This window comes from Microlunatus sp. GCM10028923, from assembly GCF_042666975.1.
In the GTDB taxonomy this organism is placed as follows: Bacteria; Actinomycetota; Actinomycetes; order Propionibacteriales; family Propionibacteriaceae; genus Microlunatus.
This window is the reverse complement of record NZ_JBHTFF010000012.1, coordinates 171,691-268,132: the sequence shown is the minus strand read 5'-3', so window position 1 is coordinate 268,132 and position 96,442 is coordinate 171,691. Positions and strand designations below refer to the sequence as shown.

General features: G+C 71.2%; 90 protein-coding genes and 2 pseudogenes. 60 read left to right on the top strand and 32 right to left on the bottom strand.

All coding sequences use genetic code 11. The annotated features are described in order from the left end of the window. Nucleotides 1–307 precede the first annotated feature (307 nt). Nucleotides 308–790, bottom strand: coding sequence for a DUF1990 family protein (locus ACFQU4_RS26875; RefSeq protein WP_377497954.1), 483 nt, complete (start codon nt 788–790; stop codon nt 308–310). Between the two features lie 13 nt (nt 791–803). Beyond that, nucleotides 804–2,116 (bottom strand): annotated as a pseudogene (locus tag ACFQU4_RS26870) (DUF349 domain-containing protein). On the opposite strand from ACFQU4_RS26870, the gene ACFQU4_RS26865 reads away from it, so the two are divergent. From ACFQU4_RS26865 to ACFQU4_RS26835, 7 genes are read left to right on the top strand one after another with little or no spacing between them, the layout of a single operon-like run. Continuing rightward, nucleotides 2,076–2,789 (top strand): MBL fold metallo-hydrolase, encoded by a 714-nt coding sequence (locus ACFQU4_RS26865; RefSeq protein WP_377497952.1) that lies wholly within the window; start codon nt 2,076–2,078, stop codon nt 2,787–2,789. The pseudogene ACFQU4_RS26870 and the gene ACFQU4_RS26865 sit on opposite strands and share 41 nt — an antisense overlap. After that, on the top strand, nt 2,786–4,117 hold the full coding sequence (gene hisS, locus ACFQU4_RS26860) for a histidine--tRNA ligase (protein ID WP_377497949.1): 1,332 nt from the start codon (nt 2,786–2,788) through the stop codon (nt 4,115–4,117). The genes ACFQU4_RS26865 and hisS overlap by 4 nt, the downstream gene beginning before the upstream one ends. A gap of 18 nt (nt 4,118–4,135) precedes the next feature. Next, nucleotides 4,136–5,101 carry an SGNH/GDSL hydrolase family protein gene (locus ACFQU4_RS26855; RefSeq protein ID WP_377497947.1) on the top strand — a complete coding sequence of 322 codons (966 nt, stop codon included), beginning with the start codon at nt 4,136–4,138 and terminating at the stop codon, nt 5,099–5,101. A 57-nt stretch (nt 5,102–5,158) separates the two neighbouring features. Beyond that, entirely contained in the window at nt 5,159–6,574 is a 1,416-nt protein-coding gene (locus ACFQU4_RS26850) for a serine hydrolase domain-containing protein (protein ID WP_377497945.1), read from the top strand. Nucleotides 6,575–6,623: 49 nt separating this feature from the next. Then, the gene (locus tag ACFQU4_RS26845) at nt 6,624–8,048 is read left to right on the top strand and encodes a DUF2252 domain-containing protein (RefSeq protein WP_377497943.1); all 1,425 of its coding nucleotides are present in this window, start codon (nt 6,624–6,626) and stop codon (nt 8,046–8,048) included. A gap of 52 nt (nt 8,049–8,100) precedes the next feature. Beyond that, on the top strand, nt 8,101–8,334 hold the full coding sequence (locus ACFQU4_RS26840; RefSeq protein WP_377497941.1) for a type II toxin-antitoxin system Phd/YefM family antitoxin: 234 nt from the start codon (nt 8,101–8,103) through the stop codon (nt 8,332–8,334). Next, the gene (locus tag ACFQU4_RS26835; RefSeq protein WP_377497939.1) at nt 8,331–8,708 is read left to right on the top strand and encodes a type II toxin-antitoxin system VapC family toxin; all 378 of its coding nucleotides are present in this window, start codon (nt 8,331–8,333) and stop codon (nt 8,706–8,708) included. The genes ACFQU4_RS26840 and ACFQU4_RS26835 overlap by 4 nt, the downstream gene beginning before the upstream one ends. A gap of 17 nt (nt 8,709–8,725) precedes the next feature. Here ACFQU4_RS26835 and ACFQU4_RS26830 read toward each other — a convergent pair whose 3' ends face one another. Further along, entirely contained in the window at nt 8,726–11,041 is a 2,316-nt protein-coding gene (locus tag ACFQU4_RS26830; RefSeq protein WP_377497937.1) for a discoidin domain-containing protein, read from the bottom strand. Nucleotides 11,042–11,167: 126 nt separating this feature from the next. Beyond that, the gene (locus tag ACFQU4_RS26825; RefSeq protein ID WP_377497935.1) at nt 11,168–11,788 is read right to left on the bottom strand and encodes a hypothetical protein; all 621 of its coding nucleotides are present in this window, start codon (nt 11,786–11,788) and stop codon (nt 11,168–11,170) included. A gap of 157 nt (nt 11,789–11,945) precedes the next feature. Here ACFQU4_RS26825 and aspS point away from each other — a divergent pair, with 157 nt between their 5' ends. The 4 genes from aspS (at nt 11,946) to ACFQU4_RS26805 (ending at nt 15,171) form a co-directional block, all read left to right on the top strand. Next, complete coding sequence (gene aspS / locus ACFQU4_RS26820) at nt 11,946–13,730, top strand: aspartate--tRNA ligase (protein WP_377497933.1); 1,785 nt, start codon at nt 11,946–11,948, stop codon at nt 13,728–13,730. 100 nt (nt 13,731–13,830) lie between these two features. After that, nucleotides 13,831–14,022: a hypothetical protein gene (locus tag ACFQU4_RS26815; protein WP_377497931.1), complete on the top strand. Its 192-nt coding sequence runs from the start codon at nt 13,831–13,833 to the stop codon at nt 14,020–14,022. Next, entirely contained in the window at nt 14,019–14,435 is a 417-nt protein-coding gene (locus ACFQU4_RS26810; RefSeq protein ID WP_377497928.1) for a type II toxin-antitoxin system death-on-curing family toxin, read from the top strand. Before ACFQU4_RS26815 ends, ACFQU4_RS26810 begins: the two co-directional genes overlap by 4 nt. Before the next feature lie 43 nt (nt 14,436–14,478). Then, entirely contained in the window at nt 14,479–15,171 is a 693-nt protein-coding gene (locus ACFQU4_RS26805) for a hypothetical protein (RefSeq protein ID WP_377497926.1), read from the top strand. On the opposite strand, the gene ACFQU4_RS26800 is transcribed toward ACFQU4_RS26805, so the two are convergent. The 3 genes from ACFQU4_RS26800 to ACFQU4_RS26790 form a co-directional block, all read right to left on the bottom strand. Next, complete coding sequence (locus ACFQU4_RS26800; protein ID WP_377497924.1) at nt 15,131–16,279, bottom strand: DUF418 domain-containing protein; 1,149 nt, start codon at nt 16,277–16,279, stop codon at nt 15,131–15,133. The two genes, ACFQU4_RS26805 and ACFQU4_RS26800, sit on opposite strands and share 41 nt — an antisense overlap. An 89-nt stretch (nt 16,280–16,368) precedes the next feature. Beyond that, nucleotides 16,369–17,229 carry an alpha/beta fold hydrolase gene (locus tag ACFQU4_RS26795; protein ID WP_377497922.1) on the bottom strand — a complete coding sequence of 287 codons (861 nt, stop codon included), beginning with the start codon at nt 17,227–17,229 and terminating at the stop codon, nt 16,369–16,371. Then, complete coding sequence (locus ACFQU4_RS26790) at nt 17,226–17,699, bottom strand: GbsR/MarR family transcriptional regulator (protein ID WP_377497920.1); 474 nt, start codon at nt 17,697–17,699, stop codon at nt 17,226–17,228. Before ACFQU4_RS26790 ends, ACFQU4_RS26795 begins: the two co-directional genes overlap by 4 nt. 103 nt (nt 17,700–17,802) lie before the next feature. Here ACFQU4_RS26790 and ACFQU4_RS26785 point away from each other — a divergent pair, with 103 nt between their 5' ends. After that, entirely contained in the window at nt 17,803–19,182 is a 1,380-nt protein-coding gene (locus ACFQU4_RS26785; RefSeq protein ID WP_377497917.1) for a replication-associated recombination protein A, read from the top strand. 77 nt (nt 19,183–19,259) lie between these two features. Here ACFQU4_RS26785 and ACFQU4_RS26780 read toward each other — a convergent pair whose 3' ends face one another. After that, nucleotides 19,260–20,018, bottom strand: a complete 759-nt coding sequence (locus ACFQU4_RS26780) for an SDR family oxidoreductase (protein ID WP_377497915.1) — start codon at nt 20,016–20,018, stop codon at nt 19,260–19,262. A gap of 120 nt (nt 20,019–20,138) precedes the next feature. Between ACFQU4_RS26780 and ACFQU4_RS26775 the strand changes: the two genes are divergently transcribed. Beyond that, nucleotides 20,139–21,011: a helix-turn-helix transcriptional regulator gene (locus tag ACFQU4_RS26775; RefSeq protein WP_377497913.1), complete on the top strand. Its 873-nt coding sequence runs from the start codon at nt 20,139–20,141 to the stop codon at nt 21,009–21,011. On the opposite strand, the gene ACFQU4_RS26770 is transcribed toward ACFQU4_RS26775, so the two are convergent. From ACFQU4_RS26770 to ACFQU4_RS26760, 3 genes are read right to left on the bottom strand one after another with little or no spacing between them, the layout of a single operon-like run. Further along, the gene (locus tag ACFQU4_RS26770; RefSeq protein ID WP_377497910.1) at nt 20,963–21,484 is read right to left on the bottom strand and encodes a flavin reductase family protein; all 522 of its coding nucleotides are present in this window, start codon (nt 21,482–21,484) and stop codon (nt 20,963–20,965) included. The two genes, ACFQU4_RS26775 and ACFQU4_RS26770, sit on opposite strands and share 49 nt — an antisense overlap. After that, entirely contained in the window at nt 21,481–22,143 is a 663-nt protein-coding gene (locus ACFQU4_RS26765; protein ID WP_377497908.1) for a Rid family hydrolase, read from the bottom strand. Before ACFQU4_RS26765 ends, ACFQU4_RS26770 begins: the two co-directional genes overlap by 4 nt. Nucleotides 22,144–22,165: 22 nt before the next feature. Continuing rightward, nucleotides 22,166–23,737: an FAD-dependent oxidoreductase gene (locus tag ACFQU4_RS26760; protein WP_377497905.1), complete on the bottom strand. Its 1,572-nt coding sequence runs from the start codon at nt 23,735–23,737 to the stop codon at nt 22,166–22,168. 186 nt (nt 23,738–23,923) lie between these two features. Between ACFQU4_RS26760 and ACFQU4_RS26755 the strand changes: the two genes are divergently transcribed. The 14 genes from ACFQU4_RS26755 (at nt 23,924) to ACFQU4_RS26690 (ending at nt 36,558) form a co-directional block, all read left to right on the top strand. Continuing rightward, nucleotides 23,924–25,441 carry an APC family permease gene (locus ACFQU4_RS26755; protein ID WP_377497903.1) on the top strand — a complete coding sequence of 506 codons (1,518 nt, stop codon included), beginning with the start codon at nt 23,924–23,926 and terminating at the stop codon, nt 25,439–25,441. 10 nt (nt 25,442–25,451) lie between these two features. Continuing rightward, nucleotides 25,452–26,207, top strand: coding sequence for an IclR family transcriptional regulator (locus tag ACFQU4_RS26750; RefSeq protein WP_377497900.1), 756 nt, complete (start codon nt 25,452–25,454; stop codon nt 26,205–26,207). Nucleotides 26,208–26,433: 226 nt separating this feature from the next. Then, nucleotides 26,434–26,859 (top strand): DUF948 domain-containing protein, encoded by a 426-nt coding sequence (locus tag ACFQU4_RS26745; RefSeq protein WP_377497898.1) that lies wholly within the window; start codon nt 26,434–26,436, stop codon nt 26,857–26,859. Further along, nucleotides 26,859–27,089 carry a hypothetical protein gene (locus tag ACFQU4_RS26740; protein WP_377497896.1) on the top strand — a complete coding sequence of 77 codons (231 nt, stop codon included), beginning with the start codon at nt 26,859–26,861 and terminating at the stop codon, nt 27,087–27,089. The genes ACFQU4_RS26745 and ACFQU4_RS26740 overlap by 1 nt, the downstream gene beginning before the upstream one ends. A gap of 31 nt (nt 27,090–27,120) precedes the next feature. Continuing rightward, on the top strand, nt 27,121–29,787 hold the full coding sequence (gene alaS / locus ACFQU4_RS26735; protein ID WP_377497894.1) for an alanine--tRNA ligase: 2,667 nt from the start codon (nt 27,121–27,123) through the stop codon (nt 29,785–29,787). An 87-nt stretch (nt 29,788–29,874) separates the two neighbouring features. Next, nucleotides 29,875–30,348, top strand: coding sequence for a Holliday junction resolvase RuvX (gene ruvX, locus ACFQU4_RS26730; protein WP_377497891.1), 474 nt, complete (start codon nt 29,875–29,877; stop codon nt 30,346–30,348). A gap of 32 nt (nt 30,349–30,380) precedes the next feature. Beyond that, the gene (gene mltG, locus ACFQU4_RS26725; protein WP_377497888.1) at nt 30,381–31,490 is read left to right on the top strand and encodes an endolytic transglycosylase MltG; all 1,110 of its coding nucleotides are present in this window, start codon (nt 30,381–30,383) and stop codon (nt 31,488–31,490) included. Continuing rightward, a complete protein-coding gene (locus ACFQU4_RS26720) occupies nt 31,487–32,347 on the top strand; it encodes a shikimate dehydrogenase (RefSeq protein WP_377497886.1) in 861 nt (286 codons plus the stop codon). Before mltG ends, ACFQU4_RS26720 begins: the two co-directional genes overlap by 4 nt. Before the next feature lie 12 nt (nt 32,348–32,359). Then, nucleotides 32,360–33,247: a phosphotransferase gene (locus tag ACFQU4_RS26715; protein WP_377497884.1), complete on the top strand. Its 888-nt coding sequence runs from the start codon at nt 32,360–32,362 to the stop codon at nt 33,245–33,247. Between the two features lie 410 nt (nt 33,248–33,657). Then, entirely contained in the window at nt 33,658–33,837 is a 180-nt protein-coding gene (locus ACFQU4_RS26710) for a hypothetical protein (protein WP_377497882.1), read from the top strand. Between the two features lie 105 nt (nt 33,838–33,942). Next, nucleotides 33,943–34,500: a dihydrofolate reductase family protein gene (locus ACFQU4_RS26705; protein WP_377497880.1), complete on the top strand. Its 558-nt coding sequence runs from the start codon at nt 33,943–33,945 to the stop codon at nt 34,498–34,500. Nucleotides 34,501–34,504: 4 nt separating this feature from the next. Further along, nucleotides 34,505–34,849: a DUF1801 domain-containing protein gene (locus ACFQU4_RS26700; RefSeq protein WP_377497878.1), complete on the top strand. Its 345-nt coding sequence runs from the start codon at nt 34,505–34,507 to the stop codon at nt 34,847–34,849. A gap of 26 nt (nt 34,850–34,875) precedes the next feature. Continuing rightward, nucleotides 34,876–35,292 (top strand): YciI family protein, encoded by a 417-nt coding sequence (locus ACFQU4_RS26695; protein ID WP_377497876.1) that lies wholly within the window; start codon nt 34,876–34,878, stop codon nt 35,290–35,292. Between the two features lie 12 nt (nt 35,293–35,304). Next, on the top strand, nt 35,305–36,558 hold the full coding sequence (locus tag ACFQU4_RS26690) for an RNA polymerase sigma factor (protein WP_377497873.1): 1,254 nt from the start codon (nt 35,305–35,307) through the stop codon (nt 36,556–36,558). Nucleotides 36,559–36,566: 8 nt separating this feature from the next. On the opposite strand, the gene ACFQU4_RS26685 is transcribed toward ACFQU4_RS26690, so the two are convergent. The 5 genes from ACFQU4_RS26685 to ACFQU4_RS26665 are packed head-to-tail and all read right to left on the bottom strand — an operon-like array spanning nt 36,567 to nt 39,494. Then, nucleotides 36,567–37,178: a DUF1707 domain-containing protein gene (locus ACFQU4_RS26685; protein ID WP_377497872.1), complete on the bottom strand. Its 612-nt coding sequence runs from the start codon at nt 37,176–37,178 to the stop codon at nt 36,567–36,569. Nucleotides 37,179–37,214: 36 nt separating this feature from the next. After that, nucleotides 37,215–37,754 (bottom strand): dihydrofolate reductase family protein, encoded by a 540-nt coding sequence (locus ACFQU4_RS26680; RefSeq protein ID WP_377497870.1) that lies wholly within the window; start codon nt 37,752–37,754, stop codon nt 37,215–37,217. Nucleotides 37,755–37,800: 46 nt separating this feature from the next. After that, nucleotides 37,801–38,490 (bottom strand): helix-turn-helix domain-containing protein, encoded by a 690-nt coding sequence (locus tag ACFQU4_RS26675; protein WP_377497868.1) that lies wholly within the window; start codon nt 38,488–38,490, stop codon nt 37,801–37,803. Between the two features lie 15 nt (nt 38,491–38,505). After that, complete coding sequence (locus ACFQU4_RS26670) at nt 38,506–38,868, bottom strand: YciI family protein (RefSeq protein ID WP_377497866.1); 363 nt, start codon at nt 38,866–38,868, stop codon at nt 38,506–38,508. Between the two features lie 8 nt (nt 38,869–38,876). Then, on the bottom strand, nt 38,877–39,494 hold the full coding sequence (locus tag ACFQU4_RS26665) for a DUF998 domain-containing protein (protein ID WP_377497864.1): 618 nt from the start codon (nt 39,492–39,494) through the stop codon (nt 38,877–38,879). 96 nt (nt 39,495–39,590) lie between these two features. Here ACFQU4_RS26665 and ACFQU4_RS26660 point away from each other — a divergent pair, with 96 nt between their 5' ends. Together ACFQU4_RS26660 and ACFQU4_RS26655 are read left to right on the top strand one after the other, a co-directional pair. After that, on the top strand, nt 39,591–39,992 hold the full coding sequence (locus ACFQU4_RS26660) for a VOC family protein (protein WP_377497862.1): 402 nt from the start codon (nt 39,591–39,593) through the stop codon (nt 39,990–39,992). 177 nt (nt 39,993–40,169) lie between these two features. Then, nucleotides 40,170–42,848, top strand: a complete 2,679-nt coding sequence (locus ACFQU4_RS26655) for an alpha/beta fold hydrolase (protein ID WP_377497860.1) — start codon at nt 40,170–40,172, stop codon at nt 42,846–42,848. On the opposite strand, the gene ACFQU4_RS26650 is transcribed toward ACFQU4_RS26655, so the two are convergent. Beyond that, nucleotides 42,809–43,504 carry a hypothetical protein gene (locus ACFQU4_RS26650; protein WP_377497858.1) on the bottom strand — a complete coding sequence of 232 codons (696 nt, stop codon included), beginning with the start codon at nt 43,502–43,504 and terminating at the stop codon, nt 42,809–42,811. The genes ACFQU4_RS26655 and ACFQU4_RS26650 overlap by 40 nt on opposite strands. Further along, complete coding sequence (locus tag ACFQU4_RS26645; protein ID WP_377497856.1) at nt 43,501–44,694, bottom strand: sensor histidine kinase; 1,194 nt, start codon at nt 44,692–44,694, stop codon at nt 43,501–43,503. Before ACFQU4_RS26645 ends, ACFQU4_RS26650 begins: the two co-directional genes overlap by 4 nt. Nucleotides 44,695–44,872: 178 nt before the next feature. On the opposite strand from ACFQU4_RS26645, the gene ACFQU4_RS26640 reads away from it, so the two are divergent. From ACFQU4_RS26640 to aroB, 4 genes are all read left to right on the top strand, one after another. Beyond that, complete coding sequence (locus ACFQU4_RS26640) at nt 44,873–45,766, top strand: esterase/lipase family protein (RefSeq protein WP_377497854.1); 894 nt, start codon at nt 44,873–44,875, stop codon at nt 45,764–45,766. 86 nt (nt 45,767–45,852) lie between these two features. Continuing rightward, a complete protein-coding gene (gene aroC / locus ACFQU4_RS26635; protein ID WP_377497852.1) occupies nt 45,853–47,049 on the top strand; it encodes a chorismate synthase in 1,197 nt (398 codons plus the stop codon). Next, nucleotides 47,049–47,594, top strand: coding sequence for a shikimate kinase (locus ACFQU4_RS26630; RefSeq protein WP_377497850.1), 546 nt, complete (start codon nt 47,049–47,051; stop codon nt 47,592–47,594). The genes aroC and ACFQU4_RS26630 overlap by 1 nt, the downstream gene beginning before the upstream one ends. 13 nt (nt 47,595–47,607) lie before the next feature. Then, nucleotides 47,608–48,696, top strand: coding sequence for a 3-dehydroquinate synthase (gene aroB, locus ACFQU4_RS26625; protein WP_377497847.1), 1,089 nt, complete (start codon nt 47,608–47,610; stop codon nt 48,694–48,696). On the opposite strand, the gene ACFQU4_RS26620 is transcribed toward aroB, so the two are convergent. Genes ACFQU4_RS26620 through ACFQU4_RS26605 form a run of 4 tightly spaced genes read right to left on the bottom strand, consistent with a single transcriptional unit; the run spans nt 48,693 to nt 51,507 of the window. After that, complete coding sequence (locus tag ACFQU4_RS26620; protein WP_377497845.1) at nt 48,693–49,079, bottom strand: type II toxin-antitoxin system VapC family toxin; 387 nt, start codon at nt 49,077–49,079, stop codon at nt 48,693–48,695. The genes aroB and ACFQU4_RS26620 overlap by 4 nt on opposite strands. Then, complete coding sequence (locus ACFQU4_RS26615; RefSeq protein ID WP_377497843.1) at nt 49,080–49,319, bottom strand: type II toxin-antitoxin system Phd/YefM family antitoxin; 240 nt, start codon at nt 49,317–49,319, stop codon at nt 49,080–49,082. 43 nt (nt 49,320–49,362) lie between these two features. Continuing rightward, entirely contained in the window at nt 49,363–50,922 is a 1,560-nt protein-coding gene (locus tag ACFQU4_RS26610) for a hypothetical protein (protein ID WP_377497841.1), read from the bottom strand. Between the two features lie 27 nt (nt 50,923–50,949). After that, entirely contained in the window at nt 50,950–51,507 is a 558-nt protein-coding gene (locus ACFQU4_RS26605) for a GNAT family N-acetyltransferase (protein WP_377497839.1), read from the bottom strand. Between the two features lie 112 nt (nt 51,508–51,619). On the opposite strand from ACFQU4_RS26605, the gene efp reads away from it, so the two are divergent. Beyond that, nucleotides 51,620–52,153 (top strand): elongation factor P, encoded by a 534-nt coding sequence (efp, locus tag ACFQU4_RS26600; RefSeq protein ID WP_377497963.1) that lies wholly within the window; start codon nt 51,620–51,622, stop codon nt 52,151–52,153. A 7-nt stretch (nt 52,154–52,160) separates the two neighbouring features. Next, nucleotides 52,161–52,574, top strand: coding sequence for a transcription antitermination factor NusB (gene nusB / locus ACFQU4_RS26595; protein WP_377497836.1), 414 nt, complete (start codon nt 52,161–52,163; stop codon nt 52,572–52,574). 76 nt (nt 52,575–52,650) lie between these two features. Here the strand turns inward: nusB and ACFQU4_RS26590 are convergent, their stop codons facing one another. Beyond that, entirely contained in the window at nt 52,651–54,897 is a 2,247-nt protein-coding gene (locus ACFQU4_RS26590) for an MFS transporter (RefSeq protein WP_377497834.1), read from the bottom strand. A 46-nt stretch (nt 54,898–54,943) separates the two neighbouring features. Next, nucleotides 54,944–55,510, bottom strand: a complete 567-nt coding sequence (locus ACFQU4_RS26585; protein ID WP_377497832.1) for a MarR family winged helix-turn-helix transcriptional regulator — start codon at nt 55,508–55,510, stop codon at nt 54,944–54,946. A gap of 216 nt (nt 55,511–55,726) precedes the next feature. Between ACFQU4_RS26585 and carA the strand changes: the two genes are divergently transcribed. The 11 genes from carA to ACFQU4_RS26530 all read left to right on the top strand — a co-directional run bounded on the left by carA (nt 55,727) and on the right by ACFQU4_RS26530 (nt 70,065). Then, nucleotides 55,727–56,926: a glutamine-hydrolyzing carbamoyl-phosphate synthase small subunit gene (gene carA / locus ACFQU4_RS26580; RefSeq protein ID WP_377497830.1), complete on the top strand. Its 1,200-nt coding sequence runs from the start codon at nt 55,727–55,729 to the stop codon at nt 56,924–56,926. Further along, entirely contained in the window at nt 56,926–60,240 is a 3,315-nt protein-coding gene (carB, locus tag ACFQU4_RS26575) for a carbamoyl-phosphate synthase large subunit (RefSeq protein WP_377497827.1), read from the top strand. The genes carA and carB overlap by 1 nt, the downstream gene beginning before the upstream one ends. Beyond that, nucleotides 60,237–61,343 (top strand): quinone-dependent dihydroorotate dehydrogenase, encoded by a 1,107-nt coding sequence (locus ACFQU4_RS26570; RefSeq protein WP_377497825.1) that lies wholly within the window; start codon nt 60,237–60,239, stop codon nt 61,341–61,343. Before carB ends, ACFQU4_RS26570 begins: the two co-directional genes overlap by 4 nt. Then, nucleotides 61,340–62,179, top strand: a complete 840-nt coding sequence (gene pyrF, locus ACFQU4_RS26565; protein ID WP_377497823.1) for an orotidine-5'-phosphate decarboxylase — start codon at nt 61,340–61,342, stop codon at nt 62,177–62,179. Before ACFQU4_RS26570 ends, pyrF begins: the two co-directional genes overlap by 4 nt. Before the next feature lie 304 nt (nt 62,180–62,483). Further along, on the top strand, nt 62,484–62,828 hold the full coding sequence (mihF, locus tag ACFQU4_RS26560) for an integration host factor, actinobacterial type (RefSeq protein ID WP_312878793.1): 345 nt from the start codon (nt 62,484–62,486) through the stop codon (nt 62,826–62,828). Further along, a complete protein-coding gene (gmk, locus tag ACFQU4_RS26555) occupies nt 62,825–63,463 on the top strand; it encodes a guanylate kinase (protein WP_377497820.1) in 639 nt (212 codons plus the stop codon). Before mihF ends, gmk begins: the two co-directional genes overlap by 4 nt. Before the next feature lie 31 nt (nt 63,464–63,494). Next, nucleotides 63,495–63,815 (top strand): DNA-directed RNA polymerase subunit omega, encoded by a 321-nt coding sequence (rpoZ, locus tag ACFQU4_RS26550; protein WP_377497818.1) that lies wholly within the window; start codon nt 63,495–63,497, stop codon nt 63,813–63,815. A gap of 25 nt (nt 63,816–63,840) precedes the next feature. Continuing rightward, a complete protein-coding gene (gene coaBC / locus ACFQU4_RS26545) occupies nt 63,841–65,076 on the top strand; it encodes a bifunctional phosphopantothenoylcysteine decarboxylase/phosphopantothenate--cysteine ligase CoaBC (RefSeq protein WP_377497816.1) in 1,236 nt (411 codons plus the stop codon). 47 nt (nt 65,077–65,123) lie between these two features. After that, nucleotides 65,124–66,317 carry a methionine adenosyltransferase gene (gene metK, locus ACFQU4_RS26540; protein ID WP_377497814.1) on the top strand — a complete coding sequence of 398 codons (1,194 nt, stop codon included), beginning with the start codon at nt 65,124–65,126 and terminating at the stop codon, nt 66,315–66,317. 175 nt (nt 66,318–66,492) lie between these two features. Then, nucleotides 66,493–67,929: an alpha/beta hydrolase gene (locus ACFQU4_RS26535; protein ID WP_377497812.1), complete on the top strand. Its 1,437-nt coding sequence runs from the start codon at nt 66,493–66,495 to the stop codon at nt 67,927–67,929. Nucleotides 67,930–67,986: 57 nt separating this feature from the next. Beyond that, nucleotides 67,987–70,065: a primosomal protein N' gene (locus tag ACFQU4_RS26530; protein WP_377497810.1), complete on the top strand. Its 2,079-nt coding sequence runs from the start codon at nt 67,987–67,989 to the stop codon at nt 70,063–70,065. Here the strand turns inward: ACFQU4_RS26530 and ACFQU4_RS26525 are convergent. The 5 genes from ACFQU4_RS26525 to ACFQU4_RS26505 all read right to left on the bottom strand — a co-directional run bounded on the left by ACFQU4_RS26525 (nt 70,050) and on the right by ACFQU4_RS26505 (nt 74,959). Continuing rightward, nucleotides 70,050–70,823 carry a glycerophosphodiester phosphodiesterase gene (locus ACFQU4_RS26525; protein ID WP_377497808.1) on the bottom strand — a complete coding sequence of 258 codons (774 nt, stop codon included), beginning with the start codon at nt 70,821–70,823 and terminating at the stop codon, nt 70,050–70,052. The genes ACFQU4_RS26530 and ACFQU4_RS26525 overlap by 16 nt on opposite strands. A 74-nt stretch (nt 70,824–70,897) precedes the next feature. Further along, nucleotides 70,898–72,448, bottom strand: a complete 1,551-nt coding sequence (locus ACFQU4_RS26520; protein WP_377497806.1) for an AbgT family transporter — start codon at nt 72,446–72,448, stop codon at nt 70,898–70,900. Beyond that, on the bottom strand, nt 72,445–73,431 hold the full coding sequence (locus tag ACFQU4_RS26515) for an alpha/beta hydrolase family esterase (RefSeq protein ID WP_377497804.1): 987 nt from the start codon (nt 73,429–73,431) through the stop codon (nt 72,445–72,447). The genes ACFQU4_RS26520 and ACFQU4_RS26515 overlap by 4 nt, the downstream gene beginning before the upstream one ends. Nucleotides 73,432–73,523: 92 nt before the next feature. Beyond that, nucleotides 73,524–74,282: a creatininase family protein gene (locus ACFQU4_RS26510; RefSeq protein WP_377497802.1), complete on the bottom strand. Its 759-nt coding sequence runs from the start codon at nt 74,280–74,282 to the stop codon at nt 73,524–73,526. Next, nucleotides 74,279–74,959 (bottom strand): FadR/GntR family transcriptional regulator, encoded by a 681-nt coding sequence (locus ACFQU4_RS26505; RefSeq protein ID WP_377497800.1) that lies wholly within the window; start codon nt 74,957–74,959, stop codon nt 74,279–74,281. The genes ACFQU4_RS26510 and ACFQU4_RS26505 overlap by 4 nt, the downstream gene beginning before the upstream one ends. Nucleotides 74,960–75,031: 72 nt before the next feature. Between ACFQU4_RS26505 and fmt the strand changes: the two genes are divergently transcribed. From fmt to ACFQU4_RS26485, 4 genes are all read left to right on the top strand, one after another. After that, the gene (gene fmt, locus ACFQU4_RS26500; RefSeq protein WP_377497798.1) at nt 75,032–75,955 is read left to right on the top strand and encodes a methionyl-tRNA formyltransferase; all 924 of its coding nucleotides are present in this window, start codon (nt 75,032–75,034) and stop codon (nt 75,953–75,955) included. Nucleotides 75,956–75,957: 2 nt separating this feature from the next. Next, nucleotides 75,958–77,313, top strand: a complete 1,356-nt coding sequence (locus ACFQU4_RS26495; protein WP_377497796.1) for an RsmB/NOP family class I SAM-dependent RNA methyltransferase — start codon at nt 75,958–75,960, stop codon at nt 77,311–77,313. Between the two features lie 88 nt (nt 77,314–77,401). Next, entirely contained in the window at nt 77,402–78,055 is a 654-nt protein-coding gene (rpe, locus tag ACFQU4_RS26490; protein ID WP_377497794.1) for a ribulose-phosphate 3-epimerase, read from the top strand. Further along, complete coding sequence (locus ACFQU4_RS26485) at nt 78,052–78,804, top strand: CPBP family intramembrane glutamic endopeptidase (RefSeq protein ID WP_377497792.1); 753 nt, start codon at nt 78,052–78,054, stop codon at nt 78,802–78,804. The genes rpe and ACFQU4_RS26485 overlap by 4 nt, the downstream gene beginning before the upstream one ends. A gap of 9 nt (nt 78,805–78,813) precedes the next feature. Here ACFQU4_RS26485 and ACFQU4_RS26480 read toward each other — a convergent pair whose 3' ends face one another. Next, nucleotides 78,814–79,677, bottom strand: a complete 864-nt coding sequence (locus tag ACFQU4_RS26480; protein WP_377497790.1) for a PAC2 family protein — start codon at nt 79,675–79,677, stop codon at nt 78,814–78,816. Between the two features lie 73 nt (nt 79,678–79,750). Between ACFQU4_RS26480 and metH the strand changes: the two genes are divergently transcribed. From metH to ACFQU4_RS26460, 4 genes are all read left to right on the top strand, one after another. Next, entirely contained in the window at nt 79,751–83,263 is a 3,513-nt protein-coding gene (gene metH / locus ACFQU4_RS26475; RefSeq protein WP_377497788.1) for a methionine synthase, read from the top strand. A 476-nt stretch (nt 83,264–83,739) separates the two neighbouring features. After that, nucleotides 83,740–84,603, top strand: coding sequence for an SDR family NAD(P)-dependent oxidoreductase (locus tag ACFQU4_RS26470; RefSeq protein ID WP_377497786.1), 864 nt, complete (start codon nt 83,740–83,742; stop codon nt 84,601–84,603). 146 nt (nt 84,604–84,749) lie between these two features. Further along, nucleotides 84,750–85,328, top strand: a complete 579-nt coding sequence (locus ACFQU4_RS26465) for a TetR/AcrR family transcriptional regulator (protein WP_377497784.1) — start codon at nt 84,750–84,752, stop codon at nt 85,326–85,328. A 10-nt stretch (nt 85,329–85,338) separates the two neighbouring features. Then, entirely contained in the window at nt 85,339–86,181 is an 843-nt protein-coding gene (locus ACFQU4_RS26460; protein ID WP_377497782.1) for a class I SAM-dependent methyltransferase, read from the top strand. 72 nt (nt 86,182–86,253) lie between these two features. On the opposite strand, the gene ACFQU4_RS26455 is transcribed toward ACFQU4_RS26460, so the two are convergent. Then, nucleotides 86,254–88,470, bottom strand: coding sequence for an NADP-dependent isocitrate dehydrogenase (locus ACFQU4_RS26455; protein WP_377497780.1), 2,217 nt, complete (start codon nt 88,468–88,470; stop codon nt 86,254–86,256). Between the two features lie 161 nt (nt 88,471–88,631). Between ACFQU4_RS26455 and ACFQU4_RS26450 the strand changes: the two genes are divergently transcribed. Together ACFQU4_RS26450 and ACFQU4_RS26445 are read left to right on the top strand one after the other, a co-directional pair. Further along, nucleotides 88,632–89,213 (top strand): TetR/AcrR family transcriptional regulator, encoded by a 582-nt coding sequence (locus ACFQU4_RS26450; protein ID WP_377497778.1) that lies wholly within the window; start codon nt 88,632–88,634, stop codon nt 89,211–89,213. After that, a complete protein-coding gene (locus ACFQU4_RS26445; RefSeq protein ID WP_377497776.1) occupies nt 89,210–89,629 on the top strand; it encodes a hypothetical protein in 420 nt (139 codons plus the stop codon). Before ACFQU4_RS26450 ends, ACFQU4_RS26445 begins: the two co-directional genes overlap by 4 nt. Here the strand turns inward: ACFQU4_RS26445 and ACFQU4_RS26440 are convergent. Continuing rightward, nucleotides 89,610–91,151, bottom strand: a complete 1,542-nt coding sequence (locus tag ACFQU4_RS26440; RefSeq protein ID WP_377497774.1) for an alkaline phosphatase D family protein — start codon at nt 91,149–91,151, stop codon at nt 89,610–89,612. The two genes, ACFQU4_RS26445 and ACFQU4_RS26440, sit on opposite strands and share 20 nt — an antisense overlap. Nucleotides 91,152–91,502: 351 nt before the next feature. Between ACFQU4_RS26440 and ACFQU4_RS26435 the strand changes: the two genes are divergently transcribed. From ACFQU4_RS26435 to arc, 4 genes and pseudogenes are all read left to right on the top strand, one after another. Then, nucleotides 91,503–92,189 (top strand): HAD family hydrolase, encoded by a 687-nt coding sequence (locus ACFQU4_RS26435; protein WP_377497771.1) that lies wholly within the window; start codon nt 91,503–91,505, stop codon nt 92,187–92,189. Further along, nucleotides 92,176–93,660 (top strand): ABC transporter substrate-binding protein, encoded by a 1,485-nt coding sequence (locus ACFQU4_RS26430; protein WP_377497768.1) that lies wholly within the window; start codon nt 92,176–92,178, stop codon nt 93,658–93,660. The genes ACFQU4_RS26435 and ACFQU4_RS26430 overlap by 14 nt, the downstream gene beginning before the upstream one ends. Nucleotides 93,661–93,709: 49 nt before the next feature. Next, a pseudogene (locus ACFQU4_RS26425) lies at nt 93,710–94,654 on the top strand (tRNA (adenine-N1)-methyltransferase); the annotation flags it as partial. 24 nt (nt 94,655–94,678) lie between these two features. Further along, nucleotides 94,679–96,421: a proteasome ATPase gene (arc, locus tag ACFQU4_RS26420; protein WP_377497765.1), complete on the top strand. Its 1,743-nt coding sequence runs from the start codon at nt 94,679–94,681 to the stop codon at nt 96,419–96,421. Nucleotides 96,422–96,442 lie beyond the last annotated feature (21 nt).

The following is a 96,442-nucleotide window of genomic DNA, read 5'->3' as shown; positions in this document are numbered from 1 at the left end:
CAAACGCGACATCATCCGCCGCCTCAAACGCTACATCGCCCGCGACGTCCACAAGATCATCACCAAAGCCCTCCGACCCGCAGAACCCACACCCGCGACCCCTTGACAAACATAGGGGCATCCAGTCAGTGGAGGAGGGGGAAGGGCGGGAAGCGAAGAGGGAGAGGGCGGGCAGAGGAAGCGGGAGAAGGCGGGCGGGGGAGCGGAAGAGGGTGACGTGGGCAGCACGTGCCGCCTCCTGGATGTCGCAGATCTGACGACAGTTTCCGTTCCACCGTTGGAAAGTGGGGGGTTGTGCGTACGACCGTCAATTCTGCGACAGGGCGCGGAGGTAGCGGTCCGTGATCATGCGCTGCACCAGCCGGGTGACGGGTCCGCCGAGCCGGGATAGCAGGGTGGCCGGCCGGGAGAAGGCGGTGACGTCGAGCCGGACGGTGTCGTCGGCGAGGTGCTCGACGAGGAAGGCCTCCTCGCCCGACTCGGGGTGCCCGGGGCGGGTTCCGTAGGCGAACCCGGCGCGGCGCGGCTCGTCGACGACATAGACGACCCGGACCGGCGCCTGCACCGGTCCGATCCGCAGCACGGCGTCGAGCCCGTCGCGGACCGGGTCGGACGTGTTGACGGCGAGGCCGGAGCGGCGCTGCAGTTCCCAGCCCAGGACCCGCTCGGCGGCGGACCGGAAGCAGTCGGCGCCGTGGCCGAGCACGGCCGACCGGCGTACGTGGTGGTAGCCGGGCGGCAGGGTGCCGCGGGTGGCGCCGACCTCGGGGTAGCTGAGGTCGTCGGTCACGTCGCGACGGTGATCAGCCGCTGAAGTCGCTCGCGGCGCGGCGCGCCTGCTCCAGCCACTGCCGGTACGTCTCCGCGGAGTTGGCCGCGTCGCGGGCGGCGCGGGCGTCGCCGCGGGCCTCGGCCTTCGCCGCCTTGGCCTCCAGCTCGCTGATCTGCGCCTCCAGCTTGGCCGCGGTGTCCTCGGCGCGGGCCCGGGTCTCCGGGTTGGTCCGGCGCCACCGGTCGTCCTCGGCCTGCCGGATCGCGGTCTCGACCGCGCGCAGCCGGCCGTCGAGGGTCCGCATCGCCTCCCGCGGCACCTTGCCGATCTCGGCCCACCGGTCGAGGATGTCGCGATAGCTCGCCCGGGCCGAGGTGAGGTCGGTGATCGGGACCAGCCGCTCGGCCTCGACCAGCAGCTCCTCCTTCTTCACCTGGTTCTCCCGGTATTCGCTGTCCTGCGCCGCGAACGCCGACTGCTTGGCCTCGAAGAACTGGTCCTGGGCGGCCCGGAACTGCTTCCACAGGGCGTCGTCGATCTCGCGCGGGGCGGGCCCGGCGGCCTTCCACTCGGTCATCAGCCCGCGCAGCTCGCGGGTGGTGTCGCCCCACTCGGTCGAGTCGGCGAGCGCCTCGGCGGCCTTGACCAGCCGTTCCTTGATCACCCGGGCCGAATCGCGCTGCTCGGCCTGCTCGGCGAAGTGGGCCTTCCGGCGCCGCGTGTACGTGGTCCGGGCGGACGAGAACCGGTGCCACAACTCACCGTCGGTGGTCCGGTCCAGCCGGGGCAGCTTCTTCCACTCGTCGAGCAGCGAACGGAACCGGTTCACGCCGCCGCGCCAGTCGTTGCTCGCGGCCAGCCGCTCGGCCTCGGCCACGCACTTCTCCTTCGCGGAGCGGGCCTCGTCCTGCTGTTTGGCCTTCTCGGCGCGGCGGGCAGCGCGTCGTTCGTCCAGCACCGGTTCCAGCGCCTTCAGCCGGGTCAGCAGGCTGTCCAGGTCGCCGACGGCGTTGGCGTCGGTCACCGCGGTCCGTACGGTCTTGATCGATCCCGCGGCGTCGTCGGGGGACAGCGCGCCGGAGGCAATTCGCCGCTCCAGCAGGGAAACCTCGAGTTCGAGCGCGGTGAAACGGCGGACGAAGAACTGCAGCGCCTCGGCGGGGGCGACGTCGGGCACCTGGCCGACGCTACGCTCGCCGGTCGCGGTGCGGACATACACGGTGCCGTCGGCGTCGACTCGTCCGAAAGTAGCTGGGTCAGCGTCGGGGCTCATGGATCCATCCTGCCCGATAGTGTCCCGGTTGTGTTGATCGCATCCTTCCCAGCCGGTCCCTGGCAGGCCAACTGCTATCTGGTCGCTGCGGCCGCCGGAGCGGAGTGCGTGATCATCGATCCGGGCGTCGATGCGGCCGAAGGCGTACGGTCCGTGGTCGCCGAACACGAGCTGCGGCCGGTGGCGGTGCTGGCCAGCCACGGCCACCTGGACCACACGTACGCGATCGCCGACCTGGCCGACGGTTACGGCGTCCCGTGCTGGATCAACGGTGCCGACCGGGACCTGCTGGCGGACCCGTTCGCCGCGATGCCGGCCGGCGTGGACCGGATGCTCGCCGACTCCGGCTACCGGACCGAGTTCGCCGAGCCGGACCGGGTCGAGACGCTGGCCGACGGGGACCGGCTCACGCTGGCCGGGCTCGAGTTCACCCACGTCGCCGCGCCGGGCCACACGCCCGGCTCGTCGCTGCTCCGGCTGCCGTACGCCGAGGACGGGTTCAGCGAGGTGATCTTCAGCGGTGACGTCCTGTTCGCCGGCTCGATCGGAAGAACTGATTTGCCCCGCGGGAACCCAACCAGGATGCTGGAAACCCTGCGGACCACGGTGATCGGACTGCCGGATTCCGCGGCGGTGCTGCCCGGCCACGGGTCCCAGACGACGGTGGCGCGGGAACTCGCCGCGAACCCGTACCTGCAGCCGGAGCACCTGCAGCAGGAGAAGGAGCAAGGAGAACACACGTGAGCCGCCCCAAACCGCTGTCCGGGTTTCCCGAGTTCACCCCCAGCCAGCGGATCGTCGAGCAGCACGTTCTGGACCGGCTGCGGGAGACGTTCGAGCTGCACGGGTTCGGCTCGGTCGAGACCCGGTCGGTGGAGCCGATCGACCGGCTGGCCAAGGGCGGCGAGATCGACAAAGAGGTGTACGCGGTCCGCCGGCTGTCCGCGCCGCCGGAGGCCAAGGCCGACCTGGGGCTGCACTTCGACCTGACCGTCCCGTTCGCCCGGTACGTCCTCGAGCACGCCCACGCCCTGCAGTTCCCGTTCCGCCGCTACCAGATCCAGAAGGTGTGGCGGGGCGAACGGCCGCAGGAGGGCCGCTACCGCGAGTTCACCCAGGCCGACATCGACATCGTCGACACCGGCGAGCTGGCCGCGCACCACGACGTCGAGGTCGCCCTGGTGACGCTGGCCGCGCTGGAACGGCTGCACGACGAGCTCGGGCTGCCGCCGGTGCTGATGCGGGTCAGCGACCGCCGGCTGGCCCAGGGTTTCTATCTGGGCCTGGACATCGAGGACCCGACCGACGTGCTGCGGATCGTCGACAAGCTGGACAAGATCGGCCCGGACGCGGTCCGCGACCTGCTCACCGGCGAGGCCGGGCTGTCCGCCGCCCAGGCCGACTCCTGCCTCCGGCTGGCGGAGATCAACACGGCCGACGAGTCGTTCGCCGACCGGGTCGCCGGGCTCGGCGTGAAGCATGATCAACTCGAGGTCGGGGTGGAACGGCTGGCCGAGGTGGTGCGCGCGGCGAGCCGCTACGTGCCGGGCCGGCTGGTCGCCGATCTCAAGATCGCCCGCGGTCTCGACTACTACACCGGCACCGTCTACGAGACGGAGCTGGTCGGTTACCCGAACCTCGGCTCGATCTCCTCCGGCGGCCGGTACGAGTCGCTGGCCAGCGACGGGAAGACGAGCTATCCCGGCGTCGGGCTGTCGATCGGCGTGACCCGGCTGCTGGTGCCGCTGCTGGCCGAGGGCAAGATCACGGCGTCCCGCTCGGTGCCGACGGTGATCTTGGTCGCGGTGGACGCCGAGGAGACCCGGGACACCGCGATCGCCGTCGCCGAACGGCTGCGCCGGCGCGGCATCTCGGCCGAGGTGGCGCCGAAGGCGGACAAGTTCGGCAAGCAGATCCGGCACGCGGACCGGCGTGGCATCCCGTACGTCTGGTTCGGCGGGCTGGACGGCGGCGAGGTGAAGGATGTTCGCAGCGGTGATCAAGGTCCGGCCGACCCGGACAGCTGGCGACCCGCCGAGGAGGAGCTGCGGCCGAGCGTCGGGCGATCATGAGCCGATAGGGTCTTGATCATGGCTTCCGATGTGTTGATCATCCTCGGGGACTCGTACTCCTCCGGGGTCGGCGCGGGCGACTACATCGAGGACGGCACCGACTGTCTGCGGTCCCGCAACTGCTACGGCGCGGTGATCGGCCGGGAACGCGGGGCCGACGTCCTGATCGCGGCCTGCGAGGGCGCGATGACCTCCGACATCGAGGGGCAGCTGGCCAACGCCCAGGCCGGGCTGCCGGCCGGGTCGGAACCGGCCGCGGTGGCGCTGACGATCGGCGGCAACGACGCCGGCTTCGCCCGGGTGCTCACCGAGGCGGCCCGGCCGTGGTGGTGGGGCGACAGTGCTGAGGCCATCGAGGAGGCGCTGCGGTTCATCACCGATGAGCTGCCGGCCCGGCTGGCGGCCACGCTGACCTTGATCGAGAGCCGGCTCGGCAGCTCGATCGACCGGGTGCTGGCCGGCTACCCGCACCTGTTCGCCGGGACCGACTGCCACCTGGCGACGTTCTTCACCTCCGACGAGATGTACGGGCTGAACGACGCGGCCGACAACCTCGCCGAGCGGCAGGCCGAGGTGGCCGCGGCGGCGGGCTGGACCTTCGTCGACATCCGACTGCCGTTCGTCGGCCACGCCACCTGCACCGAGGATCCGTGGATCCACAACGTCGACCTGCTGGACCAAGCCGAATCGTTCCACCCGACCGCGGCCGGTCAGCTCGCCTACGCGGGCGCAGTCGGTCCCTCCCTGCCGAGCCTGGCGCCGGCCCCGGAGCCCGTCGCGGCGGGCCGGGTCACCTGCGTGCCGGGCGTCGGCTCCGACCCGTACGGCGGCCGGATCCGGATCCCCGACCTGGACTCCGCGGATGCCCGCGACGCCGCCCGCCGCCACGACATCTCCGACGACGTACGGCAGCGGCTGCTGGCCGGGCAGCGGGCCGGCGCCCGGAACCGGCAGCTGGCCGACCTGGACCTCCGGGCCCGCTGACACCACCAGGTGAACCGCGCCTCGACGTGATGATCATCGTTGGGGAATGCTGCGTTCATGAGCTTCCGATTTCCGCGCAGCACGCCGTCCGAGCAGCAGGTCGACGCCGGCAGGGTGCAGGCCTTCCTGGACGCCGTCGAGGCGGCGGACATCGAACTGCACAGCCTGATGCTGGTCCGTCGCGGATCGGTCGTCGCCGAGGGCTGGTGGGCTCCGTACAGCGCCGATCGGGTGCACCTGCTCTATTCGCTGAGCAAGAGCTTCGCCTCGACCGCCGCCGGACTGGCCGCTGCGGAGGGACTGCTCGACCTCGACGATCCGCTGGTCTCCCACTTCCCGGAGTTCGACGCCGAGATCACCGACCCGGGCAGCCGGGCGATCCGGCTGCGGCACGTCGCCGCGATGGCCAGCGGACATCGGCAGGAGATGATCGAGCAGGCGCTGCGGGTCGATCCGGACGAGCCGGTCCGCGGGTTCCTGCTCTCGCCGCCGGAGGCGGAGCCGGGCAGCGTGTTCGCGTACAACCAACCGTGCACCTACTCACTGGCCGCCGTGGTCCAGCGTCGCACCGGGATGCGGTTGACCGAGTACCTGCGGCCGCGGCTGTTCGAACCGCTGGGCATCGGCGAGGTCGGCTGGCTGCGCGACGGCACCGGCCGCGAGCTGGGCTTCAGCGGCCTGCACGCCCGGACCGAGGACATCGCCAAGCTCGGCCAGCTCTACCTGCAGGGCGGAGTCTGGCAGGGCGCTCAGCTGCTGCCCGCCGAGTGGGTTCAGGCGGCGACCCGGTCCCAGGTGGCCAACCCGGACGAGCCGAACCCCGACTGGCGGCAGGGCTACGGCTTCCAGTTCTGGATGTCGCGGCACGGCTATCGCGGCGACGGCGCGTACGGCCAGTTCTGTCTGGTGCTCCCGGAACAGGAGGCGGTGGTCGCGATCACCGCAGCCACCGGGGACATGCAGGGCCTGCTGGACGCGGCCTGGGCCGAGCTGCTGCCGGCCTTCCGCACCACCGACGATCGGCCTGACCCGGCCGCCGACGAGCAGCTCGGTGAGCGGCTGCGCTCGCTGTCCCTGCCACGGCCGGCCGCGGCTCCGGCCCCGGGCGCCGGCCGCGAGGAGTGGACCGGTCGGTCGTTCGTGGTGGGCGAGCCGGGCCCGGTCGAGGCCGTACGGATCGTCGGCGTCGAGGCCGGCTGGCAGCTGGAGCTCGCCACCCCGACCGGCGCGCTGACGGTGCCGATCGGTGCCGACGGCTGGACGACCGCCGAGCAGCCGGTGCCGCTGGCCTGCGCCGGCGGCTGGCCGGCCGACGACCTGTTCCGGGCCGACGTGATCATGCTGGAGACGCCGCACCGGCTCACCATCACCTGTCGGCTGGCCGACGGCTCGGCCGAGGTCGGCTGGCGGGAGCATCCGCTGCACGGGCTGCCGCTGACCGACATGCACAGTGGCCTCTTCTCTGGAAGCTGAGGCGAGTCCGGCGGTCCGGCCGCCATACTGGCCCTGACCCAGGGAGGTGATGGCGCTGCCCAAGAATCCGGTGGTACGCCACGGCCACACGGTGCTGGCCACGGCGGAGAGCGACGCGTACTTCTCGCTGCGCCGGCGGCCGACCTCGCGCGAGGAGCGGTACCGGATGGGCAAGGGCCTGCGGGACCGGGTGCCCCGGAAGTCGCTCGGCGAGTGGCGCGCCCCGTACGGCCGGCCGGATCCGGTGACGTTGATCCTCGAATCGCACGAGGGACGGCTGGCGGACCTGATCCCGATCCGGGTGGCCCGGATGACCGCGTCCCCGTACGGCTATCTGCGGGGCAGCGCGATCGTGATGGCCGAGGACGTGGCGCACCTGCCGGCGACCGGGATCATGCCGGTGATCTGCGGCGACGCGCATCTGGGCAACTTCGGCTTCTACGCCTCGCCCGAGGGCGAGCTGGTGATCGACCTGAACGACTTCGACGAGGCGCACCCGGGCAGCTGGGAGTGGGACCTGCGCCGGCTGGTCGCCAGCATCTGGGTGGCCGGCCGCCAGAACGGCTCTGCGGAGGACCAGTGCCGGGACTCCGTCGCCGCCTGCGTCGCGGCCTACCGGGCGGAGGTACGGTTCCTGGCCGACCAGCCGCTGCTGATGCGTTCGTACAACCGGCTCGACGTGGAACGGCTGCACGAGACCGCCTCGGAGCAGACCCTGCGGGACGAGATCGAACGGTCCGCCAAACGGGCCCGGAACCGGACCAGTGACCGCGCGCTGCCGCGGTTCACGGTGGAGCAGGAGGGCCGGCGCCGGATCGTCGAGGAGCCGCCGCTGATCACCCAGGTGCCGAAGGACGAGGCGGACGCGCTGGGGGAGGCCCTGGACCGGTATCTGGGCACCCTGGCCCTGCACTGGCAGCGGGCGCTCGGCGGCTACACGCTGGTCGACATCGCGTACAAGGTGGTCGGCGTCGGCAGCGTCGGGCTGCGCGCCTACGTGGCCCTGCTGGAGGGCAGCAGTCCCGACGACGTGGTGTTCCTGCAGCTGAAGCAGGCCCGCCGGTCGGTGCTGGCGAAGTTCGTCCACGGCGACTCGGCCTGGCACGATCATCAGGGCCAGCGGGTGGTCGAGTATCAGCAGAGCCTGCAGACCGTCAGCGATCCCTTGCTGGGTTGGACTTCCGTCGGTGATCTGCAGTTCTACGTGCGCCAGTTCCGGAACATGAAGGGCACCATCCCGCTGGACTCGATCGACGCCGCCGCCCTGACCGACTACGCCGGGATCGTCGGCCACCTGCTCGCCAAGGGCCACGCCCGGACCAGCGGCGCTTCCATGATCGCCGGTTACGTCGGCTCGTCGGACAAGCTCGACCAGGCCCTCTGCCGATTCGCCGCCGGCTACGCGGACCAGACCGAGGCCGACCACGCGGAGCTGATCGGAGCCGTCCGCCGCGGTGTGCTGCCGACGGAGTAGGTAGGTCTTGGCCAACCTTGGCCAAGGTAACTATCCTGGGCCCATGACTACGGTGAATGTGGGCCAGGCCAAGACGGAGCTTTCCAAGCTGCTGTCCATGGCCGAGGCGGGCGAGGAGGTCGAGATTGCACGGAACGGTGTTCCGGTTGTGCGGCTCGTGCCGATCCGCTCGGCGAAACCCGGCCGCCGGTTCCTGGCGGCCAAAGGGACGCTGGCCGGTCAGATCCGGATCGGGGGCGACTTCGAGTTCACCGACGCCGAGCTCGACGAGATGTTCGATCAGTGAAGCTGCTTCTCGACACGCACGTCGTGCTGTGCTGGTTGACGGGGGAGCGCGAGATCTCCGAAGCCGCCGGCGAAGTGATCGAGCAAGCCGATGACCTGCTCCTGAGCGTGGTTTCACTTGCCGAGATCGGGATCAAGGCATCAATCGGCAAGCTTGACGTGCCAGATGATCTTGATCGGCAGGTGCAGGCGATCGGTCTGCGCATTCTCGGCCTCGCGCCCAGCCATGCGCTGGGCGTGGCGAAGCTTCCCGTGCACCACCGGGATCCCTTCGATCGTCTTCTGATCGCCCAGGCGGTGGCGGAACGCCTGACTGTTGTGACGGCTGACCGAAGGTTCGCCGACTACCCGGTCGCCATCGTCAACGCCGGCTGAGACCTGGCCAGCGTGGGTCAGCGCAGCGGGGTGATCATGATGTCGTCGTACGAGTGCTCCATGTTGCCGACGTCCTCGGGGTTGAGGCCGGTCTGGACGCGGAGGCCGGTGAGGGTGTCGACGTCGGCCAGCCGCTGAGTCGCGGTGCCGAGCGCGGTGCCGTTGATCGTGATCTTGGTGCCCTCGGCGGTGCTGCCCAGGGTGACCGACATCCATTGCTTGTTCGGGACCACCGGGCTGCCGGTCCGGCCGACCTCGACCCAGGCGGAGCCGGTCCAGGCCTTCACCGTCAGCACGTTCGCTGTCCAGTCGGGCGACAGGAGCAGCCGGTACGCGACCTTCTCCTCGCCGTCGCCGGACCGGCCGAGGACCTCCCAGATCGCGCCGGAGCCGTACCCGTAGCCCTCGAAGCCGAAGCCGAACCGCAGTCCGGCGGCCGGCTCCTGGGCCGGGATCGTCGCGGACGCCCGGGCGGCCTGGTCGGCGTCGATCAGCACCATCCGGGCGTTCGAGTGGTCGTAGCCCGGGATGGTGCCCTTGTCGGCGACCAGGGCGTAGCGGGCGTCCTTGATCGTCCGCGGGATCGTGGTGATCGCGTCGTTCTCGAAGGTGAGCAGGTGGCTCGCGTACAGCTCGAGTTCGGTGATCGCCGCCAGCGGTGCGCGGCTGTCCCGGGTGATCTTGACGAACTTGGCCTGGACCGGGTCGACGTCCTGATAGCGCATCGCCCAGTCGGTCCGGTCGCCGGTGCGCAGGATCGGTGCGCTCCAGGTCTCGCCGTCGGTGGAGACCTGCACCTTGGCACTGTTCAGCTCGCCCTTGGCCAGCATCAGCCCGATCCGGTTCAGCGTGTACGTGCGGTCCAGCTCGATGATCAACTCCTGCCGCCGGTCGAACCGGGCCGCCGCGCGATACTCGGAGCTGCCGTCGACCACCGCGGCCAGCCGCTGCTCCGGGAAATGATCATCGGCGGGAACCACGTTGCCGGTCAGCTTGACGATCTTGTCCCGGACCTTGGTGGCAAGATCAAGTTTGCCGACGCCGGGCCCGAGCGCGTCCACCTTGCGGGTCCAGATCTTGTTGTCGTGGCCGTACTCGCGGCAGTACCAGATGTTGTGGCAGTTGTCGCCGAACGCGAGCGAGGATCCGTTGTTCAGTGCGACCAGATCCATGTTGCCGCTGCTGCCGGACCAGCGCCGCAGCGGTTCGTCGGCGGGGTAGCGGGAGTAGAGGGTCTCGCCGGTGTCCCAGGTCCGGCCGGTGCCGTCCAGCGACACGACCACGTTGTTGTCCGGGCGGCCGTACGTCATCAGCAGCTGGCCGTTCGGCTGCAGCAGGAACTTCGGCATGATCCCGTTGTTCGGCATCCCCTCCGGCGGCTGGTACGGCTTCACGTCGGTCCAGGTCAGCCCGTCGTCGTCGGAGAACGCCTGGGTGAGCGGCATCGCCGGCGGCCGCGGATTCGGCTCGACGCCGCGCATCATCGCGATCAGCCGGCCGTCGGCGGTCCGGCCGAAGCCGAGCTCGTTCGTCGAGTACGAGGAGCCGGCGTTCACCGCCGACCGCTGCCGGAACGTCTGGCCGCCGTCGGTGGACTCGAAGATCACGCTGTACTGCTTGTTGACGCCGTCGATCACGCCGCTGCCGTACCCGCCGAGCAGCAGGGTGCCGTCGTCGAGCTCGATCAGGTCGCGGTGCACCCGGTACCAGCCGAGCTTCCACTTGTTCTCGATCAGCGGCGCGGTCCAGGTGGTCCAGGTCTTCGCCACGTCGGTCGACTTCGCCATCGGGATGCCGAGCCGGTTCGGCGCCGGTGACGGGACCGGGACGAAGCTCGCCGAGAGGATCGCGCCGTCCCGGAGCCGGGTGGTGGCGACCATGGTGAACTCCGACGGCAGCGCCTCGTACGGCTTGAAGATCTGGCCGTTGTCCTCGCCGACGGCACGGGTGTTCAGCAGCGGCGCCGTGGGGGAGTCCTCGTTGCGGCCCCAGGAGGCAATCACCTTCTTGGCGGTGCGGTCCTTGATCAGGTGGTCCACCGAGAACGCCATCGGCACCGCGCCGAGTTCGCCGGGCCCGGGCGCCCACGGGTACCAGAGTGCGCCGCCGGACAACGACGGACGGTCACCAGGCAGCCCGTCGCCCTCGGCCGGCGGGTCGTCCGGATCGCCGACCGCCCTGACCTCTCCCGGCAGCCGGGCGACCGCCGCCGGGTCCGGTGCGGCCCCGCCGGTCTGGACCACGGTGCCGATCCCGACCCCGATGCCGATCATGCTCGCGGCGAAACCCAGCTGGCGCAGCCAGGTGGGTGCTCCCGTGCTCCGGTTCGTCATAGCGCCCCTGCCTCCCGATGGACACGTACGTGGAACAATGTGCCATGTAACGTCCGGGCGCGGAAGAGCTTTCCATGATCGGTTCAACCCATGATCAGGAGCGAGCGGCGGCTTGAGCCGCCGGGGTCAGGGGCGGGCGCGGCCGGGGCGCCAGAGCCAGAACAGGGCGGCTCCGCCGACGAGGGCGATCCCGATGATCACCAGGGCGACGGTGCCGAGCGTCCGGCCGATCGCCGCATCCGTGCGTTCCGCGGCGCCGACGTCGGCCGACGAACCGCTCAGCGGTGCCAGCGGTGTGCCCAGGTCCCGCGGTGGGCTGTCGGCCGGCATGCTGCCGTCGCACTGGGTGCTGACCAGCTCGTACGCATGCTCGACGGAGGTCTCCTGCCGTTCGGTGGCGAAGATCAGCATCGTCGTGCCGATCGTCGGCACGAATCCGCAGGCCGCGGCGTCGGGGGTCTGCACGATCTGCTCGGAGTAGGCGGTGCCCTTGTAGACGTACCGGACGGCGAGGGTGAACTCGTGGCCGGTGGCCGGGTCGGAGACCGGCCGGACCGAGCGCACGGTCCCGTACATGATCACGTCGGCCCGCTGCACCGCCTGGGGCCGGGTGGGCGGCCGGCACTCACAGGCGTGGGCCGGCGGTGCGCCGACGACGACGAACGCACACCCGGCGATCAGCACCAGGACGGCGGTGAGCAGGCCGGCGAATCCACGGGGTCGTCTGTTCCACTGCGTCCTACCCATGTGTTCTAGTGTCACCCATTCTCAGAAGACCGGCGAAACAACCGTTCCGACCGGGTCGTCGGGGCGTGGTTCGGGGAGTGCGGCGGCGGAGAAGGCCCGCGTGGGGTGGTCTAGGATCGGGCGGGGCCTGGGCCAGTTCGATGAAGGGACAGAAGAGTTGATTCGCACGCACGACGCCGGGACACTGCGCGCCGAGCACGCCGGAACCACGGTCACGCTGGCCGGGTGGGTCGGCCGGCGTCGGGACCACGGCGGGGTCGCCTTCCTCGACCTGCGGGACGCCAGCGGGATCGTGCAGGTCGTGGTCCGGGACGAGATCCTGGCCGCCTCCGGTGCGCACGATCTGCGCAACGAGTACTGCATCAAGATCATCGGTGAGGTGGCCCGGCGACCCGAGGGCAACGCCAACCCGGACCTGCCGACCGGCGAGATCGAGGTCGTCACGGCCGAGTTCGAGGTGCTCAACGCGGCCGCGCCGCTGCCGTTCCAGATCGACGAACGGGTCAACGTCGGCGAGGAGACCCGGCTCAAGTACCGCTACCTCGACCTGCGCCGGCCCGGCCCCGCCGCCGCGATCCGGCTGCGCAGCGAGGTGAACCGGGTCGCCCGCACGGTGCTGGCCGGCGAGGGGTTCGTCGAGGTGGAGACGCCGACGCTGACCCGGTCCACGCCGGAGGGCGCGCGCGACTTCCTGGTCCCGGCCCGGCTCCGGCCCGGTTCCTGGTACGCCCTCCCGCAGAGCCCGCAGCTGTTCAAGCAGTTGCTCATGGTCGGCGGCCTGGAGCGCTACTACCAGATCGCCCGCTGCTACCGGGACGAGGACTTCCGGGCCGACCGGCAGCCCGAGTTCACCCAGCTGGACCTGGAGCTGAGCTTCGTCGACCAGGACGACGTGATCGCGCTCGGCGAGCGGCTGCTGACCGAGATCTGGTCGCTGATCGGGCATCAGGTCACCGCGCCGATCCCGCGGATCACGTACCGCGACGCGATGGACCGGTACGGCACCGACAAGCCGGACCTGCGGTTCGACCTCGAGATCACCGAGCTGACCGACTACTTCGCCGAGACCCCGTTCCGGGTCTTCCAGGCCGACTACGTCGGGGCCGTCGTGATGAAGGGCGGCGCGGACCAGCCGCGGCGCACGCTGGACGCCTGGCAGGAGTTCGCCAAGCAGCGCGGTGCGCGCGGGCTGGCGTACGTGCTGTTCGGGGCGGACGGCGAGCTCGGCGGACCGGTCGCCAAGAACCTGTCCGAGACCGAACGGGAAGGCCTGGCCAAGGCCACCGGTGCGGAGCCGGGGGACTGCGTCTTCTTCGCGGCCGGCGGCCGGTCGGCGTCGCAGGCGCTGCTCGGCGCGGTCCGGCTGGAGATCGGCAAGCGGATCGGCGCCATCGACGAGAGCGCCTGGGCGTTCGTCTGGGTGGTCGACGCACCGCTGTTCGAGCCGGCCGGTGACGCCGTCGCGGCCGGCGATGTCGCGGTCGGATCGGGTGCCTGGACCGCCGTGCACCACGCCTTCACGTCGCCGAAACCGGAGTCGCTGGACACCTTCGACACCGATCCGGGCTCGGCGCTGGCGTACGCGTACGACATCGTCTGCAACGGCAACGAGATCGGCGGCGGCTCGATCCGTATCCATCGCCGGGACGTGCAGGAGCGCGTCTTCAAGGTGATGGGGATCGAGCCGGAGGAGGCGCAGCAGAAGTTCGGCTTCCTGCTCGACGCCTTCGCCTTCGGCGCCCCGCCGCACGGCGGCATCGCCTTTGGCTGGGACCGGATCGTGGCCCTGCTGGCCGGTTCGGACTCGATCCGTGAGGTGATCGCGTTCCCGAAGTCCGGCGGCGGTGTCGACCCGCTCACCGACGCCCCGGCCCCGATCACCGCCGCCCAGCGCAAGGAGGCCGGCGTCGACGCCAAGCCCGAGCCGGCCAAGGAGTCCTGACCGCCCATTGATCGGGGAGCATTCCGCTGCGAACCCGGGGCCGAATTCACCCCGATCCAGGACGAACCTGGTCGGTACCACTCGTGGCACCGTCGCTGGTATGGCGATGAACCTGAGGTTAACCGACGAGGACACCGAGGCTCTGCGCGCCTACGCGGCCGAGCACGACATGTCGATGCAGCAGGCTGCCCTGGAGGGGATCCGGCAATTGGTGCACGGCGATCGGCGGGCGCGGTTCATCCGGCATATCCTCGACGAGGATCGCGAACTGCTGCACCGCCTCGCGCAGTGACCTACTTCCTCACGTTGGAAGACATCACCGAACTCGGCATCGTGATGATGGCCGAGGAACGGGAAGACTTCCTGATCGCCGATCCCGGACTGCTCGAGTCGGCGCTGGCCCGACCGCGAGCCAGCGCCTTCGGTGAGCCGGCCTACCCCAACCTGCCTGCTCAGGCTGCGGCGCTGATGCACTCACTCGCCAGGAATCACACCCTGGTAGACGGCAACAAACGCATGGCCTGGGCGGCAACCAAGCTCTTCCTGCTGTTCAACGGGATCACTCTCCGGGCACCCTCGCCCGATGAGGGCGAGAGGGTCGTCGTCGAACTGGCCACCGGCTCGCTCGCCCTGCCCGACATCGCCCAACGGCTCAACAGCTGGTCCACTCCCTTCGATACGCCGACGATAGGTGCCGACTCGTAGCTTCGCCGGCATGAGCGCGCGCCGCAGGTTGCTACTCCCAGACTTGATCAAGAGTCCCTGGCTGGTCGGGTTCGGGCTGGTTGCGGCGGCGCAGTTGATCTTCGTCGTCGCGCCGGTCTCGCCGCTGGCCGACCTGGTCGCGGTGTCGATCCTGGCGCCGCTGCTCGCGGTCTGGGTGTGGCGGTCGGGCGGGCCGAAGCTGCTGGTGCTGGCTCTTCTGTTGTGTGCGGTCGGTGACCTGTTGGGGAACCCGCGACGGATCGGCCTGAGCGAGAACGGTTTGCTGTTCAGTGTGGCGGCGTTCGTCGCGGCGCAGGGCTGTCTCCTCGTGCTGTACGTGCGCAGCGGCGCGGTCGCGGAGTTGCGGGCCGCGGTCGGTGGTGACCGGCGGTGGCGGGCGGTCGTCGCGTTGCTGTACCTGATCGGGGCCACGCTGCTGTTCTGCCTGATGTGGGGCGGGCTCGGGCCGACCTTCCGGGTTGCCGCGGGTCTCTACCTGGTGCTGCTCGTCGGCACGGCCGGTGCCTCGCTGGCCGTGGACACCCGGGCCGGGATCGGGGCCGCGCTGTTCGCGGGATCCGTGCTGCTGGTCGGTGCCGGGATGGTCGGGTGGGTCGAGGGTGCGGGAACGTGGCACCGGCTGCAGGTCCGCTTGACGTACCAGCTCGGACTGCTGCTGATCGCGGTCGCGGCCGTCAGACGCGTGCGGCGCGGCGCGAGCGTCGGGTCCCGTTGAGGGCCGTGACGATCGTGCCGGAGAGCCACTCCAGCGGGCCGCGGTCGAAGCGTCGCAGCCAGAGGTGGGCCAGGGTGAGGATGATCGCGCCGATCGCTGCCCAGGCCAGCACGGTGACTGGGAGTCGGAGGGCGGGGTCGACGCCGTTCAGGCCGAGGCCCCAGCCGTAGAACAGGGCCGAGGCGATCAGGTTCTGGGTGACGTACCCGCTGAGGGCGACCCGGCCGAGTTCGGAGAGCCGGCGGCCCCACCAGCCGGGTTCCCGGTCGAGTGTGACGGCGGCGATCAGGGCCAGCAGGCCGAGCGACACCAGCGGCGCGGTCAGGTAGCGGACCACGAAGAACGCCGACGGCACCGTCGCGCCGAGGGCCAGATCGATCGGCAGGGTCACCGCACCGACGACGATCAGGGTCGACCGCAGCCGGCCGCCCTCGGTCCGGAACAGGCCGGCTCGCCACAGGTGGGCGCCGAGCAGGAACAGGGCGATGCTCGAGCCGAGGATGAAGACCGGCTCGAACCGGAAGGCCGTGAGGTGGTCGATCCGGAACAGCACCAGGTCCCACCAACTTCCCTGCTGGTACGGGCTCGGCTGCGGCACCGTGCCGCTGACCGACTCGCCGTGGAACACCATCCCGGCCGTCATCAGCCCCACCGCGACCAGGTGGATCGAGGTGGTCGCGATCATCCAGCGCCGCTGGGCTGCCGGGCTGGTGAGCAGGAGGGCGGCAACCACGATCCCGGTGACGGCGTAGCCCATCAGGACGTCGAACTCGACGACGAGCAGGAAGTGCACCACGCCGTCCAGGAACAGCACCACGGCCCGCCACAGGTAGCTCTGCGGCCATGGCCGGCCACGCCGACGGGCCGAGTCGAACTGGATCGCCAGGCCGATCCCGAACATCAGCGTGAGGAGTCCGAGGAACTTGCCGTTCGCGAGCTGCTTGAGGAACAGCGTGATCGGCACCTGCCAGTCCGGCACCCCTGCCGCGGCCGGGTCCGTGAACGCCCGGAGCAGTCCGCCGGGGTTGCTGAACAGCCAGATGTTGGTGCCCAGGGTGCCGAGGATGGCGATTCCTCGCGCAAGATCAAGTCCGGTGACCCGTGCCATCGGGGCGGCTCCTCTACGAAGATCGTACGGATGTATCACGACTGTGACAGAACGAAAGTATCACAATCGGGATATAACCGTCACACCGCTCAGTCGGTGAGGAAGTCCTTGATCATCGGGTTGACCAGGGCGGGGGGCTGGCGGCTGATCCAGTGGCCGGTGTTCTCGAGCATGATCAACTTGGCGCCGGGCACCAGGCGGGCGGCCGCGACCGTGAAGTGCGGCCGGATGCCGACGTCGGAGTCGCCCTGGAGGAACAGGGTCGGGCAGCGGATCTCGGACAGCCGTGGGCGCAGGTCGACCCGCATCCGGAACGGGCCGATCGAGGTGTTCTGCCAGTCGCTCGAACTGGAACCCGTCGCCCCCTCGGCCATGATCTCGTCGACCACCTGGTCAAAGTCGTCCGGCAGGGCGGCGAACAGGCCGCGGCGGGTGAAGGCCTCGGTCTGCGCCCGGTTCCGGGACATCAGGCTCGGCAGGGTCCTGCTCAGGAAGGGGATCTTCGCGGTCAGCCAGAGCAGCTGATGGACCACGGGCGGGAAGTCGATGATCCCGGCCGGCGCCAGGGCGACGATCGTGGAAACCCGGTCCGGGTGTTCGATCGCGTACGCCAGCGAGATGGCGCCGCCCTGGGATAGGCCGACCAGGGCCACCCGGTCCAGCCCGAAATGATCAAGGACCTCGGTCACGCAGCGGACCAGGCGATCATGGTCGGCGACACCGCGCCAGGGCTGGCTGCGGCCCTGCTTCGGCCAGTCCGGTGCGAAGACCCGGAACGAGTCGGCCAGGTCGGGGATCAGGTGGCGCCAGCTGAGCGTCGCGCTGTCCGTACCGCCGCCGCTGAGCAGGACGACGGGCGGCCCGGTGTCGCCGGCCGTGATCACCCGAAGTCGTCCTTCCGGGCAGGCGATCTCGTGGATGTCGTGGTCGACCGCAAGATCATCGATCATGATTCGCTCCGGTTCTGGTGCTGCCACCGCTGCAGCAGTGCGGGCAGTTCGTCGGCCAGGAAGCCGTACAGGGAATGGACGTTCTGCAGGCGTTCGCGGCGGTCGGCCGGCGCGTCGTCGAGGACGGTCAGGCCGCGGCCGAGGAGATCACGGAACTCCGTCGCGTAGCCGTACCGGCGCATCAGCATCCGGCTCCAGCCGTCCGCGGCGATCCGGAAGTACTCGTGCCGGTCGCCACGCTTGCGGATCCCTTCGACGAGACCGCTCGGCGTCAGCATCCGGGTCGCGCTGCCGATCGAACTGCGACTGACCTCGAGCACCTCGGCCAGCTGGGCCGATGTCTGCTCGGGCGGGTCGCTGATCAGCAGCCAGCCGATCACCCGGCCGGGGATCAGTGGCATGCCCTCGCGGGCGAAGAACGCCGCGACGGCGTCGGTGAAGTCGAGTTCGGCCTCGGTCGGGGCGTCCATGACCGCCAACCTACCAGTCATTGCAGTCATCACTGCAATGACTGGATTTCGCATCGGCCGAGGCCGGGGGACGAACGTCGGTCCCGTGTGATGAGGTGTCTCCGTGAGTGAGGACCTGTTCGGCGACCCGGTGCCGGAGCCGCGGTCGGGCCGGAGCGGCCAGGCGACGACCGGCGGCAGTCTCGGCGACGTCGACCACGCCGGCACGCCGTTGGCGGTACGGATGCGGCCGCGCGCCCTGGAGGACATCGTCGGCCAGGGCCACCTGCTGGCGCCGGGTTCGCCCTTGCGCCGGCTGGCCTCCGGCGAGCCGATGTCGGTGTTCCTGTGGGGACCGCCCGGCGTCGGCAAGACGACGATCGCCAGTGTGGTGTCCCGGCAGACCGATCGCCGGTTCGTCGAGATCTCGGCCGTCACGGCCGGGGTCAAGGATGTTCGGGCCGTGCTCGACCAGGCCCGCAGCGAGCTCCGGCACGGGAACCAGACCGTGCTGTTCGTCGACGAGGTGCACCGGTTCTCCAAGGCCCAGCAGGACGTGCTGCTGCCGGCCGTCGAGAACCGGCTGGTCACCCTGATCGCCGCGACCACGGAGAACCCGAGCTTCTCGGTGATCTCGCCGCTGCTCTCCCGGTCGCTGCTGCTGACCCTGCGCCCGCTGACCGACGAGGACCTGTCCGGGCTGCTGACCCGGGCCCTCACCGACGAGCGCGGGCTGCGCACCCCGGACGGCGAGACGTACGAGCTCGACGAGGAGGCCCGGGCCACCCTGCTCCGGCTGGCCGGCGGAGACGCGCGGCGGGCGCTGACGTACCTGGAGGAATCGGCAGCCGGCGCGACCGCGGTGGACAGCGCGACGATCACCACCGAGACGGTGGAGCGGGCCGTCGACAAGGCAGCCGTGCGGTACGACCGCGACGGCGACCAGCACTACGACGTGATCAGCGCCTTCATCAAGTCGATGCGCGGATCCGACGTCAACGCCTCACTGCACTACCTGGCCCGGATGATCGAGGCCGGCGAGGACCCGCGGTTCATCGCGCGCCGGATCATGATCCTGGCCTCGGAGGACATCGGGATGGCCGACCCGACCGCGCTGCCACTGGCCACCGCCGCGGCCCAGACCGTCCAGCTGATCGGGTTCCCGGAGGCGGCGATCACGCTGGCCCACGCCGTGATCCACTGCGCGCTGGCGCCGAAGTCCAACGCCGTCGTGCTGGCGATCGGGGCCGCCCAGTCCGACGTCCGCGAGGGCCGGATCGGGCTGGTCCCGCCGCACCTGCGGGACGCCCACTACGCGGGAGCCAAGCAGCACGGCCACGGCGAGGGCTACAAGTACGCGCACGACGCGCCGCACGGGATCGCGGCCCAGCAGTACCTGCCGGACGAGCTGGCCGACGCCGACTACTACCAGCCGACCAACCACGGGTACGAGGCCCAGGTATCCGACCGGCTGGCCAGGATCACCGAACTGCTGAAGGGCTGACCGGCCCACGTTCCCTGCGCCTGCCGAAGGGCCGAGGATCGTGCCTGCCCTCCGACAAGCTCAGGGAACGTTGTGGTTCAGGCCGCCTGGACGGTGGGCAGGACGGTCAGGTGACCCAGGTTGACCTGCTTCGGGCGGCTGGTGATGAAGGCGACGACGTCGGCGACGTCGGCGGCCGCGAGCGGCGGGACCTCGGTGCGCCAGTTCTGCAGGTGGGCGGCGACCTCGGGGTTGTCGATGTGGTCGGCCAGCTCCGACTCGACCAGGCCGGGTTCGAGGTTGGTGACCCGTACTCCGAGCGGTCCGAACTCGCTGCGCAGATTGGCCGACAGATGGGTGACGGCGGCCTTCGTCGCGTCGTACACGGCGTAGTTGGGGAAGATCAGATGGGCGCCGACGGAGGAGATGTTGACCAGGTCGGCGGTGCCCTCGGCCCCGGCCTCGACCAGGTCCGCGGTGAAGGCCCGGGTCACGTTGAGCAGTCCGGTCAGGTTGGTGTCGATCATCCGGGTCCACTCGTCGGACCGGCCGGCCGGGAACGGGTTGGCCAGCATCACGCCGGCGTTGTTGATCACGAGATCGACCCGCCCGTACGCGGCGTGGACGGCCTCGACGGCCGGGCCGAGATCACCGGCGACGTCCGCCGCGACGGCAAGAGCCTGGCCGCCGTCGGCGATGATCTTGGCGGCGAGGTCGTCCAGCCGGTCCGTGCGGCGGGACAGCAGGGCGACCCGGGCGCCGGACCGGGCCAGGGTGCGGGCGATCTCGGTGCCGATGCCGCTGGAGGCACCGGTGACGACGGCGACCCGCTGGTTCAGTTCGTAGCTGTTGTTCATGATCACCACTGTGGCCGCCGCGGGGCCCCGGACCATAGGCTCCGTCGTCCCGTAGGTCCGCCGATCCTGGGTCTGGCAGTACCCAGGGTCGGCCGGGCGACCGCGGCCATACTGGGAACCGTGTCCCATGATCTCGGCGAATTCCTGCGCAGCCGGCGGGCCCGGGTCCGGCCGGAGGACGTCGGCCTGCCGGGCGGCGGCCGGCGTCGCGTCGCCGGGCTGCGGCGGGAGGAGCTGGCGCTGCTGGCGGGCGTGAGCGTCGACTATTACGTCCGGCTGGAGCAGGGCCGCACCCCGGCCGTCTCGGATGCGGTGCTGGACGCGGTCGCGCGGGTGCTGCGGCTGGACGAGACGGAGCGCAGCCACCTGCGCAACCTGGTCCGTCCGGCCCGGCGTCGCCGGCCGGCCGCGCAGCGGGTCCGGCCCGGCCTGAGCCGATTGCTCGAGATGGCCGGCGACGTGCCGGCGTTCGTGATGGGCCGGCGGTCCGAGGTCCTCGCCTGGAATCCGCTCGCCGACGCCGTGTACGGCTTCTCGGGGATGCCGCCGGCGGAGCGGAACTCGGCCCGGCACACCTTCCTGCGCCCCGAGGCCCGGCTGTTCTACCGGGACTGGCCGTCGGTCGCCGCCGACATGGTCGCCTTCCTGCGGCTGGACGCCGGCCGCTATCCCGACGACGCCGAACTGGCCGCCCTGGTCGGTGAGTTGTCGATGAAGGACGACACGTTCCGTACCCTCTGGGCCGAGCACACCGTGCTGGAGAAGACGTACGGGGCGAAGTTGATCAACCATCCGCTGGTCGGCGAGCTGGACCTGGCCTACGAGTCGCTCCGCCCGTCCGGCGATCCTGACCTCACCCTCGCCCTGTACACGGCCGCGGCCGGATCGCCGACCGAGGAACGGCTGCGGCTGCTAGCCAGCTGGGCCGCCTCGCCGGACCATGATCAACCCGCCAGCCGGACCTCGGCGGACGGGTCGCCGAGCCCGCGGTAGTCGCCGCCGTAGTAGAGCAGCGGGCCGGCCGCCGGGTCGCCGAGCCGGATCCGCTCGACCCGGCCGACCACCAGGGTGTGATCACCGGCCGCGGTCCGGCCGGACAGGGTGCAGTCCAGCCAGAGCAGGCACCCCGGCAGTTCCGGATGCCCGGCCGTGCTCGGCGTCCAGGTCAGGCCGAGCCAGCGGTCCGGTCGGGGCCGGCCGAACCGGTCGGCCAGCGGTTGTTGATCACCGGCCAGCACGTTGACGCAGAACGAGCCGGCCTCCTCGATCGCGGCCAGCGTCGCCGTACCGGTGCGGAGGCAGACCGAGACCAGTGGCGGCTCGAGCGACACGCTGGTGAAGGACTGGCAGGTCATCCCGTCGAGCCGGTCGCCGGTCCGGCAGGTGATCACGGTCAGTCCGGAGGCGTACCGGCCGAGGGCCGACCGGTACGCCCGCTGGTCCGTCGGGTCCGGACTCATGATCATCGGGGATAGACGGCGTCGACCTCGACCTCGACCAGCCAGCCCTCAACCGGCAGTGAGGCGATCTCGAGCGCGAACCGGCTCGGCCGGGCCGGGTTGATCACCAGCGGCTCGGCCGGTTCGCCGGTACCCATCGGCACCATGATCGGCTTCCCGGTCTTCAGGTCGGTGTTGGCGAAGAACTGCCGGTACGCCCGGTTCCAGCCCGCGTAGTCGGCCCGGTCGGTGCCCGGGGCGTTGTCCAGGAAGACGCGCATCGTGGTGACGTCGCTCAGCTTCAGGCCGCGGGCCTTCAGATTGGCCTCGATCTGCCGGAGCGCGTTCATGCCCTGGGCCTCGGTGATCGTCACCCCGCCGGTCAGCTCGCCGCCCGGGAACTGGCCGGCGTCGACGTAGGCCGCCGGCGTGCCCGGCGCACCGGCCGGGTTGAGCGCCGCCGGACCCAGCCCGCTGGACTTGTAGTTCCGGGCCCGCGACTCCAGCGTGACGCCGGTCGCGATCATGGGGTTGGCGTTGCCCGGCTCCACGTGCCGGGTGTACGGGACCCGATGATCACGGCCGGGCTGCGCAACGGCGGTGGAGTTGCCGGCGAGGGCCGCGACGGCCGCGCAGACGGAGACGATGATCACGCTCTGCAGCGGACTGCGTCGATTCTTGATCATGGCAGGGGATTCCTCTCGAGAATCAGCGGTGGGCGCGGTCGTTGAGCTTGCCGACGACGGCGCGGGCGGAGACGAAGGCGCCGTGCTGCCAGGCGATCGCGTTGGACAGATGATCACCGGCGAAGTAGATCCGGCCGGCCGGCTCCAGCAGCGTCCGGTAGGCCGCCGACTCCTCGGCGCCGCCCGGCCAGCTGATCCAGGCACCCTCCGTGTAGCGGGTCTGCTTCCAGGCCCCGGAGAAGGTGGCCGCGATGCCCTTGCGGTACTTCTCGCCGTGGATCTGGGCCCCCTCGTCGAGGGCCTTGGCGACTCGGCCGGAATGGTTCAGCGCGTCGAAGCGCTCGTGCCGGGGCCCGGTGGAGTAGTAGCCGACGACCACGCCGCGCTTGGCGTGCAGGTTGTCGCTCGGGTACATGATCTGAGCGATGTCCAGGTCGGTGTTGGACGCGCCGCCGTAGATGCGGTCCTCCAGCTCCCACCAGCGGCGCTTGTACTCGATGCCGAGCTTGCCCGACGAGACCGGCACCGGGGTCTTCAGCGCGGCGACGACGGTGGGCGAGAGGTTGTGCTCCAGCCGCGGCACCAGGTGCGGCGGGATCGTGCAGATCACGTAGTCGGCCTCGATCCGGCGGACCCGCTTGTCCTGCCGGTACTCGACGGTGACGCCGTCCGGGGTGTTCTTGCAGGAGATCACCTCGGCGCCGTAGGTGATCACGTCGCGGCCGAGCGCCCGGGCGAAGGCGTGGTGCAGCTGGTCCATGCCGCCGGCCACGGTGAGCATCTGCATCGCCTGGTCGTAGCCGAAGTCGAAGGCGAAGTTGCGGCCGATCCCGCTGCGTACGGTCTCCGACAGCGACGCCGGGTCGCCGACCTCGCCGAACTCCGTGCCGGCGCCGGGCTCGGTCACGTACCCGCGCCGGTCGCTGCCGAGATAGCGGCCGTCGGAGGACAGGTCGCCGTAGCTGCTGAGGAACTCGGCCAGCCGCTCCTTGTCCTCGGTGCTCAGGGTGTCGTCCAGGGCGCCGCGCTGGGTCGCCTTGGCGAGCAGCTCGCTGACGTACCCGAGCAGGTCGGCCTTGGCCTGCCGGTAGCTGATCGGCTTGTTGTTCAGCGAGGTCGAGCCGGCGTAGCGGACATAGGTGTTCGCGTTCTGGTTGCCGAACGGGATGATCGGCACGCCCAGCTCGCGGGCGTAGTCGAGGGTCAGGTGTTCCTGCGGGATCCGGGTCGCGCCGACGTTGAGATAGTGCCCGTCGCTGAACCGGCACTCCTGCGTCTCGCCGCGCAGGTCGGTCTCGACGGTGCCGCCGCGGGCCGACCAGACCCGGCCGCCGGGCCGCTGCCGGGCCTCCAGCAGGGTCACCCGGTAGCCGGCCTTGCGGAGTTCGTACGCCGAGCTGAGGCCGGCCGGCCCGCCGCCGAGCACGACCACCGACCGGTGGCCGGGGCCGGGCCGGTCCCGCGGGGTCAGCGGCCGGAACGAGTCCGCGGCGGCGGTGGGCGCCAGCTCGAGGCCGGCCAGGGCGCTGTACGCGAGCCCGGCGCCGCCGGCGACGCCGAGGCGCTGGATGAAGGATCGACGAGTCGTGGCCATCGGGGCTCCTGTCGAAGAGGGGGATGCCGCCGAGTCTGGTGACCGGATGCGTCGGATCCGGGTCGGCCGCGTTGCGGTCCGGCGGCTCCGACCAGGACCGGTTCCGGGCCCGCGTCCCACTCCACGGGCGCGGTTCGAACCATGATCGTGACGCCGCCGAAACACGCCGGAGTTAGCGTCGGGAACGTGTCGGCTTTGGGTGAGGCGATTGAGCGGTCCTTCCGCGCGGCCGAACATGATCAGCCGGTACTGTCGCCGCACCGGCCGCTGGGCCGGCGCCGGCTGACCGGCTGGTCCGTGCTGGCCCAGGCGGTGTCCACCACGGCGCCCGCGGCGTCGATGGTGATCTTCGCGGCGTTGATCGCGCGGGCCGGTGATCCGGTCTCGGCGCTGCTGATCGCGGTCGCGGTGATCATCGGGCTCTGCCTGATCGGTGCCTGCCTGGCCCAGGTCGCGGCGCGGATGGCCGCGGCCGGCGGACTGTATTCGTACACGGCACGGGGGCTCGGCCGGCGCGCGGCCGGAGCGGTCGCAGCCGGCTTGTTGATCAAGTACCTGGGTAGCGCGGTGAGCTGCCTGGTCCAGTTGAGCCTTGCGCTGTCGGCGTTGGCCACGGTGATCGGCCTGCCGCCCTGGGGTACGGTCCCGCTGCTGCTGACCGGGCTGGCCGCGGTGGCCGGGATCGGCTGGCTGGTCTGGCGCGGCGTCCGTGCCGCCACCTACGGCCTGATGATCATCGAGGCGGCCGCCCTGGTCTTCATGATCATCCTGCTGGTGGCGCCGCCGGTGGTCCGGCTGCCCGAGGTGCTGCCGCCACTAGAGACGGAGCAGACGTACCGGGTGATCATGTTCACCGCGTTCGCGCTGGCCGGCTTCGAGAGCGCCGCCTTCCTCGGCCCGGAGACCCGGCGGGGGACCACCGTGGTGGCCCGGACGCTGCGCTGGACGCCGGCCCTGTGCGGGCTGGTGGTGCTGGCCGCGGGGGTGGCCACGCTGGCCGGCCAGGGCGACGTGCTGGTCAGCGCCTACCTGTTCGGCACCGGCCAGGGCGTGCCGGCGGCGATCGTGATCGCGCTGCACCTGGGCCTCGCCTCGTCCTGGCTCGGGTCCGCGCTCGGCTCGGTCAACGCGGTCTCCCGGCTGGTCTACACGCTCGGCCTGGAACGGGTTTGGCCCTCGGTGCTGGGTCGGGTCCAGGCCCGGTTCCGGACGCCGGGCTGGGCGATCCTGTTCGGCTGCTCGGCGATCGCCGCCGGCGTGATCGTGCTGCAGCTGGCCGGCCGGGGCTCGCCACCGCACGACTGGCTCTCGGCCGGGATCCGGTTCGGGCTGCTGGCGGCCTACCTGCTGGCGGTGATCGGGGCGGTCCGGCTGCTGGTCCGGCTCGGCGAGCTGACCCGCCGGGTGGTCGTCGTGGCCGGGCTGGCGGTGCTGGAACTGGCCGTGATCATCGTGCTGCTGGCGTCCGGTACGGCTCAGCGGGGCCACGGTCCGGCCGTGATCGTGGTCGGCGCGATCCTGGTCGTCGGCGCGGCCTGGGCCGGCCTGGTCCGCCGGCTGCGGCCGGGCCGGCGGTTGCGGATCGGGACGTTCGACCGGCACGAGTCGGCCGACGCGCTGCCGGGCGGCGCCGCCGTCCGGCGCACCGACTCGGGGGAACTGGCGCTGGCGGGCCGCGGCCGCCGGCCAGGGCCACCCGCCTAGGCCGACGACCATGGGGGACGCCGGCACTCCGGCGATCGGGGGACACGAACCACGGGCGGTGCAGAAGGCGCTGCAGCTGCTCGAGGCGGTGGCCCGGCTCGGCCCGGGGACCACGGCCCGCGAGATCGCCGACTGGTGCCGGGTGCCGCGCTCGACCGCGTACCGGCTGCTCAATCTGCTGGTCGGCGACGGCTACCTGGTCCGGGTGGACGACCTGGCCGGCTTCGCGCTCGGCCGCCGGGCCCGCGAGCTGGCCGCGCCGGCCCCCGACCAGGCCCAGCCGGGACCGGCCGCCGTCGCGGAGGTGGCCGAGGACCTGCGCCGCAAGATCCGGCATGGCGTCCATCTGGTCAGCCTGTCCGGCGCCGAACCGTCCTGGGCGGACCCGGACCCGGACCACGAGGTCGCCGCGGACGACCCGATGCTGCGGGCCTGGCACGCCTCCGCGGTCGGCAAGATCCTGCTCGCCGACCGGCCGGAACTGCTGACCGGCCAGCAGTTGGCCCGCTTCACCCCGTACACGATCACTGACTGGCCCCGGCTGCTCGCCGAGCTGGGCGACGTCCGCAACTCCGGCCTCGCGGTCGACCGGGAGGAGTCGGTCGTCGGCCGGGTCGGCCTCGCCGCGGCGGTCCGCTCCGGCACCGGCCGGGTCACCGGCTGCCTGCTGATCGCCGGCCGCTCCGGCCGCCTCAGCCCGGACGCGCCGGAACTGGTCGAACCGGTGCTCGCCGGCGCCCGCCGCCTGTCCGGCTGGCCCGGCTGACCCTGGGTGGCGGGCCGTGCCGACATCGACTGGACGCAAAGGGCAACGTCCAGGCACGGAAGTTGCCCTTTGCGTCCAGTCGTTCTGGCCGCTCTGTTCCCTGCGGGCAGGAGGACTTCTCGAGCCATGGCGCGTGCGCGTATCGGGGCTCGTGGCGACGCGATAAGGTCGTGCTGGCCCGACGGGGCCGAACCCCGCTGACTGCACTTTCCGATTGAGGAGCTTCATGACCCTGGGGGATATCGCCGGTCTCATCGCGGCCATCGCCTTCGCCATCCTGGTGATCCTCTTCGCCGTGCCGCTGCTGAAGCTCGGCCGGGTGCTCGAGGAGCTGCGGCTCGCCGTCCGTGACATCGGGCACGAGTCGGTGCCGATCCTCACGGAGCTTCAGGGCACCGTGCGGGCGACCAATAATGAATTGGAGAAGCTGAGCTTTGTCACAGAGGATGTGGCCAAGGTGAGCAAGCACGCTACCGTGGTCAGCGAGAACGCGGCCCAGATGGCCACCCTGTTCTCGGCGACGCTCGGCGGCCCGCTGGTCAAGACGGCGGCGTTCACGTACGGGGTGCGCAAGGCGTTCCGTGGTGAGGCGCCGACGCCGGCCCGGGCCAAGGGCGGTAGCGGCGGCGTGTTCTCGCGACGGAGGAAATGATGATCAAGCGAGTGTTCTGGTTCCTGGTCGGGGCCGGCGTCGCTGCGTTCGTCGCGATCAAGATCAGGGACTATCTGCAGCAGGCGACGCCTGAGGCGATCGGGAACCGGGTGGCCGATTCGGCCGCCGGGATCACCGAGCGCGCCCAGGACTTCGCCGACCGGGTCCGAGCTGCCATGGTCGAGCGCGAAGCGGAGATCAACGACGCGCTCGGCCGCAACCCGGAATGACCTGCTCGCACCCTCACCTTTAGGACTCAGCATGAAAACCGCCGAAATCCGGCGTCGCTTCCTCGACTACTTCGGCAATCGCCGGCACGAGGTCGTTCCATCGGCGCCCCTGCTCTACAACGACCCGACGCTGCTCTTCGTGAACGCCGGCATGGTGCCGTTCAAGCCGTACTTCACGGGTCAGGAGCCGGCGCCGTACCAGCGCGCCACCAGCGTCCAGAAGTGCGTCCGGACCCTCGACATCGAGGAGGTCGGCAAGACCACCCGGCACGGCACGTTCTTCCAGATGAACGGGAACTTCTCGTTCGGCGACTACTTCAAGGCCGAGGCGATCAGCTTCGCCTGGGACCTGATCACCGCGCCCCAGTCCGAGTACGGGCTCGGCTTCGACCCGGACAAGGTCTGGGTCACCGTGCTGCACTCCGACGACGAGGCGGCGCGGCTGTGGCAGAACATCGCCGAGCTGCCGCCGGAGCGGATCCAGCGCCGCGGCCTGAAGGACAACTACTGGCACATGGGCATCCCCGGCCCGGGCGGCCCGTGCAGCGAGATCTACATCGACCGCGGTCCCGAGTACGGCCCCGACGGCGGGCCGGTCGTCGACGAGGACCGCTTCCTGGAGATCTGGAACCTGGTCTTCATGCAGGAGGAGCTGTCCGCGGTCCGGGCCAAGGACGACTTCGACGTGGCGCGCGAGCTGCCGCGGAAGAACATCGACACCGGCATGGGCCTGGAGCGGGTCGCGTACCTGCTGCAGGGCGTCGACAACCTGTACGAGATCGACGAGGTCTTCCCCGTGATCGACGTCGCGGCGGACCTGGCCGGCAAGAAGTACGGCAGTGATCATGTCGACGACGTCCGGCTCCGGGTGGTCGCCGACCATGTCCGGTCCGGCCTGATGTTGATCTCCGACGGCGTCACGCCGGGCAACGAGGCGCGCGGTTACGTGCTGCGCCGGCTGCTCCGCCGCGTGGTCCGTTCGATGCGGCTGCTTGGCGTGGACCGGCCCAGCTTCGGCGACCTGTTCCCGGTCAGCCGGGACGCGATGAAGGGCTCCTACCCGGAGGTCGCGGACGACTTCGACCGGATCTCCGACATCGCGTACGCGGAGGAGGAGGCGTTCGCGCGCACCCTCACCGCGGGCACCCAGATCTTCGACACGGCGGCGTCCACGGCGAAGAGCAACAACGCCGGCCTGCTGTCCGGCGACCGGGCGTTCCAGCTGCACGACACGTACGGCTTCCCGATCGAGCTGACCCTCGAGATGGCCGGCGAACAAGGGCTTTCGGTCGACGAGGCCGGCTTCCGGCGGCTGATGGACGAGCAGCGGGACCGGGCCAAGGCCGACGCGAAGTCGAAGAAGGGGAGCGGGGTCTCGACCGAGATCTACGCCCAGCTCCGGTCGCGCGGCGAGACGCCGTTCACCGGTCTGGAGACCCTGTCCGGCGAGGGCGAGGTGCGCGGGATCGTCGTCGACGGCGAGCTCCGCGAGCACGCGACGGCCGGCGACGAGGTCGAGGTGATCCTTTCCGAGACGCCGTTCTATCCGGAGTCCGGCGGCCAGTCCGGTGATCATGGCCGGATCACCGGTGATGATCTTGATCTGGAGGTGCTGGACGTCCAGCGCCCGGTCAAGGGCCTGGTCGTGCACAAGGTCAAGATCAACTCGGGCGAGTTGCGGCCCGGCACGGTGGTCCGGTCGCAGGTCGACGCGGACTACCGCCTCGGGGCCTGCCAGGCGCACTCGGCGACCCACGTGATCCACGAGGCGCTGCACCAGATCCTCGGCCCGACCGCGTTGCAGGCGGGTTCGTACAACCGGCCCGGCTACATGCGGCTGGACTTCTCCTGGAACCACGCGGTGGACGAGGAGCAGCGGCACCGGATCGAGCAGCTGTCCAACGAGGCGATCCGGGCCGACCTCGGCGTCTCGGCGTCGCTGATGCCGCTGGCGGAGGCCAAGTCGTCCGGCGCGATGGCGCTGTTCGGCGAGGTGTACGGCGACGTCGTCCGCGTGGTCGACATGGGCGACGGCTGGTCCCGCGAGCTGTGCGCGGGCACCCACGTGCTGCAGTCCTCCCAGATCGGCCTGCTGGCGCTGAACGCGGAGTCCTCGGTCGGCTCCGGGCTGCGCCGGGTCGAGGCGTTCGTCGGGCTGGAGGCGTTCCAGCACCTGGCGAAGGAGCGCTCGCTGGTGCTCGGCCTGGCCGAGACCCTGAAGGTGCAGCCGGACCAGCTGAGCGAGCGGGTCCGCAAGATGGTGGCGCAGCTGAAGGACGCGGAGCGCGAGATCGCGGCGCTCAAGTCGGCCAACCTGCTCACCACGGTCGACCCGATCGTCGCGAAGTCGCACGACATGTGGGGCGTCGGCTACATCGCGCACCACGCCGACGGCGTCTCGGGCGGCGATCTGCGCCAGCTGGCTCAGGAGGTACGGAACCGGGTGTCCAACACCGCCGCCGTCATCTGCCTGGTCGGCGGCACCGCGGAGAAGCCGACCGTGATCGTCGCGACCACCGCCGGGGCCCGGGAGCGCGGCCTGAAGGCGGGCGAACTGGTCACCATCGCGAGCCAGACTCTGGGCGGTCGCGGCGGCGGCAAGGACGACCTGGCCCAGGGTGGCGGCAGCGACGGCACCAAGGCCGCCGACGCGCTCCGCGACGTGGAGTACGCGATCGGCGCCAAGGTCACCAGCTGACCGCCTTCGTGCCCTGAGCCTGTCGAAGGGTCTGCATCGGATCATCGACAGGCTCAGGGAACGTTGTGGCTTGAGAAGGGATCGATCGTGCGGACCGGGGTACGGGTGGCGCTGGACTGGGGCGCGGCCCGGATCGGGGTGGCGGCCTGCGATGCCGCCGGTACGCTCGCGTACCCGATCGGGAACGTGAAGGCGACCCCGGACCGGCAGGCGACGCTGCGCTCCGTGGTCGACCTGGTCACGGAGCGGGAGCCGGTCGAGGTCGTGGTCGGGCTGCCCCGGTCGCTCTCCGGCACCGAGGGGCCGGCCGCGGTCGCGATCCGGGAGCGGGCGGTCGAACTGGCGGCCGCGATCGCCCCGATCCCGGTCCGGCTGGTGGACGAACGGCTGAGCACGGTGAGCGCCTCCCGGCGGCTCGGCGAATCGGGCCGGTCCACCAGGAAGCAGCGTCCGGTGATCGACGCGGCGGCGGCCGCTACGATCCTGGAGGACGCGCTGGCGGCCGAACGAAGCACTGGCCGGGCGCCGGGGGAAGTAGTATCGCCCGGTACCGACGACTAGCAACCAGGAAGAACCCCCTCGACGTGTCATCGATGCTCGACCCCGAACACAAGCCGAGTGCTGGGCGGGAGATCGCCCACCGGATCAAGGGGTATCTCGCCGTCCTGCTCGCGGCCGCGGTGCTCATCTTCGGCGCCTCCTTCGTCTGGAACAAGACGACGGAGTTCATCACCACCTTCGGCGAGGTGCCGGACTACCCGGGACCGGGCGGCGACGAGGTGACGGTGATCGTGCCGGAGGGTTCCTCGCTGGACCAGATCGGCGGCACGCTGCGGGAAGCCGATGTGATCAAGTCGACCCAGGCCTGGGAGAAGGTCGTCGACCGCGAACCGCGGGCCAACACGATCCAGGCCGGTCGCTACCGGATGCGGCTGCAGATGAAGGCGGTCGACGCCCTGACGCTGCTGGTCAACCCCGGCGACTCGCGGGTCCGGGCCCAGTTCCAGGTCAAGGAGGGGCTGCGGCTCTCCGAGCAGATCGATGCGCTCGTGAAGAGCACCAAGATCGACAAGAAGGAGTTCGAGGCGGCGCTGAAGAAGCCGAAGGAGCTGGGCCTGCCCAGCTACGCCAAGAACAACCCGGAGGGCGTCCTGTTCCCGGAGACGTACGAGCTCGTCGAGAGCGCCACCGCCAAGTCGGTGCTGAAGCAGATGACGGCGCAGTACGCGAAGGTGGCCAAGGACCTGAACCTCACGGAACGGGCCAAGAAGATCGGCAAGAGCCCGTACGAGGTGCTGATCGTGGCCAGCATCCTGGACAAGGAGGTCCGCCGTGCCGAGGACCGGCCGAAGGCGGCCCGGGTGATCTACAACCGGCTGGACAAGAAGTGGAACCTCGGCCTGGACTCGACCGTGCTCTACGCGGTCAACTCCAAGAGCGCGGTGACCACGCCGGAGCAGCGGAATTCGAAGTCGCCGTACAACACGTACAAGGTGAAGGGGCTGCCGCCCGGGCCGATCTCGGCGCCCGGCAAGGCGGCGATCGAGGCCGCGCTGGCCCCGGCCGACGGCTCCTGGATGTACTTCGTCACGGTCAACCTGGACACCGGTGAGACCAAGTTCGTCAACACCTCGGCGGAGTTCGACCAGATCGTCCGTGAGTTCCAGGCCTGGTGCCAGGCGAACCCGGGAACCTGCAAGTGACGCATCCACTTCCGGAACGTGGCGGCGCCCTGACACGCTGTGCCGTGCTCGGCTCGCCGATCGCGCACTCGCTGTCGCCGGTGATGCACCATGCGGCGTACGCGTCGCTCGGGCTGGTCGACTGGGACTACCAGGCCTACCAGGTCGATGATCAGGAACTGGCCGGCTTCGTCGCCGGCTGCGACGCGACCTGGCGCGGGCTGAGCCTGACCATGCCGCTCAAGTTCGCCGCGATGTCGCTCGGCGAGGTCGACGAGGTCGCCGCGCTGGCCGGTGCCGCGAACACGTTGATCTTCGAGTCCCGCGGCCGCCGCGTGTACAACACCGACGTCGGCGGCCTGGTCTGGGCGCTGCAGTTCGCCGGTGACCGTCCCGGGCTCGACAAGATCGAGACGGCGACCGTGCTCGGCGCCGGCGCCACCTCGCGCTCGGCCCTGGTCTCGCTCGGCGAGCTCGGCGCCCGGCGGATCGCCATCGTGGCCCGTACCCCGGCGAAGGCGGAACGCCTGCGCGGCCTGGCCGCCGCGCTCCAGATCGAGCTGACCATCCAGCCCTGGGGGACCGACCTGCCGAAGGCCGACGTCCTGCTGTCCACCGTGACCGCCGGCGGCGCCGACGCGGTCGCCGACGAGGCGGCGGCGAGCGCCGACGTGATCTTCGACGCGATCTACGAAGGCTGGCCGACCGCCCTGGCTACCGCCGCCGACCGGGCCGGCAAGCGCGTCGTCAACGGCCTCGACCTGCTGGCCGGCCAGGGTGCCGTGCAGGTCCACCTGATGACCGGCCAACAGGTCGACCCCCGCCTCCTCCTCGACGCCGCCCACCACGCCCTGACCCCGAGCCCCGAAGCCTTCTGAGGCTGGCCGGAGTTGAGCGGCGCACCGGACGAGACGTTGGTGCGCGGCCTGCTGCGGGAGCAGCACGGCGATCTTGCTGATCTTGAACTCGCCTTCGCTGCTGCCGGTGGTGATCATCAGCTGTGGCGGCTCGGTCCGGAGCTCGTGGTCCGGCTGCCCCACCACGACGATGCCGCCGAACAGGACGTCAATGAACTGGCCTGGCTACCGGCGATCGCCGCCCGGATGCCGGTCTCGATCCCGGTCCCCGTTCGAGCGGGGCAGGCGTCCGCACTGTTCCCTCGGACCTGGATGATCACGACCTGGGTCACCGGCACCCCGGCCGACGTGGCGCCCCTGTCGGCCGTCGAAGCTGCGGATCAGCTTGCGGCCGCACTCAAGGCGCTCCACGTCGCCGCACCGGCGAAGGCCCCGGCAACCCAGCGGCCGACCCTCGACCGGCTGGCTGCTCGGTTCGAACAGAACCTCGACTACGCCGACGAGGCTGACGTCACAGCGCTCCGCGACCACTGGCGTACGGCGGTTGCCGCCGAGGAGTCGTCCGGCCCGCCCGTCTGGATCCATGGTGATCTTCACCCCTCCAACGTGTTGACCAACGACGGCGAGCTGGTCGGCATGATCGACTTCGGCCTGCTTTCGGCGGGCGACCCGGCCGTCGATCTCGGAGCGGCCTGGGCTCTGCTGCCGGCGGCCCTGATGCCCCGCTTCTTCGAGCGGTACGGAACTCCCGACACCGCGACGATCCGCAGAGCCGCCGGGTGGGCGGCGTACATCGGCCTGAGCCTGATCGCGATGGGCCAGCCACGACACCGCGGTGAGCCTTGGCATCGGTCGGCCTTCCTGGACATCGGCCGGAGAACGGTGCGGGCCCTGTCCGATCACCCTGTGTCCCGTTCATAAAAATGCGTTGACGGTCGCCAAAGCGGCTGCCAGCCTGGCGGTGATCATTTCCGAGCGTGAGAGGAGTACAGCATGCGAATCGCTGCCGTCACCTCCGCGTCAGCCTGCCGCTGACCCCACTGCCTGAACGGACGGTCTTCGATCCCGTCCCCGGCGCTTCTTGCGCGCCCGCTCCGCAGTCCCGCTTGTCCAGAAGGTCCTTGATCATGAGAAGCATCGCGGTCCACCTCGTCCTCCGGTACGGCGTGGGACCGATGGGCTGTCGCCCTTCCGCATAGCCGATCCCGTTTCTGCACGCCTTCCGGTGCCGGAGGAGTTTCCGCAACCCTTCTGACACGTCAGGGAGACGTTCACCGTGCGCGACCACGTACGGCGCTGCCGCCTGCCCGCGAACCGCGGGCAGGGCTGAGATGCGCCCAGCCAAAACGAAGATCAAGAAGTTCCGGATGAACCCGAAGTACGTCCACCACCGATCCGAAGGACTCACCCGGCGGCAGAACGCAGCGACCAAGGTGTTGATCATCGACGGAAGGAGGTCCGAGGCACGCCGGCCGGAGTCCGGCGGCCGTCGTGATCTTGACCGCCGGTGATCCGGTCACAGAAGTTTTCTCGGCGGTGATGTCGAAAAGCCGGCCGGTCGCCCGAAGGACGGGTACGGGCCGGACCGGCCGGCCCATCGGCAGAGGGGAATTCCCGTGCGACGCATCATCGCTTCGACCTACACGACGCTCGACGGCTTCATCGACAACCCGCACGAGTGGTCGCTGCAGTACCACGATCAGACGGCCCAGCAGTACGCCCTCGACCTGACCCTCGGCGCCGGCGCGCTGCTGCTGGGCCGGGTCACCTACGAGGGAATGGCCCAGGCCTGGCCGACGATGGGCGGCAACCCGTACGCCGATCACGTCAACAGCATGGAGAAGTACGTCGTCGCGTCCCGGCCCGTCGACACCAGCGCCTGGAACCCGACGACCGTGATCCCGGGCCGGGATCTGATCACCGCGGTCCAGCGGCTCAAGGAGACCGAGGGCGCCGATGTCCTGGTCTGGGGCAACGGGCAGCTCACCGATGCCCTGGCGACGGCCGGGCTGCTCGACGAATACCGGATCTGGACCTACCCGGTCCTCAAGGGCGCGGGGGAGCCGCTGTTCCGCCCCGCGAGCCGGACCGGCCTGGCGCACGTCGAGACCACCACCTTCGGCAGCGGCGTGGTCGTCTCGACCTACCGCGTCGCCGCGGCCGGACAGGAGTGACGCGATGAATCCCGACGTCACCGACTACCTCGCCAAGACCCGGCCCTGGCAGCAGGAGCAGGGCGCCCTGCTCCGCGCGGCCGTAAACGGCGCGCTGCCGCAGGTCGAGGAGGTCCTCCAGTACGGCAAGCCGCACTTCCAGGTGGACGGCCGGATGGTCGCGGTGCTGCACGTGGCCGCGGCTAAGGTCTCGTTCATGGTGTTCGACGCGGGCGACGTCGAGCCCGTCCCGGGACTGCTCCGCTCGCTCGGCGCCGGCGACCGCAAGGTCGTCGACCTCCGCGACGGCGACACCGTGGACTCCGAGTTCATCGCCGACCTGTTGCGCCGCACCGCCGGCCGAGACTGAGACGAGGAGTACCGATCGTGCGCGTGATGGTGATGACGAAGGGCGACGCCGCCGACGAGGGCCGGGGCGAGCCGACGACCGAGATGTTCGAGCAGATGCGCGTCTTCAACGAGCAGCTCGTCAAGGCCGGCATCATGCTCGGCGGCGAGGGGCTGAAACCGAGCAGTGCCGGGGCCAAGGTCGCCTTCACCAGGTCCGGGACCTCGGTGATCGACGGCCCGTTCACCGAGTCCAAGGAGGTGATCGCGGGCTACTGGATCTGGGAGGTCAGTTCGCTGGCCGAGGCGGTCGAATGGGCCAAACGGTGCCCGTACGATCCCGCGTACGGCGACGCCCAGGTCCTGGAGATCCGGCCGTTGTTCGACCTGGACGACTTCGCCGAGACGGTCGACGCCGAGACCCTGGACCGCAGCGAGCGGCTGCAGCACCCCGGCGCGGACTGAACCCCGATCGTCATGGAACTCCGCGCGTCGGTCGAGGCGCTGTGGCGGATCGAGGCGCCCCAGTTGATCGCGACCCTGGCCCGGCGGATCGGGAATCTCGATCTCGCCGAGGACCTGGCGGCCGAGGCGTTCGTCGCGGCCCTGGAGCAGTGGCCCGTCGAGGGCGTACCGCCTCGTCCGGGTGCCTGGCTGATGACGACGGCGTGGCACAAGGCGATCGACCGGGCCCGGCGCGAGGAGACGGCCCGCCGGAAGGCGCCGCTCCTCGTCGCCGGGCCGGGCGACGACGCCTCCGCGGAGGCGCTCGACCCGATCCCGGACGACCTGCTCACCATGCTGTTCACCACCTGCCATCCGCTGCTGTCGCCCGAGTCCCGGGTCGCCCTCACCCTGCGCCTGTTCGGCGGGCTCACCACCGACGAGATCGCCCGGGCGTTCCTGGCGCCGTCGGCGACCATCGGGCAGCGGATCTCGCGGGCGAAGCGGACGCTCGCCGAGGCCCGGGTCCCGATCGAGGCGCCGTCGGCCGCGGACCTGCCCGAGCGTCTGCTGGTGGTGCTGGACGTGCTCTATCTGATCTTCAACGAGGGCTATTCGGCGTCCTCCGGCGAGCAGGTGGTCCGTGCGGACCTGGCCGTCGAGGCGATGCGGATGGGCCGGGTCCTGGCCGGGCTGGTGCCGACCGAGCCCGAGGTGTTCGGGCTGGTCGCCCTGATGGAACTGCAGACCTCCCGGTTCCGGACCCGGGTCGACGATCACGGGATCCCGGTTCGGCTCGAAGATCAAGATCGGCGGCGCTGGGACCGGACCTTGATCAACCACGGCCTCGGCATGCTGGACCGGGCGTTCGCCCTGGCGCGGCCCCTCGGCCCGTACGCGCTGCAGGCCGCCATCTCCGCCTGCCACGCCCGCGCGATCACCTTCGCGGACACCGACTGGAGTGCGATCCTCGCCCTCTACGACGCCCTCGGCCAGGTCACCGCGTCGCCCGTGGTGCAACTGAACCGCGCCGTCGCCGTCCTCCACATCGACGGACCCGAGGCGGCGCTGGCCGCGACCGCACCGCTGCTCGAGGACCGCCGGCTCACCGGCTACCACCTGCTCGGCGCCGTCCGCGGCGACTTGCTCGGCCGCCTGGGCCGGCACACCGAGGCCGCCGAGGAACTGGAACGGGCCGCCGGGCTCGCGCCGACGAGACAGGAACGGCAGCTGCTGCTCAGCCGGATGACCGACGCGCTCGCCGCGGCCGCGAAGGGCCCGGCCTGATCAGGACCTCAGGAGGTCAGGGCGTCGGGGTGCGGCCGGCCGAGCAGCCAGTCGATGAAGCGCCGCCGCGGGTGCCGGGCCTTGATCACGCCCGAGGTGACGCCGCCGGTCACCCGGATCGTGTGGCCGTACGGACCGCCGTCGCCGTGCACCTTGTTCACGATGCTGCCGCTGGAACTGCTCACGTCCTCCATCACCACCGTCCAGCCCCGGTGCGGCACCACGAGCACCACCGAGCCGGACTTCGCGTTCGCGTGGACGTGGACCTCCCGATCCTCGATCCGGGCCTGGGTGAAGTCGAGCTTGATCGTTCCGGACGTGCACTCGGCGATGATCTCGGCCGGCACCGTCCAGACCCCGGTGCGCTTGATCGTTCCGCTCTTGGTCCGCAGGGCCAGCGGCCGGGTCTCGTTCCGGACCGGCACCAGGTCGAAGGTCACGGCGACCAGTTCGGCCCGGGTCTTGGCCTGGTACGCCGCCGTCAGCCGTTCGTCCAGTTCGTCCAGGTCGAGCCGCCCGTCCGACACCGCGACCCGCAACTGTTCGGCGGCGCGCTCGCGTTCGGCGTCGCTGACGCGGGCAGCCGGCAGCGGCAGCGAGGAATCCGGGGTGTCAGACATCGCCGCCATGCTACCGAACGGCACCGCGCCGGCGGCCTACTTCGGCGTGTACGTGAGCACGACGGCCCCGTTGCCGACCTCGGTCACCTGGACCAGGTCGAGGTTGCGGGTCACCCCGGGCAGAAGTTGATCACCGGCGCCGGCGACGAACGGGAAGATCCACAGGTGCAGCTCGTCCAGCTGGCCGCCGTCCAGCAGGGCCTGACTGAAGCTGCCGGTGCCGTATTTGATCAAGGTCCCGGAGCCGGCCTGCTTGAGTTCGCCGACGGCGGCGACGGCATCGCCGGGCAACCGCTGGGCGTTCCAGGTCAGTTCGGTGTCGGCGTGGGTGGCGACGTGCTTGGGCAGGGCGTTGAACTTGGTGGCGAACGCGTCGGTCTGGCCGGGCCAGGTCGCGGCGAAGACCTCGTAGGTGGCCCGGCCGAGGACCATCGCCTCGGCGGAGTCCAGCAGCTCGGTGTTGTAGGCGACGTGCCGGTCGTCGCGGAACTGGCTCTGGGTGGCCCAGAAGCTCTCCCCGCCGATCTTGCCGTCGAGCGAGAGATACGTGGATTCGATCAGTTTCCTCATGATCATGGACGGTAGGCAAGGAACCGGCGCCGGTCTTGTACCGAACCGCCGATCACAGGTCGAGGAACATCCCGCCCCGGGCGACCTCGCCCGGCGTGTGCCCGATCAATCGGCGCAGTGCCCGGGTCAGCTGCGGCTGGTCGTAGAAGCCGGTGCCGGCGACCACGTCGCCGATCGGGATGCCGGACCGGAGCCACCGGGCGGCGGTACGGGTCCGTTCGATCAACCGGAACGTCCGCCGGGACAGCCCGACCGCGCGCAGGAACCGGCTCTGCGCGGTCCGGTCGGCGACCGGCACCGCGCAGCCGTACCGGAACTCCTCGACCAGCGGATCGAAGATCAACAACCCGGCCCGCTCCAGCCGGTCCACGAACACGTCGATGTTGTCCGGCGTCGGCGTCTCCCAGGCCCGGCCGCCGAGCAGCACCCGGCCGTCCGGCAGCGTCGGCAGCACGGTGTCGCTCATGTTGATCAAGCGGGCGGGCTGGACGACCGTGAGATAGGCGCCGGTCCGGAAGTCGGCGCCGAAGAACTCCGCTCCGGCCGAGCAGGTCAGGGGAGTGGCCCGGGTCGCCGGCCCGCGCAGGTGCACGGTGGTGACGCCGCCGACCCGTACGCAGCCGAGGCCCGAGGTGTACGAGGCGAGCGAACTGAACGGCGTCGGGCGGGCACAGTCGGCCGACCAGATCCGGCCCAGCCGGCGGTCGGGCTCGTCGACGGTGTCGATGTGCAACCCGATCATCCCGGCTCCCTCCCGTCAGCCTTCGCGGCCGAAGACCTGGCGGATCTCCGACTCGCCGGACCAGCCCGGCCAGGTGCGCCGGTGCAGGTCCATGAAGCGCCGGGTCCAGGCGACGACCTCGGCCCGGTCGGCGACATCGTAAACCGCATATGCGCCGATCGGGGCGGGCTCGTCGAACGGGCCGTCGCTGGTGATTAACTCGCCGTCGGCGACGGTGATCTTGGTCGCGGTCGTGATCGGCAGCAACCCGGCCGTGTCGACCAGGACCCCGGCCGCGGCGGCCTCCGCGCCGAGCGCGGCCATGCCCTCGTGCAGGGCCGGCGGCGGGAACCCGTGCGCCTCGGAAGTACGCAGGATCGAGATGAAGCGCATGATCATCCGCCCGTTCAGGACCGCGGCCCGGCCGTACGGTTCCGCAGCATCAGCAGCGTGATCCAGGTCCAACCGAGCGCCACCGCGACGCTGAAGGCGATATTGAGTGCGGGCCGGCCGCCGCTGGCGCCGATGCCGACGAACGAGGCGAGGTAGAAGACGCCGGTGATCAGCGAGAAGACCGCCCAGCCGGGCCGGCCGTTCTTGCGCTGCCACCAGGCCAGCGCCAGCGCCGCGACGATCAGGCCGAGGAAGCCGATCGCGCCGGCCAGGAAGTGGCCGAGCCCGTGCCAGCTGATCGTCTCCGGCGGCGTGGTCGGAGTCCCTGGCGGGAAACCGGCCACCGGGTCGGCCGTCATCATCCCGGCGGCCGTGACGCCGAGTCCGTAGATCAGCAGGCCGATCGCGGTGACCCGCGGCACGGCGCCGCGCAGTCCGGCGACGCCGAGCACGGTGAGCAGTCCGGTGGTGATCATCATCGCGGAGTGGACCCAGCCGCCCGGTCCGTTGGCGAGCACGCTGAGCGGGTGGATCCGGAGGTCGAAGCCGTCCCGGACCAGGGCCTCGACGGTGCCGATGCCGACGTAGAGCGGACCGGCGATCGCGCCGGCGAGCAACAGTGTGTTCTTCATGACCAGGACTCTGCGGCCCGGCGCTTCAGAAACCCTTCAGGCCCGCCTCCGGTTCCTCGACCAGGGACTGTCAGCCATCGCGATTAGCCTCTCGGCATGACCCGACTCGGTGACCACCCGCTCAACCCGATCCTGCCGGCCCAGGACGGCGACCGCGCCCGCGCGTTCTATCGCGACGTGCTCGGCCTGAAGCTGCTCTCCGGACCCGACCAGGACCCGATGGCGTTCGACGCCGCGGGCACCATGATCGCGCTCTCCGAGCTGACCGACCGGGTGCCGCCGCCGTACCCGGTGGTCAGCTTCATGGTCACCGGCATCGAGCAGCTCGTCGACGAACTGGCCGAGGCCGGCGCGGAGATCCTGCCGCTCGGCAAGGGCAGCTTCGCCGGCGTCGAGGGCGTGCCGCGCGGCCGGGTGATGGACTACGGCCCGGTGAAATCGGTCTGGATCCGTGACTCGGAGGGCAACATCCTGGCCCTGAACGAGATGGTCGGCTGAGCCGACCGTCGGTGCCCGAGCCCGTCGGCGATCAGCCCGGAGCCCGTACCCACCCCCTCAACTTCGACCGACCGGGCATCAGTGCAGCGACACGCCGCGGAAACGGCTGCTTTTGTGCCCGGTCGGCGGAGGTGAGGGGCGGAGTATGGGGGAGTGCGATTCGGGGTGTTGGGGCCGGTGGCGGCGTGGACCGACGACGGCGCAGCGGTGCGCATCCCGGACCGTAAGGTCCGCGCACTGCTCGCCGATCTGTTGCTGCACGCCGGCCGGCCGGTGTCGGCGGCGTCCCTGATCGACGACGTCTGGGGCGATGCGCTGCCGGTCAACCCGATGTCGACGCTGCAGACCCGGATCTCGCAGTTGCGCCGGGCGTTGGAGACCGCCGAACCGGGTGCCCGGGAACTGGTCCGGACGGCGGCGCCGGGCTACCTGATCACGGTGCCGGCCGAGGCGATGGACGCCGGCCGGTTCCGGGCCCTGGCGACCCGGGCCCGGCAGACCGGCAGCGTACGGATGCGGGCGGCGACCCTGGCCGACGCGCTCACCCTGTGGCGCGGCCCCGCGTACGCCGACTTCGCAGAGGAAACCTTCCCGAGGGCCGCGATCGACCGGCTGGACGAGGAGCGGCTGGCCGTCCAGGAGGCCTACGCCGAGGCTCGGCTGGAACTCGGCGAGCATGATCACCTGGTGGCCGAGGTCGCCGAACTGGTCGCCGCCAATCCACTCCGGCAGCGGCTCCGGGCCGTCCAGCTGAGGGCGCTGGCCCGGGCCGGCCGGCAGGCCGAGGCGCTGCAGAGCTACGCGGACCTGCGGCACCGGCTGGCCGACGAACTCGGCCTCGACCCGAGCCCGGACCTGGTCGAGCTGCACCAGCGGATCCTCACCGACGACCCCACGCTCGGCCCGCAGCCGAGCGAAGCGCCGGTCGGGAACCTGCCGGCACCGGTGACCGACCTGATCGGCCGCGACGACGACCTGGCCGAGCTGACCGAACGGCTCCCCGGGACCAGGCTGATCACGCTGACCGGGCCCGGCGGCGTCGGCAAGACCAGCCTCGCGCTGGCCGTCGCGCGACGTCACGACGGCGACGCCTGGCTGGTCGAGCTGGCCGACCTGGAACCCGGCGCCGAACCGGCCCGGCTGGCCGAGGCGGTCGCCGCCGCAGCAGCTGAACGCGGGCCGGACGCGCTGCTCGTGCTGGACAACTGCGAGCACGTGATCGACGCCGCGGCCGACCTGGCGACCGGGCTGCTGGCCGGCGAGGCCGGGCTGCGGATCCTCGCCACCAGCCGCGAGGCGCTCGGCGTCGCGGGGGAGCAGCGCTGGCCGGTGCCGCCGCTGCCGCTGCCCGGCCCCGACACCGACGCGACCGACAGCGCGGCGGTCCAGCTGTTCACCGCCCGGGCCGCCGCGGCCGATCCCCGCTTCCGGCTCGGCCCGGACAACGTCGCGGCGGTGGCCGACCTGTGCCGCCGGCTGGACGGCCTGCCGCTGGCGCTGGAACTGGCCGCCAGCCGGGTCGCGGCGCTCGACGTCCGTGATCTTGCGGAACGGCTCGACGACCGCCGCCGGCAGCGCGGCCGGCCGGACCGGCAGCAGACCCTGACCTCGATCGTCGAGTGGAGCTGGGAGTTGCTGACCACGCCGGAACGGGCGGTGCTGCGCCGCCTCGCACCGCACCCGGGCGGCTGCACCCTGGCCGCGGCCGAAGCCGTCTGCGCGGGCGACGTGGTGCCGGTCGCCGACGTCGCCGAACTGCTCGGCCGGCTGGTCGACCGTTCCCTGGTGGTACGGATCGACGGCAGCGCCGGGTCCCGCTACCGGCTGCTGGAACTGGTCCGCGCGTTCGCCACCGAGCGGCTGGTCGCGGCCGGCGAGGCGGACGACGTCCGGCGCCGCTACGACCGCTACTTCGCCGGCCTGGCCCAGCGCACCGAGCCCAGGCTGTACGGGCACAGCGAGCTGTTCGCCTATCTCGGCGGTCTCTACTCCGACCGGCCCGACCGCCGCCACGAACCGGGCCGGCGGCACCAGACCGTGACCTCCGCGGACGGCACCACGATCGCCGCCGAGGTGTACGGCAGCGGCCCGGCGGTCGTCCTGGTCGGTGGCGCGCTGAACGACCGGCGCACCTTCCGGCCGCTGGCGGAGCACCTGGCCGGGCGGTTCACCATGATCACGTACGACCGGCGCGGCCGCGGTGACAGCGGCGACGCCGGGACCGACGGGCCCGCGGTGGTGGGCCGGGAGATCGAGGACCTGGCCGCGGTGGTCCGGCTGGCCGGCGGCTCGGCGTACGCGCTCGGCGTCTCGTCCGGCGCCGTGCTGGCCGCCGAGGCCGCGGCCCGCGGGGTGCCGATCGACGGCCTGTTGCTGATCGAGCCGCCGTTCATCCTGGATCCGGCCCGGCCGCCGATGCCGCCCGACTTCGCCGACCGGCTGCGCGACCTGGTCGCCCGCGGCCGGCCCGGCGACGCGGTCGAGGCCTTCCTGGTCACGGCGGTCGAGATGCCGGCCGAGGTGGTCGCGCCGATGCGCAACGCGCCGCTCTGGCCCGACCTGGAGGCGGTCGCGCCGACGCTGGCGTACGACCTCGAGGTGATGGGCGACTTCGGCCTGCCGCCGCACTGGGCCGCCGCGATCACCGTACCGACGCTGGTCGTGGACGGCGAGCAGAGCCGCTCCTGGCGCCGGACCACCGCTCAGCGGGTGGCCGACCTGCTCCCGCGGGGCCGCCGGCTGACCATGGCCGGCCAGCCGCACGACGTCGAGCCGGCCGTGCTCGGCCCGATCATCGAGAGCTTCGTCGACGCGGCTCAGGCACCGGAGTCGAGCCGCCACCAGTCGTTCCGCTGAGCCCCGCCGCCCGGCCAGAACTCCAGCAGATCGCCCGGCGCCAGCCCGAGGGACCGCTCGAGTTCGCTCGGCGTCAGGCTGCGCAGCGAGTCCGACAACGACCGGGTCAGGTCCAGCCAGTAGCCGCGCAGGGTGGTCTCGCTGACGTACAGCTCCTTGGCCAGTTGGGCGTACGTCAGCCCGCGCGCCCGTCCGTGCAGCAGCTGGCGTTGCCGCTCGCTGAGCAGGGTGATGCAGTTGCGCCGGACCAGCACCTCGAGGATCCCGATCACCGACTGCGGAACCGCGGTGCCGCCGGCCGCGACCTCGAGGATGAGCTGCTCGGCCCGGCCGGTCGGCAGCGCCTTGGACACGACGCCAGCGGCGCCGGCGGCGATGCAGGCGGCGAGCACGAAGCGGCGCTCCTCCTGGCTGTAGACGCAGACCCGATGGGCGCCCGTCAGGGCCCGGATCGCGGCGATGCCCTGCCGCACGTCCGGCTGCTGTTCGAGATTGGCCAGATGCAGATCGAGTAGCACAAGATCGACTTCCGGGCGCTGCCGCAGCAGTTCCTCGACGTTGGCCACGGCGGTGATCACTTCCAGGCCGGGCATCAGGAGGCCGACCGACTCGCGGATCAGCGACGCGTCGTCGACGACAGCGACCCGCGGCCTCATGCGGTCTCCCCGGCCGGATCACGGTCCCGGTGTACGGCCACCGGCGCCGCGCCGGACGTGATCGTCACGGTCGTCCCCTCGCCGACCGCCGAGTTGATCATGACCTCGAGGCCGCGTCGCCGCAGTTCACCCAGGACGACCTCGCGGAGCCCGACGCCGGTGGCGACCTGCTCCGGGTCGAAGCCGACCCCGTCGTCCCGCACGGTCAGCCGCCAGTTCTCCTCAGTGCCGCGGTCGAGGTGGACCACGACGCTGTCGGCGCGGGCGTGCCGGCGAACGTTGAGCAGCAGGCTGTCCAGGGCCCGTTCGAGCGCCTCGGCCTGATCGGCCGGGAGTTCCAGGCCGGCGCCGAGGTCGAGCAGGGCGTCGACGTTGAGATCGGCGTACCGGTCGCACACGGTGGTGATCATGGAACCGAGCCCGACGGTCGCACCGGTGCCGGCTTCCCGGTCGGGGCCGGCGCGGCCGCGCAGGTAGGCGCGCATCCGCCGGAGTTCCACCTCGGCCTGGTCGATCAGCCGGCGCCGGGTGTCGTCGGATCCGGGCTCGGTGAGCAGCCGCATCAGCGCGACGCCGTTGTGCATGGTGAGCTGGGCCCGGCGTTCCTCCTCGCGCCGGGCCAGTTCGGCGGCGCGGGCCCGGGACGCGTCGGCGTCGGCGGCGATCCGCCGGGTGAAGCCGAAGAACATGCGCGCGATCAGGGCGTACACGACGAAGGTCAGGATATTGCCGAGCGCGTTGAAGGTCTGGTCACCGGCCAGCTCCCGGCCGAGATAGACGACGTAGCAGCCGATCACGCCGAGCAGCCCGCCCACCCAGACGCTGCGCTGGCGGACGCCGCTGGCCGTGTAGATCACCGACAACGCGTTCGCCGACTGGTAGGTGACCCAGCTGCCGAGCCGGTCGCCCGGCGCCAGCACCAGCGGCCCGAGCAGCAGCTGGCCGCACGCCAGGGCGAAGTCGATCACCGCGCCGACCGTGCCGAGCGGGCGGCGCCGGACCAGGGTCAGCACGCTCACCGTGACCGCGGCTCCGGCGGCAGCCAGCCAGCAGATCAGGTAGCCGGTGCCGTTCGGGGAGGTCGTGACACCGAGGTGAACCGACGGCACCATCTGCGCCACCGTGCCGAGCCGGATCCCTGCGATGAAGTACGAGAACGCCCGCTCGATGCCCGCCCTCGTGGTGGGCAACTCAGCAACCCGCCACAAACCGCTCCGACCGCTCATGGTTCCTCTCGGGTCGCCGACGCGTACGCGCTCAGCTTCGCGGATTCGTTGGGTCACAGCGCGCCCACAGGCCGCAAGGATCGGAAGTACTTCGGCCGGTCCGGCCGGAGCCGACGAATCAGGGATCCGAGAGGAGCTGTCGATGCGACGAGTGCTGACCCTGCTCGCCACGCTGGCCATGATCGCCGGCCTGGGCTTGGCCACGGCCGCGCCGGCCGAGGCGAAGCCGCCGCGCGGCAACGCGAAGAACAATGCGGTGATCTTCGTGCACGGCTTCGCGCCGTCCGGCAAGACCAACTGCGAGAACACCTGGCGGAACACGAAGAACCACTTCCGGAACAAGGGCTGGACCGGACGGCTGCTGACCTTCGGCTACTACAGCGGCGACGAGAACTGCAGCCACCGCTACAAGGGCAGCCGGAACACGTCGATCCACACGGTCGGCCGCAAGCTGGCCTGGTACATCTACGACAACTTCACCAGCAAGAACAAGAAGGTCGACGTGGTGGCGCATTCGATGGGCGGACTGGCGATCCGGTCGGCGCTGCTGAACGTGCAGCGCAACACCAAGGGCTGGCCCAAGCGCCTCTACGTCGAGGACGTGATCACGATGGCCACGCCGCACAAGGGAACCCACGTCGCCAAGGCCTGCATCGCCTACCGGCAGTGCCAGCAGCTGAATCCGGGAAGTAGCTTCTTCAAGCAGGTCGAGGTGCTCGGCAAGGGGACCGGCGGTCGCCCGAAGCTGCCCGGGGCCGAGATGGGCGCGCGCTGGACCGTGATGTCCTCCTACGAGGACGACACGGTCTCGGAGGGCGGCGGTGTCGAGGTGGATGCGCACCACCGGATCCAATACAACGCCGCCCGCTGCGCGGGTGACAAGAAGCGCCTGGAGCACTCGCACTTCCCGCGCAAGGTCGCCGGTGCCTTCTGTCTCCGGGTCTACACCCGTGGCTCCGGCTGGTCCGGTTGGTCGAAGAAGACCTCCGCGGTGGATCGGGCCTACCAGGCCGCCTACCTGCACGCCAGCAGGTAACCCCGGCGTGCTGTCCGGGCCCGGCCACGCGAGCCGGGCCCGGACAGCACGATGGAGCTCCGTACGTTCGTGAAAGACTGACCGTCATGCTCCGTTGGCTCACCGCCGGTGAATCTCACGGCCCCGCTCTGGTGGCCACCCTGGAAGGACTTCCGGCCCACGTCCGGGTCACCTCCGACGACATCGCGCAGGCTCTCGCCCGGCGCCGGCTCGGCTACGGCCGCGGCGCCCGGATGAAGTTCGAGGCGGACGCGGTGACCATCCTTGGCGGCGTCCGGCACGGCGAGTCGCAGGGCGGGCCGGTCGCGATCCAGGTCGGCAACACCGAGTGGCCCAAGTGGGAAGACGTGATGTCCGCGGACCCGGTCGACCCGGCCATCCTGGAGGGCCGCGCCCGCAACGCGCCGCTGACCCGGCCACGGCCCGGGCACGCCGACCTGGCCGGCATGCAGAAGTACGACTTCGACGAGGCCCGGCCGATCCTGGAACGGGCCAGCGCCCGCGAGACCGCGGCCCGGGTCGCCATCGGCCGGGTCGCCCAGAACTTCCTCGAGCAGGCGTACGGGATCACGATCCTCAGCCATGTCGTCGAGCTCGGCACCGCCAAGGCGCCGTACGGGCTGCTGCCCAAGATCGGCGACCTGGCCGCGATCGACGAGAACCCGGTCCGCTGCTTCGACGCCGATGCGACCCAGGCCATGATCGCCGAGGTCGACGCCGCCCAGTCCGACGGCGACACCCTCGGCGGCGTGGTCGAGGTGCTGGCCTGGGGCCTGCCGCCCGGCCTCGGCTCGCACGTGCACGGCGACCGCCGGCTGGACGCCCAACTGGCCGGTGCGCTGATGGGGATCCAGGCGATCAAGGGCGTCGAGGTCGGGGACGGCTTCGAACTGGCCCGGACCCGGGGCAGCGCGGCACACGACGAGATCGTGCCAGGCCCGGGCGGTCCGACCCGGGCCAGCCACCGGGCCGGCGGCACCGAGGGCGGGATGAGCACCGGCGAGGTGCTCCGGGTCAAGGCCGCGATGAAGCCGATCTCCACCGTGCCGCGGGCGCTGCGGACGATCGACGTCCGGACCGGCGAGGAGGCCGTCGCGCACCACCAGCGGTCCGACGTGTGCGCGGTACCGGCGGCCGGCGTGGTGGCCGAGGCGATGGTCGCCCTGGTCGTCGCGAACGCCGCGCTGGAGAAGTTCGGCGGCGACTCGGTGGGGGAGACCCACCGCAACTACGAGACCTACCTGAAGGCGATCGCCGACCGCGGCCTCGGAGTGAGCGGCTGATGCCGCCCGAGACCGTGACGGCCGCGGGCGGGGCCGCCGCCGCGCCGACGACCCCGACGATCGTCCTGATCGGCGCGCCCGGCTCCGGCAAGTCGACCGTCGGCGCCCTGCTGGCCGACCGGCTCGGGGTGCCGTTCGTCGACGTGGACACCGTGATCGAGGAACGGGCCGGCAAGCCGATCGCGGAGATCTTTGCCGACGACGGCGAACCGGCGTTCCGGGAGCTGGAGGCCGCGGTCACGCTGGAACTGCTGGACCGGCCGGGGGTGCTGTCGCTCGGCGGCGGTGCCGTGACCTCGGCCCGGATCCGGGAGGCGCTGGTCGGGCACCGGGTGATCTGGCTCAAGGTGACCGCCGGCACCGCGGCGAAGCGGGTCGGGCTCAACACGGCCCGGCCACTGCTGCTCGGCAACGTGCACGGCACCCTGGTCAAGCTGCTGGCCGAGCGGCAGCCGCTCTACGCCGCGGTCGCCACCGAGGCGCTGGACGTCGACGAACTGCAGCCGGTCGCCATCGTCGACGCGCTGATCGGCACGTCGTCATGATCAAGGAATCAGCATGATCACCGAGATCGAGGTCGCGGCCGAGCAGCCGTACCAGGTGCTGGTCGGGCACGGTCTGCTGGACCGGCTGCCCCCGTTGCTGACCGGTGCGACCCGGGTCGCCGTACTGCACCCGCCGGCCCTGATCGGCGCGGCCGAACGGCTGGCGAAGGTGATCACCGACGCGGGCTCGGAGGTGACCCGGATCGACGTCGGGTCCGGCGAATCGTCGAAGACCGTCGAGATCGCGGCGATGTGCTGGTCGGTGCTCGGCAACGCCGGGTTCACCCGGTCGGACTTGATCATCGGTCTGGGCGGCGGCGCGACCACGGACCTGGCCGGCTTCGTCGCCGCGACCTGGCTCCGCGGGGTCGGCTTGATCACCGTACCGACGACCGTGCTCGGCATGGTCGACGCGGCCGTCGGCGGCAAGACCGGGATCAACACCGCCGAGGGGAAGAACCTGGTCGGTGCGTTCTGGGAGCCGCGCGGCGTCCTCTGTGATCTTGATCTGCTGGACGGACTGCCGCGGGCCGAGGTGATCAGCGGGCTCGCCGAGGTGATCAAGTGCGGCTTCATCGCCGACCCGGTGATCTTGGAACGGGTCGAGGCCGACCCGGCCGCCGCCCGTGAGCTCGGCTCGCCGGTGCTCCGGGAAGTGATCGAGCGGTCCATCGACGTGAAGGCCAAGGTGGTCTCGGCCGATCTCCGCGAAGCGACCTCGGTCGGCAGCGCGGTCGGCCGGGAACTGGTCAACTACGGCCACACCCTCGGCCACGCCATCGAGCGGCGGGAGCACTACCGGTGGCGGCACGGTGAGGCGGTCAGCATCGGGATGGTGTTCGTCGCCGAGCTGTCCCGCCGGGCCGGCTACCTCGACGCCGAGACCGCGTCCCGGCACCGTGCCGTGCTCGGCGCGGTCGGGTTGCCGACCAGCTACGCCGCCGACGCGTACGACGAGCTGCTCGCCACCATGGCCGTGGACAAGAAGACCCGCGGCGGCACGCTCCGGTTCGTGATCTTGGAAGCACTGGCCAAGGCCCGGATCCTGGCCGGCCCGGACCCGGACCTGCTCCGCGAGACGTACCGAGCGATCGCCAGTTAGACCTGCTTGATCATCCCCGGATACCGCGCGACCAGCGGGTCGCTCGTCACGAGGGTCAGGCCCTCGGCGCGCGCCTGCGCGACCAGGATCCGGTCGAACGGGTCCTTGTGGTGCGGCGGGAGTTCCGCCACGTCGGCCGCATGCTCACCGCGGACCGGCAACTCGACATAGCCCGCGTGCAGCAGAGCGCGCTGGAAGCCCAGCGCGTCCACCAGGAAGTCCGCCCGGCCGAGTCCGGACTTGATCGCCAGCTCCCAGATGCTCGCGACGCTGAAGATCAACTCGTGGCCCGCGTCCTCGATGATCTCGCGGGCCGCCGCCGGCAGCCGGTCCGGCTCGGCGGCGGCCCAGAGCAGCAGGTGGGTGTCCAGCAGGACCCGCATCTACCCGGCCCCGAAGGCGTCCGCGATCTCGTCCCGCCCGAGTTCGTCGAAGTCGTCCGGCACCCGGAACTGGCCGGCGAGAAATCCGAGCCGCCGCTCGGCCACCGGCGCCTCGTCGAGCCCGGTGAGCTTCGCCAGCGGCCGGCCGGCCCGGGCGATCATGATCGTCTCGCCCCTCGCCGCGCGTTCCACCAGCTTAGAGAACTGCGTCTTGGCCTCGTGGATGTTGACCGTCGTCATGGTGACCTCCCAGACCTAGTCTAGTCGACTTAGTCCAGTAGACCTACCAGTGATATTCGACGTCCGCCTGGTCGGCTCGCCAGTGCCGGGGATGCGACGTCTCGAGCCAGTCGAGCGGCTCGATGCCGCCGGGGGAGCCGCCGTCGAGGGCGAGCCGGATCGCGGCGCTGAGGTCGCGATCGACTTGTTCGGTACGGGACCGCGGATCGACCGAGACGAACAGGGCGGTGCCGGACCGGGCGACCAGATCGAGGAACTGCCGGTTCTTCTCCCACGGCGTCTGCGGCGTGGCCGGCACGCAGTCGGCGTCCACGGTGAAGAAATGATCATGCTGGGCCAGGCGGAAGGCGAGCGTGTTGACACCCATCTCCCGGGTCCTGGCCCAGTCCCGGCCGGACGTGTCGTCGCCGGTACGTTGCGCGTCGACCAGCCCGGCCGCGAGGTGCCCGACCACGTTGCAGCCGAGCACGGTCGCCCCGGCCGACGCTTCCCGGATCGCCGTATAGAAACGGACCAGCAGCTCGGCGTTGGTCAGCGACCGGTCGGCGAACGACCAGCCGGCGTCGGTCAGGTCCAGCGACATCCCGGGCCCCCAGCGGGCGAAGGTGTCGAAGGTCGAGAAGTCGTGCTTGAGGAAGGTGAACCCCCAGTCGACCAGCCGGGCCACATCGGCGCGGACCAGGTCGATCACCTCGGGCCGGCTGAGATCGAGCGGCTGCTCGGACACCGGCCGCGGTCCCGGCCGGAGCAGCGCCGGGTCCTCGACCGTGGTCAGGGCCGCCGGCCGGAACCAGATGCCCGGCTCCGCGCCGACCTCGCGGATCGCGGCGGCGAGACCCGGCAGGTCGTCGAACAGGCCCGGGATGCCGTGCGTCCACGGGCCGCCCGGCGCACCGCCGCCATCGGTCCAGCCGGCGTCGACGACCCCGTACGGCCGCACCGGGTGACCGTCGGCCAGCTCGACCACAGTCCGGGCGTCGGCGATCACGTTCTCGGGGCCGAAGTCCTTGCCGTACGCGTAGTACCAGTTGTTGGCGCCGACCAGCGGCCGGCGGGCCGGGATCGGGTCGTCGCAGAGAGCGGCGCAGAGCCGCTGGTGCACCAGCCAGGGCGATTCGCCGGGCTCGCCGGAGACCTGCACGATGGTCGCCGCGGCGAGCTCGCGATCACCGAGCAGCACCGGCGCGCCACCGTTGCGGACATTGAGATGCAGGGTCAGGTCGCCGTCGCCGACCTCCCAGGCACAGAACGCTCCCGGCCGGACCTTGACCCCGACCCCGATCGTCACGTCGCCGGTCCGGGCCAGGAAGTACCAGGGCAGGATCCCGGTCGGGACCGGACGCCAGGCCTGGTCGCCGTAGGTCCGTTCCCAGGCGTCGCCCAGCACCAGGCTGTCCGGCGGCAGCGGGAACGGCCAGCGCAACACCAGCCGGCTGACCTCGCCGGACGACCGCAGCCGTACCGTCACCGCGCCGTCCTGTTGATCAAGATCGACCCGGGCCGAGCCGGTGCTGAACCCCGCACTGGACCCGGACATCGGACTCGGTTCCCACCGGTCCGTCGCGATCAGGACGTCAACGGGCTGCTCGAACGCCGGCACCATCCCAGCAGCCTATCCGGGCGCGGACGTTCAGGGGCGCGGGTCGGTGGCCAGGACGGACATGATCAACTCGTCGTGCCACTCGCCGTCCCAGTAGAGGGCGTCGCGGTGCCGGCCCTCGAGGACGAAGCCGAGCTTGGCGTAGGAGGCCTGGGCCCGCGGATTGAACGCGTACACGCCGAGGCTGATCCGGTGCAGGCCGAGCACACCCAGACCGAAGTTGATCACCGCCCGGCCGGCCTCGGTGCCGTAGCCCTGGCCGTAGAACGCGCTGCCGTACAAGGAGATCCGGTAGTTCATCGACTGGTTGTCGACGTCCAGGTCGTTCAGCACGACCTCGCCGATCACCTTGTCGTCATCGGTCCGGACGATCGCCCAGTCGGCCCGGTCCGCGGCGCCGGGCAGCTTGGCCAGCCAGGTCCGGATCTGCTCGTCGGTGAAGGTGGCGTGGGTCCCGGTGAGCTTGCGCCCCTCGTCATCGTCGTCGAGCCCGACGTTCGCCGCCTCGAAATGGTCCGGCCCGAGCTGGGTCAACCGCAGTCGCTCGGTCCGCAGCTCTGGTTGCCGAGCCAAGAGTTGGGTACGCATCACGCCGCAAGGCTAGACTGACCCACTGCCCGGTCGCACCCGGGTTTGCCCCCTCAATTCGCAAGAACAAAAAGGAACGCGCGTGGTCTCAACCAACGACCTGAAGAACGGCATGGTGCTCGACCTGGACGGCCAGCTCTGGACCGTGCTGTGGTTCCAGCATCACAAGCCCGGCAAGGGCAACACCGTGGTGCGGAGCAAGCTGAAGAACGTCCTGTCCGGGAAGATCGTCGACAAGACGTTCAACTCTGACACCAAGGTCGACACCGCGACGGTTGATCGGCGGGACATGCAGTACCTGTACCACGACGGTGCGGGCTTCGTGTTCATGGACCTCACCACGTACGAGCAGCTGTCGATCCCGGACGCCGTCGTCGGCGACGCGAAGAACTACCTGCTCGAGGAGCAGACGGCCACGGTCGCGATCCACGAGGGCAACCCGCTCTACCTCGACATGCCGGCCTCGGTCGAACTGGTGATCACGTACACCGAACCGGGCCTGCAGGGCGACCGCAGCACCGGCGGCACCAAGCCGGCCACCTTGGAGACCGGCCTGCAGGTGCAGGTGCCGCTCTTCGTCACCAACGGCGAGAAGGTCAAGGTGGACACCCGTACGGGTGAGTACCTCGGCCGGATCGGCAGCTGATCGCTCCATGTCCGCACGCAGCAAGGCCCGGAAACGCGCGCTCGACATCCTGTTCGAGTCGGAGTTGCGCGCCCGGGATCCGCTGGAGACCCTGGCTGAACGGACCGCGGACGCCGATCCGCCGGTCCGCGACTACACCCGGGAACTGATCGAGGGCGTGGTCGCCCACGCGAGCGAGATCGACGACCGGATCGTCGGCGCCCTGGCCGGCGGCTGGAGCCTGCCGCGGATGCCGCGGGTCGACCGGAACACCGTCCGGCTGGCGGTGCTGGAGATCGACTACCTGGACGTGCCTGACTCCGTCGCCGTGTCCGAGGCGCTGACTCTGGTCGGCGACCTGTCGACCGACGATTCGCCCGCTTACGTCAACGGGCTGCTGGGCAAGATCGTCGCGACCAAGCCGGCTCCGACGCCGGACTGACCGACCGCCCACGCCATAAACGCAAGCCGTCCCCGAACCCGGAATCCGGGCTGGGGACGGCTTGTGTCGTTACGGCTCAGGTGAGCGGGGCGTCCTTGCGCAGCCGGTCGCCGACGTCGTCGCGGAGCTTCTCCTCGACCTTGCGCAGCTGCTCGATCCGGGCCTCCAGATCGGTCAGCTCCGTCCTGGCCTCGGTGAGCATCCGCTCGGCGTCCTGCTGCGCCTGCGTGGTGACCCGGTCGGCGGTCCGCTGGCTGTTCACCAGCAGGCCGTACTCGTACGAGCGCAGCTCGTTGCCGCCGACCCCGTCCCGGCCCAGCGACGCCGCCTCGTTCGGTTCGGCCAGGCTGTCCCGGACCTTCGCGAGCGCCTGGTGGAAGTCGCCGATGGCGGTGTCGATCCGGCCCTCGAGCTCGTCCAGCGCGTTCCGGACCTTGCCGACGGCCTCGTCCGAGGCCTCCGCCTGATCCCGCGAGCTGGCCTGGGCCGCAGCGAGTACGTCGAGCGCCGCGACCGAGATCCGTTCGGTCGGGTCGTCCAGCGCCTCCGGCAGGAACGGCTTCTCCTCCTCGGCCGGGGGCTCGTCGACCGAAACCTGGCTCGGCTGTCGCTCGTCGGTCGACCCCGTTGCGGGTACGACAGCGGTGGCGGCGGTCGCGACCGGCGGAACCCCGTTCGCGGCGGCGACCTGCTGGGCCGGCGCAACCTCGGCGGCGGCCAGCTCGGCGGCAGCGCCCTCGATCTTCGGCGCGGGCCCGCCCGGCTCCGCAGCGGCCGGCTGCTTGACCAGCTCGACCGTGGTGCGCAGCGGCACCTCGCGAACCAGGATCACCGCGATCAGCGCGACCACGGCGACGATCGCCGCGATCTGGAAGATGTGCCCGGTCGCGTCACCGTACGCGGCCCGGACGATCTCCAGCACCGCCGGCGGCAGCTGCGAGAAGTCCAGGGTCAGGTTGCCGCCGCCGCCCGGGATCTGGATCCCGTGGCTGGCCAGGCCCGCGGTGACATCGGTCTTCACCTGCGCGGCGAGCACGGCGCCCAGCACCGAGACACCGATCGCGCCACCGAGGGTCCGGAAGAAGGCCAGCGTCGCCGAGGCGGCACCGATGTCCCGGACGTCGATGGTGTTCTGGACCGCGAGCACGATGTTCTGCATCATCGCGCCCATGCCGAGCCCCATCAGCGCCATGTAGACCCAGGTCTGCCAGTCCGGCGTGGTGTGGGTGATCGTGCCGAAACCGGTCAGCCCGGCGACCAGCAGAATGCCGCCACCGATCAGGAAGCCCTTCCAGCGCCCGGTCCGGGTGATGATCTGGCCGGAGATCGTGGAGGAGATCAGCATCGCCACCATCAGCGGGATGATCATCAACCCGGCGTGAGTCGGCGTGTAGCCCTTGGCCAGTTGGAAGTACTGGCCGAGGAAGGTGGCGCCGCCGAACATCCCGATCCCGACCGCCGCACTGGCGATGATCATCAACGCCGCGGTCCGGTTGCTCAGCACCCGCAGCGGCACCAGCGGCTCCTTGACCCGCAGCTCGACGATGATCGCGACGGTGATCAAGATCGCCGTGGCGCCCAGGAAGGCCAGCGTCTCCCAGGACCACCAGGCGTACTCGGTGCCGGCGAAGGTCACCCAGAGCAGCGGCAGGCTGGCACCGACGGAGATCAGCAGCGCGCCGACGTAGTCGATCTTGACCGGCCGGCGCAGCGTCGGCACCCGCAGGGTCCGTTGCAGCACGATCAGCGAGATGATCGCCAGCGGTACGCAGACGAAGAAGCACCAGCGCCAGCCGAGCGCGCTGTCCACGATGAAGCCGCCGAGCAGCGGGCCGGAGACCGTGCTGACCGCCATCACGGCGCCCATGTAGCCGGAGTAGCGGCCGCGTTCCCGCGGCGCGATGATCGAGGCCATGATCGCCTGGACCAGGGCGGTCAGGCCGCCCATGCCGAGGCCCTGCAGGATCCGGAAGCCGATCAGCCACGGCACCGTCTGGGCGAACCCGGCGGCGACCGAGCCGATCACGAAGATCCCGATCGACAGCTGGATCAGCAGCTTCTTGTTGAACAGGTCGGACAGCTTGCCCCAGATCGGCGTACTCACCGTGGTCGCCAGCAGCGACGCGGTGATCACCCAGGTGTACTGACGTTGGGTGCCGTTGAGATCACCGATGATCACCGGCAGTGCGGTCGCGACGATGTTGGAGGAGATCATCGCGGTGAACAGTGCGGCCAGCATCCCGGTCAGTGATTCCAGGATCCGGCGATGGCTCATCGCCTCCGGCTGCGGCATCCGTTGCTCGGCAACGGCGGTGGTGGACATGGGTGGAGAAGTTCCGTTCTCGTGAGGAGGTTGGTCGGCCGGTCGATCAGGCCGGCACGGCCTGGGCGGAGGGCTGGGGCGGTGGGGGAGGTGGTTCGGCCCGTTCGGCCGGGGGTTGCAGCAGTTCGTCGGCGTGCGACTGGATGTCGTTCTCCAGCCGCCGCATCAGCCGGGTCAGGGTGGTGATGTCGTCGTCCGGCCAGTGCTCGAGCAGTCGTTCGATCCGGGCCTGGATCAGTTCGCGGCGCTGGGCGAGCCGGGCCCGGCCGGCGTCGGTCAGCGCGAGCCGGAAGGAGCGGGCGTCGGCGGGGTCGAGCCGGCGCTCAATCTGTCCGTCCCGTTCCAGCGGGACCAGCGCGCGGGACACCACGGACGGCGCGATCTGCAGTTCCGTCGCCAGGTCGCCCGGCCGCCGGTCGCCGTCGGCGAGCAGCTTGACGATGCCGAACGGGGTGCCGCTGAAGCCGAGCTCCTCGGTCTGCCGGTGATTCAGCGCCCGCGCGGTGCGGATCAGCTGGCCGAGCGTCTCGAGCAACTCGACGGTCGGGGTCCGTTCCAGGCCGGCCGGATTCCGCGGCCCGAGGTCGGGCGGCGGAGTCTGCGGGTCGGGCACGTCCGCCATTGGGCGTGAAGGAGAACTGGACACGATGGGGCTCCCGAAGTGGTTGTTTACTTAGCGAATGAAACTATATCGCCGATGTTTTCATAGGGCAACTATTACTCTCCGGTGAGGGCCGTGCGTGACGCAGAACACTGGTACGCCACTGATACGCTGCTACGGATCTCGCCAACCTTTAAGACCTGTCCCGTGAGGCAGGAAAGGACGGTCATGCCCGAATTGCCTTCGCGCGCGCCCGCAGACCCCACGTCCGGAGCCGACGCTCCGGCATCAGCCCTCCTCGTGCTCGAGGACGGCACCACCTTCCGAGGCCAGTCCTTCGGAGCGGTGGGGGAGACCTTCGGCGAGGCGGTGTTCTCGACCGGGATGTCCGGTTACCAGGAGACACTGACCGACCCGAGCTATCACCGCCAGGTCGTGATCGCGACCGCGCCGCACATCGGCAACACCGGCTGGAACGACGAGGACGACGAGTCCGGCAAGATCTGGGTCGCCGGGTACGTGGTCCGCGACCCCGCCCGGGTCCCGTCCAACTGGCGCGCCCGGCGCAGCCTGACTGACGAACTCCGGGCCCAGGGCATCGTCGGCGTCAGCGGGATCGACACCCGCGCGCTGACCCGGCACCTGCGCGAGCGCGGCGCCATGCGGGTCGGCATCTCCAGCACCGGCACCTCGCCGGACGAGCTCCTGGAACGGGTCAAGGCGACGCCGTCGATGCACGGCGCGCACCTGGCCGACGAGGTGACCGCGACCGAGCCGTACCTGGTCCGGGCGCAGGGTGAGGCCAAGTTCCGGGTCGCCGCCGTCGACCTCGGCATCAAGGCGATGACCCCGCAGCGGATGGCCGAACGCGGCATCGACGTGCACGTCGTCCCCTCCACGATCACGTACGACGAACTGCTGGCGCTGCAGCCGGACGGCGTCTTCTTCTCCAACGGCCCCGGCGACCCCTCGGCGGCGACCGGGCCGATCGCCCTGCTGCGCCGGGCGCTGGCCGACAAGCTGCCGTACTTCGGGATCTGCTTCGGCCACCAGGTGTTCGGCCGGGCGCTGGGCTACGGCACCTACAAGCTCGGGTACGGGCACCGCGGGATCAACCAGCCGGTGATGGACCTGACTACCCGGCGGGTCGAGATCACCGCGCACAACCACGGGTTTGCCGTGGAGGCGGACCCGGACGAGGCCCGCGAGACTCCGTACGGAAAGGCTTCGGTGAGCCACCTCTGCCTGAACGACCAGGTGGTCGAGGGCGTCCAGCTGAACGACGCGAACGGCGACCTGATCGCCTTCTCGGTGCAGTACCACCCGGAGGCGGCGGCCGGCCCGCACGATGCGGACTATCTGTTCGACCGCTTCATCGAGGTGATGGAACGACACGCCGATCGTCGGTCCACGGGAGGTGATCACTGATGCCGCGGCGGAACGACATCTCGTCGGTCCTGGTGATCGGCTCCGGTCCGATCGTGATCGGCCAGGCGTGTGAGTTCGACTACTCCGGCACCCAGGCCTGTCGGGTGCTCCGGGCCGAGGGCTTCCGGGTGATCTTGGTCAACTCGAACCCGGCGACGATCATGACCGACCCGGAGTTCGCCGACGCCACCTACGTCGAGCCGATCACGCCCGAGTACGTGGAGCAGGTGATCGCCAAGGAACGGCCGGACGCACTGCTGGCCACCCTGGGCGGCCAGACCGCGCTCAACACGGCGATCGCGCTGCACGAGCGCGGCGTGCTCAAGCAGTACGGCGTCGAGCTGATCGGCGCCTCGGTTGAGGCGATCCAGCGCGGCGAGAACCGGGAGCAGTTCAAGGCGATCGTCGAGGGCCTGACCGGGATCGCCGGCGGGCCCGGCGAGGTGGCGCGGAGTGTCGTCTGCCACTCGATGGACGACGTGCTCGGCGCGGCCGACCAGCTCGGCTATCCGCTGGTGGTGCGGCCCAGCTTCACGATGGGCGGCGTCGGTTCCGGCTTCGCCCACGACGAACGTGATCTTCGCCGGATCGCCGGCGCCGGCCTTTCCGCCAGCCCGACCACCGAGGTGCTGATCGAGGAATCGATCCTTGGCTGGAAGGAGTACGAGCTGGAGGTGATGCGGGACGCCTCCGACAACGTGGTGATCGTCTGCTCGATCGAGAACCTGGACCCGATGGGCGTGCACACCGGCGACTCGATCACCGTCGCGCCGGCAATGACCCTGACCGACCGGGAGTACCAGCGGATGCGGGACGTCGCGATCGGCATCATCCGCGACGTCGGCGTCGACACCGGTGGCTGCAACATCCAGTTCGCGATCAACCCCGCCGACGGCCGGATGATCGTGATCGAGATGAACCCGCGGGTGTCCCGGTCCAGCGCGCTGGCCTCCAAGGCGACCGGCTTCCCGATTGCCAAGATCGCCGCGAAGCTGGCCATCGGCTACACGCTGGACGAGATCCCGAACGACATCACCAGGGAGACGCCGGCCTCGTTCGAGCCGACGCTCGACTACGTGGTGGTGAAGATCCCGCGGTTCGCGTTCGAGAAGTTCCCGTCCGCGGACTCGACGCTGACCACGCACATGAAGAGCGTCGGCGAGGCGATGGCGATCGGCCGGAACTTCACCGAGGCGCTCGGCAAGGCGCTGCGCAGCCTGGAGGACTCCCGGGCCCCGTTCGACTTCGCCAACCCGGTCACCGAGCCCGTCGCCGACCTGCTGGATCGCGCGGCCCGGCCGCACGACGGCCGACTCGGCCTGGTGGTCAAGGCGCTCCGGGCCGGCGCGACGCTGGAGCAGGTGCACGAGTCGACCAAGATCGATCCCTGGTTCATCGACCAGTTGATCTTGCTCACCGAGCTCGCCGAGACGATCAAGAACGCACCGGAGCTGACGCCCGAACTGATCTTGCTGGCCAAGCGGCACGGCTTCTCCGACGCCCAGCTCGCGTCGCTGCGCCGGCTCAGCGAGGACGTCGTCCGCGGCGTCCGGTGGGCGCTCGGGGTCCGGCCGGTCTACAAGACCGTCGACACCTGCGCCGCCGAGTTCGCCGCCCGGACGCCGTACCACTACAGCTCCTACGACACCGAGACCGAGGTCGCGCCGCGGACCAAGCCGGCGGTGTTGATCTTGGGCAGCGGGCCGAACCGGATCGGGCAGGGGATCGAGTTCGACTACTCCTGCGTGCACGCGTCGATGGCGCTGTCCGAGGCCGGCTACGAGACGATCATGGTCAACTGCAACCCGGAGACCGTGTCGACCGACTACGACACCTCGGACCGGCTCTACTTCGAGCCGCTGACCTGCGAGGACGTCCTGGAGGTCGTGCACGCCGAGTCGCTGGCCGGGCCGATCGCCGGCGTGATCGTCCAGCTCGGCGGGCAGACCCCGCTCCGGCTGGCCCAGGCGCTCAAGGACGCCGGCGTGCCGATCGTGGGCACCAGCCCGGAGGCGATCCACCTGGCGGAGGAGCGTGGCGCGTTCGGCGAGGTGCTCGCCGAGGCCGACCTGCCGGCGCCGAAGCACGGACTGGCCCGCTCCTTCACCGAGGCGAAGCGGGTGGCCGACGAGATCGGCTACCCGGTCCTGGTCCGGCCCTCGTACGTGCTCGGCGGGCGGGGCATGGAGATCGTCTACGACGAGGCCTCGCTCGGCTCCTACATCGCCCGGGCGACCGAGGTGTCGCCTCAACATCCGGTGCTGGTCGACCGGTTCCTGGACGACGCGGTGGAGATCGACGTCGACGCCCTGTACGACGGCTCGGAGCTCTACCTCGGCGGCGTGATGGAGCACATCGAGGAGGCCGGGGTGCACTCCGGTGACTCGGCCTGCGCTCTGCCGCCGATCACCCTCGGCGCGGCGATCATGGACCGGATCCGGGTCTCCACCGAGGCGATCGCCCGCGGCGTCGGCGTCCGTGGCCTGATCAACATCCAGTACGCCCTCGCCGGCGACACCCTCTACGTCCTGGAGGCGAACCCGCGGGCGTCCCGGACCGTCCCGTTCGTGTCCAAGGCGACCGGCACCCAGCTGGCCAAGGCCGCGGCCCGGATCATGCTCGGCGCGACTGTCGCCGACCTGCGGGCGGAGGGCCTGCTCCGGCGCGACGGCGACGGCAGCGTGGACCGGCCGGGCGGGGCGATCGCGGTCAAGGAGGCGGTGATGCCGTTCAACCGCTTCCGTACCGTCGAAGGGATCTCGGTCGACACCATCCTCGGCCCGGAGATGAAGTCCACCGGCGAGGTGATGGGGCTCGACCACGAGTTCGGCACCGCGTTCGCGAAGAGCCAGGTGGCCGCGTTCGGGCCGCTGCCGACCAAGGGCACCGTCTTCGTGTCGGTCGCGAACCGGGACAAGCGGCACGTGATCTTCCCGGTGAAGCGGCTGGCCGACCTCGGCTTCCACATCCTGGCCACAGCCGGCACGGCGTCCATGCTGAGCCGGCACGGCGTCGCCGTCACCTCGGTCCGCAAGCACACCCAGGGGCCCGGGCCGAACGGCGAGAAGACGATCGTCCAGGCGATCCTGGACGGCGAGGTCGACCTGATCTTCAACACGCCGCACGGGATGAGCGAGGACGGCCGCCCGCGCTACGACGGTTACGAGATCAGAACCGCGGCGGTGCTGCGCAACATCCCGTGCGTGACCACGGTGCAGGGACTGGCGGCGGCCGTGCAGGGGATCGAGTCGGTCCGCACCGGCATCCTCTCGGTGCGCTCGCTGCAGTCCTGGTCGGCCGAGCTGGAACGGTGATCGCCCTGTACCGGCGGCTGGTGCGGCCGGTGCTGTTCTCGATGGCGGGCGGCGACGCCGAGGCCGTCCACGAGCGCACCCTGGCCATGATCGAACACGTCGGGGCGTCGCCGTTGCTGCGCCGCCTGGTCCGGCTGGCCCTGGTCCGGCGCGGCGAGCCGGTCCGGGTCGCCGGGATCGACTTCCCGGGCCGGGTCGGCCTGGCCGCGGGGATGGACAAGGACGGCCGGGCCGTGCTGGCCTGGTCCTCGCTCGGCTTCTCGCATGCCGAACTCGGCACCGTGACCGCTCAGGCCCAGCCCGGCAACGACCGGCCGCGACTGTTCCGGCTGCCGGCCAGCGGCGCGATCATCAATCGGATGGGCTTCAACAACGCCGGTGCCGAGACGCTGGCCCGGCGGCTGTCGGCGGCCGGGGTCTGGCGGGGCAACGGCGCGGCTGGGATGCCGATCGGGATCTCGCTCGGCAAGACCAAGATCACGCCGCTGGAGCAGGCGACCGAGGACTACCTCAGCTCGTACCGGCTGCTCGCGCCGCACGCCGATTACGTCGCGATCAACGTCTCCAGCCCGAACACGCCCGGTCTGCGCACCCTGCAGGAGGCGGGCGCGCTGCGGGACCTGCTCAGCGCGATCCGGTCGGCCGGCCAGTTCCGGCCGGTGCCGGTGTTCGTGAAGGTCGCGCCCGACCTCACCGAGGACGCGCTGGAGGAGCTGCTCGGTGTCTGCACCGAGTGCGGCGTCAGCGGCCTGATCGCGACCAACACCACCCTGGCCCGGGACGGGATCCGCTATGCCGATCTCGAACTGGCCGCCGAGGCGGGCGGGCTGTCCGGCGCGCCGCTGACCCGGCGGGCGCGCAGCGTCGTCACCTTCCTCGCCGAACGCACGACGCTGCCGGTGATCGGCGTCGGCGGCATCATGAGCGCCGACGACGCGCAGGCGATGTTCGATGCCGGGGCTGCGCTGGTGCAGCTCTACACCGGCTTCATCTATGCCGGCCCGGGGCTGATCCGGGCGATCGATCGGGGGCGTGGACAGGTCGCGGCGGGGCGCGCCCGGCGCACCCTCGCGGCCGGTCCCAGAAGAGAGGAAGCGTCATGACGGCACCGTACGGGGAACGACTGACAGCCGCGGTCGGCGAACGGGGCGCCCTGTGCGTCGGCGTCGATCCGCACCCCGGCCTGCTGGACCGCTGGGACCTGCCCCGGGACGCCGCCGGGCTGGAGCGGTTCGCCCGCGGGGTGGTGGCGGCGCTCGCCGAGACGGTGGCGGTGTTCAAGCCGCAGTCGGCCTTCTTCGAGGCGTACGGCTCCGCCGGGATCGCCGTCCTGGAACTGGTCCTGGCCGACATCGCCCAGGCCGGCGCGATCTCGCTGCTGGACGTGAAGCGCGGCGACATCGGCTCGACCATGGACGCCTACGCCGCCGCCTACCTGGCCGACGGCTCGACCCTCGCCGCGGACGCGATCACCGTCAGCCCGTACCTCGGCGTGGAGACCTTCGCGGCGACCGCCGACCTGGCGGAGAAGCACGGCCGCGGCGTCTACGTCCTGGCGCTGACCAGCAACCCGGAGGCCCCGGCCCAGCAGCAGGCGCGGACCGCCGCCGGCCTCAGCGTCGCCGAGACCGTGCTCGACTGGGCCGCCGCGCGCAACACCGGTGCCGTCCCGCTGGGCTCGGTCGGCCTGGTGGTCGGCGCGACGATCGAGCCGCCGGACCTCGACTTCACCCGGCTGAACGGGTCGATCCTGGCGCCCGGCGTCGGCGCCCAGGGCGGCGAGCCGGAACACCTGCCCGCGATCTTCGGTGCCGCGACCCCGCTGGTGCTGCCGTCGGCCAGCCGCGAGGTCCTGGCCGCCGGCCCCGACCCGGACGCCCTGCGCAGGGTCGCGAAGTCCCTCGCGGACCGCTCCAACGCCGCCCGCACCACCCCCTGAAACGGCTCGCCGACCCGCCACTTCCGCACCCGTTCCGGCGGCGTGTCGCTGCGCTGGTGACGGTTGCTCACGCCGGTTCGCCACCGCCCGGTTCCCGCCCGGTCAGGAGCGATGGCACAAGGGTGTTACAGGTCTGGTGGGTCGGGTGAACTCGGCGGGCACCTTGCTATAGGTTTCCCCGTGACCCACCGCAGTGCCCGCCGCACCGATCTTGATCACGCCGCAGCGATGTTGATCATGCCGGGACGGGCCCGTTGCGACGGCGCTGCCGTATCGACGAACGAACCTGGAGACGAGGGGGATTGTGACCATTCCGCCGCTGAGTGACGCCCAGCGCGAGCAGGCCAGGCACGCCGCCACCGAAGCACGGCGCCGCCGGGCCGAGGTGAAACGCGCCCTGCGGGCCGGCGAGCAGACCCTGGCTGAGGTGTTGAGCCTGGCCGAGAGCGATGACGTGATCGCGCAAATCAAAGTAGTCGACATCGTGAAATGCGTGCCGCGGGTGGGCGACGTCCGCGCCGCGCAAGTCATGGATCGACTGGAGATCGCGCCGAACCGCCGGTTACGGGGGCTCGGCCGACATCAGGCGACCGGATTGCTGGCCGAGTTCGAGGCTCGGACCAGCCGTTCCAGCCGCAACGGATCGTGACCGGGTCTGCTGCGGGACCCGGGCACGACGACCGGCGGCCGCGTCTCACCGTGTTGTCCGGGCCGACCGCGGTCGGCAAGGGCACGGTGGTGGGCCGGCTGCGCGAGACCCGGCCGGAGGTGTTCGTGTCGGTGTCGGCGACGACCCGCCCGGCCCGGCCGGGCGAGGTCGACGGCGTGCACTACCTGTTCGTCGACGACGCCGAGTTCGACCGGCTGATCGCCGACGGCGAGCTGTTGGAGTGGGCCGTCGTACACAACTCCTACCGGTACGGGACGCCGCGAGAGCCGGTCCGGGCCGCGCTCGCGGCGGGCCGGCCGGCGATCCTGGAGATCGACCTGCAGGGCGCGCGCCAGGTGAGGCAGGCCTGCGACCCGGTCCAGGGGGCCGGCGGCATCGAGCCCGCCGACGTCCAGTACGTGTTCCTGATGCCGCCGTCCTGGGACGAGATGGTGCGCCGGCTGGTCGGCCGCGGCACCGAGTCCGCCGAGGAACGGGAGCGCCGGCTGACCACGGCCCGGGCCGAGATGCTGGCCGCGGACGAGTTCGACCACATCGTCGTCAACACCGAAATCGACCAGGCCGTGGCGGAGTTGGTAGTGTTGTTGGGTCTGCCCGCGCAAGCGGGCCGGTAGTCCCCACTCGAAGACCTTCCGAAGGACCACCTTGTCCAACACCGCCACGCCCGAAGGCATCACCAACCCGCCGATCGACGAGCTCCTCGAGCACACCGATTCGAAGTACAAGCTGGTGCTCTACGCCGCCAAGCGGGCCCGCCAGATCAACGCCTACTACTCGCAGCTCGGCGAGGGCCTGCTGGACAACGTCGGCCCGCTGGTGGAGACCTCGGTCCAGGAGAAGCCGCTGTCGATCGCCATGCGCGAGATCAACGCCGGCGTCCTGACCTGCACCGACATCGACGGCGAGGGCGACGCAGCGGTCGAGGTGGCCGACGAGCCGTTCGGCGACGGCCCCGCCTCCGCCTGATCCCACGACACCCGAGGACGCCGAGATGAGCCGGATCGTTCTGGGTGTGGCCGGCGGCATCGCCGCCTACAAGGCCTGCGAACTGCTGCGCCGGCTGATCGCCGACCGGCACGAGGTGACGGTCGTGCCCACCGAGTCGGCGCTCCGGTTCGTGGGCGAGGCCACCTGGGCCGCCCTGTCCGGGCGGCCGGTCAGCACCGAGGTCTGGCAGGACGCGCACCGGGTGCCGCACGTCGCGCTCGGTCAGCAGGCCGACCTGGTGCTGATCGCTCCGGCCACCGCGGACCTGCTGGCCCGGGCCGCGACCGGCCGGGCCGACGACCTGCTCACCAACATCCTGCTCACCGCCCGCTGCCCGGTCGTGTTCGCGCCCGCGATGCACACCGAGATGTGGCTGCACCCGGCGACCCAGCACAACGTGGCGACGCTGCGCGAGCGCGGCGCGGTCGTCGTCGACCCGGACAGCGGCCGGCTCACCGGCGCCGACTCCGGGCCCGGCCGGCTGCCCGATCCCGAGGAACTCGCCTCGATCGCGTTCGGCATCCTGGCCGACCCCGACCTCGCCGTACGGGCCGCCCGCCGCGACCTGGCCGGCCTGCGGGTCGCGGTCAGCGCCGGCGGCACCCGGGAACACCTCGATCCGGTCCGCTTCCTCGGCAATGCCTCGTCCGGCCGGATGGGCTGGTCGCTGGCCCGGGCCGCGGTGCTCCGCGGAGCCGAGGTCCGGCTGGTGGCCGCCAACGTCGAGCTGCCGCCGCCGCCCGGCATCGAACTCGACCGGATCGGTTCCACCGGCGACCTGGCCCAGGCGATGACCCGGGCCGCGAAGGACGCCGACATCGTCGTGATGGCCGCCGCGCCCGCCGACTTCCGGCCCGCCGAGGAGAGCCAGACCAAGATCAAGAAGTCCGGCGACGACGGCCTCCGGGTCGACCTGCGGCAGACCACCGACGTGCTGGCCGGCCTGGTCAGGGACCGGACCGACCCCGATCAGGTGATCATCGGGTTCGCCGCCGAGACGCCGACCGCGACCGCGAGCCTGGCCGAACTCGGCGCCGCGAAGCTGGCCCGCAAGGGGTGCGACGCGTTGGTGATCAACGACGTCAGCGGCGGGAAGGTGTTCGGCAGTTCGACGAGCGAGATCTCGGTGTTCACCTCGGACCAGTACGGTGGCGGCCGGCACGGACCTTGGTCCGGGACCAAAGACACGTTGGCGCACCGAGTTCTGGACATCGCCGTGGAGTTGCGCGCACGACGATAGGGTGCGGGGCGAACCCACGACACGAGACACACGCTAGGGGAGATGACATGGCTGGACGGCTCTTCACATCGGAGTCGGTGACCGAAGGGCATCCGGACAAGATCGCCGACCAGATCAGCGACTCGGTCCTTGACGCGATGCTCGCCGAGGACCCGCACAGCCGGGTCGCGGTGGAAACCCTGGTGACCACCGGGCTGGTCGTGGTGGCCGGCGAGGTCACCACGAACGCGTACGTCGAGATCCCGAAGATCGTCCGCGAGCGGGTGATCAACATCGGCTACGACTCGTCGACCAAGGGCTTCGACGGAGGCTCCTGCGGCGTCTCGGTCGCGATCGGGCAGCAGTCCCCGGACATCGCCCAGGGCGTCGACACCGCGTTCGAGAAGCGGACCGGCAGCTCGGTCGACGAACTCGATCTGCAGGGCGCCGGCGACCAGGGCCTGATGTTCGGGTACGCCTGCGACGAGACCCCGAGCCTGATGCCGCTGCCGATCGACCTGGCCCACCGGCTGGCCGAGCGCCTGTCCGCCGTCCGCAAGGAGGGCACGATGCCGTACCTGCGGCCGGACGGGAAGACCCAGGTCACCATCGAGTACGACGGCGACCGCCCGGCCCGGCTGGAGACCGTGGTGGTGTCCAGCCAGCACGCGGCCGACATCGACCTGGACCGGTTGCTCACCCCGGACGTCCGCAAGCACGTCGTCGAGTCGGTGCTGGACGACTACGCGATCGACGCGTCCGATTTCCGGCTGCTGGTCAACCCAACCGGCCGGTTCGAGATCGGCGGCCCGATGGGCGACGCTGGCCTGACCGGCCGCAAGATCATCGTCGACACCTACGGCGGCATGGCCCGGCACGGTGGCGGCGCGTTCTCCGGCAAGGACCCGTCGAAGGTCGACCGGTCCGCCGCGTACGCGATGCGCTGGGTGGCCAAGAACGTCGTGGCCGCCGGCCTGGCGAAGCGGTGCGAGGTGCAGATCGCGTTCGCGATCGGCAAGGCGCAGCCGGTCGGCTTCTACGTCGAGACCTTCGGCACCGAGGCGGTCCCGGTGGAGCAGATCCAGCAGGCCGTGCTGGCCACCTTCGACCTCCGCCCGGCCGCGATCATCCGCGACCTGGAGCTGAAGAACCCGATCTACGCCCAGGTCGCCGCGTACGGCCACTTCGGTCGTGACCTGCCCGGCGTCACCTGGGAGCGGACCGACCGCGCCGAGGCGCTGGCCAAGGCTGTCAAGGGCTGACCCGACCAACACCGCAGGCCCCGGACCCGTCGCGGGTTCGGGGCTTGCGCGTTTCCGGGGTTCCGCCTGCCCTCCCGGTCTGACTGGCCGGCCGGAACCGGTGCCACCGAGGTGCCAGCCCGGCGGCGACCGTGCGTCGATGTCGGTCGCGGCCGGGCTCGTGAGGATGGCAGGCATGCCCCGTCACCCGTTGCTGATCTTGTTCGCCCTGTTCGCCCTCACCCTGGGCGGGCCGGTCCGCGCCGCCGCGGCCGAACCGCCCGTCGGCGAACTCGACTGGCAGGACTGCGCGTCCGGTGCCGGACTGAGGTGCGCCGAACTGGAGGTGCCGGTCGACTGGGCCGAGCCGCGGGGCGCCCGGACCAGGATCGGCCTGGCCCAACTGCCGGCGCAGGATCCGGACCGCCGGCTCGGCAGCCTGGTCGTCAATCTCGGCGGGCCCGGATCGTCGATCGAACACCTGCCGACCACCAAGGAGCAACTGCGCGACCTGACCGCCTGGTACGACGTGATCGTCGTCGACCCGCGGGGGATCGGGGCGAGCAGCCCGGTGGCCTGCCCGCCGGCGCCGGCGTTCGCCAGGGTCCTGTATGCGGTCGACCGGCGGAGCTGGCAGGACTTCGCGGCGGAGAACCGTCGCTGGGCGGAGGACTGTCTGGAGGCCGCCGGCCCGCTGGCCGGCCACCTGGACGCCGGTCAGGTGGCCCGCGACCTGGACGCCGTCCGGGCCGCGCTCGGGGTGCCCACCCTGAACTACTACGGCAACTCCTACGGCACCGTGTACGGCCAGCGCTATGCCGACCTCTTCCCGGAGCGGGTCGGCCGGATGTTCCTGGACAGCGTGGCCGACCACACCGACCCGAGCGTGCTGCGCCGCGCGGCGCCGATGGCGGCCATCCACCACGACCGGTTCCAGCGGTTCCGGGCCTGGTGCCGGGCGAGCGCCGACTGCGCCCTGTCCGGCCGGGACCCGGGGCCGGTCTTCGACGCGCTGATGGAGCGGGCCGAGCAGGAGCCGCTGCCCGCCCCGAGCGCCGGTCCGGGCCGGACCGTCACCGCCGACGCGCTGCGGCTGAAGGCCCTGGGCTCGATCGACGGGGAGGCCGAGTGGCCCGAGTTCGCGGCCGCGCTGGCCGAGGCGGAGGCGGGTGACGCGGGCAGTCTCTGGCTGCCGCCGCCGACCCAATCCGCCGGTGCCGTGGAGAACCTCGCGTTCTGCTCCGACTTCCCGTTCCGGGACGGGTGGCCGACGCTGACCCGGCGGATCGAGCGTCCGCTGCGGGCCATCGCTCCGCACACCGGCTGGCTCTCGGCCCGCACCTGGTACGGGCGCTGCGCCGGCCAGCCCGGCCAGGGCAGCAACCCGCCGCACCCGATCACCGCGCCCGGGGTCGCCCCGATCCTGCTGCACAACGGCGCCGAGGACGACACCACGCCGCCGGCCGGCGGCCGCAACGTCGCCCGGCAGCTGCCCGGCGCGGTCTGGTTCACCGGGGCGGCGGGGCACGCCGCCTACCTGTCGGGCGACCGCTGCGTCCGCGACCTCGCGCACGCCTACCTGACCACGGGCCGGCTGCCCGCGGCGGGCCACCGCTGTCCCGCCGACGGTTGAGCCACGACCACCCGGCGGGTCCCGGGTCCTGTCGGCGCCGCCTGCCTATCATCTGGTGTGCCCGAAGCCGACCAGCCAGCGCTCGACCTGGCCGTGACCGCGAGCCCGGGCACCCGTGCCAAGAAGCGGAAGCGGGAGGAGGCGAAGCCTGCTCAGGCGGCGGAGCAGCCGGTCGCGCGGGTCGCGGTCGACGTCTCGCTGAGCCACCTGGACCGGCCGTTCGACTACCGGGTGCTGCCGGCGCAGCACGAGCAGGCGGTGCCCGGCGCGCGGGTCCGGGTCCGGTTCGCCGGGAAGCTGCGGGACGGCTTCATCCTGGAGCGGCTGGACGCGTCCGAGCACGACGGCACCCTGGCACCGCTGCACAAGGTGATCTCGGCAGAGCCGGTGCTGACCCCGGAGGTGTCCCGGCTGATCCGCCGGGTCGCGGACCACTACGCGGGGTGCTTCGCCGATGTGCTGCGGCTCGCCGTACCGCCGCGGCATGCGGCCACCGAGGCCGAGCCGCGCCGCTCGCCCGACCCGGAACCGGTCCAGCCACCCGACGGGGACTCGATCTGGTCGGCCTTCCCGGACGGGCCCGGCCTGCTCGCCGCGCTCGGTGACGGACGCAACCCGCGCGCCGTGTGGCGGCCGACGCCGAGCACGGATCCGAGCGGCGACTGGGCCACCGGGTTCGCGGTGGCGGCCCGGGCGGCGGTGGCCGGCGGCCGCGGTGCGATCCTGATCGCACCGGACCGGCGGGACCTGGACCGGCTGGCCGCCGCCTGCACCGAGCAGCTCGGCGAGCGGGCGTTCGTCCAGCTGAGCGCGGAGCTCGGTCCGTCGGCCCGGTACCGCTCCTTCCTGGCCGTGCTGCGCGGCGACGTCCCGGTGGTGATCGGCACCCGCGCCGCCGCCTTCGCCCCGGTCCGGAACCTCGGCCTGGTCGCGGTCTGGGACGACGGCGACGACCTGCTGTCCGAGCAGCGCGCCCCGTACCCGCACACCCGGGACGTGCTGGCGCTCCGGGCCGTGACGGAGCCGTGCGCCGTCCTGGTCGGGTCGTACGGGCGCAGCGTCGAGGTGCAGTCCTGGCTGGAGTCCGGCTGGGCGCACGAGGTGGCGTTGGAGCGGACGGCGCTGCGCCGGCTGGCCCCGCGGGTCAAGGTCACCGCCGACAGCGACTCCCGGCTGGAGCGGGACCCGCTGGCCCGGGCGCTGCGGCTGCCGCGGGAGGCGTTCGAGGTGATCCGGACCGGGCTCACCCAGGGCCCGGTGCTGGTCCAGGTGCCGCGGGCCGGCTACCTGCTGGCCCTGATCTGCCAGACCTGCCGGGAGCCGGTCCGGTGCCAGTTCTGCGGCGGGCCGACCCGGCAGGGACCGGGCGAGCAGCCGGCGTCCTGCACCTGGTGCGGCCGGCTGCAGGCCGACTGGGCCTGCCCGATCTGCGGCGGCCGCCGGCTCCGGGCCCCGGTCGTGGGCGCTGAACGTACCGCGGAGGAGTTGGGCCGGGCGTTCAGCCAGACCCCGGTCCGCCGGTCCGCCGGCGGCTCCGTCCTGACCGAGGTCGGGCCGGACTCGGCGATCGTCGTGACCACGCCGGGCGCCGAGCCGATCGCCACCGACGGGTACGCGGCGGCGCTGCTGCTGGACACCTCGATCCTGCTGCTGCGGCCCGACCTGCGCGCCGTCGAGGAGGCGCTGCGGCGCTGGTTCAACGCGACCGCACTGGTCCGGCCCGGCGGCGACGGCGGCACCGTGCTCGCGGTCGGGGAGAGCTCCGGCCGGGCGCTGCAGGCCCTGGTCCGGCTGGACGCGGCCGGATTCGCGGCCCGCGAGCTGGCCGAACGCGGCGAGGCGCACTTCCCGCCCGCGGTGAAGTTGATCACCGCCGAGGGACGGCGGGAGGCGCTGGACGAGTTCGTCGCGCTGGCCCAGCTGCCGGACGGTACGGAGCTGCTCGGCCCGGTCGAGCTACCCGAGCAGTCCCGGCTGGCCGACGCCGACGAGCAGGTCTGGCGACTCACCCTGCGCGGCCCGCGGGCCTTCGGCGACCGGCTGGCCCGCGCGGCCAAGGAGGTCGCCGCGATCCGGAGCGCCCGCAAGAGCGAGGGCGGGCTGCGCCTCCGGGTCGACCCTCAGGTCATCGACTGAGGGAGCAGGTCCGCGAAGTCCGCCGGCGTCGAGGCCATCAGCCCGGCCGCGCCGCGGCTCAGCGCGACGTCCCCCTGTTCCCGGCCGGCGACGATGTGCCCAATCACCGGCCGGCCGAGGTCCGTGATGGCCCGCCAGGCCAGTTCCGGCGCGTCCCACTCCAGCCCGAGCAGGTCGAACCGGTCGGCGGTCCCGATCCGCTGGTCCAGGGTCGCCGAGTAGTGGATGCCCCAGGACGGAAGGCCGCGCTCGGCGGCGCGGCGGCGGGACGCCTCGGCCGGCGCGAACACCTTCCAGACGACCCGTTCGGCCAGGCCCGGGACCTCGTCGAGGAAGTCGAGCAGCCGGCGTTCCCGGTCGACCGCCTGCGGGTCGGCATCGTCCCGCCCGCCCGAGGTCTCCTTGTGGTCGAGGAACAGGACCTGGTCCGGACACGACTCGATCAGGTCGGTCAGCAGCAGCAGCGGCGTCGCGTCCTGGCCCGGATCCGACGTGTGGTCGGGCCGGGTCCGTAGCTGCTGCAGCTCGACCCACGGCGTTGTCGGGATGTCGAGGTCGACCCCGGTGACGCGGACCGTCGACCGGTCGTGCGAACACACCCACTCGCCGGTGGCCGCCGTGTACACGCTGACCTCCAGCGCCCGCACTCCGAGGCCGATCGAGCCGCGGACGCCCCGCTCGGAGAACTCGGGCCAGTGCCCGCCGCCGCACCGGTGCGCCACCACGAACGGCCTCGACGCGAGAAACTCTTCGATCACTCGGACCCCATCCCCTGGCGCTGGTCAACCGGGGGAGTATCCCGAGCCCGAAACTCGCCCGTCAACCCGGTCCGTCAGCGAACCGGGGCGCCGGGACCCAGCGGAATGCCGAGCGCCCACCAGAGGAAGAACAGCGCTGTCCAGGCCAGCGTCATCGCGACCGCGAGCGGCAGCGTGTACGAGGCGAGGGTGCCGATGCCGGCGTTCTTCCGGTACTGCTGGAGGAAGCCCAGCGCCATCACGAAGTACGGGCTCATCGGCGTGATCGCCGTGGAGCCGGAATCGGCGATCCGGAACAGCGCCTGGGTCGTCTCGGCGGGTACGGCGAGCAGCATCAGCATCGGCACCAGCACCGGCGCGGCGATGGACCACATGGCCGACCCGCTGGTGATCATGACGTTGACCACGCCGAGCAAGATCAACACCATCAGGAAGATCACCGGCACCGGGACGTTGTTCTGGTCCAGCAGCCGGGCCGACTCGACGGCGATCAGGTCGCCGATCCGGGTCCACTCGAAGTAGGCGAGGAACTGGGCGATGGCGAAGAACAGCACCAGCACCGGGGCCATCTGGCGCACCCCGCGGGCCATCAGCTTCGGCACGTCGGCGGGTCCGGTGATCGAGCCGGAGCGAGCTCCGTACACGATCCCGCAGAGGGCGAACAGCAGCCCGACCACCGCCGCGATCCCGTCCAGGAACGGCGATTCGGCGAGCGACCCGCCCTCGCCGCGGAGCGGTGACGCGGGCGGCAGTACCAGCGCGACCAAGATCAACAGCGCCAGGCCGAGGGCGATCAGGGCCAGCCGCTGCGCCGACCGTTCGCGCGGCGACAGTTCCAGCGTGCCCAGGTCGGTGAGGTCCGCGTCGGGGTCCGGGTCCAGGTCCGGCCGCTTGGCCAGCACCAGCTTGGTCACCACGGTGATCACGATCGCCAGCAGCACCGAGGACGCGATGTTGAAGAACCAGTTGCTCAGCGGCGAGACGTACGCGTCGGCGTCGATGATCTTGGCCGCCGCGGTGGTGATGCCGGCGAAGATCGCGTCGTTCGGGGTCGGGATCGGGCTGGCGTCGTAGCCGGACGCGATCGCCGTGTAGGCGACCACGATGCCGAGGATCGGCGACCGGCCGACCGCGCGGAAGGCGAGCCCGCCGAGCGGGACCAGGATGATGTACGCGGCCGCCGACGCCACGTGCGCGGCGGTGCCGGCGAACGCGACCGTGAAGACGACCCAGGAGGCGGGCACCCGGGACACGCCGGTCTTCATCACCGCGGCCAGGAAGCCGCTGTGCTCGGCGATCGCCACGCCCATGATCACGACGATGATCGTCGCCATCGGCGGGAACTCGGCGAAGTTGTCGATCACGCCGGACAGGGCCATCGCGAGCCCGTCGCCGCTGAACAGGTTCCGCACCGTGACCGGTTCGCCGTCGCCGGGGGAGATCACGGTGACCCCGGCCGCGGACAGCACGGCGCTGGCCACGCCGAGGATGATCACCAGGATCCAGAACAGCCAGAACGGATGGGGCAGCGCGTTGCCGACCCGTTCGATCACCGCCATCGCGCGGACGATCCTGGGCAGCTGGTCCGGCTGCTCGTCGCGCGGCGTCTCCACCCGGGTGCTCATCGGACCGCTCCGGCCGTCGCTGCCGGCGAGTAGCCCCGGAAGAACTGCCAGGCCAGGTCCTCGGCGGCGACGGTCCGGGTCAGATAGCCGCCGCCGGAGTACGCGTGAGCGTCCGGCCAGACGTGGCCGCCGCCGGTCACGGCGACATGGCTGACACCGACGCCGCCCGAGCAGCGATCCCAACGGCTGATCGTGACGTCGGTCCCGACCGACCGGGTCTCCGGACCGCTCCGACACCCGTTGCGGTCCACCCAGGCGTCGACCAGATCAGGGATGGCGGGCAGCCCGCGGTCCGCGTCGCCGTCGTACGGGATCGTCGCGTCACCGGTGCCGTGGATGATCATGATCGGCATCGGGCCGGCCCCGGCACAGTCCTCGGTCGATGCGGGATAGAAGGCGCCGGCGACGACCGCCACGGCCGCGAACCGGTCCGGCAGCCGGCAGCCGAGCAACCCGGCCAGGCCGCCGCCGTTCGACTTTCCGGTGGCGTAGCTGCGATCCGGGTCGACGCACCAGTCCGCCTGCAGCCGGTCCAGCAGCGCCGAGGTGAACGCGACGTCGTCGACCTCGGGCGGTGCGTACGGGGCGCCCTGCCAGGCCCGCCGATAGCCGTCGCCGGTGCCCAGCTCACCGTTCGGGTACGCGACGACGGCGGGCACCGTCGACAGCCCGGAGTAGCCCTCGAGTTCGGTCCCGGTGCCGCCGCGGCCGTGGAACGCGATGATCAGCGGCCAGTCGTCGCGGCCCGAGTAGCCGTCCGGCAGGTGCAGGATGTAGCTCCGCTCGCGGCCCTGGTCGGTGAGTTCGTACTTGTCGCTGGTGCCGTCCTGCTGCTCGGTGGGCTTGGCACAGCGGGCGGCCGTTTCGGCGGGCCGCGCCGGTCCCGGATCGGCCGCGGCGGCCGGCGCCAGGAGCAGGGCGGCGGCGACCGCGGCGAGGGCGATCGGGCGCCAGGGGGATCGGAGAGGTCGGCTGCGCGTCATTGGTCAGGCCTTTCGTAGCGGATTCCGGGTGTGCTCGACCCGCCGAGCGGCGGCTCGGCCGAGCTGTCGGGTGCGGGGGGGGTGCGGGGGAGCTAGCCTTCCGGCCACTCCTTGAGGAAGGCGACCAGGCGGGCGGTCGCCCGTTCGACGATCGCGCGGCCGTCGGCCGCGGTGGCCCGGCGCGGGTCGCCCAGCACGCCGTCGGGGCTGAGCTGGTCGTACCCGACGGCGAGCGCGGGGTAGCGGCTGCGGGAGAGCCGGGTCAGCGGCTCCAACTGGTCCAGGGCGGTGGTGCCGGGCCGCAGCCGGTCCCGGCGCACCTGGTCGGGGGCGAGGTGCAGCATCTGGGCGGTCTCGGCCTCGCCGCTGTGGCCGGTCACCTCGCTGGTCTCCATCGCGGCGACCACGTCGGCGGCCAGCGCGGTCACCGGCGCCCAGGCGAACCGCAGTTCCGGCCGGTCCCGGAGCAGGTCCTGGGCCAGCACGTCGAGCGCGGCGTTGTTGCCGCCGTGGCCGGTGACCACCAGGAACCGGCGCCAGCCGTGCCGGGCCAGGCTGTCCAGGTAGTCCCGCAGCACCGCGAGGAAGGTGGCCGGCCGGAGGCTGACCGTACCGGCGAAGGCGAGGTGGTGCGGCGAGACGCCGACCGGCACGGACGGGCCGATCACGGCCGCTCCGCCGAGTTCGTCGGCGACCGCGTCGGCCAGCCGCTCGGCCCGGACCAGGTCCGTCGCCAGCGGCAGGCCGGGGCCGTGCTGTTCGAACGCGCCGACCGGGAGCAGCACTGCGGCGCCCGTCGCGGCCGCCGCAGCGGCCTCGTCGGTGGTCAGTTCCGCCAGCCGGTACGTCATCGGCCCGACTCCTCGGCGGCCAGCGAGGTGCGGATCGCGGTCAGGTGTTCCCGGGTCAGCCGGGCCGCGGCGTCCGGGTCGCGATCCTGGACCGCCTCCATGATCCGGACGTGCTCGGTGTGGTCCCGCTCGCGGTCGTCGTAGCGGTGCCGGATCTCGATCTGCTCCCGCTCCCGTACCTGGAGCAGGGCCTCGACCGTCTCCCGGACCAGCGGGATGCCGGTCGCGGCGGCAAGCGCGACATGGAAGTGCAGGGCCGGGCGTTCGTCGCCGCGCTGCGGCACCAGGGCGTTGCTGGCGGCGGTGCGCAGCGCGTCCAGGTCGGCCTCGGTCCGGGACCGGGCGGCCGCCGCGGCCAACTCGGGCTCGATCAGGATCCTGGCGTCGACGAGTTCCAGCACCGCGGCCAGCCCGGCCCGGTCGGCGTGCGGATTGGCGAGGAGCCGCCGGGTCAGACCGCGCCCGACGTAGGTGCCGGACCCGTGCCGGAACTCGACCACGTCGGTCGCCTCGAGCCGCCGCAGCGCCTCCCGGATGGTCGGCGTGGTGACCTCGAAGTGCTTGGCCAGTTCTCGCGAGGACCGGAACAGGTCGCCGGGCCGCAGGCCGTCCTCGCGGATCAGGGCGACGATGCCGTCGGCGATCTGCTCGGACAGGGAGAGGGTGGATGCCTTCACAGCAACTGACTAAATCACTTAGACAATTGGGTGTCAAGGGTCGAGCGGGCGCAGGCCCTACACTCTCCGCTTGTGCGTCTCGTCTTCGCCGGAACCCCGGAAGTGGCCCTGCCCGCCCTGAACGCCCTGGTCGAATCCGGGCACGAGGTGGTCGCGGTGATCACCCGGCCGGACGCGCCGAGCGGTCGCGGCCGGACGCTGCATCCGAGCCCGGTCGCCGCCCGCGCCGCGGAGCTCGGCCTGGAGACGCTGAAGCCGGAGCGGGCCAAGGACCCGGCGTTGGTGGAGCGGCTGACCGAGTTGGCGCCGGACTGCTGCCCGGTGGTCGCGTACGGGGCGCTGCTGCCGCAGAAGCTGCTCGACATCCCGCCGCACGGCTGGGTCAACCTGCACTTCTCGCTGCTGCCGGCCTGGCGCGGCGCCGCACCGGTGCAGCATGCGGTGCTGGCCGGCGACCAGGAGACCGGGGCGTGCACGTTCCGGATCGTCAAGGCGCTCGACGCCGGTCCGGTGTTCGACGCGATCACCGAGCCGATCGGGCCGACCGACACCGCCGGCGATCTGCTCGGCCGGCTGGCCGATCGCGGGGCCGGGCTGCTGGTCTCCACCATGGACGCCCTCGCCGCCGGTACGGCCGTCGCGACGCCGCAACCCGAGGCCGGTGAGACCTATGCCGCCAAGCTGACCGTCGAGGACGGGCAGCTGGACTGGCAGCGGGCCGCGGTCGAACTGGACCGGCAGGTCCGCGGCTGCCAGCCCGCGCCGGGCGCCTGGACCACCTTCCGCGGCGACCGGTTCAAGATCAACTCGGCGACGCCGGTGGACGAGGACGGGTTGGCTCCCGGCGAGCTGCGGGTGACCAAGAAGGCCGTGGTCGTCGGCACCGGGGCCGGTGCGCTCGACCTCGGTCAGGTGCAGGCCCAGGGCAAGAAGCCGATGCGAGCCGCCGACTGGGCCCGCGGGGTCACGTTCGCCGCCGACGACAAGCTCGGCTGATCATGGCCGGGCCGCCGCGGGATCCGGCCCGCCGGACCGCCTACGACGCGCTCCTCGCGGTCGACACCGAGGGCGCGTACGCGAATCTGATCATGAACCGGCTGCTCGCCGAGCGCGGCCTGACCGGCCGCGACGCGGCCTTCGCCACCGAACTGGTGGCCGGGACCAGCCGGCTCGCCGGCAGTTACGACCTGATCATCGGGGCCGCGTCCGGCCGCGATCCGGAACGGCTGGACCGGCCGGTGTTGATCTTGCTCCGGCTCGGCACGCACCAGCTGCTGAACCTGCGGGTGCCGGCCCACGCCGCGGTCGCCAGCACCGTCGACCTGGCCCGCGAGGCCGTCGGGCCCAAGATCACCGGGCTGGTCAACGCCGTCCTGCGCAAGGTCGCCGCCCACGACTACCGGTCCTGGACCGACCGGCTGAGCCGCGGCCTGGCGCCGCGGGAGGCGCTGGCGATCCGGACCGCGCACCCGCGCTGGATCGTCGACGCGTACGCCGACGTCCTGCCCGAGGCCGAGCTGGAGCCGGCGCTGCTGGCCAACAACGAGCCGGCCCCGGTCACGCTCGCGGTCCGGCCGGGCCTGGCCGAGGTCTCCGAGCTGGTCGAGGCCGGCGCAGGGCCGGGCCGCTGGTCCCCGTACGCCGCAACCTGGCAGGGCTCGCCGGCCGAGCTCGCTGCCGTACGCCAGGGGAGGGCGGGCGTCCAGGACGAAGGCTCCCAACTCGTCGCCGCAGCGCTTCCTGGCCCTTCGACCAGCTCAGGGGACGTGGATCCCTGGCTCGATCTCTGTGCCGGGCCGGGCGGGAAGTCGGCTCTGCTGGCCGGGCTGGCGAAGGCGGCCGGGACCTGGCTGCTCGCGGCCGAGGTGAGCCGGCACCGGGCCGACCTGGTCCGCTCGGCGGTCCGGGGGCTCGACTCGGTCGAGGTGGTCGTTGCCGACGGCACCCGGCCGGCCTGGCGCTCCGGGCGCTTCGGCCGGGTGCTCGCCGACGTGCCGTGCACCGGCCTCGGCTCGCTGCGCCGCCGGCCGGAGTCGCGCTGGCGCCGGGACCCGGCGACGCTGGACCAGCTGGTGCCGCTGCAGCGAGCGCTGCTCCACGCGGCGCTGGACGCGGCGCGGCCCGGCGGCCTGGTCGGTTACGTGACCTGTTCGCCGCATCGGCGGGAGACCGTTGAGGTGGTCGAGGCCGTGCTCGCGGAGCGGACCGGGGTCACGACGGTGGCGGCGGCCGACGTGCTCGCGGGAGCCGGGTTGCCGGAACCGCCGGATTCGGCAGCGGGCCCGTACCTCCAACTGTGGCCGCACCGGCACGGGACGGATGCGATGTTCGCGGCCTATCTGCGGGTCGATTGACCGAAATCCAGCGCACTCGGCGAGGAAACGGCCCGAACCCGGCCCGGGGCGGGAAGTCTGCTGGATTTCGGTCAGTAGAGTGCGGCCCGTGGGGATCAAGATCATGCCGAGCCTGCTGTCGGCCGACTTCGCCAACCTGCAGTCCGAGATCGCGGCCGTGGGCAGTGCGGACGGCATCCATGTCGACGTGATGGACTACCGGTTCGTACCGAATCTGACGCTGGGGCTGCCGGTGGTCGAGTCGCTGCGCAAGGCGACCGACAAGCTGCTCGACATCCATCTGATGATCGACGACCCGGACCGCTGGGCACCCTCCTACGCCGAGGCCGGCGCGGAGTCGGTCACCTTCCACGTCGAGGCCTCGTCGGCGCCGGTCCGGCTGGCCCGGGAACTGCGCGCGCGGGGCGCCCGGGCCGGGATGGCGCTCCGGCCGGCGACCCCGATCGAGCCGTACGCCGACCTGATCGGCGAACTGGACATGATCTTGATCATGACCGTCGAACCTGGCTTCGGCGGCCAGAAGTTCCTCGACCTGATGCTGCCGAAGCTGCGCCGGACCCGCGAGCTGCTGGACGCCTCCGGCGCCGACATCTGGCTCGAGGTCGACGGCGGCATCTCGGCGGACACGATCGCCCGCTGCGCCGAGGCTGGCGCCGACACCTTCGTCGCGGGCTCCGCCGTCTTCGGCGCCGACGACCCGGACACGATGGTCAGCACGCTCCGGAGTCGAGCCGGGGGATGATCGGCTGGGCGATCGGGCTGCCGGCGCTCCGCGTCGGGCTGGTCCTGGTCGTCAACCTGATCACCTGGGCGCTGCTCCGGGCGGCCGGTCAGCCGGTCGGATTTCCGGTGGTGGCGCTGTCGGCGCTGCTGCTGTTCCCGGTCAACGTGGCCTCCCTGATGCTGCTCCGGCGGCGATTGCACCGGGAGGGGCGCCGCCTTCGCGACCTGGTGGGGCTGTCCCGCGGTCGGCTGCCGCGCGACCTGCTCTGGGGGCTGCTCTGGTTCGTGGTGCTGCAGGCCGGGTTCGGTGCGGCGCTGTTCGCCGTGATGGCGATCCGGTACGGCAGCGATATGACCACCGCGTTCGCGACGATCTTCGTCGACACCGCCACTGCGGTCGCCTGGCCACCCTGGCTGATGATCACCCTCTTCGTGATCACCGTGATCACGTTCGCGCCGCTGAACGCTCCGGCGGAGGAGTTGATCTACCGGGGCTACGCGCAGACCGAACTCGCCACTCGGCTGCCGACCTGGCTCGCCATCGGGATCCCGGCGGCCCTGTTCGCGCTGCAGCACCTGTTCTTCGCGCCGACCGCGGCCGCGATGCCGGTCTTCGGGATCGCCTTCGCCGTCTGGGCTGTCGGTGCCGGCCTGATCCTGCACCGGCAACGCCGGCTGGTCCCGTTGATCTTCGCCCACCTGCTGGTCAACCTCGTCACCACGGTGCCCACGCTGCTCGTCGTACTGATGTTCAGCCAGGGGTCCTGACGGACCGGGCTACGACTCGCGGCGGCGCAGGTAGCGCTCGAACTCGGCGGCGATCGCCTCGCCGGACGCTTCGGGCAACTCGGTCTCGTCGCGCTGCTGCTCCAGCGTCTGGACGTACTCGGCGATCTCGTCGTCGGACTCGGCGAGCTGGTCGACGCCGCGTTCCCAGGCCCGGGACAGTTCGGGCAGGTCGCCGTGATCCAGCGGTACGTCGAGCGTCGACTCCAGCTTCGACAGCAGGGCCAGGGTGGCCTTGGGGCACGGCGTCCGGGACACGTAGTGCGGCACCGCCGCCCACAGCGTGATCACCTCGGTGCCGGATCGGGTCAGCGCGTCGCCGAGCACGCCGACGATGCCGGTCGGGCCCTCATACGTCGACATCTCCAGGCCCAGCCGCTCGGCGGTGTCGGGATCGTTCGCGGTCTGCGAGACCGGGATCGGCCGGGTGTGCGGCGTGTCGGCGAGCAGCGCGCCGAGCAGGTAGACGCGGCGCACCCCGGCCGACTCCAGCGCCGACGTGATCAGGGTGCAGAACTGGCGCCAGCGCATGTTCGGCTCGTAGCCGTCGATCAGCACCAGGTCGCGCCCGTCGGCCAGCCGGCCCGCCTTCACCTGGGTGACCGGCCAGGTCAGCCGGCGCACGCCGTCGTCGTCGAGGTGGACCTCGGGGCGGTTCACCTGGAAGTCGTAGAAGTCGTCGCCGTCGATCTCGTACCCGAGCTTGGCGTCGGTGATCTCGGCGAGTCGCTGCACGGTGTCCGAGGCGGCGCCTCCCGCGTCGTTCCAGCCCTGGAACGCGATCACCGCGAAGGGCTCGTTCAGCCCGCGCAGATCGACGGAGTCGGCGGCTGATTCGGGGGAGGGATCCGGCACAGGGACAACCCTACGTCTCTCGACTGGTGGCCGGGTCCCCCGACTGTTCATCGGTCGTCGCTATCCTCGGTCGGTGAGTTCGTACAACGCAGCCAACCCGGACCTTCGAACCGCGCTCTCTGAGCGTGTAGTCATCGCCGACGGCGCGATGGGCACCATGTTGCAGGCGTACGACCTGTCCCTGGACGATTTCGAACAACTCGAGGGCTGCAACGAGGTCCTCAACGCCACCCGGCCGGACGTGGTCGAGGCGATCCACGCGGCCTACTTCGAGGCCGGCGTCGACGCGGTCGAGACGAACACCTTCGGCACCAACCTCTCCGCCCTCGGTGAGTACGACATCCCGGAGCGGATCGAGGAGCTGGCCGAGGCCGGCGCCCGGATCGCCCGCCGCGCCGCCGACCGCTACGCCACCCCCGGCCGTCCCCGGTACGTCCTCGGCAGCGTCGGCCCCGGCACCAAGCTGCCGACCCTGGGCCACGTCACGTACGCCAAGCTGCGGGACGCCTACCAGCGGCAGGTCGAGGCCATGCTGGCCGGCGGCATCGACGGCGTCCTGATCGAGACCTCGCAGGACCTGCTGCAGACCAAGGCCGCCACGATCGCCGCCAAGCGGGCCCGCGAGGTGGCCGGCCGGGACGTGCCGATCATCGTCAACGTCACCGTGGAAACCACCGGGACGATGCTGCTCGGCACCGAGATCGGCGCCGCGCTGACCTCCCTGGAGCCGCTCGGGATCGACCTGATCGGGCTCAACTGCGCGACCGGCCCGGCCGAGATGAGCGAGCATCTGCGGCACCTGTCCCGGCACGCCCGGATCGGCGTCGCCTGCATGCCCAACGCCGGACTCCCGGAGCTGACCGCGGACGGGGCCCGCTACCCGCTGACGCCGGTCGAACTGGCCGACGCCCTGGAACAGTTCGCCGGCGAGTTCGGGCTGGGTCTGGTCGGGGGTTGTTGCGGCACCACCCCGGAACACCTGCGGCAGGTGGTCGACCGGCTCCAGGCCCGGCCGGTCCAGGAACGTACGCCGCAGCCGGTTGCCGCCTCGGCGTCGCTGTACGCGGAGGTGCCGTTCCGGCAGGACACCAGCTACCTGTCGATCGGGGAGCGGACCAACGCCAACGGCTCGAAGGCGTTCCGCGAGGCACTGCTCGAGGAGCGCTGGGACGACTGCGTCGAGATCGCCCGGTCGCAGATCCGCGACGGGGCGCACCTGCTCGACCTGAACGTCGACTACGTCGGCCGGGACGGTGCCGCCGACATGCGCGAGCTCGCGTTCCGGGTGGCGACCGCCTCGACCCTGCCGATCGTGATCGACTCCACCGAGCCGGCGGTGCTGCAGGCCGGCCTGGAGTGCCTGGCCGGCCGCGCGGTGATCAACTCGGTGAACTACGAGGACGGCGACGGGCCGGACTCCCGGTTCACCAAGATCATGGAACTGGTGGTCGAGCACGGCTCCGCGGTGATGGCGCTGACCATCGACGAGGAGGGCCAGGCCCGGACCCGGGAGTGGAAGGTCCGGGTCGCGCAGCGGCTGATCGATGACCTGACCGGCAACTGGGGCCTGAAGACCTCCGACATCGTGATCGACTGCCTGACCTTCCCGATCGCCACCGGCCAGGAGGAGACCCGGCGGGACGGCATCGAGACGATCGAGGCGATCCGCGAGGTGAAGCGGCTCTACCCGGAGGTGCAGACCACCCTCGGGCTGTCGAACATCTCGTTCGGCCTCAGCCCGGCCGCCCGGGTGGTGCTCAACTCCGTCTTCCTGCACGAGTGCGTCGAGGCCGGGCTGGACTCGGCGATCGTGCACGCGGCCAAGATCATGCCGATGGCCCGGATCCCTGACGAACAACGGGAAGTCGCTCTTGATCTTGTGTACGACCGGCGGCGGGAGGACTACGACCCGCTGCAGCGCTACCTGGAGATCTTCTCCGGCGTGAAGATGGCCGACACGAAGGCCGAGCGGGCGGCCGAGCTGGCCAAGCTGCCCGTCACCGAGCGGCTGAAGCGCCGGATCATCGACGGCGAGGGCAAGGGCCTGAGCGACGATCTTGATCTTGCGCTGGCCGAGAAGCCGGGCCTGGCGATCATCAACGACGACCTGCTGGCCGGGATGAAGGTGGTCGGCGAGCTGTTCGGCTCCGGCGAGATGCAGCTGCCGTTCGTACTGCAGTCGGCCGAGGTGATGAAGACCGCGGTGGCCCACCTGGAGCCGCATCTGGAGAAGACCGACTCGGCCGGCAAGGGCACCATCGTGCTGGCCACGGTCAAGGGCGACGTGCACGACATCGGCAAGAACCTGGTCGACATCATCCTGACCAACAACGGCTACACGGTGGTCAACCTCGGCATCAAGCAGCCGATCACCACGATCATCGAGGCGGCCGAGCAGCACAAGGCCGACGCGATCGGGATGTCCGGGCTGCTGGTGAAGTCGACCGTGGTGATGAAGGAGAACCTCGAGGAGCTGAACAGCCGCGGCATGGCCAAGGACTTCCCGGTCCTGCTCGGCGGCGCGGCCCTGACCCGGTCCTACGTCGAGGAGGACCTGGGCCAGGTGTTCGACGGCGAGGTCCGCTACGCCCGGGACGCGTTCGAGGGGCTCCGGCTGATGGATGCCGTGATGGCGGTGAAGCGCGGCGACGAGGGTGCCGCGCTGCCGGCCCCGCGGGAGCGCCGGGTCAAGGCCAAGAGCAGGTCCGCGGTCGCGGTGGAGGAGCGGGTCGAGCTGCCCGCCCGCTCCGACGTGGCCCGCGACGTCGACGTACCGGAGCCGCCGTTCTGGGGCGAGCGCATCGTCAAGGGGATCGCGCTGGCCGACGTGACCGGCTACCTGGACGAACGGGCGACGTTCATGGGTCAGTGGGGCCTGAAGGGTTCCCGCGACGGCGAGTCGTACGAGGAGCTGGTGGAGCGCGAGGGCCGGCCCCGGCTGCGGATGTGGCTGGACCGGGTCCAGACCGACTCGATCGCCGAGTTCGCGGTGACCTACGGCTACTGGCCCTGCTACAGCGACGGCGACGAGCTGATCGTGCTGCGGCCCGGCGGCGAGGCCGCGGACCCGGGCGCCGAGCTGCACCGGTTCACGTTCCCGCGACAGCGGCGCGGCCGGTACCTCTGCCTGGCCGACTTCTTCCGGGACCGCGAACTGGCCACCGCGAAGGGCCCGGACGTGATCGCGTTCCACCTGGTCACGATGGGCTCGGCGGTGTCCCGCGCGACGGCGGAGCTGTTCGAGAAGAACGCCTACCGGGACTACCTGGAGCTGCACGGGCTGAGCGTCCAGCTGACCGAGGCGCTGGCCGAGCTGTGGCACGCCCGGATCCGCTCCGACCTCGGCCTGGCCGCCGACGACGGCGCGATGGACGACATGATCCGGGACCAGGCCTACCGCGGCTCCCGCTACTCGTTCGGCTACCCGGCCTGCCCCGACCTGGAGGACCGGGCCAAGCTGGTCGACCTGCTCAAGCCGGAACGGATCGGCGTCGAGCTGTCCGAGGAACTGCAGCTGCATCCGGAGCAGTCCACCGACGCCTTGGTCGTCCACCACCCCGAAGCCAAATACTTCAACGCGCGCTAAAAGGCGGACGCCGACCGGGCACAAAAGCAGGCGTTTCGGCGGCGTGTCGCTGCTGTTGTGCCCAGTCGGCGGGCTCGGGCAGGAGGGTGACGGGGAGCCGAGTACGCAATCCGGCGCGGGTTGGAGGTTGGGTGGAAACCCCGGCCGGGTCCTTCCGAATCGTCGATGCGAGTCGCCCGGTCCCAGGCTGACCAGCCGCCGGATCACCGACCACGAGAGAACTTGCGGGCGGTGGCCGGCCGCCGGAACTTGCCGACATCGACCGGACGCTTTGTCCGCGATCCGGCGCCCGGAGTTGCCCTTTGCGTCCAGTCGGTGGGCCGGATTCACCGACCACGAGAGATCCTGCGGCTTGGGCTTCCCGACGCTCCGACGTCTTTGGTCGCCGCTCGTCGAACCCAGTCGGCGGTTGACGCCGACAACCTGCGAGCTAAGGTTGACGATGTCAACCTGATGGCGTGGTGGAGGTGTTGGGGATGCGTGTTGTCGTCACCGGTGCGACCGGCGGGATCGGGGAGCGGATCAGCCGGCGGCTGGCGGAGTCGGGCCACTCCGTGATCATGGTCGGTCGCTCGGCGGAGCGGATCGACCGGGCGCGGGGCCGGATCGCGGAGGCGGTGCCGGGTGCCGATCTCGCCGGGGAGGTCTCGGACCTGTCGCTGACGGCGGAGGTCCGGGCGCTGGCCGAGCGGCTCGAGCCGCTGCCGGACGTGGTGATCAACAACGCGGCAGTGATCGCGCCGCTGGACGCGGTCACGGGCGAGGGGCGGCAGCTGATGCTGGCCACCAACCATCTCGCCCCGTACGTGCTGCTCCGGATCCTCGCCCAGCGGCTCGGCGACCGGCCGGCCCGGTTCGTCATCGTCGGCGCCCATCCGGGAGGGCTGCGGCGCACGCCGGTCGACCTGGACGACCTCGAGTTCCGGAACCGGCGGACCCTCGGCCCGGTGCCCAGCTTCCGGCCCTTCGTCGCGTACGGCCGAACGAAGAACATGAACGCGATGTTCGGGTACGCCCTCGCCGCCCGGCTCGCCGACACCATGATCACCGTCAACGGCGGCCACCCCGGGATCGTCGACCAGACCGGCCTCGGCCGGAACTGCATCGGCCTGCTGCGGCTCTTCACGACCATGATCAACCCGTTCGCGCAGAGCCTGGACGAGGGATCCGACACCCCGTTCTGGCTGGCCACCGCGCCGGAGCCGGCCGGGCAGACGGGGCGGTACTACCTGCGCCGGCAGGCGGTGCCGACCGCACCGCACACGACCGACCCGGCCCGGCTGTACCGGCTGTGGGACGAGAGTGCGGCGCTGGTCGGCTTGCCGGCCGACGTTTCCTGAGGCTGTCGGGAACGGGATCCGGCTTTGCCCTTCGACAGGCTCAGGGATCGGGGGGAGCTTCGACAGGCTCAGAGATCCGGTGGCTTCGGCGGGTTCAGGGATCGAGGGGCGCTTCGGCGGGCTCCTGGCCCCGGTAGGTTCGGGGCGTGGCCACCACCCGGGACCGGTTGATCGACGGAGCCGCTGCGCTGCTCGACGAGGGCGGCCCGGCCGCGGTGACGCTGCGCGAGGTCGGCCGCCGCGCCGGTGTCTCGCACAACGCCCCGTACAAGCACTTCCGGGACAAGCGCGACCTGCTCGCGGCGATCGCGGCCGACGAACTGCGCGTCCTGGCCGGCCGGCTGACCGAGGCCGCGGCGGGGGAGACCGGCGCGGCCCGGATCGGCGCCGCGCTGCACGCCTACGTCGGCTGGGCGGTCGCCGCGCCGGAACGGTTCCGGCTGGTGTTCGGAGCCTGGACCGGTCCCCATGCCGAATTGGAGGACGCAGCGCAGGCCGCCGTCGTCGCGATCACCGAGGTGGTGACGGCGGCACAGGCGGAGGACGAGGCGCTGCCGCGGGGCACCGAGCGGCTGGTGGCGCTGCTCCGGTCGACCGCGCACGGCCTGGTCGACCTTGAATTGGCCGGCCATCTGCGCAAGCGGCCCGGCGCGCCGGGGCCCGACGATCTCATCGACGAGTTGATCACCCTCGTCCGCGGGGGCGGAACGGCTCAGCGGCACTAAGATCGATGGCGTGACCGACTCTGCTCGATCGAAGGCCGCGGACGGGCCCCGGGTGGAACTTCGCGGCGCCGAGGCGACGATGCTCGCGACGCTGTACGGACGCGCACTCGACGCCCGCTCGCCCGACCCGATCCTCGGCGACATGCTCGCCGCCGAAACCCTGGACAAGATCAACTTCGATCCGACGCAGACCGGCCTGCGACCCGGTGATCACTACTCGGTCGCGATGCGGGCGGAGTTCCTGGACGGCTGGACCCGCGAGTTCCTGGCCCGGCACCGGTCGGCGACCGTGCTGCATCTCGGCTGTGGCCTGGACACCCGGGTCTGGCGGGTGAACCCCGGCCCCGGCGTCGCCTGGTACGACATCGACCTGCCGGACGTGATCGCGCTGCGGCGGACGCTGTTCGGCGATCGTACGGGCAGCACCATGATCGCCTCCTCGGTGACCGACCCGGCCTGGCTGGCCGAGGTGCCCCAGGACCGGCCGACCCTGGTGGTCGCGGAGGGCCTGGTCTACTACCTGACCGAGACCGGCGGCCGGGCGCTGCTCCGGCGGCTGGTCGACTCCTTCCCGACCGGCCAAATGATCTTCGATGGGTTCAGCCGGCTCGGCATCCGGCTGCAGCGGCTGAACGGGGCCGTGCACAAGGCGGCCGCCACGCTGCACTGGGGGATCGACTGGCCGACCGAACTGGAGACCATCCACTGGCGGCTGCACTGCACCGACGTGGTCGGAGTCTTCGACGCCAGCGACTTCTCCGTCCTGTCCACGCGCTACCAGGTGCTCGCCGCCCTGGGCAAGAACGTGCCCGCGATGGCCAACATGGCGCGCTACTACCGGCTCGACTTCTAGGAACCCTTACCGAAAAGGAAAAAGCCCCCTTCCCTGGTGCGAGCGCACCGAGGGAAGGGGGCTTTCTCGTGGTCAGCCGCGCAGGGCGTCGACCGTCTCGTTCAGCACCGGCGACGGCCGCATCACGGCCGTCGTCTTCGCGGCGTCGGGACGGTAGTAGCCGCCGATGTCGGCCGGCGAACCCTGCACCGCCAGGAGTTCCGCCGCGATCGCGGACTCCTGCTCGGTGAGCCGCTGGGCGACCGGCCCGAAGGTCGCGGCGAGCTCGGCGTCCGCGGTCTGCGCGGCGAGCCGCTGCGCCCAGTAGAGGGCCAGATAGAAGTGGCTGCCGCGGTTGTCGATCGAGCCGAGCTTGCGGGCCGGTGACCGGTTCTCGTTGAGCAGCGTCTCGGTCGCCTCGTCCAGCGCGTCGGCCAGCACCTGGGCCCGTGCGTTGTCGGTCGACTCGGCGAGATGGCGCAGGCTCTCGGCCAGCGCCAGGAACTCGCCGAGGCTGTCCCAGCGCAGGTAGTTCTCGCTGACCAGTTGCTGCACGTGCTTCGGCGCCGAACCGCCGGCGCCGGTCTCGAACAGGCCGCCGCCGTTCATCAGCGGCACCACCGACAGCATCTTGGCGCTGGTGCCCAGCTCCAGGATCGGGAACAGGTCGGTCAGGTAGTCGCGGAGGACGTTGCCGGTCACCGAGATGGTGTCCTCGCCCTTGCGGATCCGGTCGATCGACAGCTTGATCGCGTCCACCGGCGCCAGGATCTGCAGGTCCAGGCCGTCGGTGTCATGATCGGCGAGGTACGTCTTCACCTTGGCGATCAGGTTCCGGTCATGGGCCCGCGACTCGTCCAGCCAGAAGATCGCCGGCGAGCCGGACGCCCGGGCCCGGGTCACCGCGAGCTTGACCCAGTCCTGGATCGGCGCGTCCTTGGTCTGGCAGGCCCGCCAGATGTCGCCGGCCTCGACCTGGTGGCTGATCAAGGTCTCGCCGGCGGAGTTGATCACCGCAACGGTGCCCGCGGCCGCGATCTCGAACGTCTTGTCGTGGCTGCCGTACTCCTCGGCCTTCTGGGCCATCAGGCCGACGTTCGGCACCGAGCCCATGGTGGCCGGGTCGAACGCGCCGTTGGCCCGGCAGTCGTCCAGCACCACCTGGTAGATGCCCGCGTACGAGCTGTCCGGCAGCACCGCCAGGGTGTCGGCCTCGTTCCCGTCCGGGCCCCACATGTGCCCGGAGGTACGGATCATGGCCGGCATCGAAGCGTCCACGATCACGTCGCTCGGCACGTGCAGGTTGGAGATGCCCTTGTCGGAGTTGACCATCGCCAGCGCCGGCCCGGCCGCCAGCCCCTGCTCGATGGCGGCCTTGATCTCGGCGCCGTTCGGCAGTTCGGCGAGCCCGGCCAGGATCGAGCCCAGCCCGTCGTTGGGGCTCAGCCCGGCCTCGGCCAGCTCGCTGCCGTACGTCTCGAACACGGTCGGCAGGAACGCACGCACCGCGTGCCCGAAGATGATCGGGTCGGACACCTTCATCATGGTGGCCTTGAGATGCAGCGAGAACAGCACGCCGTCGGCCTTGGCCCGGGCGATCTGCTCGGTCAGGAAGGCGTCCAGCGCCGCGGCGCTCATGAAGGTGGCGTCGACGACCTCGCCGGCCAGCACCTTCAGGCCGTCCTTCAAGATCGTTTCGGTGCCGTCGGCCGCGGTGTGCTTGATCGTCAGCACGTCGTCGGCGGGCAGCACGACGGACTGCTCGTTGCTGCGGAAGTCGCCGGCCTCGAGGTGCGCCACGTTGGTCTTGGAGTCCGCGGTCCAGGCGCCCATCGAGTGCGGGTGCGAACGCGCGTAGTTCTTCACCGAGGCGGGTGCCCGGCGGTCCGAGTTGCCCTCCCGGAGCACCGGGTTGACCGCGGAGCCCTTCACCTTGTCGTAGCGGGCCCGGACGTCGGCGTCCTCGTCGGACTCGACCTCGTCGGGGTAGTCGGGCAGCGCGTAGCCCTGGGACTGCAACTCGGCGACGGCCGCCTTCAGCTGCGGTACGGAGGCCGAGATGTTGGGCAGCTTGATGATGTTGGCCTCGGGGGTGGTGGCCAGTTCGCCGAGCTCGGCCAGCGAGTCCGGGACCTGCTGGTCGGCCGGCAGCCGGTCGGCGAACGCCGCCAGGATGCGCGCCGCGACCGAGATGTCCCGGGTCTCCACCTGAACCCCGGCGCCCTTGGTGAAGGCCTCGATGATCGGCAGGAACGAGTACGTCGCCAGTAGCGGCGCCTCGTCGGTCAGGGTGTAGATGATCTTGGACAAGACGGTCTCTCCTTAACGGTCCTTCTCGCTGTCTTGATGTCAAGATATCCCACCGGCCCGGTCGCACCGAAGGGGCCCGCGGGAGCCTGGTGCGAGTCTGCCAGGTTCAGCCACGCACAAGAAGCGGAGGTGCTACCTCCGGTTAGTGCTACGCTGGCTCCATGTCGAAGCCCGAGGCCGGCGGCCGCCCGCTCCGCCGGGACGCCGAACGCAACCGGCAGTTGATCATCGCCAGCGCCAAGGCGGCCTTCGCCGAACGCGGCCTGCAGGTCACGCTCGACGACGTGGCGGCCCGGGCCGGGCTCGGCGTCGGCACCGTGTACCGCAAGTTCCCGAACCGTGCCGCGCTGGTCGGCGCGCTGTTCGAGGACCGGGTCGCCGAGGTCGAGGCGTTGGTCGACCGGTCCGCCGGCAGCGACGGGCCGCCCTGGGACGCCCTCGCCGAGTTGATCACCGGGCTGGCCGTGCTGCACGCGGAGGATCGCGGCCTGCGCGAGGTGCTGCTCGCCGACGAACGGGCCGGCGACCAGTTCGCGACCACGCTGCGGCGGCTGCGGCCGAGACTGCGGCTGGTGCTGGACCGGGCCCGGGCGGACGGCAGCCTGCGGGCCGATCTCGGGGTCGACGACCTGCCGGTGCTGATGGCGATGATCGGCACCGCCGCGGACCGGTCCGGCTCCGGCTGGCGCCGCTATCTGGACTTGATCATGGACGGACTACGTACCGGAGGAGAACGACGATGACGATGCCCCGCGCGATGAAGGCCCTCGGTCCGGTGATCAATCCGGTGCTGCTGCCGCTGGCCCGGCGGCTGCCACCGCTCGCCGTGCTGCACCACGTGGGACGGCGCAGCGGAACGGCGTACCGGACGCCGGTGCAGGCCTACCGGACCGAGCGGGGTTTCCTGATCGGCTTGGTGTACGACAGCGCCGCCGACTGGGCCCGGAACCTGGAGGTCGCCGGCACCGGCGAACTGACCAGGGCCGGCCGGACGTATCCGGTGTCCGCGCCGACGCGGTTGGCCGCGGTCGACGCGCTGCGGCTGCTGCCCGGACCGGCCGCCTGGCTGATGCGGCTGGTCCGGGTCGAGGAGTTCCTCGCGCTCGCCGTGCCGGCGCAATCCGGCCCGGAGAAGTTGATCAAGCAGACACGTCGGTGATGCCGGGCACTCCGTCGAGGACCACGAACGTCGCCGCGGTCCGTACCTGCGACTCGGGCTTGGTCACCGTGTCCACCAGCCGCAGCTTCGTGGTCAACTGCTTGCGGTCGGCTTCCATGATCAGATAGCCGCGCTGGTTGTCGATGTAGCGCCAGTGCGGGCTGTCGGCCATGATCGGGTCGTAGGTCTTGTGGAAGGCGACCGGGTCGGCGTCGCCGCCCGACGTGATCGAGGTACCGGTGAACTCGGCCCCGACCACCTCCGAGCCCTCGTGATCGAAGTCGGTCTTCAGGTCGCAGGCCCAGGTGCAGTGCCGGTCGCCGGTCATGATCACCGGATTCCGTACCTGGCGGAACTCGTTCAGCAGCCGCCGCCGCTGCCAGCGGTAGCCGTCCAGGTTGTCGAAGTCGAAGGACTCCTCGGGCCCGGCGGTGCGGTCGTTCTGGGCCCACATGACCTGGTTCGCCAGGACGTTCCAGCGGGTCGGCGAGGAGGTCAGCCGGTCCATCAGCCACTTCTCCTGCTCCTCGCCGGTGATCGTCCGGCCGGGCGCCTCGGCCTCGGCCAAGGTGGTCACCTGGTCCGACCGGTACTGCCGGGTGTCCAGCACCGGGACGTCGAGCAGCCGGCCGAACCGGAAGGCCCGGTAGATCTGCATGTCCGGACCGTGCGGGAGCGAGGTGCGGCGGAACGGCATGTGCTCCCAGTACGCCTGCAGCGCCGCGATCCGGCGGGCCCGGAACGCCTCCGGCGTCTGCTGGTCGGGGTCCTGCGGCACGTCGTCGGCCCAGTTGTTGTCGATCTCATGATCATCGGGCGTGCAGATGAACGGGTGCGCGGCGTGCGCGGCCTGAAGATCAACATCGGTGCGGTACTGGGCGTGCCGGTTGCGGTAGTCGGTCAGTGAGTACGGCTCGTCGGTGCCCTGGTGCGACCGGAGCGCGTTCGGGTTCGGCTTGCCCTCGTAGATGTAGTCGCCGAGGAACGCGACGAAGTCGAGGTCCTCGGCCGCCAGGTGCCGGTGCGCGTTGTAGTAGCCGGCCTCCCAGTTCTGGCAGGACGTGACCGCCCAGCGCAGCTTGGCCGGGTCGGACTTGGCGGCGGGCGCGGTCCGGGTGCGACCGGCCGGGCTGAGGTGGTCGCCCTGCCGGAACCGGAACCAGTACGTGTGGCCCGGCTCCAGCCCGCGGACGTCGACGTGCACGCTGTGGCCCTGATCGGGGTCGGCCGACGCCACGCCGGAGCGCACCACGCGGCGGAAGCTCTCGTCGGCGGCGACCTGCCAGTCCACCCGGTAGCTGCGGTTCGGCATGCCGCCGCCCTCCAGCGGCTTCGGGGCCAGTCGGGTCCAGATCACCACGGCCTCGGGCAGCGGGTCGCCGCTGGCCACGCCGAGCGTGAACGGGTCGTCCAGCCGGGGCGACGGGGCCGCGGCGGCGGAGTCGAAACTGATCGGGAGCGTGGAGCCGACCGCGGCGGTGCCGGCGGCCAGGCTGAGGAAGGAGCGGCGGGGGAGGCTCATGATCATCAGCGTCGGAAGCCGCCGTGACCACCGGGTCCCGCGCCGGATGACCAACCGGCGAACCTTGCCCGACCGCTGCCGCAGCTTGGTCGCCCAACGACCCTGCCGATCGACTGCCGGTGCCTGTCGTGAAACCCCCTGAACTCCCACGGTTCAACGTGGCAACGGGCTCGAGCGCCGCACCCGCAGCGATTCCGCGACATCCGACGGGACGCCTCACTGGGTGGCCGGGGCGCTCAGTGTGGTCTGCGACAATGGCCGCGCCATGAATGCCTCTCGCGGATCCCGCCGCTTCCCGACCGTCTGTTCCCGCCGCTCCGGCCTGGCGCGCCCGAACGTCGAGGAGACCCGATGACGAACTCGCTGCCCAGCCTCGCCGCCGCCCTGTGGGACTTCGACGGCACCCTGGCCGACACCGAGCCGCTCTGGGTCGCTGCCGAGTACGAACTCGTCGGCAGCCTCGGGCACGAGTGGTCCGATGATCATGCCGAGCAGCTGGTCGGCAACTCGCTGCTCGACTCGGGTGCGTACATCCTGAACGCGATCGGCCGGACCGACCTGGATCCGGCCTGGGTGGTCGACGAGTTGCTGACCCGCGTGGTGGCGCAGTTCAAGGGCGGCGAGGTGCCGTGGCGACCCGGCGCGCTCGAGCTGCTCGCTTCGCTGAACGAGGCCGGAGTGCCGTGCGCGCTGGTCTCGGCGTCCTACCGGGTGCTGCTCGACGCGGCGATCGAGCGGCTGCCACCGGGGACCTTCCAGACGTCGGTGGCCGGTGACGAGGTGGCCAACGGCAAGCCGCATCCGGAGCCGTACGAGACGGCCTGCCACAAGCTCGGCGTCTCCGCGCACGACTGCGTCGTGTTCGAGGACTCCGGCACCGGCGCCCGGTCCGGCAACGCGGCCGGCGCCGTGGTGGTGGCGGTGGAGAACCTGGTCCACATCCCGTCGGCACCGCGCCGGGTCCACGTCCGGTCGATGACCGAGCTGGACGCGAAGGCGGTGGCCCGGCTGCTCGAGGAGATCAATGCCGAGTCGTAGGACCGGCCGGTTCGTCGCACTGATCGCGGCGGCCGGTCTGCTGCTGGCCGGGTGCTACACGCCGAACGAGCCGCCCACGCCGACCCCGAGCCCGAAGCGGCCGTTCACCGTGATGTCGACCGACCCGATCCGGGTGGTCGACCCGGCCGGGGTCGTCGACCAGGGCTCGGCGATCCTGGCCCAGAACGTCTACCAGCGCCTGATGACCGCCGATCCGGGCAGCAGCTCCCCGAAGCCGGACGCCGCCGCCCGGGACTGCATCTTCACCTCGGAGACCGTGGTCACCTGCACGCTGAGCACGGACCTGAAGTTCCACAACGGGCACGAGCTCACCTCGAGCGACGTGAAGTTCAGCATCGAGCGGCTGATCCGGCTGGACGTGCCGGGCTCGTCGGCGATCCTGTTCACCACGCTGCGGCGGATCCAGACCCCGAACCCGCAGACGGTCGAGTTCGTGCTGAGCCGGCCCGACACCCAGTTCCCCTGGGCGCTGGCCTCGATCGGCGCGTCGATCGTCGACGAGGAGACGTACGACGCGGACGAGCTCCGGCCGGTCGACCAGCCGATCGTCGGTTCGGGCCCGTTCCAGGTCAGCCGGTTCGCCGAGAACGAGCTGCAACTGGCGAGCTTCGCCGACTACAAGGGCCGTACGCCGGGCCGGCTGCCCGGGCTGGTCTACCGCACCGAGCCGGACTCCGGCGTCATCGAGGAGGCGATCGCGGACGCCAAGGTCGACGTCGTCTGGCGTGGTCTCAACGCGGCCGCGGTGACCCGGCTGCGCCAGCAGGCGACGGCGGCGCCGAACTCGCCGGAGGGCTTCACCGGCCGCGAGCTGGCCGGGGCCCGGGTGCAGCAGCTGATCTGGAACCCGGAGTCGCGGGCCGGCCAGAACGCCGCGGTACGGAAGGCGATCGCGCTCGCCCTGCAGTCGGACCGGACGCTGGACTCGATCGTCCCGCCGACGGTGCCCGGCTACGTCAAGAGCTTCCCGGTCGGCGGCGTCGCGGAGCCGAAGGTGACCTGGGCGAAGCGGATCCAGCTGACGCTCTCGTACGACCCGACCAGTCCGGACGAGCGGGACCTGGCCAACCAGATCCGCAGCCGGCTGGAGGACACCGGCGGCCTGAGCGTACGGCTGCGGCCGATGGATGCCGCGGCCGACCTGACCCTGGCCGACCGGAAGGCCTGGGCGGCGACGCCGGTGGCCTGGCTGCAGCCGTACCTGTCCGCGCCGCCGGAGTCGAGCAAGACCGCCGTCCAGACGCTGGAGGCGCAGTACCGGGCGACCGCGGACAACGCGCAGGCCCAGACCGTGATCGCCCAGCTGCAGACCAAGGCGGCGGCCGACCTGACCGTGCTGCCGATCAGCCAGAGCGACGAATACCTGTTCATCCGGGTCGGGGTCGACGTCGACCCGCTGTCCTTCGGGCCCGGCTGGCAACTCGGATTCTGGGGAATGAGCGGTGGCTGAGCCGATGAACGAAACGACCGAGGGGCCGGACCTGTCCGGCGTCCGCCGCGGCGAGCTGCGGCCCGGTGAACGGGTCACGCTGACCGACCCGAAGGGCCGGCGGCATTCCGTCGTGCTCGCCGAGGGCGCGAAGTTCCACACCGCCAAGGGCATCGTCGATCATGACGAGCTGATCGGGAAGCCGGAGGGCCGGGTGGTCCGCTCGCTGGGCGGGACCCAGTTCCTGGTGCTCCGGCCGCTGCTCGGCGAGTTCACCACGGCGATGCCGCGCGGGGCCGCCGTGGTGTACCCGAAGGACGCCGCCCAGATCGTCACCGGGGCGGACATCTTCCCTGGTGCGCGGGTGATCGAGGCCGGTGCCGGGTCCGGCGCGCTGACCCTCAGCCTGCTCCGCGCGATCGGCCCGACCGGCCGCCTGATCTCGTACGAGCGCCGGCAGGACTTCGCCGAGGTCGCGGCGCGCAACGTACGGAACTTCCTGGGTGCCGAGCACCCGGCCTGGACCTTGATCACCGGGGACCTGGTGGAGCGGCTCGGGGCCGAGGATCCGGGCCCGGTGGACCGCGTGGTGCTGGACATGCTGGCGCCGTGGGACTGTGTGGAGGCGGCCGGCCGGGTGCTGATCCCGGGCGGTGTGTTCTGCTGCTACGTCGCGACGGTGACCCAGCTGGGCCGGGTGGTGGAGACGCTCCGGGTGCACGGCGGCTACACCGAGCCGGAGGCGACCGAGTCGATGGTCCGCGGCTGGCAGGCCGAGGGCCTGGCGATCCGGCCGCAGCACACGATGGTCGGCCACACCGGGTTCTTGATCACCAGCCGGCGACTGGCGCCCGGCGAGACCGCTCCGGTACGCAAGCGCCGCCCGGCACCGGGAGCGTACGGCGCCGACTACGACGGCCCTCGGGCCGCGGGGCAGAACGCGCCGACGGCCCCGGACGACGCCGCGTCCCAGGACGGTGATCAATTCCCGGGCGGGAGTTCCGCTGCCGGGTAAGGTCTTCGGAGGAGGTGAGGGGGAGTGACCACACCGAACGAAGGCCGGGACGTCCTGGTAGCCCAGATCGCATCCCTGAGAGCCGAATTGGATCGCCTCCGCGAGCGCATCGCGGCCCATCCACACGACATCGCCGTCCTCGAACGCCGACTGGCGGAAGCCCGCCAGGACGCCCGTAACACAGCGGCCAACAATGATCGACTGGCCTCAACCCTGCGCGAGGCGCGGGATCAGATCGTCGCCCTGAAGGCCGAGGTGGACCGGTTGGCGCAGCCGCCGGCGAGCTTCGGGGTGTTCCTCGGGGCGCCGGAGGACGGCTCCGAGGGTACGGCCGACATCTTCACGGCCGGCCGCAAGATGCGGGTCAGCGTCAGCCCTGACGTGTCCACGGACCTGCTCGAACCCGGTCGCGAGGTGATGGTCAACGAGGCGCTGAACGTGGTCGGCGTCCTTGGCTACGACCGGGTCGGCGAGGTGGTGCTGCTCAAGGAGGTGCTGGACGACGGGCTGCGTGCCCTCGTGGTCGGGCACGGCGACGAGGAGAGCATCGTCTGGCTGGGCCTGGCCCTGCGGGCGACGCAGCTCCGGTCCGGTGACTCGCTGCTGATCGACCGGCGGGTGCACTTCGCCTACGAGCGGATCCCGAAGCTGGACGTCGAGGAGCTGGTGCTGGAGGACGTACCGGACATCGACTACGAGGATCTCGGCGGGCTGGGCGGCCAGATCGAATCGATCCGGGACGCCGTCGAGCTGCCGTACCTGCACAAGGAGCTGTTCGCCGAGCACCAGCTGAAGGCGCCCAAGGGTGTCCTGCTGTACGGCCCGCCCGGCTGTGGCAAGACCATGATCGCCAAGGCGGTCGCGAACTCGCTGGCCAAGAAGGTGACCGAGCGGACCGGCCAGGAGGGGCGCAGCTTCTTCCTCAACATCAAGGGCCCGGAGCTGCTGAACAAGTACGTCGGTGAGACCGAGCGGCACATCCGGCTGGTCTTCCAGCGGGCCCGCGACAAGGCCTCCGACGGCATGCCGGTGATCGTCTTCTTCGACGAGATGGACTCGCTGTTCCGGACCCGCGGTTCGGGCGTCTCGTCCGACGTCGAGAACACCATCGTGCCGCAGCTGCTGAGCGAGATCGACGGCGTCGAGGGCCTGGACAACGTGATCATCATCGGTGCCTCGAACCGCGAGGACATGATCGATCCGGCGATCCTGCGCCCGGGCCGGCTGGACGTCAAGATCAAGATCGAACGACCGGACGCCGAGGCGGCCCGGGAGATCTTCAGCAAGTACCTGACGCCGAGCCTGCCGTTGCACGCCGATGATCTTGCCGAGTTCGAGGGTGACCCGGTGGGCACCACGGCGGCCATGATCGACCGCGTGGTGACCCGGATGTACGCCGAGTCGGAGGACAACCAGTTCCTCGAGGTGACGTACGCGGGTGGCGACAAGGAGGTCCTGTACTTCAAGGACTTCAACTCCGGCGCGATGATCCAGAACGTCGTCGACCGGGCCAAGAAGATGGCGATCAAGGACCTGCTCGACACCGGGGTCCGGGGCTTGCGGATCGAGCATCTGCTGCAGGCCTGCCGGGACGAGTTCGCCGAGAACGAGGACCTGCCGAACACCACCAACCCGGACGACTGGGCCAAGATCTCGGGCAAGAAGGGGGAGCGGATCGTGTTCATCCGCACCCTGATCTCGTCCTCGAAGGGCACCCAGCCGGGCCGGTCCATCGACACGGTGTCCAACACCGGTCAATACCTGTAGGCACGACAGCGAGGAAGGCCC

Excerpts from the sequence above, each read along its gene's own strand:
- ACFQU4_RS26740 (WP_377497896.1), top strand. The coding sequence starts at position 26,859 with ATGATCAAGCGAGTGTTCTGGTTCCTGGTCGGGGCCGGCGTCGCTGCG.
- ACFQU4_RS26605 (WP_377497839.1), bottom strand. The coding sequence starts at position 51,507 with ATGCGTACCCAACTCTTGGCTCGGCAACCAGAGCTGCGGACCGAGCGA.
- ACFQU4_RS26780 (WP_377497915.1), bottom strand. The coding sequence starts at position 20,018 with ATGAACAACAGCTACGAACTGAACCAGCGGGTCGCCGTCGTCACCGGT.
- ACFQU4_RS26520 (WP_377497806.1), bottom strand. The coding sequence starts at position 72,448 with ATGAGCACCCGGGTGGAGACGCCGCGCGACGAGCAGCCGGACCAGCTG.
- ACFQU4_RS26760 (WP_377497905.1), bottom strand. The coding sequence starts at position 23,737 with ATGGCCACGACTCGTCGATCCTTCATCCAGCGCCTCGGCGTCGCCGGC.
- pyrF (WP_377497823.1), top strand. The coding sequence starts at position 61,340 with ATGACGGCACCGTACGGGGAACGACTGACAGCCGCGGTCGGCGAACGG.
- ACFQU4_RS26450 (WP_377497778.1), top strand. The coding sequence starts at position 88,632 with ATGTCGAAGCCCGAGGCCGGCGGCCGCCCGCTCCGCCGGGACGCCGAA.
- ACFQU4_RS26535 (WP_377497812.1), top strand. The coding sequence starts at position 66,493 with ATGCCCCGTCACCCGTTGCTGATCTTGTTCGCCCTGTTCGCCCTCACC.
- ACFQU4_RS26515 (WP_377497804.1), bottom strand. The coding sequence starts at position 73,431 with ATGACGCGCAGCCGACCTCTCCGATCCCCCTGGCGCCCGATCGCCCTC.
- ACFQU4_RS26795 (WP_377497922.1), bottom strand. The coding sequence starts at position 17,229 with ATGATCGATGATCTTGCGGTCGACCACGACATCCACGAGATCGCCTGC.
- ACFQU4_RS26790 (WP_377497920.1), bottom strand. The coding sequence starts at position 17,699 with ATGGACGCCCCGACCGAGGCCGAACTCGACTTCACCGACGCCGTCGCG.
- ACFQU4_RS26680 (WP_377497870.1), bottom strand. The coding sequence starts at position 37,754 with ATGATCATGAGGAAACTGATCGAATCCACGTATCTCTCGCTCGACGGC.
- ACFQU4_RS26630 (WP_377497850.1), top strand. The coding sequence starts at position 47,049 with ATGCCGCCCGAGACCGTGACGGCCGCGGGCGGGGCCGCCGCCGCGCCG.
- ACFQU4_RS26825 (WP_377497935.1), bottom strand. The coding sequence starts at position 11,788 with ATGGGTAGGACGCAGTGGAACAGACGACCCCGTGGATTCGCCGGCCTG.
- aroB (WP_377497847.1), top strand. The coding sequence starts at position 47,608 with ATGATCACCGAGATCGAGGTCGCGGCCGAGCAGCCGTACCAGGTGCTG.
- ACFQU4_RS26815 (WP_377497931.1), top strand. The coding sequence starts at position 13,831 with ATGGCGATGAACCTGAGGTTAACCGACGAGGACACCGAGGCTCTGCGC.
- nusB (WP_377497836.1), top strand. The coding sequence starts at position 52,161 with ATGTCCGCACGCAGCAAGGCCCGGAAACGCGCGCTCGACATCCTGTTC.
- ACFQU4_RS26675 (WP_377497868.1), bottom strand. The coding sequence starts at position 38,490 with ATGATCGGGTTGCACATCGACACCGTCGACGAGCCCGACCGCCGGCTG.
- ACFQU4_RS26615 (WP_377497843.1), bottom strand. The coding sequence starts at position 49,319 with ATGACGACGGTCAACATCCACGAGGCCAAGACGCAGTTCTCTAAGCTG.
- alaS (WP_377497894.1), top strand. The coding sequence starts at position 27,121 with ATGAAAACCGCCGAAATCCGGCGTCGCTTCCTCGACTACTTCGGCAAT.
- ACFQU4_RS26770 (WP_377497910.1), bottom strand. The coding sequence starts at position 21,484 with ATGATCATGAGTCCGGACCCGACGGACCAGCGGGCGTACCGGTCGGCC.
- ACFQU4_RS26445 (WP_377497776.1), top strand. The coding sequence starts at position 89,210 with ATGACGATGCCCCGCGCGATGAAGGCCCTCGGTCCGGTGATCAATCCG.
- ACFQU4_RS26650 (WP_377497858.1), bottom strand. The coding sequence starts at position 43,504 with ATGAGGCCGCGGGTCGCTGTCGTCGACGACGCGTCGCTGATCCGCGAG.
- metK (WP_377497814.1), top strand. The coding sequence starts at position 65,124 with ATGGCTGGACGGCTCTTCACATCGGAGTCGGTGACCGAAGGGCATCCG.
- mltG (WP_377497888.1), top strand. The coding sequence starts at position 30,381 with ATGCTCGACCCCGAACACAAGCCGAGTGCTGGGCGGGAGATCGCCCAC.
- ACFQU4_RS26665 (WP_377497864.1), bottom strand. The coding sequence starts at position 39,494 with ATGAAGAACACACTGTTGCTCGCCGGCGCGATCGCCGGTCCGCTCTAC.
- coaBC (WP_377497816.1), top strand. The coding sequence starts at position 63,841 with ATGAGCCGGATCGTTCTGGGTGTGGCCGGCGGCATCGCCGCCTACAAG.
- ACFQU4_RS26710 (WP_377497882.1), top strand. The coding sequence starts at position 33,658 with ATGCGCCCAGCCAAAACGAAGATCAAGAAGTTCCGGATGAACCCGAAG.
- ACFQU4_RS26470 (WP_377497786.1), top strand. The coding sequence starts at position 83,740 with ATGCGTGTTGTCGTCACCGGTGCGACCGGCGGGATCGGGGAGCGGATC.
- ACFQU4_RS26685 (WP_377497872.1), bottom strand. The coding sequence starts at position 37,178 with ATGTCTGACACCCCGGATTCCTCGCTGCCGCTGCCGGCTGCCCGCGTC.
- ACFQU4_RS26855 (WP_377497947.1), top strand. The coding sequence starts at position 4,136 with ATGGCTTCCGATGTGTTGATCATCCTCGGGGACTCGTACTCCTCCGGG.
- ACFQU4_RS26700 (WP_377497878.1), top strand. The coding sequence starts at position 34,505 with ATGAATCCCGACGTCACCGACTACCTCGCCAAGACCCGGCCCTGGCAG.
- ACFQU4_RS26610 (WP_377497841.1), bottom strand. The coding sequence starts at position 50,922 with ATGGTGCCGGCGTTCGAGCAGCCCGTTGACGTCCTGATCGCGACGGAC.
- carB (WP_377497827.1), top strand. The coding sequence starts at position 56,926 with ATGCCGCGGCGGAACGACATCTCGTCGGTCCTGGTGATCGGCTCCGGT.
- ACFQU4_RS26845 (WP_377497943.1), top strand. The coding sequence starts at position 6,624 with ATGGCGCTGCCCAAGAATCCGGTGGTACGCCACGGCCACACGGTGCTG.
- ACFQU4_RS26800 (WP_377497924.1), bottom strand. The coding sequence starts at position 16,279 with ATGGCACGGGTCACCGGACTTGATCTTGCGCGAGGAATCGCCATCCTC.
- ACFQU4_RS26690 (WP_377497873.1), top strand. The coding sequence starts at position 35,305 with ATGGAACTCCGCGCGTCGGTCGAGGCGCTGTGGCGGATCGAGGCGCCC.
- ACFQU4_RS26765 (WP_377497908.1), bottom strand. The coding sequence starts at position 22,143 with ATGATCAAGAATCGACGCAGTCCGCTGCAGAGCGTGATCATCGTCTCC.
- ACFQU4_RS26750 (WP_377497900.1), top strand. The coding sequence starts at position 25,452 with ATGGGGGACGCCGGCACTCCGGCGATCGGGGGACACGAACCACGGGCG.
- aroC (WP_377497852.1), top strand. The coding sequence starts at position 45,853 with ATGCTCCGTTGGCTCACCGCCGGTGAATCTCACGGCCCCGCTCTGGTG.
- ACFQU4_RS26510 (WP_377497802.1), bottom strand. The coding sequence starts at position 74,282 with ATGACGTACCGGCTGGCGGAACTGACCACCGACGAGGCCGCTGCGGCG.
- ACFQU4_RS26620 (WP_377497845.1), bottom strand. The coding sequence starts at position 49,079 with ATGCGGGTCCTGCTGGACACCCACCTGCTGCTCTGGGCCGCCGCCGAG.
- ACFQU4_RS26440 (WP_377497774.1), bottom strand. The coding sequence starts at position 91,151 with ATGAGCCTCCCCCGCCGCTCCTTCCTCAGCCTGGCCGCCGGCACCGCC.
- ACFQU4_RS26435 (WP_377497771.1), top strand. The coding sequence starts at position 91,503 with ATGACGAACTCGCTGCCCAGCCTCGCCGCCGCCCTGTGGGACTTCGAC.
- ACFQU4_RS26670 (WP_377497866.1), bottom strand. The coding sequence starts at position 38,868 with ATGATCATGCGCTTCATCTCGATCCTGCGTACTTCCGAGGCGCACGGG.
- ACFQU4_RS26640 (WP_377497854.1), top strand. The coding sequence starts at position 44,873 with ATGCGACGAGTGCTGACCCTGCTCGCCACGCTGGCCATGATCGCCGGC.
- ACFQU4_RS26430 (WP_377497768.1), top strand. The coding sequence starts at position 92,176 with ATGCCGAGTCGTAGGACCGGCCGGTTCGTCGCACTGATCGCGGCGGCC.
- efp (WP_377497963.1), top strand. The coding sequence starts at position 51,620 with ATGGTGCTCGACCTGGACGGCCAGCTCTGGACCGTGCTGTGGTTCCAG.
- ACFQU4_RS26850 (WP_377497945.1), top strand. The coding sequence starts at position 5,159 with ATGAGCTTCCGATTTCCGCGCAGCACGCCGTCCGAGCAGCAGGTCGAC.
- ACFQU4_RS26695 (WP_377497876.1), top strand. The coding sequence starts at position 34,876 with ATGGTGATGACGAAGGGCGACGCCGCCGACGAGGGCCGGGGCGAGCCG.
- ACFQU4_RS26830 (WP_377497937.1), bottom strand. The coding sequence starts at position 11,041 with ATGACGAACCGGAGCACGGGAGCACCCACCTGGCTGCGCCAGCTGGGT.
- ACFQU4_RS26495 (WP_377497796.1), top strand. The coding sequence starts at position 75,958 with ATGGCCGGGCCGCCGCGGGATCCGGCCCGCCGGACCGCCTACGACGCG.
- ACFQU4_RS26745 (WP_377497898.1), top strand. The coding sequence starts at position 26,434 with ATGACCCTGGGGGATATCGCCGGTCTCATCGCGGCCATCGCCTTCGCC.
- ACFQU4_RS26590 (WP_377497834.1), bottom strand. The coding sequence starts at position 54,897 with ATGTCCACCACCGCCGTTGCCGAGCAACGGATGCCGCAGCCGGAGGCG.
- ACFQU4_RS26485 (WP_377497792.1), top strand. The coding sequence starts at position 78,052 with ATGATCGGCTGGGCGATCGGGCTGCCGGCGCTCCGCGTCGGGCTGGTC.
- ACFQU4_RS26660 (WP_377497862.1), top strand. The coding sequence starts at position 39,591 with ATGACCCGACTCGGTGACCACCCGCTCAACCCGATCCTGCCGGCCCAG.
- carA (WP_377497830.1), top strand. The coding sequence starts at position 55,727 with ATGCCCGAATTGCCTTCGCGCGCGCCCGCAGACCCCACGTCCGGAGCC.